At 69.1% G+C, this 109,242-nt stretch carries 109 protein-coding genes, 1 tRNA gene and 1 pseudogene (2 of these 111 running past the window's edge); 59 read left to right on the top strand and 52 right to left on the bottom strand.

Translation table 11 applies throughout. The annotated features are described in order from the left end of the window. Positions 1-316, bottom strand: the 5' portion of a protein-coding gene (locus ACFVBH_RS01935; protein WP_378998902.1) for an AAA family ATPase. Its footprint begins 212 nt before the window's first position; 316 of the gene's 528 nt are visible here — the first part of the coding sequence; it begins with the start codon at positions 314-316; its stop codon lies beyond the left edge, outside the window. Between the two features lie 36 nt (positions 317-352). Here ACFVBH_RS01935 and ACFVBH_RS01930 point away from each other — a divergent pair, with 36 nt between their 5' ends. After that, positions 353-571: a hypothetical protein gene (locus ACFVBH_RS01930; protein WP_378998900.1), complete on the top strand. Its 219-nt coding sequence runs from the start codon at positions 353-355 to the stop codon at positions 569-571. 89 nt (positions 572-660) lie between these two features. On the opposite strand, the gene ACFVBH_RS01925 is transcribed toward ACFVBH_RS01930, so the two are convergent. Beyond that, positions 661-1,461 (bottom strand): hypothetical protein, encoded by an 801-nt coding sequence (locus ACFVBH_RS01925; protein WP_378998898.1) that lies wholly within the window; start codon positions 1,459-1,461, stop codon positions 661-663. 239 nt (positions 1,462-1,700) lie between these two features. Here ACFVBH_RS01925 and ACFVBH_RS01920 point away from each other — a divergent pair, with 239 nt between their 5' ends. The 3 genes from ACFVBH_RS01920 to ACFVBH_RS01910 all read left to right on the top strand — a co-directional run bounded on the left by ACFVBH_RS01920 (position 1,701) and on the right by ACFVBH_RS01910 (position 6,236). Further along, entirely contained in the window at positions 1,701-2,252 is a 552-nt protein-coding gene (locus tag ACFVBH_RS01920; protein WP_378998896.1) for a hypothetical protein, read from the top strand. Positions 2,253-2,334: 82 nt separating this feature from the next. Beyond that, positions 2,335-3,477 (top strand): protein kinase family protein, encoded by a 1,143-nt coding sequence (locus ACFVBH_RS01915; RefSeq protein WP_378998894.1) that lies wholly within the window; start codon positions 2,335-2,337, stop codon positions 3,475-3,477. Between the two features lie 74 nt (positions 3,478-3,551). Then, positions 3,552-6,236, top strand: a complete 2,685-nt coding sequence (locus tag ACFVBH_RS01910; protein ID WP_378998892.1) for a DUF4132 domain-containing protein — start codon at positions 3,552-3,554, stop codon at positions 6,234-6,236. A 71-nt stretch (positions 6,237-6,307) separates the two neighbouring features. On the opposite strand, the gene ACFVBH_RS01905 is transcribed toward ACFVBH_RS01910, so the two are convergent. Further along, on the bottom strand, positions 6,308-6,682 hold the full coding sequence (locus ACFVBH_RS01905) for an SHOCT domain-containing protein (protein ID WP_378998890.1): 375 nt from the start codon (positions 6,680-6,682) through the stop codon (positions 6,308-6,310). A 353-nt stretch (positions 6,683-7,035) separates the two neighbouring features. Between ACFVBH_RS01905 and ACFVBH_RS01900 the strand changes: the two genes are divergently transcribed. After that, positions 7,036-7,212, top strand: coding sequence for a hypothetical protein (locus tag ACFVBH_RS01900; protein ID WP_354985384.1), 177 nt, complete (start codon positions 7,036-7,038; stop codon positions 7,210-7,212). Between the two features lie 106 nt (positions 7,213-7,318). On the opposite strand, the gene ACFVBH_RS01895 is transcribed toward ACFVBH_RS01900, so the two are convergent. Further along, positions 7,319-7,729 carry a hypothetical protein gene (locus ACFVBH_RS01895; protein WP_378998888.1) on the bottom strand — a complete coding sequence of 137 codons (411 nt, stop codon included), beginning with the start codon at positions 7,727-7,729 and terminating at the stop codon, positions 7,319-7,321. Between the two features lie 347 nt (positions 7,730-8,076). On the opposite strand from ACFVBH_RS01895, the gene ACFVBH_RS01890 reads away from it, so the two are divergent. From ACFVBH_RS01890 to ACFVBH_RS01880, 3 genes are all read left to right on the top strand, one after another. Further along, the gene (locus ACFVBH_RS01890; RefSeq protein ID WP_378998885.1) at positions 8,077-8,841 is read left to right on the top strand and encodes a DUF5753 domain-containing protein; all 765 of its coding nucleotides are present in this window, start codon (positions 8,077-8,079) and stop codon (positions 8,839-8,841) included. Beyond that, complete coding sequence (locus ACFVBH_RS01885; RefSeq protein ID WP_378998883.1) at positions 8,838-9,041, top strand: DUF397 domain-containing protein; 204 nt, start codon at positions 8,838-8,840, stop codon at positions 9,039-9,041. Before ACFVBH_RS01890 ends, ACFVBH_RS01885 begins: the two co-directional genes overlap by 4 nt. Before the next feature lie 271 nt (positions 9,042-9,312). Further along, positions 9,313-9,999: a hypothetical protein gene (locus ACFVBH_RS01880; RefSeq protein ID WP_378998881.1), complete on the top strand. Its 687-nt coding sequence runs from the start codon at positions 9,313-9,315 to the stop codon at positions 9,997-9,999. A 52-nt stretch (positions 10,000-10,051) separates the two neighbouring features. On the opposite strand, the gene ACFVBH_RS01875 is transcribed toward ACFVBH_RS01880, so the two are convergent. The 3 genes from ACFVBH_RS01875 to ACFVBH_RS01865 are packed head-to-tail and all read right to left on the bottom strand — an operon-like array spanning position 10,052 to position 12,884. Further along, positions 10,052-10,813, bottom strand: coding sequence for an ABC transporter ATP-binding protein (locus ACFVBH_RS01875; RefSeq protein ID WP_378998878.1), 762 nt, complete (start codon positions 10,811-10,813; stop codon positions 10,052-10,054). After that, on the bottom strand, positions 10,810-11,835 hold the full coding sequence (locus tag ACFVBH_RS01870; RefSeq protein WP_378998876.1) for a FecCD family ABC transporter permease: 1,026 nt from the start codon (positions 11,833-11,835) through the stop codon (positions 10,810-10,812). Before ACFVBH_RS01870 ends, ACFVBH_RS01875 begins: the two co-directional genes overlap by 4 nt. Next, positions 11,832-12,884, bottom strand: a complete 1,053-nt coding sequence (locus ACFVBH_RS01865) for an ABC transporter substrate-binding protein (protein WP_378998874.1) — start codon at positions 12,882-12,884, stop codon at positions 11,832-11,834. The genes ACFVBH_RS01870 and ACFVBH_RS01865 overlap by 4 nt, the downstream gene beginning before the upstream one ends. A 266-nt stretch (positions 12,885-13,150) precedes the next feature. Here ACFVBH_RS01865 and ACFVBH_RS01860 point away from each other — a divergent pair, with 266 nt between their 5' ends. The 4 genes from ACFVBH_RS01860 (at position 13,151) to ACFVBH_RS01845 (ending at position 15,941) form a co-directional block, all read left to right on the top strand. Next, entirely contained in the window at positions 13,151-14,242 is a 1,092-nt protein-coding gene (locus ACFVBH_RS01860) for an alpha/beta fold hydrolase (RefSeq protein WP_378998872.1), read from the top strand. A gap of 47 nt (positions 14,243-14,289) precedes the next feature. After that, positions 14,290-14,454, top strand: a complete 165-nt coding sequence (locus ACFVBH_RS01855; protein WP_354985393.1) for a hypothetical protein — start codon at positions 14,290-14,292, stop codon at positions 14,452-14,454. Positions 14,455-14,615: 161 nt separating this feature from the next. Then, the gene (locus ACFVBH_RS01850) at positions 14,616-14,960 is read left to right on the top strand and encodes a hypothetical protein (RefSeq protein ID WP_354985394.1); all 345 of its coding nucleotides are present in this window, start codon (positions 14,616-14,618) and stop codon (positions 14,958-14,960) included. Between the two features lie 567 nt (positions 14,961-15,527). Then, positions 15,528-15,941, top strand: a complete 414-nt coding sequence (locus tag ACFVBH_RS01845; RefSeq protein ID WP_354985395.1) for a hypothetical protein — start codon at positions 15,528-15,530, stop codon at positions 15,939-15,941. Between the two features lie 143 nt (positions 15,942-16,084). Here ACFVBH_RS01845 and ACFVBH_RS01840 read toward each other — a convergent pair whose 3' ends face one another. Next, positions 16,085-18,412 (bottom strand): galactose oxidase-like domain-containing protein, encoded by a 2,328-nt coding sequence (locus ACFVBH_RS01840; protein WP_378998869.1) that lies wholly within the window; start codon positions 18,410-18,412, stop codon positions 16,085-16,087. A 176-nt stretch (positions 18,413-18,588) separates the two neighbouring features. Between ACFVBH_RS01840 and ACFVBH_RS01835 the strand changes: the two genes are divergently transcribed. Together ACFVBH_RS01835 and ACFVBH_RS01830 are read left to right on the top strand one after the other, a co-directional pair. Beyond that, positions 18,589-18,807, top strand: coding sequence for a heavy-metal-associated domain-containing protein (locus ACFVBH_RS01835; protein ID WP_378998867.1), 219 nt, complete (start codon positions 18,589-18,591; stop codon positions 18,805-18,807). A 95-nt stretch (positions 18,808-18,902) separates the two neighbouring features. Next, a complete protein-coding gene (locus ACFVBH_RS01830) occupies positions 18,903-20,267 on the top strand; it encodes an MFS transporter (protein WP_378998864.1) in 1,365 nt (454 codons plus the stop codon). A 79-nt stretch (positions 20,268-20,346) separates the two neighbouring features. On the opposite strand, the gene ACFVBH_RS01825 is transcribed toward ACFVBH_RS01830, so the two are convergent. Further along, positions 20,347-21,900 (bottom strand): amino acid permease, encoded by a 1,554-nt coding sequence (locus tag ACFVBH_RS01825; protein WP_378998862.1) that lies wholly within the window; start codon positions 21,898-21,900, stop codon positions 20,347-20,349. Positions 21,901-22,119: 219 nt separating this feature from the next. On the opposite strand from ACFVBH_RS01825, the gene ACFVBH_RS01820 reads away from it, so the two are divergent. Next, positions 22,120-22,533 (top strand): hypothetical protein, encoded by a 414-nt coding sequence (locus ACFVBH_RS01820; RefSeq protein WP_354985400.1) that lies wholly within the window; start codon positions 22,120-22,122, stop codon positions 22,531-22,533. Positions 22,534-22,670: 137 nt separating this feature from the next. On the opposite strand, the gene ACFVBH_RS01815 is transcribed toward ACFVBH_RS01820, so the two are convergent. Further along, positions 22,671-23,612: a M23 family metallopeptidase gene (locus tag ACFVBH_RS01815; protein WP_354985401.1), complete on the bottom strand. Its 942-nt coding sequence runs from the start codon at positions 23,610-23,612 to the stop codon at positions 22,671-22,673. Between the two features lie 458 nt (positions 23,613-24,070). On the opposite strand from ACFVBH_RS01815, the gene ACFVBH_RS01810 reads away from it, so the two are divergent. The 7 genes from ACFVBH_RS01810 (at position 24,071) to ACFVBH_RS01780 (ending at position 30,677) form a co-directional block, all read left to right on the top strand. Further along, on the top strand, positions 24,071-25,276 hold the full coding sequence (locus ACFVBH_RS01810; RefSeq protein WP_378998859.1) for an AAA family ATPase: 1,206 nt from the start codon (positions 24,071-24,073) through the stop codon (positions 25,274-25,276). Positions 25,277-25,302: 26 nt separating this feature from the next. After that, complete coding sequence (locus tag ACFVBH_RS01805; protein WP_354991868.1) at positions 25,303-26,277, top strand: DUF58 domain-containing protein; 975 nt, start codon at positions 25,303-25,305, stop codon at positions 26,275-26,277. Further along, a complete protein-coding gene (locus ACFVBH_RS01800; RefSeq protein WP_354991867.1) occupies positions 26,274-27,278 on the top strand; it encodes a VWA domain-containing protein in 1,005 nt (334 codons plus the stop codon). Before ACFVBH_RS01805 ends, ACFVBH_RS01800 begins: the two co-directional genes overlap by 4 nt. 281 nt (positions 27,279-27,559) lie before the next feature. Next, complete coding sequence (gene fabG1 / locus ACFVBH_RS01795; protein ID WP_354990746.1) at positions 27,560-28,276, top strand: 3-oxoacyl-ACP reductase FabG1; 717 nt, start codon at positions 27,560-27,562, stop codon at positions 28,274-28,276. A gap of 72 nt (positions 28,277-28,348) precedes the next feature. Beyond that, positions 28,349-29,185: an NADH-dependent enoyl-ACP reductase InhA gene (inhA, locus tag ACFVBH_RS01790; protein ID WP_354990747.1), complete on the top strand. Its 837-nt coding sequence runs from the start codon at positions 28,349-28,351 to the stop codon at positions 29,183-29,185. A gap of 21 nt (positions 29,186-29,206) precedes the next feature. Beyond that, positions 29,207-30,265, top strand: coding sequence for a ferrochelatase (locus ACFVBH_RS01785; protein WP_378998855.1), 1,059 nt, complete (start codon positions 29,207-29,209; stop codon positions 30,263-30,265). Between the two features lie 130 nt (positions 30,266-30,395). Beyond that, positions 30,396-30,677 carry a hypothetical protein gene (locus ACFVBH_RS01780; RefSeq protein WP_378998853.1) on the top strand — a complete coding sequence of 94 codons (282 nt, stop codon included), beginning with the start codon at positions 30,396-30,398 and terminating at the stop codon, positions 30,675-30,677. A 15-nt stretch (positions 30,678-30,692) separates the two neighbouring features. Here the strand turns inward: ACFVBH_RS01780 and ACFVBH_RS01775 are convergent, their stop codons facing one another. Then, positions 30,693-31,385, bottom strand: a complete 693-nt coding sequence (locus ACFVBH_RS01775) for a hypothetical protein (protein ID WP_354990750.1) — start codon at positions 31,383-31,385, stop codon at positions 30,693-30,695. 90 nt (positions 31,386-31,475) lie between these two features. Here ACFVBH_RS01775 and ACFVBH_RS01770 point away from each other — a divergent pair, with 90 nt between their 5' ends. Then, entirely contained in the window at positions 31,476-32,081 is a 606-nt protein-coding gene (locus tag ACFVBH_RS01770) for a hypothetical protein (protein WP_354990751.1), read from the top strand. A gap of 89 nt (positions 32,082-32,170) precedes the next feature. Here ACFVBH_RS01770 and ACFVBH_RS01765 read toward each other — a convergent pair whose 3' ends face one another. From ACFVBH_RS01765 to ACFVBH_RS01745, 5 genes are all read right to left on the bottom strand, one after another. Further along, positions 32,171-33,142, bottom strand: a complete 972-nt coding sequence (locus ACFVBH_RS01765; RefSeq protein WP_378998850.1) for a glycine betaine ABC transporter substrate-binding protein — start codon at positions 33,140-33,142, stop codon at positions 32,171-32,173. Then, on the bottom strand, positions 33,139-33,876 hold the full coding sequence (locus ACFVBH_RS01760) for an ABC transporter permease (RefSeq protein ID WP_354990753.1): 738 nt from the start codon (positions 33,874-33,876) through the stop codon (positions 33,139-33,141). The genes ACFVBH_RS01765 and ACFVBH_RS01760 overlap by 4 nt, the downstream gene beginning before the upstream one ends. After that, positions 33,873-35,198 (bottom strand): ATP-binding cassette domain-containing protein, encoded by a 1,326-nt coding sequence (locus ACFVBH_RS01755; protein ID WP_378998847.1) that lies wholly within the window; start codon positions 35,196-35,198, stop codon positions 33,873-33,875. Before ACFVBH_RS01755 ends, ACFVBH_RS01760 begins: the two co-directional genes overlap by 4 nt. Further along, a complete protein-coding gene (locus tag ACFVBH_RS01750) occupies positions 35,195-35,839 on the bottom strand; it encodes an ABC transporter permease (RefSeq protein WP_354990755.1) in 645 nt (214 codons plus the stop codon). Before ACFVBH_RS01750 ends, ACFVBH_RS01755 begins: the two co-directional genes overlap by 4 nt. Before the next feature lie 181 nt (positions 35,840-36,020). Beyond that, positions 36,021-36,950 (bottom strand): TauD/TfdA dioxygenase family protein, encoded by a 930-nt coding sequence (locus ACFVBH_RS01745; RefSeq protein ID WP_378998845.1) that lies wholly within the window; start codon positions 36,948-36,950, stop codon positions 36,021-36,023. Between the two features lie 111 nt (positions 36,951-37,061). Here ACFVBH_RS01745 and ACFVBH_RS01740 point away from each other — a divergent pair, with 111 nt between their 5' ends. The 4 genes from ACFVBH_RS01740 to ACFVBH_RS01725 all read left to right on the top strand — a co-directional run bounded on the left by ACFVBH_RS01740 (position 37,062) and on the right by ACFVBH_RS01725 (position 39,275). Next, positions 37,062-37,496, top strand: a complete 435-nt coding sequence (locus tag ACFVBH_RS01740; RefSeq protein WP_378998843.1) for a hypothetical protein — start codon at positions 37,062-37,064, stop codon at positions 37,494-37,496. A 122-nt stretch (positions 37,497-37,618) separates the two neighbouring features. After that, positions 37,619-38,002 carry a hypothetical protein gene (locus ACFVBH_RS01735; RefSeq protein WP_354990758.1) on the top strand — a complete coding sequence of 128 codons (384 nt, stop codon included), beginning with the start codon at positions 37,619-37,621 and terminating at the stop codon, positions 38,000-38,002. A gap of 346 nt (positions 38,003-38,348) precedes the next feature. Then, positions 38,349-38,567: an EF-hand domain-containing protein gene (locus ACFVBH_RS01730; RefSeq protein WP_354990761.1), complete on the top strand. Its 219-nt coding sequence runs from the start codon at positions 38,349-38,351 to the stop codon at positions 38,565-38,567. 102 nt (positions 38,568-38,669) lie between these two features. Beyond that, on the top strand, positions 38,670-39,275 hold the full coding sequence (locus ACFVBH_RS01725) for a dihydrofolate reductase family protein (RefSeq protein ID WP_354990762.1): 606 nt from the start codon (positions 38,670-38,672) through the stop codon (positions 39,273-39,275). Position 39,276: 1 nt separating this feature from the next. Here ACFVBH_RS01725 and ACFVBH_RS01720 read toward each other — a convergent pair whose 3' ends face one another. Then, a complete protein-coding gene (locus tag ACFVBH_RS01720; protein WP_378998839.1) occupies positions 39,277-40,419 on the bottom strand; it encodes an acyl-CoA dehydrogenase family protein in 1,143 nt (380 codons plus the stop codon). Positions 40,420-40,494: 75 nt separating this feature from the next. On the opposite strand from ACFVBH_RS01720, the gene ACFVBH_RS01715 reads away from it, so the two are divergent. From ACFVBH_RS01715 to ACFVBH_RS01705, 3 genes are read left to right on the top strand one after another with little or no spacing between them, the layout of a single operon-like run. Next, on the top strand, positions 40,495-41,088 hold the full coding sequence (locus tag ACFVBH_RS01715) for a TetR/AcrR family transcriptional regulator (protein ID WP_378998837.1): 594 nt from the start codon (positions 40,495-40,497) through the stop codon (positions 41,086-41,088). Between the two features lie 49 nt (positions 41,089-41,137). Next, positions 41,138-41,632, top strand: a complete 495-nt coding sequence (locus tag ACFVBH_RS01710) for a pyridoxamine 5'-phosphate oxidase family protein (protein ID WP_354990765.1) — start codon at positions 41,138-41,140, stop codon at positions 41,630-41,632. Beyond that, positions 41,632-42,465, top strand: a complete 834-nt coding sequence (locus ACFVBH_RS01705) for a helix-turn-helix domain-containing protein (protein WP_378998833.1) — start codon at positions 41,632-41,634, stop codon at positions 42,463-42,465. The genes ACFVBH_RS01710 and ACFVBH_RS01705 overlap by 1 nt, the downstream gene beginning before the upstream one ends. A 7-nt stretch (positions 42,466-42,472) precedes the next feature. On the opposite strand, the gene ACFVBH_RS01700 is transcribed toward ACFVBH_RS01705, so the two are convergent. Together ACFVBH_RS01700 and ACFVBH_RS01695 are read right to left on the bottom strand one after the other, a co-directional pair. Further along, a complete protein-coding gene (locus ACFVBH_RS01700; protein WP_354990767.1) occupies positions 42,473-42,865 on the bottom strand; it encodes a VOC family protein in 393 nt (130 codons plus the stop codon). Between the two features lie 58 nt (positions 42,866-42,923). After that, positions 42,924-43,685, bottom strand: a complete 762-nt coding sequence (locus ACFVBH_RS01695; protein WP_378998831.1) for a dienelactone hydrolase family protein — start codon at positions 43,683-43,685, stop codon at positions 42,924-42,926. Positions 43,686-43,884: 199 nt separating this feature from the next. On the opposite strand from ACFVBH_RS01695, the gene ACFVBH_RS01690 reads away from it, so the two are divergent. The 3 genes from ACFVBH_RS01690 (at position 43,885) to ACFVBH_RS01680 (ending at position 45,989) form a co-directional block, all read left to right on the top strand. Beyond that, positions 43,885-44,460, top strand: a complete 576-nt coding sequence (locus ACFVBH_RS01690) for a TetR/AcrR family transcriptional regulator (protein WP_378998829.1) — start codon at positions 43,885-43,887, stop codon at positions 44,458-44,460. A gap of 69 nt (positions 44,461-44,529) precedes the next feature. Next, on the top strand, positions 44,530-45,321 hold the full coding sequence (locus ACFVBH_RS01685; RefSeq protein WP_378998827.1) for an SDR family NAD(P)-dependent oxidoreductase: 792 nt from the start codon (positions 44,530-44,532) through the stop codon (positions 45,319-45,321). Positions 45,322-45,536: 215 nt separating this feature from the next. Beyond that, complete coding sequence (locus ACFVBH_RS01680) at positions 45,537-45,989, top strand: flavodoxin family protein (protein WP_378998825.1); 453 nt, start codon at positions 45,537-45,539, stop codon at positions 45,987-45,989. 10 nt (positions 45,990-45,999) lie between these two features. Here ACFVBH_RS01680 and ACFVBH_RS01675 read toward each other — a convergent pair whose 3' ends face one another. Next, positions 46,000-47,172, bottom strand: a complete 1,173-nt coding sequence (locus ACFVBH_RS01675) for a thiolase family protein (protein ID WP_378998823.1) — start codon at positions 47,170-47,172, stop codon at positions 46,000-46,002. A 347-nt stretch (positions 47,173-47,519) separates the two neighbouring features. Continuing rightward, positions 47,520-48,683: an AMP-binding protein gene (locus ACFVBH_RS01670; protein WP_378998821.1), complete on the bottom strand. Its 1,164-nt coding sequence runs from the start codon at positions 48,681-48,683 to the stop codon at positions 47,520-47,522. 707 nt (positions 48,684-49,390) lie between these two features. Here ACFVBH_RS01670 and ACFVBH_RS01665 point away from each other — a divergent pair. Then, positions 49,391-49,540, top strand: coding sequence for a hypothetical protein (locus ACFVBH_RS01665; RefSeq protein ID WP_378998819.1), 150 nt, complete (start codon positions 49,391-49,393; stop codon positions 49,538-49,540). A 262-nt stretch (positions 49,541-49,802) separates the two neighbouring features. On the opposite strand, the gene ACFVBH_RS01660 is transcribed toward ACFVBH_RS01665, so the two are convergent. Together ACFVBH_RS01660 and ACFVBH_RS01655 are read right to left on the bottom strand one after the other, a co-directional pair. Continuing rightward, positions 49,803-50,615, bottom strand: a complete 813-nt coding sequence (locus tag ACFVBH_RS01660; RefSeq protein ID WP_378998816.1) for a hypothetical protein — start codon at positions 50,613-50,615, stop codon at positions 49,803-49,805. 81 nt (positions 50,616-50,696) lie between these two features. Continuing rightward, positions 50,697-51,524, bottom strand: coding sequence for a DUF3097 domain-containing protein (locus tag ACFVBH_RS01655; RefSeq protein WP_378998814.1), 828 nt, complete (start codon positions 51,522-51,524; stop codon positions 50,697-50,699). A 281-nt stretch (positions 51,525-51,805) separates the two neighbouring features. On the opposite strand from ACFVBH_RS01655, the gene ACFVBH_RS01650 reads away from it, so the two are divergent. Further along, positions 51,806-52,237: an NfeD family protein gene (locus ACFVBH_RS01650; RefSeq protein WP_354990717.1), complete on the top strand. Its 432-nt coding sequence runs from the start codon at positions 51,806-51,808 to the stop codon at positions 52,235-52,237. Next, positions 52,238-53,545: an SPFH domain-containing protein gene (locus ACFVBH_RS01645; protein WP_354990716.1), complete on the top strand. Its 1,308-nt coding sequence runs from the start codon at positions 52,238-52,240 to the stop codon at positions 53,543-53,545. 308 nt (positions 53,546-53,853) lie between these two features. Here the strand turns inward: ACFVBH_RS01645 and ACFVBH_RS01640 are convergent, their stop codons facing one another. From ACFVBH_RS01640 to ACFVBH_RS01615, 6 genes are all read right to left on the bottom strand, one after another. Next, on the bottom strand, positions 53,854-54,840 hold the full coding sequence (locus ACFVBH_RS01640; protein ID WP_378998811.1) for a TauD/TfdA dioxygenase family protein: 987 nt from the start codon (positions 54,838-54,840) through the stop codon (positions 53,854-53,856). Between the two features lie 63 nt (positions 54,841-54,903). After that, positions 54,904-56,247 carry an LLM class flavin-dependent oxidoreductase gene (locus ACFVBH_RS01635; protein WP_354990713.1) on the bottom strand — a complete coding sequence of 448 codons (1,344 nt, stop codon included), beginning with the start codon at positions 56,245-56,247 and terminating at the stop codon, positions 54,904-54,906. Positions 56,248-56,285: 38 nt separating this feature from the next. Continuing rightward, positions 56,286-57,173 (bottom strand): ABC transporter permease, encoded by an 888-nt coding sequence (locus ACFVBH_RS01630; protein ID WP_378998809.1) that lies wholly within the window; start codon positions 57,171-57,173, stop codon positions 56,286-56,288. Continuing rightward, a complete protein-coding gene (locus ACFVBH_RS01625) occupies positions 57,166-58,002 on the bottom strand; it encodes an ABC transporter ATP-binding protein (RefSeq protein ID WP_354990711.1) in 837 nt (278 codons plus the stop codon). The genes ACFVBH_RS01630 and ACFVBH_RS01625 overlap by 8 nt, the downstream gene beginning before the upstream one ends. After that, complete coding sequence (locus ACFVBH_RS01620; RefSeq protein ID WP_354990710.1) at positions 57,999-59,081, bottom strand: ABC transporter substrate-binding protein; 1,083 nt, start codon at positions 59,079-59,081, stop codon at positions 57,999-58,001. Before ACFVBH_RS01620 ends, ACFVBH_RS01625 begins: the two co-directional genes overlap by 4 nt. Positions 59,082-59,313: 232 nt before the next feature. After that, complete coding sequence (locus ACFVBH_RS01615) at positions 59,314-60,120, bottom strand: helix-turn-helix domain-containing protein (protein ID WP_354990709.1); 807 nt, start codon at positions 60,118-60,120, stop codon at positions 59,314-59,316. 485 nt (positions 60,121-60,605) lie between these two features. Between ACFVBH_RS01615 and ACFVBH_RS01610 the strand changes: the two genes are divergently transcribed. Together ACFVBH_RS01610 and ACFVBH_RS01605 are read left to right on the top strand one after the other, a co-directional pair. Next, entirely contained in the window at positions 60,606-60,935 is a 330-nt protein-coding gene (locus ACFVBH_RS01610; RefSeq protein WP_354990708.1) for a transglycosylase family protein, read from the top strand. Between the two features lie 213 nt (positions 60,936-61,148). Continuing rightward, entirely contained in the window at positions 61,149-61,619 is a 471-nt protein-coding gene (locus tag ACFVBH_RS01605) for a flavodoxin family protein (RefSeq protein WP_378998806.1), read from the top strand. A gap of 51 nt (positions 61,620-61,670) precedes the next feature. On the opposite strand, the gene ACFVBH_RS01600 is transcribed toward ACFVBH_RS01605, so the two are convergent. From ACFVBH_RS01600 to ACFVBH_RS01590, 3 genes are all read right to left on the bottom strand, one after another. After that, positions 61,671-62,687, bottom strand: a complete 1,017-nt coding sequence (locus ACFVBH_RS01600; RefSeq protein ID WP_378998804.1) for an ABC transporter substrate-binding protein — start codon at positions 62,685-62,687, stop codon at positions 61,671-61,673. A 112-nt stretch (positions 62,688-62,799) separates the two neighbouring features. Next, the gene (locus ACFVBH_RS01595; RefSeq protein WP_378998802.1) at positions 62,800-64,059 is read right to left on the bottom strand and encodes an MFS transporter; all 1,260 of its coding nucleotides are present in this window, start codon (positions 64,057-64,059) and stop codon (positions 62,800-62,802) included. A gap of 236 nt (positions 64,060-64,295) precedes the next feature. Continuing rightward, on the bottom strand, positions 64,296-64,691 hold the full coding sequence (locus ACFVBH_RS01590; protein ID WP_354990704.1) for a nuclear transport factor 2 family protein: 396 nt from the start codon (positions 64,689-64,691) through the stop codon (positions 64,296-64,298). 126 nt (positions 64,692-64,817) lie between these two features. On the opposite strand from ACFVBH_RS01590, the gene ACFVBH_RS01585 reads away from it, so the two are divergent. Continuing rightward, a complete protein-coding gene (locus ACFVBH_RS01585; RefSeq protein ID WP_378998799.1) occupies positions 64,818-65,438 on the top strand; it encodes a TetR/AcrR family transcriptional regulator in 621 nt (206 codons plus the stop codon). 11 nt (positions 65,439-65,449) lie between these two features. Here ACFVBH_RS01585 and ACFVBH_RS01580 read toward each other — a convergent pair whose 3' ends face one another. After that, positions 65,450-65,899: a MarR family transcriptional regulator gene (locus ACFVBH_RS01580; RefSeq protein ID WP_378998797.1), complete on the bottom strand. Its 450-nt coding sequence runs from the start codon at positions 65,897-65,899 to the stop codon at positions 65,450-65,452. A 46-nt stretch (positions 65,900-65,945) separates the two neighbouring features. On the opposite strand from ACFVBH_RS01580, the gene ACFVBH_RS01575 reads away from it, so the two are divergent. Then, entirely contained in the window at positions 65,946-66,812 is an 867-nt protein-coding gene (locus ACFVBH_RS01575) for an SDR family NAD(P)-dependent oxidoreductase (RefSeq protein ID WP_354990701.1), read from the top strand. Positions 66,813-66,879: 67 nt separating this feature from the next. Here ACFVBH_RS01575 and ACFVBH_RS01570 read toward each other — a convergent pair whose 3' ends face one another. Then, a complete protein-coding gene (locus tag ACFVBH_RS01570) occupies positions 66,880-67,584 on the bottom strand; it encodes a DNA polymerase beta superfamily protein (protein ID WP_378998794.1) in 705 nt (234 codons plus the stop codon). An 89-nt stretch (positions 67,585-67,673) separates the two neighbouring features. On the opposite strand from ACFVBH_RS01570, the gene ACFVBH_RS01565 reads away from it, so the two are divergent. After that, complete coding sequence (locus ACFVBH_RS01565) at positions 67,674-68,504, top strand: aminoglycoside adenylyltransferase domain-containing protein (RefSeq protein WP_378998792.1); 831 nt, start codon at positions 67,674-67,676, stop codon at positions 68,502-68,504. Here the strand turns inward: ACFVBH_RS01565 and ACFVBH_RS01560 are convergent. Next, positions 68,474-69,841 (bottom strand): hypothetical protein, encoded by a 1,368-nt coding sequence (locus ACFVBH_RS01560; RefSeq protein WP_378998790.1) that lies wholly within the window; start codon positions 69,839-69,841, stop codon positions 68,474-68,476. The genes ACFVBH_RS01565 and ACFVBH_RS01560 overlap by 31 nt on opposite strands. 601 nt (positions 69,842-70,442) lie before the next feature. Here ACFVBH_RS01560 and ACFVBH_RS01555 point away from each other — a divergent pair. The 5 genes from ACFVBH_RS01555 to ACFVBH_RS01535 all read left to right on the top strand — a co-directional run bounded on the left by ACFVBH_RS01555 (position 70,443) and on the right by ACFVBH_RS01535 (position 75,329). Beyond that, complete coding sequence (locus ACFVBH_RS01555) at positions 70,443-72,104, top strand: bifunctional 3'-5' exonuclease/DNA polymerase (RefSeq protein ID WP_378998787.1); 1,662 nt, start codon at positions 70,443-70,445, stop codon at positions 72,102-72,104. 135 nt (positions 72,105-72,239) lie between these two features. Then, positions 72,240-72,974, top strand: coding sequence for a TVP38/TMEM64 family protein (locus tag ACFVBH_RS01550; protein WP_378998784.1), 735 nt, complete (start codon positions 72,240-72,242; stop codon positions 72,972-72,974). A 283-nt stretch (positions 72,975-73,257) separates the two neighbouring features. Beyond that, positions 73,258-73,794, top strand: a complete 537-nt coding sequence (locus ACFVBH_RS01545) for a putative immunity protein (RefSeq protein WP_378998782.1) — start codon at positions 73,258-73,260, stop codon at positions 73,792-73,794. Positions 73,795-73,816: 22 nt separating this feature from the next. Beyond that, complete coding sequence (locus ACFVBH_RS01540; RefSeq protein WP_378998780.1) at positions 73,817-74,443, top strand: LysE family translocator; 627 nt, start codon at positions 73,817-73,819, stop codon at positions 74,441-74,443. 115 nt (positions 74,444-74,558) lie between these two features. Then, positions 74,559-75,329 carry a hypothetical protein gene (locus ACFVBH_RS01535; protein WP_378998778.1) on the top strand — a complete coding sequence of 257 codons (771 nt, stop codon included), beginning with the start codon at positions 74,559-74,561 and terminating at the stop codon, positions 75,327-75,329. A gap of 225 nt (positions 75,330-75,554) precedes the next feature. Here the strand turns inward: ACFVBH_RS01535 and ACFVBH_RS01530 are convergent, their stop codons facing one another. Next, a complete protein-coding gene (locus ACFVBH_RS01530; RefSeq protein WP_378998775.1) occupies positions 75,555-76,256 on the bottom strand; it encodes a TVP38/TMEM64 family protein in 702 nt (233 codons plus the stop codon). Positions 76,257-76,425: 169 nt separating this feature from the next. Here ACFVBH_RS01530 and ACFVBH_RS01525 point away from each other — a divergent pair, with 169 nt between their 5' ends. The 4 genes from ACFVBH_RS01525 to ACFVBH_RS01510 all read left to right on the top strand — a co-directional run bounded on the left by ACFVBH_RS01525 (position 76,426) and on the right by ACFVBH_RS01510 (position 82,170). Beyond that, positions 76,426-78,285, top strand: coding sequence for a methylmalonyl-CoA mutase family protein (locus tag ACFVBH_RS01525; protein ID WP_354985548.1), 1,860 nt, complete (start codon positions 76,426-76,428; stop codon positions 78,283-78,285). Between the two features lie 2 nt (positions 78,286-78,287). Further along, positions 78,288-80,546 (top strand): methylmalonyl-CoA mutase, encoded by a 2,259-nt coding sequence (gene scpA / locus ACFVBH_RS01520; RefSeq protein WP_378998771.1) that lies wholly within the window; start codon positions 78,288-78,290, stop codon positions 80,544-80,546. Positions 80,547-80,614: 68 nt separating this feature from the next. Further along, positions 80,615-81,643, top strand: a complete 1,029-nt coding sequence (gene meaB, locus ACFVBH_RS01515; RefSeq protein ID WP_354985662.1) for a methylmalonyl Co-A mutase-associated GTPase MeaB — start codon at positions 80,615-80,617, stop codon at positions 81,641-81,643. Positions 81,644-81,645: 2 nt separating this feature from the next. Beyond that, positions 81,646-82,170, top strand: coding sequence for a GNAT family N-acetyltransferase (locus ACFVBH_RS01510; RefSeq protein WP_354985550.1), 525 nt, complete (start codon positions 81,646-81,648; stop codon positions 82,168-82,170). A gap of 218 nt (positions 82,171-82,388) precedes the next feature. On the opposite strand, the gene ACFVBH_RS01505 is transcribed toward ACFVBH_RS01510, so the two are convergent. Next, on the bottom strand, positions 82,389-82,616 hold the full coding sequence (locus ACFVBH_RS01505; protein ID WP_354985551.1) for a hypothetical protein: 228 nt from the start codon (positions 82,614-82,616) through the stop codon (positions 82,389-82,391). Between the two features lie 351 nt (positions 82,617-82,967). Continuing rightward, positions 82,968-83,744 (bottom strand): helix-turn-helix domain-containing protein, encoded by a 777-nt coding sequence (locus tag ACFVBH_RS01500; RefSeq protein ID WP_378998767.1) that lies wholly within the window; start codon positions 83,742-83,744, stop codon positions 82,968-82,970. Between the two features lie 47 nt (positions 83,745-83,791). Here ACFVBH_RS01500 and ACFVBH_RS01495 point away from each other — a divergent pair, with 47 nt between their 5' ends. From ACFVBH_RS01495 to ACFVBH_RS01475, 5 genes are all read left to right on the top strand, one after another. Next, the gene (locus ACFVBH_RS01495) at positions 83,792-84,169 is read left to right on the top strand and encodes a hypothetical protein (protein WP_378998765.1); all 378 of its coding nucleotides are present in this window, start codon (positions 83,792-83,794) and stop codon (positions 84,167-84,169) included. Positions 84,170-84,225: 56 nt separating this feature from the next. Beyond that, positions 84,226-84,298 (top strand) — tRNA-Gln (locus ACFVBH_RS01490). A 150-nt stretch (positions 84,299-84,448) separates the two neighbouring features. Further along, positions 84,449-85,462, top strand: coding sequence for an alpha/beta hydrolase family protein (locus ACFVBH_RS01485; protein WP_354985554.1), 1,014 nt, complete (start codon positions 84,449-84,451; stop codon positions 85,460-85,462). 217 nt (positions 85,463-85,679) lie between these two features. Further along, the gene (locus tag ACFVBH_RS01480; protein ID WP_379001554.1) at positions 85,680-87,185 is read left to right on the top strand and encodes an MFS transporter; all 1,506 of its coding nucleotides are present in this window, start codon (positions 85,680-85,682) and stop codon (positions 87,183-87,185) included. Between the two features lie 129 nt (positions 87,186-87,314). Continuing rightward, positions 87,315-89,027: a SulP family inorganic anion transporter gene (locus ACFVBH_RS01475; protein WP_378998763.1), complete on the top strand. Its 1,713-nt coding sequence runs from the start codon at positions 87,315-87,317 to the stop codon at positions 89,025-89,027. A 212-nt stretch (positions 89,028-89,239) separates the two neighbouring features. Here ACFVBH_RS01475 and ACFVBH_RS01470 read toward each other — a convergent pair whose 3' ends face one another. From ACFVBH_RS01470 to ACFVBH_RS01455, 4 genes are all read right to left on the bottom strand, one after another. Then, entirely contained in the window at positions 89,240-89,881 is a 642-nt protein-coding gene (locus tag ACFVBH_RS01470; RefSeq protein ID WP_354985556.1) for a response regulator transcription factor, read from the bottom strand. 74 nt (positions 89,882-89,955) lie between these two features. Further along, on the bottom strand, positions 89,956-90,834 hold the full coding sequence (locus ACFVBH_RS01465; RefSeq protein ID WP_354985557.1) for an amidohydrolase family protein: 879 nt from the start codon (positions 90,832-90,834) through the stop codon (positions 89,956-89,958). Next, the gene (locus ACFVBH_RS01460) at positions 90,831-91,856 is read right to left on the bottom strand and encodes a nucleoside hydrolase (protein ID WP_379001552.1); all 1,026 of its coding nucleotides are present in this window, start codon (positions 91,854-91,856) and stop codon (positions 90,831-90,833) included. Before ACFVBH_RS01460 ends, ACFVBH_RS01465 begins: the two co-directional genes overlap by 4 nt. A gap of 41 nt (positions 91,857-91,897) precedes the next feature. Beyond that, complete coding sequence (locus ACFVBH_RS01455) at positions 91,898-93,106, bottom strand: FAD-dependent monooxygenase (protein WP_378998760.1); 1,209 nt, start codon at positions 93,104-93,106, stop codon at positions 91,898-91,900. 105 nt (positions 93,107-93,211) lie between these two features. On the opposite strand from ACFVBH_RS01455, the gene ACFVBH_RS01450 reads away from it, so the two are divergent. Then, positions 93,212-93,784 carry a helix-turn-helix domain-containing protein gene (locus ACFVBH_RS01450; RefSeq protein WP_354985559.1) on the top strand — a complete coding sequence of 191 codons (573 nt, stop codon included), beginning with the start codon at positions 93,212-93,214 and terminating at the stop codon, positions 93,782-93,784. A gap of 30 nt (positions 93,785-93,814) precedes the next feature. Here the strand turns inward: ACFVBH_RS01450 and ACFVBH_RS01445 are convergent. Both ACFVBH_RS01445 and ACFVBH_RS01440 read right to left on the bottom strand, forming a co-directional pair. Next, positions 93,815-95,341: pseudogene (locus tag ACFVBH_RS01445) on the bottom strand (MFS transporter); the annotation flags it as partial. A gap of 177 nt (positions 95,342-95,518) precedes the next feature. Continuing rightward, a complete protein-coding gene (locus tag ACFVBH_RS01440) occupies positions 95,519-96,895 on the bottom strand; it encodes a CoA transferase (protein ID WP_378998758.1) in 1,377 nt (458 codons plus the stop codon). Between the two features lie 35 nt (positions 96,896-96,930). Between ACFVBH_RS01440 and ACFVBH_RS01435 the strand changes: the two genes are divergently transcribed. Next, the gene (locus tag ACFVBH_RS01435; RefSeq protein ID WP_378998756.1) at positions 96,931-97,704 is read left to right on the top strand and encodes a thioesterase II family protein; all 774 of its coding nucleotides are present in this window, start codon (positions 96,931-96,933) and stop codon (positions 97,702-97,704) included. 92 nt (positions 97,705-97,796) lie between these two features. Here the strand turns inward: ACFVBH_RS01435 and ACFVBH_RS01430 are convergent, their stop codons facing one another. Next, a complete protein-coding gene (locus ACFVBH_RS01430; RefSeq protein WP_354985563.1) occupies positions 97,797-98,906 on the bottom strand; it encodes a GGDEF domain-containing protein in 1,110 nt (369 codons plus the stop codon). 892 nt (positions 98,907-99,798) lie between these two features. Between ACFVBH_RS01430 and ACFVBH_RS01425 the strand changes: the two genes are divergently transcribed. Beyond that, a complete protein-coding gene (locus tag ACFVBH_RS01425; RefSeq protein ID WP_378998752.1) occupies positions 99,799-100,653 on the top strand; it encodes a hypothetical protein in 855 nt (284 codons plus the stop codon). Positions 100,654-100,758: 105 nt separating this feature from the next. Here the strand turns inward: ACFVBH_RS01425 and ACFVBH_RS01420 are convergent, their stop codons facing one another. The 3 genes from ACFVBH_RS01420 to ACFVBH_RS01410 form a co-directional block, all read right to left on the bottom strand. Beyond that, positions 100,759-102,015, bottom strand: a complete 1,257-nt coding sequence (locus ACFVBH_RS01420; protein ID WP_378998750.1) for a lipase family protein — start codon at positions 102,013-102,015, stop codon at positions 100,759-100,761. 179 nt (positions 102,016-102,194) lie between these two features. Next, positions 102,195-102,743 (bottom strand): sigma-70 family RNA polymerase sigma factor, encoded by a 549-nt coding sequence (locus tag ACFVBH_RS01415; protein WP_354985566.1) that lies wholly within the window; start codon positions 102,741-102,743, stop codon positions 102,195-102,197. 509 nt (positions 102,744-103,252) lie between these two features. Then, positions 103,253-104,221, bottom strand: coding sequence for an NmrA family NAD(P)-binding protein (locus ACFVBH_RS01410; RefSeq protein WP_378998747.1), 969 nt, complete (start codon positions 104,219-104,221; stop codon positions 103,253-103,255). 103 nt (positions 104,222-104,324) lie between these two features. Between ACFVBH_RS01410 and ACFVBH_RS01405 the strand changes: the two genes are divergently transcribed. Then, complete coding sequence (locus ACFVBH_RS01405) at positions 104,325-104,900, top strand: TetR/AcrR family transcriptional regulator (RefSeq protein ID WP_378998745.1); 576 nt, start codon at positions 104,325-104,327, stop codon at positions 104,898-104,900. A gap of 113 nt (positions 104,901-105,013) precedes the next feature. Here the strand turns inward: ACFVBH_RS01405 and ACFVBH_RS01400 are convergent, their stop codons facing one another. The 4 genes from ACFVBH_RS01400 to ACFVBH_RS01385 form a co-directional block, all read right to left on the bottom strand. Continuing rightward, the gene (locus ACFVBH_RS01400) at positions 105,014-105,391 is read right to left on the bottom strand and encodes a DUF2784 domain-containing protein (protein WP_378998742.1); all 378 of its coding nucleotides are present in this window, start codon (positions 105,389-105,391) and stop codon (positions 105,014-105,016) included. 475 nt (positions 105,392-105,866) lie between these two features. Beyond that, positions 105,867-107,330, bottom strand: coding sequence for an SDR family NAD(P)-dependent oxidoreductase (locus ACFVBH_RS01395; RefSeq protein WP_354985570.1), 1,464 nt, complete (start codon positions 107,328-107,330; stop codon positions 105,867-105,869). Positions 107,331-107,503: 173 nt separating this feature from the next. Next, positions 107,504-109,036, bottom strand: coding sequence for a hypothetical protein (locus tag ACFVBH_RS01390; protein ID WP_378998739.1), 1,533 nt, complete (start codon positions 109,034-109,036; stop codon positions 107,504-107,506). Further along, a protein-coding gene (locus tag ACFVBH_RS01385) for a hypothetical protein (RefSeq protein WP_354985572.1) crosses the window boundary here: on the bottom strand, positions 109,033-109,242 show its 3' portion. Its footprint extends 6 nt past the window's final position; only the last 210 of its 216 coding nucleotides appear in the window; the start codon falls outside the window, past its right edge; the stop codon is at positions 109,033-109,035. The genes ACFVBH_RS01390 and ACFVBH_RS01385 overlap by 4 nt, the downstream gene beginning before the upstream one ends.

Below are 109,242 nucleotides of genomic sequence, written 5' to 3'. Positions count from 1 at the left end.
TGCCCAAAGCGGTTTGGATCGCGGCGGTATCGGTGATCGCCTCGACGTCGAGCCCGGTCGCCGCGAGATATGCCAGAAAATCAACCGGCGTCCGGTCGAAAACGGACCCGTCCGCCCCGGTGGTCAGCAACTCGATGGACCGGTTGAGCTGAGCCCGGTAGTCGGCGCGCGACGGCGGCCACTCGAACTCGTACCCGTCCTCTTCGAGCAACACATAGGGCTCTTCAACCGGCGTGAGTTCACCGAAGCGCGAACACAGTTCGTGCACCAACGTAGTTTTCCCGGTCCCGTGCGGTCCGGAAACCCCGATACGCATTCGACTCCTTCAATTCGAGTGTGGTGATGTTTACCGATGTTCAGCGAACGCGCGACCCCTCGCGAGCTGTGGGCCCGAATGTCGCCGGAGGCCCGGTCCGAGTTCGACGACCTGCTCACCCGTGGTGCGGAGGTTCAGGCGGTTGCCGCGCTGCGGCGCCATGTCGGCGAACCCTGCCCGCAGCTACGCGACTGTATCGATTTGCTCGTCGAGCGCGCGGACGAGCTGGGCCACCGGCTCGGCGAGCGAACCTAACCCCCTGCTGGATCGTAACGGTGAATCCGGGGCGCGGCGGTTGTCGGGACCGGTGCGGTGCCTGCACCGAGACGCTGTGCCACGTCCATTCACCGGGGCGGCGCGTAGAGAATGATCTCATCGTATTCGATGCGGTCCAGCCCGAAACCTGTGAGCCAGATCTGCAGCAGCGGTGTGTACGGGTTGGGCAGTTCTTTGAATGGATATCCCGAAAACTGCTCGCCCGCAGGTATTTCGAGCCCGAGCTCGGCCGCCCGCTCCCAGCACGCATGGTTGCGCACCTCGTCGTACCTGTTTACGTACGGTTGTTTGCACCGATCCGGACGCAGGGACGCGGGCACGAGCTGCTCGGAACTGGAAAGCTCGTCGTCGAAATGTCGCAGGATCCGGTGGAACTGGGCCTCCACCGAATACGGAATTCCCGTCAGGTACGCGCCCTTTCGATGATGTGCGCGGTTTCCCACCCGCCAGACCAGACGATCGATCGACCCGAGTCCCCAGGGCCGCAGTCGGGCGACGACCTCCCACGCGTGAATTTCGGCCTCCCGCGCCGCATCGATCGAACTACCCAGCGTGAGTACGTGACGGCGACTCGGCCTGGGTATGTACGAGCCATCGGGGTTGTCGCCGGTTCCCCCGCAGTCGCCGCACGTCCAGGCGTCCTCCTCCCAATAGCCATCCGAGTCACGTCCGCCCTCCACGCCTCGGCCCGCACAGGCACGGCAGGGATCGGCGTGCAGGAAGCGACGGCGCGGGTCCTCGCTGCCGAACAGGCTGCGCATCGCCGAGGTCGCATTCCGGTGCCGCAACAGTGCAAGTCGTGCAGCCGCTCGCGACCGCCGAGGCGGCTGCAGCAATTCGTTCGCCAACCGCTCGTAGTCGATCTTCATGGCTTTACCGAAGCACACCGGTCGAATGCGCACCGGCAAAGTCTGCGCACCCGCTTTGCGCCACTGCTGAATCCGTGATGGGTCGGTGTGTCGGGGGAATCGAATCCTATGGTTTCTTTGCGATACCCGAGTGGATTGATCGCTGGTCAGGGGAGTTTCGGCGAACCGGCCGGGCGCGGCCGGTAGCCGAATAAGACGCCCCCGTTCCGGCCCGTTTCCCGCTCTGTCATCATCCTCGAATGAAATCGAGAATCTCGAAAGTCGCGGCGTTTGTCGGCGTCGCGACCCTGGCCCTGGGGCTCAGTGGGTGTAGCGCGGACCAGGAATCGTCGGCGGAGGCCGCCACCAGCACCTCGGCCGCCGCGGCCGCGCCGCTCGACTACGCCACCCTGCTCATCAAGGCGAGCGACATCGACGCCGGGTGGACCGTGCGGAACACCAGCCCGGAGCAGAACGGTGTCACCGGAATCTTCGGAAACAGCGAGGGCACCGAGAAGATCACCTCCGCCGTTATCGTGCGGGCGAACGCGGACGACGCCGCGGCGGCCGTCGCGGCGGCCAAGGACGAAATGGCGCGGCAGTCCGGGGGCGCGTCGTTCTCGCCCATCGATGTCGGGGCCGGCGGCGGTCTGCTGACCGCGCCCGGCGGGACCACGGTCGTGGCGTTCAGCGAGGGCAAGGCGTTCTCGATCCTGGAATTCAACAGCACGACCGGCGAGCGTGTCCCCGACGAGGTGGCCATCGCCATCGCTGGCAAGCAGGATGCCGCCATCAAAGCGGGATTGAAGTAGCCGCGAAAGAACTTCTCTCGTAGCCGTTCTCGCCGATGTCATCGAGGGGCGCGAACGGCTCATGGCCTGGCATGCTGCACACATGGCAACCCTCGGACAGCACGCGCCGGCCGACGATGCCGATGACCCGGAGCTCATCGAGTACGCCGACGGCCACGTCCCTCTCACGTCCCGGATGCGGACCCACGCCGCCGTAACCGCGGCGCTCGCGGAGTACAGCGACCGCGCGTTGCTGGAGCTCGTGGACGGTGCCGCGCCGCTCGGGGCCGGGATCGGCGGGACCTCCGTGCTGGTGGAGGTGGCGGGGCAGCCCGTCTTCGTGAAGCGGGTGGCGCTCGGCGACCTGGAACGGCAGCACGACAACGTCCGATCGACGGCGAACGTGTTCGGGCTGCCGCAGTTCTACCACTACGGGGTTGGCCTCGTAGGGGGTGCGGGGTTCGGGGCGTGGCGTGAACTCGCCGTGCACCGCCTGACGACCGACTGGGTGATTGCCGGTGAGTACCAAGGGTTTCCGCTCATGTATCACTGGCGGGTATTGCCGGCCGAGGGTGCGTTGCCGGACGAACTCGCCGACATCGACCGGGTGGTCGGGTACTGGGGCGGCACACAGGAGATACGCCGCCGGATCGAGGCGGTGCGCGACTCCTCGGCGAGTATCGCGCTGTTTCTGGAATACATTCCGCAGACCCTGCATCGATGGCTGAACGATCGGTTCGCGGCGGGCGCGCAAGCCGCCGACCGGGCCTGCGCCATGGTGGAACGGGAGTTGGCCGCGGGGGTCGCGTTCATGAACAGCCGCGGGGTGCTGCACCTCGACGCGCATTTCCACAACATCCTGACCGACGGCCACCGCCTCTACTTCGGTGACTACGGCCTCGCGCTCTCGAGCGGGTTCGACCTCGCGCCGGAGGAATCCGCGTTCTTCGACCGGAACCAGAGCTACGACCGCGCTTTCAGCGTCACCTACCTGGTGAACTGGCTGCTCACAACCCTGTACGGGCTCGAGCCCGGGGACCGCGAAGCACGCGCGACGATGGTGCGCGCCATCGCGGCCGGCACACCGCCGCGGAACGTCACCGCGCAGGCCGCCGCGCTGCTCACCCGGCACGCGCCGGTCGCCGCCGCGATGTCCGAGTTCATGCTGGCGTTCCAGCGGGAGAGCCGGACGGTGCCCTATCCGGATGATCCGATCCGCCGACTGCTGGACCACGACGCCTCGTGAGGCCGCGGTAGTCGCGGGCTGTCGGCGGTCGCCGCTACAGTCGCCGCGACCAACGCTTCACGATTCGGGGGATCATGTCCGACACCACAACGAGTTTCGATGCCGCACCGACCGCGGAACAGGGCTGGGGCCTGCCCGCTCGATGGGTGGGCCGCGGTGTGCCTACCCGCGGTGTGACGCCGCCACGAGAGGTGCGGGCTCCGCGGTCGGCAGGGACGTACAGCGATCTGGTTGCGGCACACCGGGATCAGCTCGTGGAGATCCTCGCTGAAACCGCGGCCCGAGGGGAGCCGGGTTTGGCCGCGGCCGCCCGCGCGGCGCTGGAGGATCAGGCGAGTTGTACTCCACTCGGTGCGGCGGCGCTGGCGCATGCGCTGGTGCGCGCTGCCAAAAAGCCCAACAACGCCGCGGAGACCTGGATGGCGGAGCGGGGTTTCGGTTTCGCCGCCGAGGCCGCCGTATGGCACCTGTCGTTGACGGTGACCTGGTCCTACGAGTGGACACAGCGGCGGCACATCACCTGGCTGCACCACCAGCATCCCGGCTCGCCCCCGTCCACCGGTCCGAGTGATCACCTGCAATCGGTGCGTGAACACCTGGCGGTGCTGCCGGAGCAGGAGTATCGCGCGGTCGTGACGCGGCTGGCCGCGCTGCGAGCCACGCCGGGCGGCTCGATATTCCAGCAGGCCACCTCCTACCTGGCGCCCACCGAGGCGGAATGGACGGCCGAGGACCTGGCCGCCGCCACCGGCGAGGAGGTGAACCCGCACCGGTTCGCCCATCTCGCTGCATCGGTCACGACCATCGCGGAGTTCGAGGCGCTGCTCGGCGCGCTGGGTGACAGCTTCTTCTGGCGCTTCGGATCGGACTACCTCGCGGTCGCGCTGCATCGGTTCGGCCCCGACGTCGCACCCGTTCTCGAGCGACTGCTGCGCCGCGGCATCTACAACCCGCGGACCGCCGCCCAGGTCGCGGAAATCTTGGCCGAGTTCCCCACCGACGCGTCGCTCGCCGCGGCCTTCACCCAGATCGGGAACGAACACGCCACCGGGACACTGATTTCGGCGATTCGACGGGTTCCGCACCGTGCGCTGCCGCTGCTCGTTCCGCTCGCCACCGGGTCGTCGCTGGCACGGCATCTGCTGCGCACCCTCGCGCACGCCGAGCCGGAATTGGCAGCGCAGGTGCCGCCGATCGCCGCCTACAGCGGCAGCGGGCATGTGCGGCAGGGGCTCCCGGCGGAGTTGCCCGCCGTGCTGCGAGACCCGCCGTGGCGGCAGCCGAACTCCGGCGCCGGCAAGCCCCCGAGGGAGCCGAAATGGCTGGTGCCGGAGACACTTCCGGCGGTCTACCTCCGCGACTCGGACGCCGTCCTGCCGGTCGAGGCACTCGGCGACCTCTGCCGCCTGCTCGTGAAATACGGGACCGACGGCGACCCCTCCGATATCGCACAGGTGAAAGCGGCGGCCCGTCCCGAAGCACTGGCCGAATTCGCCTGGGGCATATTCGAACTCTGGCAGCTCGCCGGCTTCCCGGCCAAGAACCCGTGGGTGTTGCGGGCCCTGGCCGTGCTCGGTGACGACGAGACGGTGCGGCGGCTGACCCCGATGATCAACGTGTGGCCGGGGCAGTCGGCGCACGCGCGGGCCGTGGCCGGGCTCGACGTGCTGACCGAGATCGGCACCGACACCGCGCTCATGCGGCTGAACGGCATCGCCGAGAAGGCGAAGTTCAAGGGACTCAAGGCAAACGCCCGCGGCAAGGTCGCCCTGGTGGCCGCCGCCCGCGGGCTGACGGCGGACGAGCTGGCCGACCTGCTGATACCGGATTTCGGCCTGAACGCCGACGGTGGCCTGGTGCTCGACTACGGGCCGCGCGGATTCGTGGTCGGTTTCGACGAACAGCTGAAGCCGGTCGTCCACGACGCGAAGCGGGACGACACCGGAGCCTGGCGGGCGCTCGCCGTGCGCAAGTCGCTGCCCAAGCCGGGCGCCAAGGACGATCCCGAGCTGGCTCCGGCCGCGCACAAGCGGTTCGCGGACCTGAAGAAGGCGGTCAAAACAGCGGCGGGCGACCAGATTCGGCGGTTCGAACGAGCCATGGTCACCGGCCGCCGCTGGACGGCCGCCGATCATCGCAAGCTCTTCGTCGACCATCCGCTGATCCGGCACATCGCCCGCCGCCTGGTGTGGGTGATCACCGATGCCAACGACACCGTCCTCGGCTCGTTCCGGATCGCCGAAGACCGCACCTTCGCCGATACCGAGGACAACCCGATCACCCTGCCGGACACCGTCACCGTCGGCATCGCACATCCCCTGCACGTGCCCGCCGGTCTCGGCGCGTGGGCCGAGCTGTTCGCCGATTACGAGCTGCTGCAACCGTTTCCGCAGTTGCAACGGGAAACCTACGCGCTCGCGGACGCCGATCGCGCGGTCGGCGTTCTCCCCGGCTTCGCGGGCATCACGGTTCCCACCGGCAGGCTGCTCGGCCTGATCCAAGCCGACTGGGAACGCGGTCCGGCGCTCGACAACGGCGTGTGGGACGAACTGTTCCGCGACCTCGGCGACGATCGCACGGTGGTGATCGATCTGAGCCCGGGCGTCCCGATCGGGAGCGTGGGCTTGTTCGCCGAGCAGACGATCACGGTCCGGCTGACCGCCCGGCGGCGGGCGAGCGGCGCGCCCGCGCGCCTGTCCGGGAACGCGGCGGCGGTCGCCGAATCGGAGCTGTTGCGCCAGCTGCATTCGCTCGGCTGAGTCGACCCCGGCGGCCTGCGCCCGGGCGCGCGGATGAGAATCTCCGCCGCCCGGGCACGGCGGGCCAGCCGTCAAGCCAGCGCTTTGGCCTTCAGCTGATCGAACTCCTGCTGGTTGATCGTGCCCTCGGCCAGCAGGCGCTGGGCGTCGGCTATCTGTGCGGCCGGATTCGTGCCCGCGCTCTGGCGGATGTACCTCTGCTGGGTGTTCTGCCACTGCTCGGCCTGTTGCGCGGATCGCTCCTGCATACCGCTGCCGCGGGTGATCAGGTAGACCAGCGCCGTCAGCATGGGAAGGAAGATCAGGAATATGACCCACACGGCTTTGACCCAGCCCGAGGTCTGCCGATCACGGAACAGATCCCCGATGATGTAGAACAGCAGCAGCAGATACGCGACGAACGCGAAGCTCACGATAATGAGCCACAACACTTCCCAGAACGACATTGCGCACCTCGTTGCCTCGGTCGGAAGACCGCCCCGAAACGGCGGCTGCCCAGCACACTAGGGATCCGCGCGAACTCGACCATCACCCTCTTCGGATGAGATGCGCCGCTCGCGACCGCCGAAAACCGCACCCGGCGGGCAGCGCGTGGTTCGTCGCCGCGCCGGCGACCGGTTACATCTGCGGGGTTGATGTGCACCGGCCGCGTCGATGCCACCATCGGCGTCGTCTCATCCGGAACGGGTGAGGTGCGGAAAAGTCGCCCGGTGGATTCGCTGCGGTCCCGGCGGCCGGCGGGCATGCTGTGGCGGTAGCCCGGCGGTCGGTGCGGGTGCGGAAGTGTAGGAGTTCGACTGTGGGTAGCGGTAACGACGAGCAGCACACCGAGGTCCGGGTCGTGGGCTTTCAGCTGAATACGAAGAACCTCACCCGCGCGGTGGTGACCTCGGAAGGCGAGGGGCATCGGACCGTGGTGCGAGTGCCGCTGCTCGGCCTGCTGCGCCGAATTCTGTCGGCCGGGCCGACCGAGTAGGAAGTCGGCGTCGCACGGTGCACGCGGCTCGCCGGCCACGCGAGTGCGCGAGCTTCCCGCGCCGGAAAGAAGATCGTGTCCCCGTGAGTCGAATTCGCGAGCGGGACTATCTCGTGTCCGGATGTTCGGTACTGGCCAGTCGGATTCTGCACAGCGGCAGAAAAGGATTCTGGCGAGTGAAGACTATTCGAGACGGGGATTCGTCGGGAACCATTGTCGCGATGAGGTAGCGCTGCCCGCACTGAAGGGTGATCTCGGTCGCGGTGACCGTCGCTATTTTAATGCGGGACAATACGATTCCGCGCGTTTGGGAGAGTTCGACCACCATGGAACCGGGTCGAACCCACGGCGGAAGCCGGGTGGTGACATCGGCCAGGACCGCCTTGGCCTGGGCTTTTCTGGGGCAGGTGGTGGTGGCGCAGGCGCTGTGCAGCGTCAGTTCGACACCGGCGCGGGCCGGCGTGATTTGCGAGTCGGGGAGCTTCTCGTGGTCGGATTGCGCGTGGTGAACGCTCATGCTTACTCCGAGTCGAATGGCAGCGGGAAGTAACACCGGAGGGTGAGTGCCGAGCGAAGTGAATGTGCTCCGCCGCTTGCGATTACATTCTCCGGACCGGTCTATTACACACCCGAATTCCGTATCCTGGAGCTGCCAGCGCGGTGTTTCTCCGGGATACGCTCGACGCCCGGGAGGGAGCACCCCGACACGGAGCATTCCCGGATAGCGAGGCTAACGACATGGCCGGCTCCACTCTCCCGCGACGGGCCCTCGGTCGCATACTGCACGACCTTCGGAAAGCTGCCGGAAAAGGGCAATTGCCGGCGGGATTGGCAATCGAGGTGTCGCCCCAGGTAATAGGCCGCATGGAGGACGGTATTGCCGTCAAGGTGAGCACCCTGCAATACAGGGAGCTACTTTCCTTCTACGGCGCGGACCAGGCCACGGCTGACACCGTGCTGGGCTTGATTCGGGAAGTCAAGGCCGCCAAGGGAGATCCCAAGGGCGGCTGGTGGCGCGCCTACAGCGACTTGGTTGCCAGCCATTTCGACCACTACATGAGCCTGGAGGAGGCGTGCGATCGTTCGACCACCTTTCAGGCGGTCCTGCTCCCCGGGCTTCTGCAAACAGCCGCCTATCGGCGGGCGATCACGTTGACAGCGGATCCGGACATGTCTGCGGTCGATGTCGAGCGACGGATCGAACTTGCCGCGCGACGGCGGGTGAAGGTCGAGGCCGGAGGAGATTTCGAGATGAACGTGTTGTTGTCCGAGTCGGTGCTGCGGCACCGGATCGGCGGTCCGGCGGTCATGGCGGAACAACTGCACCATCTCGCGGAGGTCGGACGCCTGCCCGGGGTGTCGATACGTGTTGTGCCGGAGTCTGCGGGCAGCTATCTGGGCCTGGTCGTCGGTCCCTTCACGCTGTTCGAATTTCCCCGGCTCCCACACAGCCGCATGCACGAACCGCCCGTGGTCTTCGTCGAGTGCTACGAAGGGGCGCTGTTCCACGAGGATGCCGACATGGTCGAGCGATATCGGCGCGCGGTACGGGAGTGTGAACGCGTAGCGTTGGATCAGGGGGACACCAGGCAACTGATCCTGGCCTACGCGAAGGAGTTTGCAGCGTGAGCGACGTCCGGGCCGGTGCCGCGTGGTTCAAGAGCAGCTACAGTCGGCCCAACAGCGATTGTGTTGAGGCTGTGCATCTTTCGAACGGCGCGGTCGGCGTCCGAGATTCCAAGAACCCCGCCGGGCCCGCCCTCCTGTTCGAGGGTGCTGCCTGGGATGAGTTTCTCGCCGACGTGCGCGGCGGGGCGTTCGACCGCTAACGGCCGGCGCGGGTGGGTGTTCGCGCCTCGTGCGTTCCCCTCTACCGCACGAGGCGGGCCCCGTCCGAGGTCAGGCAGACACACTCGGACGGGGCTTCCACCCTGTCGGTCCCGGGGCGTCTGGGGCCGACAACGGGAAACTCTATGCTCGCCGATAGCTGGAAGACCATGCTCTGTTGTGCCTCCGATGCTGACATCCCGTGCCTGCTCGGTCGCTCGGTTGTCGGCACGCTGCGCTAACGTTGCCCGCGTCGGCATCTCGGGAGGGGTAGTGAGCAGGGCAGTGGAACAGACATTCGTGGTCGGAATCGATTCGGCGACAGCGCGAGCGGGGGACCGCGACACGATCGGCGGCTGGCCGGTGCTGGACGCCGGGCAGCCGGTGCCCGAATGTGACTGCGGCGCAACCATGGCGCTGTACTTCCAGCTCGAGGTGCCCGCCGAGGTGCCGCATTTCGGCGGGGATCAACTGCTGGTGTTCCAGTGCCCGGTGGACAGCGACGCCTCGCTCGATCCCGAACCGCAACTGCCCGAACGCTATTGGGACACCCCGACCGGCAATCAACCCCGGTTCTGGCGGATCCTGCTCCAGCGGGCGGGAACTGTCGCCGCCACCCGAGATCCGCACTTCGCGCCCCGCAGGTTATCGCTGCGCCCGGCCATCGATCGGGAACCCGATCCCCGCTACAGCGGCCCGCTCCAGGGTTTCAAGGTCGGCGGCACGCCCTACTGGGTGCAGGACGCACCGGAGGTCCGCTGCGCGTGCGGATCGGACATGACCTTCCTGTGTCAGGTCACCGAGGATTTCCCGTTTCGGAAGTATCTGGACCCGGACCGCGACGGCACCGTCGACTGCGATGGCGTCGAGGATGGGCTGCTACTGGGCAATCAGGTCTACATCCTGGCCTGTCCCGCCCATTGCGACCCGGCCGCGGTGGTCCCGATCTGCCAGAACTGAGCGGGCGGCCCGTCGGAGTCGAGCGGGGAGTACCGCTGTCGCACAGCGGTACTCACCCGCGCAGGAACCGCACCGAGGTGTTGCCCTCGCCGGTCACCTCCACCGTGCACCGCACGTGATACACCTCCGCGATGAGCTGTTCGGTGAGCACCTCGGCGGGCGAGCCGGTCGCCACCACCTGCCCCTGATTCAGCACGACCAGCACATCGCAGAACATGGCGGCGAGGTTCAGATCGTGCAGCGCCAGGATCGCCGTCACCGGCAGTTCCCTTACCAGGGTGAGAATTTCGAGCTGGTGGGCGATGTCCAGGTGATTCGTCGGCTCGTCGAGCAGTAGTTCGCGCGGCTCCTGGGCCAGCGCGCTCGCGATCAGAGCCCGCTGGCGTTCACCGCCGGAGAGGGTGTGCCAGCGTTGGGCCGCGCGCTGTGCCAGGCCCGCAGCCTCGAGAGCGTGGTCGATCGCCGCTTGATCGGCGGCCGGGTCGCCGCCGAACACCCCGCGATGCGGAATCCGCCCGAGCCGCACCACATCCAGCACGGTCAGGTCCAGGTCGGTGTCCGCGTGCTGACCGACCAGCGCGATGCGCCGGGCCACCTGCCGCCGCCGAATCCCGTGCAGTTCATCGTCATCGAGCAGAACTCGGCCCGCGTCGGGGCGATCCAGCCCGGCGAGCAACCGCAGCAGCGAGGACTTGCCCGAGCCGTTGGGGCCGAGCAGGCCCACCGTCGATCCGGGCTTCGGATCCAGGGTCACCCCGTCCAGCACCAGTCTGCCCGACCTGGTCCAGGACACCTCGAGCGCGCGCAAGGTCATGTGAGCTGCCTGCGCCGCCGAGCCAGCAGCACCGCGAACGCGGGGACGCCGAGCAGCGCGGTCACCACGCCGACCGGTACCTCCCGGGCCCCGAAGAGGCTGCGCGCCAGCGTATCCGCCCACACCATGAACACAGCGCCGGTCAGGATGGTCACCGGGAGCAGCCGGGCGTGACCCGGGCCCACCAGCAGGCGCGCGACGTGCGGCAGCACCAGGCCGACGAATCCGATGGCGCCGGCGGCGCTGACCAGGGTCGCGGTCACCACGGCGGTGATCAGCAGCAACACCACGCGGGTGCGCCCGACCGCGACGCCGAGCCCGGCGGCCGCGTCGGGCCCGAAGGCGAAGGCGTCCAGGGTGGGCGCGAACCACAGGCACAGCACGCACCCGGCGCCGACCACGATCGCGCAGATCGTCACATCGGCCCAGCTCGCCCCGGCGAGCGAGCCAAGCAGCCAGAACAGGATGCCGCGCGTCTGCTCGGCGTTGGCCGAGGACAGCACCACCAGCGACGTCAGCGCCGAGAACAACTGGGTGCAGGCCACACCGGCCAGGATCACCCGATCGGGGGTGCCGCCCGCGCCGTACGCCAGCGCCAGCATGAGTGCGAAGGACAGCACCGCGCCCAGGAACGCCCCGCCCGACAACGTCAGCGTGCCGGCCCCGACGCCCAGCACCGCGACGAGCACCGCGCCGGTCGACGCGCCCGAGGACACCCCGAGCACGAAGGGATCGGCGAGTGGATTGCGCAGCAGCGATTGCAGAATCGCCCCGCACAGCGCCAGCCCCGCCCCGCACAGCGCCGCCAGCAGTGCCCGGGGGAGTCGCAACTGCCAGACGATCCCGTCGGTCAGCCGGCTCGCGGTCGACTCGCCCAGGCCGAGGTGCTGCCCGATGACCCCGTACACATCGCGCAGCGAAACGTTCGCGGGGCCGATGGAGACCGTCACCGCGATCGAGATGATCAGCAGGACGGCCGACACCGCGCAGATGGGCGCGGCGGCGCGACGGGCGACGGTCAACGCGCCGCGGTCAGACCGGTGGCGAGCTTCTCGATGGCATCGATCTCGCGAATGCCGGGATCGAGTTCGGATCCGGTCATCACGACGTAGCGCTTGTTCCGCACCGCGCGCATCTGCGCGGTGGCCGGATTCGATTCCAGGAACTCGATTTTCGTGGTGAGCGCGTCCCCGTCGATGCGCTTGCGGCTCAGGTCCGCCAGCACCAGCACGTCGGGATCGGCGGCGATCACCGCCTCCCAGCTGATCTCGGGCCAGTCCTCGCGCTGATCGGCGAACACGTTGCGCGCGCCTGTCTCGCGGGCGTACATGCCTGGCGCGGAACAGCATCCGGCGATGTAGGGCGTCTTGATCCCGGAGAACCAGAACGCCACGGTCGGCTCGGGGGCGGTCCCGGTGGCCTTCTTCGCGGCCTCCAGCCGCCCGCGCAACTGCTCGACCAGCTGTGCCCCGCGCTCCTGGACGTCGAAGATCCGCGCGAGTTCGGTGATCTCCTGGAACAGGGTGTCGACCTCGAGCGGTGCTGTGCGCGTGACCGTTTCGCCGTCGACCGTCGCCCCGGTGCAGACCGCGGGGGACTGATAGGTCGGGACGCCGAGCTGGCTGAAGCGCGAGCGCTCGGCCACGACCGCGGGGGTGAAGGTATGCGCGCTGGCCGAGGTCACGAGGTCGGGCTCGGTGCCCAGTACGGCCTCGAGGGACGGGTCGTTGTCGGCCAGGCGGGGGACCCTGGCGTTGTCGGCGGCCAGGTTCGGCAGCACCGGATCGAACCAGGTCGAGGTGCCGACCATCCGATCGGCCAAGCCCAGCGACAGCAGGATCTCGGTCGAGGCTTGATAGAGCGAGACCGCGCGTGCCGGTGCCCGGTCGAAGGTGACATTGACGCCGCAGTTCTCGAGGGTGAACGGGTAAGCGGTGCGGCCCGGCTCGGCCATGCCGGTGCCGAGGGCTTCGGTGGCCTTCGAGGAGTTCCCGCAGGCGCTGAGCCCGGCGACCAGGCAGCCGACCGCCCCGAACACCGACAGCAGCCGCACCGCTCGCGTCGTCTTCATAGCGGGAACCGTACCAATCGGAATTGTCCGGAAATCGCCGCCCATCTGCCGTGTCACCGGGGAAATGAGCTATGGCGGGCGGTCGCGGGCGCGGGCGAGAATCGGTCGAATCGGCGGGTTGTGCTGTCGGAGAAGGGGTTCGACACGGGCGGCCGGGAGTGTGAGGTCGCGCACCTCGGCCCGTCAGGATTTACCTGTTACGCCAAGTCTCGATAAACTCCGGTGAGCTTCCGCCAGCCCGCGGAGCCCAGGCGTGAGGAGAACCGGTGGTCGCCAACGTGGCGGAGTTGCCGCGCGCGGTGCGCAATCTGTGGTCGGCGTCCTTCGGTGGCGGCATCGAGCCGCCCCGCCCGGCCCCGAGCGTGTCGATCGAGTCCCGCCCGCACGCGGACCTGCGCCGCTACGAGATGCCGGACGAGGCCGGCGGGGCGGACCATTCGACGCCGCGCGACATCACCGCACTGCCCCGAGCCACCGATCCGGTGCTGCTGGTGCCTCCGCTGGGCTCGACCCCCGCATGCTTCGATCTGCGCCCGGGGCAGAGCCTGGTCCGGCACCTGATCGAGCACGGCAAACAGCCCTACGTGATCGACTACGGCGAGTTCACCTCCGCGGATCGCAAGCTGGGACTGGAGGATTGGACGCACGACATCGTGCCCGCCGCGGTGCGCCGGGTGGCCGCCGAACACGACGGGCCGGTGCACATCGTCGGATGGTCGCTGGGCGGGGTGCTGGCCATGCTGGCCGCCGCCGCGCAGGCGGATCTGCCGATCGCGTCCATCACCGCGCTCGCGCCCCCGATCGACCAGCGGCACACGGTTTTTCTCGGCCCGATCCGCCAGGCCGGGCGACTCACCGGCGGCCGGGAGATCGCGTGGGCGACCAAGCTCATGGGCGGGATTCCGCAGGAATTCGTGCGCATCGGCTTCCGGATCCAGGCCCTGGATCGTGAGCTGACGCGCCCGCTGTTCCTGGCCCGCAACGCGCACGACGCCGAAGCGCTGGCACGGATGACCGCGGTGGACCGATTCACCGCGTCCATGCCCGGGTACCCGGGCCGCTCGTACTGGCAGATCTACCGCAGTCTGATCCTGCGCAACGAACTCGCCGACGGCGTCATCCGCCTGCGCTCGGACCTCACCGTCGAGCTCGCGAAGCTGACCTGCCCGGTCCTGCTGATCGGCAGCCGCACCGACGTCCTGGTCCCCGCCGCCGGTGTGCGCCGGGGCCTGGACATCCTCACCGGCTCACCCGACGTGCGCTTCGAAGAAGTTACCGGCGGGCACCTCGGCCTGGTGGTCGGCCCCGACGCCGCGACCACCACCTGGCCCGCGATTCTCGAATTCCTCGACCGCTGAACAGTTTTCAACCCATCGATTCCCAACCCCGACGAAGTGGATGAATCATGATCGAGCCCACCACCCTGCTGCTGCCCCTCGGAATCTGGGCCACCCTGCGCGCCGCCGCGGCGCTCGGCGGCGGCGCGGACCTGGACTACCGCCAGCACGAACAGCGCACCGCCTACGCCCAGCGCGAGGTCCGGCGCGATCTGGCCGGCGTCCGCGACTGACGGCCACCGTGCCTGCCCACGCTGACCGGCGGCGAATCCCGCGATTCGGGCAAACGGTGCGCATCCGGAGGGTGTGCCAGCGTGGTGACACCGGTTTGCCGGTGATCGGTGAGAGTGTGCGTGGCATGACGGCTTATCCGACTGAAACGCAATTGCTTTCATTGACGACGGAGGTTGCCGACGCGGTGTCGGATGCGGTGAACGCGCGGGCCGTCGCCGAGTCCGGGGTGGATCTACCTCCGCTGGTGTGGGTGTGGCGGCGCGGGGTGTACTCGCTGCCCTATGCCGAACAGCAGGTGGCCGAGGAGTTCCGCGGCCGGGTCGCGCCGGCCGAGCAGCCCGAATGGACGGACCGCTATCTCACGGCCTGGGCGCGGGCGCTGTGCCTGACCGACTGCACGACCGAGGTCGAGTCGCAGCACGGGCGGCGCACGTTCACGGGGTTCATCGCGGGCTCGCGCATCCGGATCACCGGGCGCACCGAACTCGCCTGCGCACCGGCCTGATTCGCCGCGCGACTGACGCTGTTGCGGCAGTCTTGCCGATGCGTGCGATCGGCACGCACGGTCGCGGTGAAGGAGAAACCGATGCGTGCGATCGGGCACGCACGCCCGCGGTGAAGGAGAAGCAGGTGTGCGCGCACCCGCCCCGGCGGCGACGACCTGGGCGGTGGCCTGCTCTCGCGCAGTCTCGAATTCGTTGTCGACCGGACAGGCCGTCGGCCCGTTCGCGGTCATGACGCCGGACCGCGCCGACGCGCCCGGCGGCCGGGCGCGATCTGTGCGCTCGGGGCGTTGCCGGATGCGCACGAGGGCGCGCGGCGCACATGAGAAACCGATTGGTCTTCTTTCTCGGTATCCACCGAGGGATCGAACCCATCGAGCGGGAACCGGCGGTCGGCCCCGGGTAGGGGCGCGGCGGCCGGTTCCCGCTCGCCGTTTCGGCCGCGAATCCGCGAGAAGTGGTTGCTAGCTGATTGCCAGTGGTAGAGGATGGGTGCGCGGCGCGCTTGCGCCGTGCTCTTCCGATTGTGTACGCCGATCCGGTTTCCTAGCTCAGGAGGACGTAGATCTATGGCTTCTACTATTCGGAATCACCGCCGGTCCGCGCTCGTGCTGGCCGCGCTCGGAGCGTTGGGGACGGCCGCCGTCATCGGCGCCGGACCCGCGCTCGCGGACAACGCCATCGACGTCAGCGCCGTCGGGCCCGTGAACGTCGGCATCGATTACAGCTGTGACGCCGACGCGGGGATCACGGCCATCAATGTCCTGGTCGGTGCGCCCGACGCCGAGCAGCCCTCGGCCACCGGCACCGAGGCCGCACCGGTCTGCGACGGCAAGAAGCAGACCACCGTGGTAACCCTCGCGGGCATCAACGGCGCCGACGGCACGTTGAAGGCCGGGGACAAGGTGCAGGTGCGGGCCGCGCTGGTGGACAAGGCCGAGTCCGTGATCGAGGGCCAGGCCAAGCTCGTAACCCTGGGATAGCCGTTCGGCGATCCTCGGACGGCCGCACGTCGAACCGACGTGGTTCCGGCCGCCATGCCGAGTTCCGGCGTGGCGGCCGGATTCGTATGCGGACGCGGGTCGCGCGAGGTCCGGTGCGCCGGGCCGCGTGGGCTTCGGTTCGGTCAGTGCAGGCGTAACCACCGGCCGATCGACGGGGTGCCGGCTTCGTCCACCACGAACACCAGATACCAACCGGGCGGGGCGAGCGCCGGATTGCCGGGCATGGTCAGGGTCAGCGCGTCCGGCGGGCCGCTGAACTCCAGGTCGATCAGCCGCTGTTCGTTGTCGCACGAGTGCGTGCACGCGCCCGGACGCACGAGACTGGCCTCGCGAATCGGGCCGCCGGTGGTCACGACGATCGAGCCGCCGTAGGCCGCCTCGTCGGCCGTGAGCGTCAGCACCGGCCTGGTCTCGGTGAAAAGATACGGCGGCCAATAGATTTCGATGCGCAGCTCTTCGGTCTTGCGGGCCGGGTTGGAGCCCGCGGTGACGACCTTCCCGTCGGGGGTGAGCAGCGCGATCGAGTGGTAGAGACGCGGGACCCGGCAGGGCGCGGTATGCATCCAGGCGTCGTCGGCGGGGGAGTAGATCTCGCCGTGCGGCGGGGCGGCGTGCGCCATCTCCTCCATGCCCGAGCCGCCGGTCGCCAGGACGGTTCGATCGGGCAGCAGGACCGCGCTCAGGTGCATGCGCGCATGGTCCATCGGCCGCACCGCCTCGTACCGCGGTTCCGCCGCCGCGGTGTCCACGATTCGCGCGTCGGCCAGTGCGGGTGCGGGACTGTGCATGTCGTAGCCACCGCCGCCCAGAATGAGCACGCGCTGATCCTGGGCGGGCGGCAGCAGCACGCTGGCGGCCTGATTGCGCGATCCGGGATCGGTGAGCCCGGGCACCTCGGTGACGGCCCCGGTGCTCGGATCCCACAGCGACGGGCGCATGCCGTTGTTCCCGCCGTACTGGCCGCCAGTGTAGAACAGCCGCCCGTCGGCGAGCAGGACGAGGTGGCCGTACATCGGGATCGGGCCGGGAACCGGTAGCGGCGACCAGGTTTCGGTGGCGGCGTCGAACAGTTCGGGCACCACCGAGAGGAAGTTGTCGGCGCCGAGCCCGGAGACGGCGACGATGTTGCCGTCGGGCAGGGTCGCCAGTGACGGGTACCAGCGGCCGAAGGCCATGTCCGGCACCGCGTTCCAGCTCAGGGTGGCGGGATCGAAGATCAGCGCGTCGGGCAGGCCGTAGAACGGGTCGTAGTGCTCGGTGCCGCCGGCCGCGAGCAGTCTGCCGTCGGGCAGGAAGGCCTGACCGACGCAGAACAGGTCGATGGGGGTGTCCGGTGCGCTGAGCCCCGGATTCGGGTAGTGCCAGACGCGAGTCCGGAACTCCTGTGCCGCATGGTGTTCCGGGTCGTTGCCGGAGCCCGCGAAGAACAGGATGTCACCGGTGTTCAGCAGGGCGGCGTGCACCGGATTGATCTCGGTGCCGAAATCGAGAATGCGCCACAGCCCGTGGTGCGCGGCATGGCCGAGATCGGTGTCGAGCTCGAGCACCCGCAGGTAGCCGGCATTGGGCCCGTCGGGGGCGTCGATCACGCAGACCACCAGCTCCGGGGCCGCGCCGCCGGTGTCGAGCAGAGCCGTTGCCGCGCCCTGGTTCTCGGCGAAACGCCACGGGGTCTTCGTCCATCCGCTCCAGCCGTCGAGCGCGTGCCCGCTGCCGTCCAGGCCCCAGCCGATGGTGTAGACCCCGGCGTTCGGCCCGTCGGGATTGTCGACGGCGAACACGAGCAGTTCGGGTCTGCCGTCGCCGTCGAGATCGGCGGCCGCGATGCCCGCGCCCTGGTTCTCCCAGCCGTACCAGTCGGGAACCGCCACCCACGGCGTCCACTCGGCGACCGCGCCGTCGGCGTTCAAGCCCTTGGCCAGTCGGAACTGCCCGGAGTTCGGGCCCCGTGGATTGTCGACCGCCAGCACCACGAGCGTGGGCTGCCCTTCTATCCGGGTCAGGCAGATGTCGGCGCCCTGGTTCTCCCAGCCGTACCAGTCCGGGACCGGCAGCCACGGCGTCCAGCCGCCGGTAACGGCGCCGTCGGCGGCCAGATCCCGGCCGATGCGGTAGTAACCCTGGTTCTGGTCCGCCGGGTTGTCCACCACGAAGACCACCAGGTCGAGCACGTCGTTGCCGCTCAGATCGGCGACCGCGATGCCCGCGCCCTGGTTTTCCCAGCCGAACCAGTCCGGAACCGCCAGCCACGGTCCCCAGTCGCGCACCGAGCCGTCGCGGCCCAGACCCGCGCCCACCCGGTAGAGCCCGGCGTTCTGTCCCTCGGGGTCGTCGACCATGAGCACCACGACATCCGGAGTGCCGTCGCCGCTGAGGTCGCCGATCGCGACGCCGCAGTCCTGGTTCTGCCACGCGAACCAATCCGGAACCGGTACGAATTCTCCCGCCACACTTCGATACTCGTCCACCGCGGGCGAATTCGCTCGTCGATCGGCGGGGTTTTCCGGGGCGCTCATCGAGAGTGCGGAGCACTGTGACATATACCCCTAGGGGGTAGGGGTTTACATTCGGGCGGATTCATCGTACGGTCTCCTCGGGAAAGCCCCGCGGCACAAGGAGGAGCGATATGAGCGCCGAGACGAGTACGAGCACCTACACCGTGTCCGGCATGTCCTGTGGCGGCTGCGTAGGCAAGGTCAAGAACGAGATCGGCAAGCTCTCCGGCATCGACGGCGTGGACATCGAACTCGCCACCGGCCGGATGACCGTCATCGGCGGTGCGCTCGATGACAACCTGATCCAGAACACCGTCCGAAACCTCGGCTACCAGCTCGTTCAGGATTGATTCCGCCCCCGGGCGCCGGTGTCTCCGGCGCCCGGGCCGGGACGGCGCTCTCCCGGACGTGATGGGCCGCCGCCATGTCACGAAGGACCGACTCGATGATCACCGCACTCCTGCGCAACCGCGACTACCTGAGGCTGTTCACCGCCCAGGTGTCCGCCCTGTTCGGCACCGGGCTCACCACCGTCGCCCTGGGCCTGCTCGCCTACGAACTCGCCGGGGCGGACGCGACCGCCGTCCTGGGCACCGCCCTGACGATCAAGATGCTGGTCTACGTCACCGTCGCGCCGATCGTCGCCGCCTATGCGGATCGCTTCCCGCGCCGGGGATTCCTGGTCGCGCTCAACGCGATTCGCGCGCTGGTGGTGCTGGCGCTGCCGTTCATCGACCAGGTCTGGCAGATCTACGCGCTGATCGCCGTGCTGCAGACCGCCTCGGCCGCGTTCACCCCCACCTACCAGGCGATAATCCCCGACATCCTGCCCGACGAGCGCGACTACACCCGGGCGCTGTCGGCCGCGCAGCTGGCCGCCACCATGGAAACGCTGCTGAGTCCGATGCTGGCCGCGGCCGCGCTGCTGCTGATGAGCTACCACTGGCTGTTCGTCGGCACCGCCGTCGGCTTCATGCTCTCGGGCGCGCTGGTGCTGGCCACCCGTATCCCGAACGCCGGCACGGTGAGCGCGGGCTCGTTCCGCGAGCGCGTCGTGCTGGGCATGCGCATCTTCGCCGCCACCCCGCGTCTGCGCGGACTGCTCGGGCTCAACCTGGTGGTCGCCGCCGCGGGCTCGGTGATCATGGTCAATACCGTCAACTACGTGCGCGACACCCTGGGCGGCACGCAGACCGGGGTCGCGATCCTGCTGGCGGCCAACGGTTTCGGCACCATGCTCAGCGCTCTGTTGTTGCCCCGGGTGCTCGATCGCGTCGAGCCGCGCCCGGTCATGCTCACCGGGGCCGCCGTGCTGCTCACCGGACTCGTCTCGATCGTGGCGCTGTCCACCGCGGGCGCCGGCGACTGGCGCTGGGGCGCGGCGCTGGCGGCCTGGGCCGTGGTGGGCGCGGGCACCGCCGCGGTGCTCACCCCGACCGGTCAGGTGCTGCGACGCTCGGCCCAGCCCGCCGACCGGCCCGCGTTGTTCGCCGCCCAGTTCTCGCTCTCCCACGTGGCCTGGCTGGTCGCCTACCCGATCGCCGGCTGGGTGACGGCGGGCGCCGGTTTCACCGCCGCCCTGGTGGTCCTGACCGTGCTCGCGGTGCTGGGAATCGCCGTGGCCGTGGGTATGTGGCCCCGGCACGACCCCGCCGAGATCACCCACCTGCACGCCGAGGGCACCATCGATCCCGCTCGGCTGGTCGACGCTATCCGCGTCGGCGAGGGGATCTACCAGCACACCCACGCCTTCATCATCGACGCCGAACACCGGCGCTGGCCCAGGACGGCGACGGCCACGGTCGGATAGCGCCGGACCGCGGGGTTGCCCGAGCAGGCGGATCGCCGCCGGAAATCATTCCGGCGGCGATCCTTTCGTCGTGGACGAGCTAGGCGGATTCCACCGCGGGCGCGTTCTCCGGCGGTTCGGCCACCGTGCGCTTGGGTCCGGTGAACCAGCGCCGCGCCGAGGCGAACCACCACACCGCGATCGCGCCCACCACCCCGACCAGGGTCAACGGGGCGTAATTGACCGCGGTCCAGGTGAATTCGTCGTTCCACGGGTAGCCGCGATCGTCCATGGGCAGGATGAACAGCAGGCTGATGAACACGATCCACAGCAGGGCGATCGCGCCGACCGGGCGATACCAGGACCCGAGTTGCCATGGCCCGGTGCGGAAACGGCCGCCGTGGCGCTGGCGCAGCAGAATCGGAATGCCGTAGGCGATGTAGAGCCCGATCGTCGCCACCGAGGTGGCCGCGGCGTAGGCGGTCGGCGCGTTGGCCGCGGGCACCAGCATCGAGGGGATCAGCAGCACGAAGGCGAAGAACGAGATGAACAGCACCGCGTTCACCGGCACCTTGCGCGCGGACAGCTTCGACCACAGCGCCGAACCCGGCACCGCGCCGTCGCGGGCGAAAGCGAACAGCATGCGCGAGGCCGAGGTGACCGAGGCGTAGCCGCAGAACAATTGGGCGATCGCGGCGATCACCAGCAGCAGCCCGGACCAGAACGGGCTCAGCGCGTTCTCCAGGATGTAGATCACCGGATAGCCGCTGTTGAGCGCGGGATCCAGGGTCTTGTCCAGATCGCGGATCGCGAAGGTCACCGCCAGGATCAGCAGATAGCCCGCCACCGCCGAGACGATGGTCGTGTTGATGATGCCCTTGGCCGCCATCCGCGAGGCGTCGTGCGTCTCCTCGGACATGTGCGCGGAGGCGTCGTATCCGGTGAAGGTGTACTGGGCGTGCAGCAGGCCGAGCAGGAAACTGAAAGCCACGCCGCCGAATCCGACCGCGCTGTTGTCCACCGTCTCGGTGAAGACCCAGCCGATGCTCTGATGGTGTTCGGCGCCGATCCCGAGCACCAGGACGAAGATGGCCACACCGCCCACGTGCCACCAGGCGGAGATGTTGTTGATCGCCGCGGACAGTTGCGGACCTATCGCGTTCAATATCGCGTGCAGCACCAGAATGGCTGCGAACACCAAAAAGATTGCGGTGCGGTCGGTTCCGATTTCGATGCCGATAACATTGAGCACCGCCGTGGTGAAAATGGCTGCGCCGTAATCGATGGCGGCGGTCACCGCGATCTGCCCGATCAGGTTGAACCAGCCGGTGAACCAGCCCCAGATCGGCCCGCCGAGTTCGGACGCCCACCAGTACAGGCCGCCGGAAGTGGGGTAGGCCGAGGCCAATTCGGCCATGGCCAGCCCGACGAACAGCACCATCACCGAGACCAGTGGCCAGCCCCACGCCATGGTGATCGGCCCGCCGTTGGCCAGGCCGATGCCGTAGCTCGCCAGCCCGCCAGTGAGGATGGACACAATCGTGAAGCTGATGGCGAAGTTGGAGAACCCGGACCAGGACCGGGAAAGCTCCTGTTTATAGCCGAGTTCGGCGAGGCGGCGTTCATCATCGGACGGAGGAGAAGTAGCAGTCATTCGTGCTCCCGCGTGAAAACGCCGCTCGCGCACGGCGTTTGCCAGGAGATCAGTGTGCGGTAAGCGCGCGCCGCGCGCACGGCAACGTGGAAACTGGTCGGTGTACGAATCGGCTCGCTACCGCGCGCCGCCGCCGGTGCGAGTCCGGGCACGGAGTTGACGCGGGGGTCGTTCGTGTGGAATATGCTTAGGCTAACCTATGCACAAGGAGAACTACCCATGATTCGCAAGTTCCTCGCGGCCTCGATGGCGACCGCCGGGCTGCTGCTGCCCGTGTCCGCCGCCGTGGTGCTCACCGCTCCCGTTGCGATCGCCGCTCCGGCCACGCCTTCGGCGGGCGAGCTGCAGGGCAAGCTCCAGTCCGCGCTGAACGGCAATGCCGCCGAGCTCGAGTCGGGCAACGCCGCCGGCATCCAGGGCGTCGGCCGCACCATCGCCGCCATCCCCGGCTACAGCTGGGACGTCAGCGGCCCGATCTCGGTCGACGGCGACGTGCTGTCCGCGAATCTGAACAGCCGCCTCGGCAGCTACAACTACCCGATCCCGGTCACCTGGGTGAACGTCGGCGGGACCTGGAAGTTCTCGGCCGAGTCCGAGCAGCTGCTGATCGGCTACGCCTCGATGGCGGGCTAGTCACCCACGCGCCAACGACAACGGTCGGCACACTGGAATCCAGTGTGGCCGACCGTTTGTCGTTGCGGGGGCGGGGTCGTGACCCCGCCGGGCGGACCCGGGCCGCGCGAGCGAAACCTCGCGCGGCGGCGGTCCGTCTAGTCCGCGCCCCAGTGCTGTTCCATGATCACGCCCTTGGCGGCGAGCCAGGCCACCGGATCCATCTTGCTGCCGTCCGCGTCCCAGATCTCCAGGTGCAGATGCGGTCCGGTGGATTGGCCGCGGTTGCCGACCGAGGCGATCACGTCGCCCGCGTTCACCCGCTGCCCCTCCTGGGCGTAGATGTCGTTCACGTGCCCGTAGACGGCGGTGGTCCCGTCGTCCTGCAGTACGCGGACCCACAGTCCGAAGCCCGAGGCGGGGCCGGCCTCGACCACGGTGCCGCCCATCGCCGAGTGAATCGGGGTGCCCAGGGCGTCGGCGATGTCGACGCCGTAATGCATGGCGCCCCAGCGGCTTCCGAAGCCGGAGCTGATCTCGCCGCCCACGGGCAGCACCGCGGGAGCCGAGACCGGCGGCGCCAGCTGCGGAATAGCGGGCAGCTGGGGGATGGCGGGCGCGGCCATCTGCTGAATGTTCTTGATGGCCTGTTCGGCCTGCGCCAGCGGCCCGCGGATCTCCTGGGGCAGATTCGCCAGGCCGAAGGGCGCGGCCACCTCGGCGGCGGGCGCGGGCGCGACATCGCTGATGTCCCCGGGGGATTCGGCGAACACGGGTGCGGCCGGAACGGCGGGCGGAGCCACCTGCGGCACGTAGGAGGCGACGACCTCGAGCGCCACCTGGAACGGATTCGGCGCCACCGCGACCTCGGAGGCATCGAGCGTGCCCTTGGCCTCGGTGGGCGCGGCGCTCGCGGTCGCGGGGGTGAGCTGGACCGTGGTGGCGAGCAGTGCGCCCGCGGCGACGGCGGCGCCGGACAGGCCGCGCATGCCCCACGGCGAACCGCTGTCGGCGCGGTGACTGACCGCTCCGGCGGTGTCGGCCTCGCCGAGCAGGTCCAGGACGGATAGGGAACCGGGTGTCTCTCGGTGCAGCGGCACGGCACGTCCTCGGTAGATCAGCGAAGTCATCGGGGGGGTCGGCGAACGCCGAATTCGATGTTGGTGTGGTGACGTTTCAGAAACTGTACCCAGGCGTGATCATTCCGTGTCCCTTTCGGTGAAATGCCCGGGGCCATTTTTCCGATGTGCACTCGGGCCCCGGCCCGGCCCGCGTTCCGGACGCGCCCGAGCGCGGCGGATACCAGCGGGTTGCCGAACCTCCCGGTGACCGGGTTGCCGGGGGTGAGCAGGGCCGAGGGCCGCGATCGAGTCGTGATTCGACCCGGCGTTATAGCTAATGTGAATGCCCGGCCATTGTTCGGAGTTCGGGAGACTTTCCGCGCGCGTCCGCCGATTTCGAGGCGGCTCGACACCCGCGATCGCAACCGGGTGCGGCGAACGCGCGGGATACCTGGAATAGTTGTGGCAGCACGCACAGGACCAAAGCGAAAGCGGGGATGTTGGTGACTTCGACTGATGGTGTGAGCGGGGTAAGCACGGTGAAGGACGCGCCGCCGCCGAACACCCTCGAGCGCGATGTCCAGACCCTGGAAAAGGCGATCTACGAAGTCAAACGAGTGATCGTCGGCCAGGATCGACTGGTCGAACGTTTGCTGGTGGGTGTGCTCGCGCGCGGCCACGTGCTGCTCGAGGGTGTGCCGGGTATCGCCAAGACCCTGGCCGTGGAGACGTTCGCAAAGGTGGTGGGCGGCAGCTTCTCCCGCGTGCAGTTCACCCCCGACCTGGTGCCGACCGACCTCGTCGGCACCCGTATCTACCGCCAGGGCCGCGAGGAGTTCGACACCGAGCTCGGCCCGGTCGTCGCGAACTTCGTGCTGGCGGACGAGATCAACCGCGCGCCGGCCAAGGTGCAGTCGGCGCTGCTCGAGGTCATGGCCGAGCGGCACGTGTCCATCGGCGGCAAGACCTACCCGATGCCGAACCCGTTCCTGGTCATGGCGACTCAGAACCCCATCGAGAGCGAAGGCGTGTACCCGCTGCCCGAGGCGCAGCGTGACCGCTTCCTGTTCAAGGTGGTCGTGGACTACCCCTCCGTCGAGGAGGAGCGCGAGATCATCTACCGGATGGGCGTCACCCCGCCCGAGGCAAAGGCGATCCTGTCGCCCGAAGAGGTGGTGCGGCTGCAGAAGCTGGCCGCCAACACCTTCGTGCACCACGCGCTGGTCGATTACGTCGTGCGCGTCATCGCCGCCACCCGCAAGCCCGCCGAGTTCGGCATGCACGATGTGGCCTGCTGGATCTCCTACGGCGCCTCCCCGCGCGCCAGCCTCGGCATCATCGCCGCGGCCCGCGCGGTGGCGCTGATCCGCGGCCGCGACTACGTCGTGCCGCAGGATGTGGTCGAGGTGATCCCGGACGTGCTGCGGCACCGCCTGGTGCTCTCCTACGACGCGCTGGCCGACGAGATCTCGCCCGACGACGTGATCCGCCGCGTGCTGCAGACCGTCGGCCTGCCGCAGGTTGCCCCGCAGGCCGTCGCGCCCGGTGCGAGCGCGCCCGCGCCGATCCCGTCCGCGCCCGCCGCTCCGGCCGGGCCGCACGGCGGTGCGCCGCAGGGCATCCCGCAGCCGCCGCAGCAGAGCATTCCGCAGCCGCCCAACGGTCAAGTGCCCCAGGTCCCCGGCCAGCCTCAGCCTAAGTGAGGCGGGCCTCGGATCCGGTTGCGCCCGTGACGAACTCATCTCCCAGCGGTTCCCCGCACGCCCCGCCGTCATTCCGGTCGGGCGAGCTGACCGACCCGCACCTGTCGGCCGCGCTCAAGACCCTCGAGCTCACCGTGCGCCGGCGTCTGGACGGCGTCCTGCACGGTGATCACCTGGGCCTGATCCCGGGGCCGGGCTCCGACGCCGGTGACGCGCGGATGTATCAGCCGGGCGACGATGTGCGCCAGATGGATTGGTCGGTCACCGCCCGCACCACGCACGCGCACGTGCGCCAGTCGATCGCCGATCGCGAACTCGAGACCTGGCTGGTGGTGGACCTGTCCGCCAGCCTGGACTTCGGCACCGCCGCCTGTCAGAAGCGCGATCTCGCGGTGGCCGCAGCCGCCGCGGTCACGCATCTGACCAGCGGCGGCGGCAATCGCATCGGCGCGGTCGTCGCCAACGGCGAACAGCTGATCCGCATTCCGGCCCGCAGCGGCCGGGTGCACGCGCAGACCATGCTGCGCAAGATCGCCACCACCCCGCACGCCCCCGACGGGGTGCGCGGTGATCTGGCCGGGGCCATCGAGTCGCTGCGCCGTCCGCAGCGCAAACGCGGTCTGGCCGTGGTCATCTCCGATTTCCTGGGCGAGGTGGACTGGCAGCGTTCGCTGCGCGCCATCTCCGGCCGTCACGATCTGCTCGCGGTCGAGGTGCTGGATCCGCGCGATCTCGAACTCCCCGACATCGGCGATGTGGTGCTGCACGACCCCGAGACCGGGCGCACCCGCGAGTTCAGCGTGACACCCACGCTGCGTGCGGATTTCGCACGCGCCGCCGAACGGCATCGGGTGCAGGTGGAGGCGTCTCTGCGCAGCTGTGGCGCGCCGGTGATGAGCCTGCGCACCGACCGCGACTGGATCGCGGACGTGGTTCGATTCGTGTCCACCCGGCGCCATACCTTCGGCGCCTCGACTTCCCGGCTGGTGCCGCGACAGTGAGTATTTCCGGATTCACTTCCTATATCTGGTTCCTGTTCCTGGCGGTGGTCGCGGCGCTCGCGCTTGGCTACGTGCTGGTGCAGCGTTCGCGGTACAAGCACGTGCTGCGCTTCAGCAATATGGAGCAGCTGGAGAAGGTCGCGCCCACGCGGCCCGGTCCCCAGCGCCATATCCCGATGGCGCTGCTGCTGGTCGGGCTGGTCGCCTTCACCATCGGCGCGGCCGGGCCCACCGAGATCAAGAAGGTGCCCCGCAACCGCGCCACCGTGGTGCTGGTACTGGACGTTTCGCTGTCCATGGAGGCGACCGACGTACCGCCCAGCCGCCTGCAGGTGGCCCAGGAGGCGGCGAAGGAGTTCGCCGACGGCCTGACACCGGGCATCAACCTGGGCCTGGTCACCTTCGCGGGCACCGCCTCGGTGCAGATGTCGCCGACGACGAACCGGCAGGCGGTCAAGGCCGCCATCGATTCGATCAAGCTGGCCGAGCGCACCGCGACCGGTGAGGGCATTCTGACCGCGCTGCAATCGATCGACACCCTGGCCTCGGTGCTCGGCGGCGCGGAGACCCCGCCGCCCGCGCGCGTGGTGCTGATGTCGGACGGCAAGCAGACCGTGCCGGCCGACGACGACGTGGACAATCCGCGGCACGGGTTCACCGCCGCGCGACTGGCCAAGGAGAAGGGGATTCCGGTCTCCACCATTTCCTTCGGCACCAGCTGGGGCACGGTGGAGATCCCGGATCAGGACGGCAAGGGCTCACAGCGGGTCAAGGTGCCGGTCGACGACGATTCCCTGCGCGAGATCGCCAGGCTCTCGGGCGGTGAGTTCTACACCGCGTCGAGTCTCGAGGAGCTGAACCAGGTGTACGACACCCTGGAGGAGCAGATCGGCTTCGAGACCACCCGGGGTGACGCGTCACGGCCGTGGATGTTGTTGGCGGGCTTGCTCGTCGCGGCGGGCGCGGCCGTCGGACTGGTGCTGCGGCAGCGAATTCCGTAGCGGGATCATCGAACAGCGGCCGGCGCGCGAGACTTCTCGCGCGCCGGCCGCTGTCGTATTCACGGTCGATCGCGCGGATTCTCATGATCATTCACAAGCGGGTATTCAAGACAATCGAGGCATCCTAGCGGTTTGAATAGCATCTGTTTCAGAAATGCGAGATCATGTCGCTGACCTGGGGTTCGCCTCGCTCGAGGTAGGGTGTCGCGGCCCGCGCCGGGGGAGAGGAATTCCTCGCCCCAATGTAGGCAAAGGGAACGGCACCCGATAAGTTCTACGGCATGTCGAACACATCCAGGTCGGTACTGGTTACGGGCGGCAATCGCGGAATCGGTCTCGCGGTTGCCCAGCGCCTTCTCGCCGACGGGCACAAGGTCGCCGTCACCCATCGCGGCTCGGGCGCGCCCGAAGGTCTGCTCGCGGTCAAATGCGATGTGACCGACGCGGCTTCGGTCGACGCGGCCTTCGCCGAGGTCGAGGCGAAGCAGGGTCCCGTCGAGGTCGTCGTGGCCAACGCGGGCATCGTGGAGAACACCCTGTTCATGCGGATGAGCGAAGAGGCGTTCACCAACGTCATCGACGCCAACCTGACCGGTGCGTGGCGAGTGGCCCAGCGCGCCAACCGCAATATGCTCAAGGGCCGCTGGGGTCGCGTGATCTTCCTCGGCTCGGTCGTCGGCCAGATCGGCGCGCCCGGCCAGGTCAACTACGCCGCTGCCAAGTCCGGCCTGGTCGGCATGGCCCGCGCCATCACCCGCGAGGTCGGCAAGCGCAACATCACCGCGAACGTGGTGGCCCCGGGCCTGATCGACACCGACATGACCCGCGAGGACATGACCCCGGAGATGCGCGAGAAGGCGCTCGAGTTCATTCCGGCCGGCCGCATCGGCCAGGCCGAGGACGTCGCCGGCGTGATCAGCTTCCTGGCCTCGGACGACGCCTCCTACATCTCCGGCGCGATCATTCCCGTCGACGGCGGAATGGGTATGGGCCACTGAGCATCTCGCTCGGCTAGCTCTGCGCTCCGAATTCCCGACCACGCACTTCAAACGAGGAGAACCGACCAACCCATGGGTGGATTGCTCGAAGGCAAGACAGTACTCATCACCGGGATCATCACCGATTCCTCCATCGCCTTCCACGCGGCCGCGGTCGCGCAGGAGCAGGGCGCCAAGGTGATCATCACCGGTATTCCGGAGCGGCTGCGGCTGATCGACCGGATCGCCAAGCGCCTGCCGCAGGAGGTGCCCCCGGCCATTCCCCTCGACATCACCAGCGAGGAGAACCTGGGCGAGCTGGCCGACAAGGTTCGCGAGCTCGCGCCCGAAGGCGTGGACGGCGTGCTGCACTCCATCGCCTTCGCCCCGCGCACCCTCATGGGCCCCGAGGCCAAGCCGTTCCTGGACGCGCCCGGCCCGGATGCCGCCAAGGCCTTCGAGATCTCGGCCTGGAGCTACGCCTCCCTGGCCCGCGCCGTGCTGCCCGCCATGAACGAGGGCGGCTCGATCGTGGGCATGGACTTCGATCCGCGCACCGCCATGCCGTTCTACAACTGGATGGGTGTGGCCAAGGCCGCGCTCGAGTCGGTCAACCGCTACGTGGCGCGGGAAGTGGGCGAGGCCAAGCGCATTCGCTCCAACCTCATCGCCGCGGGCCCGATCAAGACCTTGGCCGCCAAGGCCATCGCGGGCACCGCCACCGACGATGCCAAGCAGCTGAACATGCTCAACACCTACTGGGACGGCGCCTCGCCCATTGGCTGGGACGTCGACGACCCGACGGTCGTGGCCAAGTCCGTGGTCACCCTGCTCTCGGACTGGCTGCCCGGCACCACCGGCTCGATCATCTACGTCGACGGCGGCGCCAGCCACAACACCTGGTTCCCGGAAAACGGCTTCACCAACTAGAGCTGAAGGAGACCGACACCCGTGGCCGTCGAGGCACTGCTACTGCTGTCCTTCGGCGGCCCGGAGCGCCCCGAAGACGTGATGCCCTTCCTGGAGAACGTCACTCGGGGCCGGGGCGTACCACCCGAACGCCTCGCCGAGGTCGCGCAGCACTATCTGCACTTCGGCGGGGTGTCGCCCATCAACGCGCTGAACCTGGACATCATCAAGGCGATCGAAGCCGAATTCGCTTCGCGCGGAATCGATCTGCCGGTGTACTTCGGCAATCGCAACTGGCATCCCATGGTCGAGGAGACCGTGGAGCGGATGCGCGCCGACGGAATCGGCTCGGCGCTGGTGTTTCCCACCTCCGCGTGGGGCGGGTACTCGGGCTGCCGCCAGTATCACGAGGACATCGTGCGGGCGCGCGCCGCGGTCGCCGATGCCCCGGAACTGGTGAAATTGCGGCAGTACTACGATCATCCGCTGCTGATCGAGGCGTTCGCGGACGGTATCCGCGCGGCCGTGGAGTCGCTGCCGGCCGAGCGGCGGGCGGGGGCGCGGCTGGTGTTCACCGCGCATTCGATCCCGGTCTCGGCCGATGACGCCTCCGGCCCGCCCGGGGAGCGGGCGCTCTACAGCCGTCAGGTCGCCGAATCCGCGCGATTGTGCGCCGCGGCAACGGGGTTCGACGACTACGACGTGGTGTGGCAGTCGCGGTCGGGGCCGCCACAGGTGCCGTGGCTCGAGCCCGACATCGTCGATCACCTCGACGCGCTGGGGGAGCGGGGCGTGGACGCGGTCGTGATCTGCCCGGTCGGGTTCGTCTCGGATCACCTCGAAGTGATCTGGGATCTGGACAACGAGGCGAAAGAGCGTGCCGCCGAACTCGGTATGGCCTTCGCGCGCGCGGCCACGCCGGGACCGGATCCGCGGTTCGCCCGGATGGTCGCGGATCTGGTGCAGGAGTATCGCGAGGGCGCGGCGCCCGAACGGCTCAGCGCCATGCCGGGTTTGGGCTGCACCGTGAACGGCGTGCCGTGCGTGGTCGGCTGCTGCGAGCTACCCGCGCGCCCGGCACAGCGGCCGGTGGCGCGCTGACCGGCTCGGCCAGCTCGGTGGGCGGGCATCGCCCGCTGGTGAGCGGCCCGCACCGCGATACGCTGCGGGTTCGCCGGGCAATCCGGCCCCCGGCGCGCGCCCGCGGCGAACGAATTGTAATGTCGCGCAGGTGAGTACATCGGAGCGAGGGCCCGTACGTCGTCAGGGCGAGTACGCCGGAGCACAGCGCGCGGGCGGACCCGTACCGCGCGCGGGAGCGCCGCGATCTGGCGGTGCGGCGGCCAAGAAGCGGGCGCTGGGCGCCCCGGACGCCTTCGTATGGGCGCCGGTGCTGGCGCTGTTCATGGCGGCCGGCATCTGCATGACCATCGGGCAGTCCATGACCCTGACCGCGGTCCTGGTGGCCGTCGCGGTGGTGCTCGTGCTGCTGGACATGTGGATCAACCGCTGAGGTTCGGCGCACCGGCTAGTTGAAGACGTTCACCGCGCGGGCGATGACCAGACTCATGGTGACCAGGGCGATTCCGGATTGCATCGCCATGAGCGCCTTCGCGTAGCGGGACATCGGCATCACGTCGGTGGGGCTGAACGCGGTGGCGTTGGTGAACGACAGATACAGGTAGTCCGGGAACTCCGGAGTCCACTCCGGGTCGGCCAGGTCCGGGTTCTGCATCTGCACGAACAGGAAATCGGGATACGGCCGGCGGTGATGGGCGCGCGCCGCCGGGCCGCCGCGGTCGAGTTCCCAGTACCAGAGCGCGAAGACGAGCACGTTCGACATCCACACCGCGGCGCCGGCGGCCAGCAGGCCGGCGGCGTCCTTGCTGACCGAACCGTCGATGAGACCGAGCACCAGCTCGACCACGGCCCAGATCATGCTGAAACCGAGCAGGGCCATCTGCAGCAAACTGAAACGGCGAAACCAGATTTCCTCGCGATCGAGGCGGATGGGGCTGGCGATGATCAGTCCGGCCAGCAGCACGAATCCCACGGCGGGCACGATCCAGCGGGGGCCGGGGGTGAACCGGTCCGGCAGGAAGAACTGCAGCACCAGCAGCGCCACCACCGCCGCGGTCGCCCACAGCCGTGACTCTCCGGCCGTGCGCCGTGCCCACGCCGGAACCGGGTCGTCCCCGGCCTGTTTCTCCGCGCCCGTCATCGCAGCAGTATCACCCGTCCGCCACTCCGCACCCGTGAGCGACGCAGTTACCGATAGCATCTCGGCACAGCCGAGAAGAGGGGGAGCCCCGTGTCCCTGCCCGGGAACGCGTCACCGTCCCAGCCGTCGTATCCCCGCCCCGGGTCCCGGACCCCGGTGCTCGTCTCGATCGTCTCGGCCGCACTGGCGGTGCTGTGCGTGCTGGGGGCGGGCGGGTTCTTCCTGCTGTACACCACCGCCGACGACACCGCCGAGACCCGCGACGGCACGATTGCCGATCTGCGGCAGCAGCTCTCGGAAACGGCCGAGACCGACGCCCGCCGTGCCGCGGCCAAACGCGCGGCCTGCGATTTCGCGGTCCTGCTCGCGACCTACGACTACACCGACCTCGACAGGTACTTCGCCGGGATCCTGGCCGCGGCCACCGGCGACTGGCGCGAGGAGGTCAGCGAGATCGCGCCCTTCCGCCGCAGCGAGATAGCCGCCACCCGCGGCCGCAGCCACCCCGCCGAGGCTCCCCACTGCGGCCTGACCTCGTTCGGCGCCCGCACCGCCGAGGCCCTGGTCTCGGTGGAACATTCCCTGACGTCCGGCAACTCCCCCGACGCCCGCGTCCTGACGGTGACGTTCCTGGCCACCCTCGAGGAACAACCCGACAACCGCTGGCTGGTCAGCAAGATGAGCCGCCCGTTCTGAATCAGCCGGGCCGCCCACGGAATTCGAGCGGGTCGCCGACGATGCCGGTGCGCGCGGCGACCGTGTGATCGTCCGGGTGCGCGGCCCGGCTACTCGACCAGGTTTTCGCTTTTCAGCCAGTCGTAGGCGACGTCGGAGGGGTCCTCGCCGTCTATGTCCACGCGGCCGTTCAGGTCCTGCATCAGTTGGTCGGTGAGGCGTTCGGAGAGGGTCCCGAGCAGGGTTCGCAGGACCGGGTACTCGGTGATGACCGGCTCGCGGACCACCGCGGTACCGCTGTAGGGGAGGAAGAACTTCTTGTCGTCGTCCAGGACCGTCAGCGACAGGTTCTTCACCCGGCCGTCGGTGGTGTAGACCATGCCGAAGTTGCAGGGGGCGCTCTTGGCGGTGGCGGGATAGACCACGCCCGCGTCCATGCGGGTGACGTTCGCGGCGGGGACGCCGTTCGGCTCGTTGTAGGGGATGCCGTATTTGGCGAGCATCGGCAGGAATCCGTCGGAGCGGCTGAAGAACTCGTCGTCCACGCAGAACGTGCGGTCGCCCACCGGGAGGGCGGCGACGTCCGAGAGCGACTTCACCCCCAGGCGTTCGGCGGTGGGGCCCGAGGCCGCGAAGGCGTAGGTGTCGTTGAAGTTCGAGGGCGGCAGCCACTCCAGACTGTTCTCGCGCAGCTCGATGTCGTGCACCCGCTGCCACAGCTCCTGCGGGTCGGCGATGATCTCGGTCTCGTTGTGGTAGTTCACCCAGCCGGTGCCGGTGTACTCCCACAGGATGTCCGCGTCGCCGTTGAGCTGGGCCTGACGCGAGGACGCCGAACCGGGAGCCCCGGTCAGATCGGTGACCTTGGCCCCGGCCGCGGCCAGATAGGTCGCGGTGATCTTGCCGAGCAGCACGCCCTCGGTGAAGCTCTTCGAGGTGACGACGAGTTCGGCTCCGTCCAAGGGCTTTTCGCCACCCGGCAGCGTCGCATCGTGGAACGTGCCGGACGAACTCACCAGCCCGCAGCCCGCCAGCAGTGCCACCACCAGCAGCGCCAGCGATCCGGCCCGTACCGACCTCATGACACACCTCGCGGAGTCGCGGCCAGCTCGACCAGCCTGCCCAGCCAATCGATGATCAACGCCAGCAGGCCGACCAGAATCGCGCCGGAGATCAGCAGTTTGGGCAGGAACAGCGTGACGCCGGTGGTGATGAGCGTGCCGAGGCTGGTCGCGCCGATGAAGGTGCTCAGCGTCGCCGTGCCGACCAGAATGACCAGCGCGGTGCGCACGCCGTTGAGGATCACCGGCACCGCCAGCGGCAGCTCGACCTGAAACAGCGTGCGCGCGCCCGAGAATCCGATACCGCGCGCGGCCTCGATGGTGCGCTGATCCACCTGCCGCAGCCCCACGATCGTGTTCTGCAGAATCGGCAGGATCGCGTACACCACCAAACCGACCACGGCGGTGCGGAATCCGGTACCGAGCCAGAAGGTGAACAGCACCAGCAACCCCACCGCCGGCGCGGCCTGGCCGATATTGGCGATGTTCACCGCGATCGGCTCGAACCGCTTGAGCCCCGGCCGCGTCAGCGCGATGCCGAGTGGAATCGCCACCGCCACCACGATCAGCGTCGCCACCACGGTCAGCTTGATGTGCGCCAGAATCGTGGTCTGCAGATTCGACCAGGCCAGCGAAGCCTGCTCGGTGGAGGTGAAGGTCGTGGACCGATACCACAGCAGGTAGCCGATCCCGATGGTGAGAATGATGATCGGCTCGAACCAGACGTCGATCGGCAGGCGGCGCAATCGATTCATGAGCGCTCATCCGACTCGGGGACCGGATCCGGCTCGGCGGCCGCGCGGTTGGCGTCCGCGAGTGATCCGGGCTCGTCCGCGGCCGCCACCACCGGGGTCGGCGCGGGATCGGTGCCGTCGACATAGGTTTCGTACGACAGATCCTCGATCTCGGGATGGCCCTCGGCGAGCTTGGTACGGATCAGCTCGGTCACCGAGTCGATACTGAGCGAGCCCACCACCGCGCCGCGCCCGTCGGTGACCAGCGTCGCGCCCTGACTGGTCGCGAGCATCGCGTCCAGGGCGTCGTTGAGCGTCGAGGACCGCGCCACCACCGGCAGCCGGCGATCGAGGAAGTCCGACACCTCGGGTTTGGTGGCGACTTCGGTGAGCGAGGGCCACGAGCGCGGCCGTCCGTGCCGGTCGACCACCACGATCCAGCTGTGCCCCGACGCCTCGGCCCGGGCGATCACCTCCCGCGACGGTTCGCCGATCCGGGCGGTGATCACCCTGTCGTACTCCACATCTCGCACCCGGGACACCGTCAGATACGCGAGTTTGGCTCCGGAGCCGACGAATTCCTGCACGAACGGCGTCGCCGGGTCGGTGAGGATCTCCTCCGGGGTCGCGTACTGCTCGACGTGCCCGCCCTCGGACAGGATGAGCACCTTGTCCCCGAGTTTGGTGGCTTCCTCGAAATCGTGGGTGACGATGACGATGGTCTTGCCCAGCTCGTGCTGGATCGCGATCAGGCTGTCCTGCAGGCGAACCCGGGTGATGGGGTCGACTGCGCCGAACGGCTCGTCCATCAGCAGCACCGGCGGGTCGGCGGCCAGCGCGCGGGCCACGCCGACGCGTTGCTGCTGGCCGCCGGACATGTCCTTGGGCAGTCGGTCCGCGAACACCGCGGGATCCAATCCGACCAGATCCAGCAGGTATTCGGTGCGCTCGGCGATCCGCTTCTTGTCCCAGCCGAGCACGCGCGGAATCGCGCCGATGTTCTTGGCCACCGTCCAGTGCGGGAACAGGCCGCCGGACTGGATGACGTACCCGATCGACTGCCGCAGCCGGTCGGGATCCTCCTTGGTGACATCGCGCCCGTCGATGAGGATCCGGCCTTCGGTCGGCTCGATCAGGCGGTTGATCATCTTGAGCGTGGTCGTCTTGCCGCAGCCGGACGGGCCGACGAACGCGACGATGTGGCCGGCCTCGATCTCGAGGTCCAGCCGCTTCACGGCCGGTGTGTCCTGTCCCCGATAGCGTTTGACGACCCCGTCCAGTCGGATGGACGCGCCGGTCACATTGCGTTCCGCCGGAAGCGGCCGGTCGGTCAACTCGGTCATGCCAGACCCTTCGGGATGGTGAGACGTCCGAGGAGGACGAGGAGCGCGTCGAACACCAACGCGATCAGGACGATGAGAATGGTTCCGGTGAGCGCGGATTCGAGGGCGTTCGCGCCGCCGAGGCGGGACAGGCCGTTGAAGATGAGCGAGCCCAGGCCCGGGCCGAGCACGTACGCGACGATCGCGGCGACGCCGACCACCATCTGCGTCGACACCCGGATGCCCGTGAGAATGACCGGCCAGGCGATGGGCAACTCCACCGTCAGCAGGATGCGCCGGCGCGAGAGGCCGATGCCGCGCGCGGATTCCACCACCGACTCGGGCACCGACCGCAGGCCCACGATGGCGTTACCGATCACCGGCAGCATCGCGAAGAACGCCAGCATGATGAACGAGGGCACCACCCCCAGCCCGAACGGGACCAGCAGCAGGGCCAGCAGGGCGAGCGAGGGAATGGTCAGCGCCACCCGGCTCGAGGTCAGCGTCAGCGCCGAGGCCAGCGGCAGGCGATAGACCGCGACCGCGACCAGCACCGCGATGATCGTGCCGACCAGCACGGTTTGGAAGGCCAGGGACGCGTGCTGATAGGTCAGAAAGGTCAGGACTTCGCCACGGCCTCGGATGTAGCTCCACAAATGCACGGGATTCCCCTCATCGGCCGGGGCCGGATCGGTTCCTGTCTGCGTTGCATCGGACATGCGAGCCGTTAGACAGTAGTCGAAATTCGCCGGCGGTTTGCCGGTGACGTGCGATCCGGGTGGGACCGTTATGGGCTTGTGCCCGGCGGGCGGTGTTCCGCCGGGTCTGTTCGAGAGCGTTGGCTCAGGCCGCGCGCGGTGCTTCGGCGTCCGAGTAGTAGCCGGCATCGCCCGCGATCACCGTGCTGCGCGCGCCGTCGATTCCGGCCGGGATCTCACCGGACAGGGTGATGCGGGTCAGCTTGCGGTGCTCGCCGCCGTCGTAGTCGTCGATGGCGTAGTGCTGGGTGGCCCGGTTGTCCCAGATCGCGACGTCGCCGAGCTGCCAGTCCCAGCGGGTGGTGTTCTCGAGGCGGGTGATGCGGTTCTGGAACAGCTGGAACAGGGCGCGCGACTCGCTGCCGGACAGGCCCACGAGTTCCTTGACGAAGCAGCCCAGCAGCAGGGCGCGCTCGCCGGTGACCGGATGCACCTCGACCACCGGGTGCTCGGTCTCGAAGTAGGTGGATTCGAACTCGCGGCGGTAGGCGGCCGAGTTCTGTTCCGAGGCACGGCCTTCGGTCGCGTAGTCGTAGCGGTTCGTGTGCCGGGCCCGCAGGCTCTCGGCCAGCCGCTTGAGTGGTTCGGGCAGGGCCTCGTAGGCGGCGACGGTCGAGGCCCAGGTGGTGGAGCCGCCGTAGCTGGGCAGGGTCACCGCGCGCAGGATCGACGCCTGCGGCACGCGGTCCACGAAGGTGACATCGGTGTGCCAGACGTTCGAGCGGCCGTGCTGGGAGTCGATGGCCAGGCTCTTCGCACCCGTGGTCAGGGTCGGGTGCGGGGTGGTGGGGGTGCCGAGGAGTTCGGCGAACTCGTACTGCCCGTCCTCGGTGAGGTGATCCTGGCCGCGAAAGAAGATGACCCGGTGCTCGTTCAGGGCCGCGCGGATCGCGGCCACGGTCGGGGCATCGAGGCCGCCGCCGAGCCGGACCCCGTCGACGCGCGCGCCGATGTGGGCTCCGAGTTTGACCACCCGCACGTCAGCGGCCGGCTCTGCGAATCTCTCGACGGACATGTGCGGGCCTCTCACTCGAACCGAATGGAGTCCAGATCAAACATCGGAAAGGGGGTGCGTGACCACCTTTGCGATCACCCGGATCGAATCCCGCGCCTACAGTTCGGTGGCATGGTCGCTGTGCGTCGAATGTGGTGGGGAATGCTGGCCGTGCCGGTGCTGGCGGTGGCCGGGTGCGGGGACCCGGATCCCGCGCCGGGTGAGCCGGGTATCGAGAACGTGGCACTCGGTGCGGAGTTCACGCTCGCGCCCCGGGACGTCGCGGTCGCCGACGAGAATCGGCTGCGCGTGCGGTTCGACGAGGTGACCGGGGACAGCCGGTGCCCGGAGGACGTCGACTGCGTCTGGGCGGGAACGGCGACGATCGTCGTGACGGTGACCGCGGGTGCGGGCGAGTCGCGGCAGGAACTGCAACTCAACCCCAATACCGGGGTGACGGTCGAGGGCTATCGGATCGACGTGCGCAAGCTGGCTCCGGCGCGGCGCACCGACCGGGGGATCTCGGCCGACGACTACCGGGTGACGCTGGTCGCGAACCGCGCCTGAGCGCGCGGCGCGGGCCGCTCGCACGGACTGCAAGGTTTCCATAAGCGTTCGCAAGGTCGCCGTCCCTACCCTCGTCCCATCCAAGAAGACTTCCACTCCCGGAAATCCAGATGGGGAACGCCATGCGAACCGCACTCACCACCGCCCGCACCGCGAAGCTCGCCGCGTTCGCCGCGGCCCCCCTGGCCGTCGCCGCGTTCGCGACGGTAGCCGTCACGGCCGCCCCCGCGTCGGCCGAGCCCAGCTACCCCGGCTCCTGCCTGGTGGTCCAGAACCACACCGGCCGGACCCTGGAGATCACCCTGAACTACCCGACCCACTCCGGCCGCTGGACCTTCGCCCCCGACGAGGTCTCGGTGCTGACCTCCAAGGGCCGCGTGGTCACCTCGCCGTCCGGCACCTGGAACGTGCACAACGAGCCGAACGCCGACGGGGTCTGGGTCTACTCGGAGGACCGCAACACCAGCAAGGGCTGCAACGGTTCCTGGATCCTGACCCTGAACTGAGTCCCAACAACCGGACGTCCCGTCGGAGAGGGGGTCGATGGCAGCAGCACTTCCGAGGGGAAGCAGGGGTTCGCGGATGTCGTGACGGGCGCCCGCGAACCCTTCGCCATGCCAAGATCGAAACGCGACCACCCGGCCACCTTCCAAGAGGGAACCGGATGTGTCGTAGCCGATTTCGGCCGGTGTGCACCGAATGTGATCGTGCATCGAGTGCCGGTTCGGGACAATCGATCTCGGGGCGGGTGGGGGAGGCGGCCGTATCGGCAGGTGTGAGGGGTGTTGGGGGAGAACGGATGCGATACTTCGGTGGCCGAAAACGGCTGTTGGACGTGTGAAGGAGTGGGTCATGGGTGGATTTACTGTTGCGGAAGCCAAAGCCGTGTTCGCCAAGGTCGACACGAACGGCGACGGGTTCATCAGCCTCGAGGAGTACACGACGGCGGTGGAGGCGTACGGATTCTCGAACGAGGCCGCCAAGCAGGCCGCGCTGGCGATCATCGCCCGGGCCGACCTCAACCGCGACGGCAAGCTCAGCCTCGACGAGCTGTTGACCCTCGTCAGCTGAGCGGCGGCCTACCGGCCGGGGACCATCGGCACCGATGAATTCGGCCGCCGCGCGCGGTCTGCACTGTTGACAGTCGTTCCAACGACCGACGCAGGAGGCAGCATGAGCAAGGTGGTCACCGACGCGAGCATGTCGCTCGACGGATATATCGCGGGGCCGGGGGAGAGCGGCTTCGAGCAGCTCTTCGCCTGGTACACCGCCGGGGACGTCGACTACCCGAGCACGCACCCGGAGGTTCCCTTCCGGCTCACCCCCGCCGACCACGCCTACCTGGCCGAAAGCGTGTCCGGCGCGGGCGTTTACGTGGTCGGGCGCAGGTTGTTCGACCTCACCGACGGCTGGGGCGGCGTGCACCCGTTCGACAAGCCGATCGTCGTGGTCACCCACCATCGGCCGGAAAGCTGGATAGCCGATCACCCGGCCGCCCCGTTCACCTTCGTCACCGACGGCGTCGCCGCCGCGATCGAGCAGGCCAAAGCCATCGCGGGACCCAAGGACGTCGCGGTCAACGGCGGAACCATCGCCAAGCAGTGCCTCGAGCTCGGCCTGCTCGACGAGGTCCGCATCGACCTCGTCCCGGTGCTGCTGGGCGGCGGCGTCCCGTTCTTCGACCGGATCGGGGCGGGCCCGCACGAGTTCGGCAATCCACGGATCACCCCGGGTGAGCGCGTGACCCACCTGAGCTACCCGGTCGAGAAGCGCGGATAGCTCAGTCCGCGGCCAGACCGCGCGCGATCACCAGGCGCTGGATCTGGTTGGTGCCCTCGAAGATCTGAGTGATCTTGGCTTCGCGCATGTAGCGCTCGACGGGGAAGTCCTGGGTGTAGCCGTAGCCGCCCAGGACCTGGACCGCGTCGGTGGTGACCTTCATCGCGGCGTCGGTCGCCACCAGCTTCGCGACGCTGGCCTGGCGCGAGTAGGGCAGGCCGGCGTCACGGCGGCGAGCAGCGTCCAGGTAGGTGGCGCGGGCGGAGTCGACCGCCGCGGCCATGTCGGCCAGCACGAAACCCAGGCCCTGGTGGTCGATGATGGCGCGCCCGAACGCTTCTCGCTCCTTGGCGTAGGCGACCGCGTCGTCCAGGGCACGCTGGGCGATGCCGGTCGCGACGGCCGCGATGCCGAGCCGGCCCGAGTCCAGGGCGCTGAAGGCGATCGACAAACCCTGGCCGGGCTCGCCGATGCGGCGATCGGCCGCGACGAGGACATCGTCGTACGCGGCGTTGGTCGTGGGGACCGCGCGCAAGCCCATCTTCTCCTCGGGCCTGCCGAAGGTGAGACCGGGCGCGTCGGCCGGGACCAGGAAGCAGGAGATCCCGCGCGAACCCTCGCCGGTGCGGGCGAACAGCGTGTAGTAGTCGGCCTTGCCGCCGTTGGTGATCCACGCCTTGGTGCCGGTGACGCGGTACCCCTCGGCCGATTCCACGGCCCGGCAGCGCAGCGCCGCCGCGTCCGAGCCCGCGTGCGCCTCGGACAGGCTGTACGCGCCGATCAGGTTGCCGGACAACATCTCCGGCAGCCAGCGCTGCCGCTGCTCATCGGTGCCGTACGCGAACAATGGATGGCACGACAACCCGTGCACGCTCACCGCCACCGCGACCGCCGCCCAGCGCGCGCCCAGCTCCTCGAGCACCTGCAGATACACCTCGTACGGTTGCCCGCCCCCGCCGAACTCCTCCGGATACGGCAGGCTCAGCAGCCCCGCCGCCCCCAGCGCGGCGAACGCCTCCTCGGGATAGCGTTCCTGCTTCTCGTATTCCGCGGCGTGCGGTTCGAGCACCTTGTCCGCGATATCGCGGGTCAACTCGATCAGGTCGCGGGCTTCGGCGGTGGGCAGCAAACGGTCGACGGGCATGCGCAGCACATTACGTCCAGCATCCAATTACGTGCAAGACAGCACGCAATATTCCGGTTTGGTTAGACTGACCGCGTGGTTTCCGGTCTGCCCCCGAACAAACATCAGGAGAAGAGCCTGCGCACGCGGGCGCTGCTGCTCGACGCCGCCATCGACAGCCTGGCCGAGGTCGGCTACGCGAGCGCCTCGATCGCGGACATCACCGCGCGCGCCGGGGTCACCAGGGGCGCGCAGCTGCACCACTTCCACACCCGGCAGGAGCTGTTCGCCCAGACCATCGACCATCTCACCCAGCGCCAGCGCGAGGCGCTGCAGCGGCGGGTCCGCGGGCTCGCGCGGGTCTCGGCGGGGGAGACCCTGGTCGAACTGGTGATCGCGCCGTTCGCCGGCAAGCTCGGCAAGGCGTCGGTGGAGCTGTACGTCGGCATCGCCAACGAACGCGAGCTGCGCCGCGAGATGCTGCGCGTCCAGCACGATCTGACCGTCGAACTGCTCGACGCCTGCGCGGCGCGCATCGACGTCCCGCGCCCCCGGCTGGAATCGGCGTTCTGGCTCACCATCAATCTGGTGCGCGGCGCGACCCTGGACGAAATGGTCGGCCGGGACCGGGTGCGCCGCAAACAGGTCCTCGCGGACTGGGCGCGTCTGGCCGACGGGCTGCTGAGCTGATCGGGCGCGAGGCCCGAATCTGTCGGACCGCGCGAGTACGGTCGAACGAATGACGTCCTGGTCCGAGTTCGTTGAGTCCGCGCCCCGTATTTCGACCATCTTCACCCGCCGGCACGCCGCGACCGGCAACCTCTGCATGCTCGGCACCTCCCGTGCGGACGGTTCCCCGCGCATCAGCCCCCTCGAACCCCGCGTCTTCGAGGGGCAGCTGTGGCTCGTGGGCATGCCCGGCACCACCAAGTTCAAGGATCTCGAACGCGATCCGCGTTTCTGCCTGCACACGGCCACGGTCGATACGCAGGTCGGCGACGGCGATGCCAAGCTGTTCGGCACGGTGCACGACGTGCTGGACGAGGGCGTGCGCGGGCGCTGGCTGGAGACCCTGTTCCAGGAGACCGGCATGGACTTCCGCGAGGAGAAGTTCGACCATTTCTACGCCGCGGACATCACCGGCGGCTCGGCGGTCGAACTGATCGACGGCAAGCATATGGAGGTCACCATCTGGAAGCCCGGTCAGCCCGAGCGAGTGGTTCGCAAGGACTGATGACCACCACCCGGCTGCGGCGCGAGGTGCGGCAGCGCGTCGCGGGCGATGTCGCGTCAACCGCACGCGCGGCGCCGAAAGTACTGTCCGGCAGCGGTATTCAAACGCGCCCACCGGCGGCGGAGTCCGAGACCGACCTGCCGAACGGCTATCGGGAACGAGCGTCGGAGATCGCGGGCGCGGTGGTGTGGACCCGCGACATCGTGCCCGGATCGAGCACCCCGATCCTGCCCGACGGCTGCATGGATCTGCTCGTTATCGCCGACCGGCTCGTGGTGGCGGGACCCGATTCCCGGGCACAAGCGCCGAGCGCGGGCCCGGCGACCCGGGTGACGGGCATCCGTTTCTATCCCGGCACCGCGCCCGGGCTACTGGGAGTTCCGGCCCGTGAGGTGCGCGATATCCGGGTCGAACTCGCCGAGCTGTGGACGCGGGACAAATTCCGGCGCGCCCGTGATCTGTTCGGGGCAGCGCCGACCGCCGAGGCGGGTCTGGAATCCATCGCGCGCTGGTGCGCCGGTGAAGCCGACCCCGCGAACCCCATCCTGGGCCGCACCGTCACCGAATTGGCGGCGGGTGCGAGCGCGGCCGACACCGCGGCGCTGTTCGAGCTGACCCCGCGGCATCTGCATCGAATCTGCTTGGACGCCTTCGGGTACGGCCCGAAGACCCTGTCCCGCATCCTGCGCATGCAACGCGCGCTCGAACTCGCCCGTGCCGGTGTTCCCTTGGCGGAGGCGGCATTCCGAGCCGGCTACGCCGATCAACCGCATCTGTCCCGGGATGTCCGGGCCTTGACCGGAATGCCGCTGACGCGGTTGCTCGGCCGCTAGGTCGCGATTACCCCAGCGCCGCATACAGATCGACGCCGTTCCCATCGGGATCCAGCACCACCGCGTACCGCTGACCCCAGAACGCGTCGAAGGGCTTCAGCTCGCTCTCGTACCCCGCCGCGGTCAGTTCCTCGAACGTGGCATCGACTCCCGCGGGCGACTCGCAACGGAACGCCAGACCCACCCGGCCGCCGCCCTTCACGGCCTGCCATTCCGGCTGGAACGACCGAATCGTCGCCTCGGTGTCCAGCGCGAACCGCATTCCGCCGGGCAGTTGCGCCTCCGCGTGCGGCAGGTCCGCCGCACCCTCCTCGAATGTCATCCCGAGCCGCTCGTAGAACGCCACGGCCGCACCCATATCCGAAACAACCACGCTGACCACGTCAAATTGAATGCTCATGGGTGAACCGTAGCCCGGGGTGCGGGGGCGGTCTTGAACAAATCGGACCTCGGCGAGTTCAGGGCTTGCCCGGCAGCGCGCGGCCGAGCAGATCCAGCAGCGCGGTCCAGTGTCGTTCGGCCGCGGGCTCGTCGTAGGTTTCGGTGTCGGCCTGGGTGAAGCCGTGCTCGGCGCCGGAATACAGCTCGCTGGTGTACCGGATGCCGTGCTCGGTGAGCGTGGACTCGAGGGTCGCGATGTTCTCGGTGGTCATCGAGGGGTCCTGATCGGCGTGCGCGAAGTACAGCTCGGCGGTGACGCCCGCCGCGCGCAGGTGCGGGCTGGCCGGCGCGTCCGTCGCCAGCCTGCCCCCGTGAAAGCTCGCCGCCGCGGCGATCCGATCACCGTGCGCGGCGGCGGCCACGAAGGCCAGCCGGCCGCCCAGGCAATAGCCGGTGATGGCCACCGGTCCGTCCGCGACCTCGGGCGCGCTCGCGAGCCAGTCGAGGTGCGCGGCGGCATCGCGCGCGGCGACCTCGGGGGTCAAGGCGGCGATCATCGGGACGAGGTCGGCGAAAAGTGCCGGACGATCCGAGTTCGCGATGAAGTCGGGCAGTGCGACCACGGGGGCGCGGCCGTTGCGGTAGAAGAGGTTCGGCGCGAGGACGGCGTAGCCGTGGTCCGCGATCCGGTCGGCCATGGCGCACAGGTTCGGCCGAATCCCGAAGGCGTCCATGTAGAGCAGTACGCCCGGGTGTGCGTCCCCGCCGCCGGGCCGGGTGAAGTAGGCGTCCGCGACGCCGTCGGGGGTGCTGACATCAACTGCTTGTCCGATGGCCATGGCCAGACGATAGGCCGCGGGCGAACTCCATGCGCGCGGGCATCCCGGGCGGCGGCGCTGCCCGGCCTCGATCGAGCGCCAGTCCTGGGCGCTACGGGCGCAGGCCCGCGGGGTGCTGGCCCGCAGGGTGCTGGGCCGCACCGGGCCGGGCGCGCGGTCGATATTTGACCTGAGGTTACAAAATATCTACTGTCGGGTCATGCCCCGCGCCAAGAGTTTCGATCCCGATGTCGCCGTCGAGCAGGCGATGCAGGTGTTCTGGCGCAAGGGGTACGCGCGAACCACGCCGCAGGATCTCGTCGACGCGCTCGGGATCGGCCGGGGGAGTCTGTACAACGCTTTCGCGGGCAAGCGCGATCTGTTCGAGCGGGCGTTGCGGCGGTATCAGGCCGGGGAAACCGTGCGGGTGATCGAGGTGCTCGACGGACCCGGTTCGCCGCGTGAACGAGTGCGTGCGGCATTGCATCTCGTGCTGGAAGCGGGTGCCGCGGACACCGAGCGGCGCGGGTGCCTGGCCACCAATACCGCGGTCGAGATCTCCGACGACGAGATCGTGAATCTGCTCGTGCGCCGGATATTCGATCGGCAGCACGACGCGTTCCGGGGCGCGATCGACGAGGGCCGGCGGTCCGGCGAGTTCGCGGCCGAGGTGGATCCCGACGCCGCGGCGAACTTCCTGCTGGCCACCATCAACGGCATGCGAGTGCTCGCGAAGGCCGATCCGCGACCGGAGCGCAGGGTCGGATTGGTGGAGATGGCGATGCGCGCGCTCTGAGCCGGTTCGAATCCACCCCGGGTCGACTCGTACCCACATTTTGTAACTGTAGTTCCAGATAGGACTGTGATGGATCTTCGACTTCAGGGCAAGACCGCCGTCGTGACCGGCGCGAGCAAAGGTATCGGCCTCGAGATCGTGCGGGCGCTGGCGTCCGAGGGCGTCCGCGTGGTCGCTGCGGCGCGCACGGTGACACCGGAGCTGAGCGAACTGGGTGACGCGTGCACTCCGGTGCCGGTCGACCTGGCCCGGCCCGAAGGGGCCCGTGCGCTGATCGAGCGTGCGCTCGAGACCCTCGGTGACATCGACGTACTGGTCAACAACGTGGGCGGTGTCGTGTCGGGGAGCGCCGACTCGACCGGATTCCTGAGCCTCACCGACGACGCCTGGCAGCGCACGTTCGAACTGAATCTTTTCAGCGCCGTGCGGGTGACCCGTGCGGCGTTGCCCAGTCTGCTGAACCGGCGCGGCGTCATCATCAACATCTCGTCCATCGGAGCGCGTGCGGCCTACCATCCGGTCGATTACGGCACGGCCAAAGCAGCGCTCAACAACCTCACCAAGGCCCTCGCGGAGGAGTTCGGGGCGCGGGGTTTGCGCGCGCTCACGGTCTCGCCCGGTCCGACCCGAACCCGGAATTGGTCCGATCCGCAGGGGTATGCCGCCGATGTCGCTGCGCAACAGGGGTTGTCGCTGGAGGAGTTCCTCGATCGAGCGCCGCAGCACATGGGGATCACCACCGGCCGCCTGACCGAGCCCGAGGAGACTGCGGCGCTCGTCGCGTTCCTGGCCTCGCCGGTATCCGGAAACCTCACCGGCGCCGACTATTTGGCCGACGGCGGCGCGATCAAGACGATCTGACGCACGCGGGCTGCCGACGACCGGCCGGGGCGTCCGGCGCATCGATCGGCCGGTTCGGCATCACGCCCCGGCGCGGTGAACCGTGATGACGCGGGCCGGTTTGCCGTGTCGGGCCCGCGGGCGCGACACGCGCGCCGTGGTGACGTGGCGCTGTTCATACCCGTTCTCGACACGATAGGTTAGGTTAGGCTTACAAACCTTGAAGGGAGCTGTGCGTGCGCGTCGTCATTCTGTTCGGGTCCGAACTGGGGACTTCCGAACTCGTCGCGGGGGTCATCGCCGATGAGCTGTCGGCCCACGATGTCTCGGTGTTCGACATGATGGATTTCGACCCCGGCGATCTCGACGCGAGCGACTTCCACATCGTCGTGTGCTCGACGGCGGGCGACGGTGAACTACCCACCGGCGCGGAGCCTTTCTTCGACATCCTCGACGCCGACGCGTGCGACCTGACCGGGTTGCGGTTCGCGCTCTTCGGGCTGGGGGACACGATCTACGGCGACGCCTTCAACAAGGGCGGGGAGATCGCGGCCGAGAAGCTCGCCGAGCGCGGTGCGATCCAGGTCGGCGAGCATGCGCGGCACGACTTCTCGTCCGAAGTCAAGCCGCAGGATCTGGCTCGCGAGTGGGTGCAGACCCTGCCGATTCCGGCGCTGGCCACCAGCTAGCCGGACCGGCCTAGAGCGCCTCCAGGATCATGGCATTGGCCTGGCCGCCGGATTCGCACATGGTCTGCAGGCCGTAGCGCGCCCCGCGTGCGCGCAGCGCGTGCACCAGTGTGGCGGTGATGCGGACCCCGCTCGCGCCGAGGGGATGCCCGAGCGAGATCGCGCCGCCGTGCACGTTCACCCGGGCGAGATCGGCTCCCGTCTCGCGCGCCCACGCCAGCACGACGCCCGCGTACGCCTCGTTGACCTCCACCAGGTCGATGTCGTTCAGGCGCAATCCCGTTCGCTCGAGCACCTTCTCGGTGGCGGGCACCACGGCCGTCAGCATGAGGAACGGGTCGTCGCCGATGGCGATATGGCTGCGAATGCGAGCGAGCGGCGTGAGCCCGAGCCGGCGGGCGTGCTCGGTGGTGGTCACCATGACCGCGGCGCTGCCGTCGCCGAGCCGGCTCGCGTTGCCGGCGGTCACGTGCCAGCGGATCTCCGGGAATCGCCGGGCGACCGCCTCGTTGCGGAACGAGGGCGGCAGCGCGCTCAATTCCGCTGCGGTGCCGTCGAATCGGATGTTCTCGTCGACGGACAGGCCCAGGATGGGCGGGGTCGATTCGGCATCGAACAGGCCGTTCTTGCTCGCCTCGGCCGCGCGCCGGTGACTCTCGAGGGCGTAGTCGTCCAACTGGGCGCGGCCCAATCCCCATCGCGCGGTGATGAGTTCGGCGCTGATGCCCTGCCACGGCACGCCCTGCGGATAGCGTTCGAGGAACGCCGATCCGGTGAGATTGTCTGCATCCAGCAGACTGGTGCCCATGGGGATGCGGCTCACCGATTCCACCCCGGCGGCGATCACGACGTCGCAGTCGCCCGCGATCACCGCGTGCGCGGCGAAACGCAGCGCCTGCTGACTCGCGCTGCACTGGCGGTCGATCGTGCTGGCGGGCACCGACTCCGGGAACCCCGCGGCCAGCGCCGCGCGGCGGGTCACGTTGGTGGCCTGCTCACCGACCTGGCTCACCACCCCGCCGATGACCTCGTCGATCACCGCCGGGTCGACTCCCGTCCGCCCGGCCAGCGCCCGCAGACTGTGCGCCATCAGGTCGACCGGATGCACGCCCTCGAGCGCCCCGCCCGGCTTCCCGCGCCCGATCGGCGTCCGCACCGCCCCGACGATTACGGCGTCACGCACGACGCCGCTCGAGCCCGGCCGGGCTGGAAGGCCGTGTATGGGTGAGCCCGGCGGCATGGCGGAATGTGTCGGCCGGTTGGGCTGGAGGGAGATGTGTGTCGGCCGGTTGGGCCGGAGGGAGATGTGTGCCGGTCGGCTCGGCGGGAGGATGGTGGGGACCGACCGGCCGGGCCGCACGGCGGTGAGTGCCGGGTGCGGCAACCGGGTGGCGATGTGCGCGGGTGACTGCGGCGGGGTGGCTTAGCGGGCCGGCCGTGCGGTTGCGGGTGCTGGACGTCGCGGCCGAGTTGTCGCGTGCGCAGCTGGCTGGAGTCCGGGCTGCCGCGCCTCGGCGAGCACGGGTGGGCTCACGCACGGCGTGGACCGGCCGCGGCGGTCAGGCGGTCGCGCACGGCGCGGCGGTCGATCTTGGAGTTCGGGAGCAGCGGTAGGTCGGGGTCGACAACCAGGTGTTTGGGGACCGCGGCCCGGCCGAGTCGTTCGCGGACGACGGCGCGCAGGGCGTCGGGGTCCGGGGCCGAAACGGTCTGGCGGGGAACGACATACGCGGCGACCACCTCGCCCCACTCGCTGTCCGGGAGAGCCAGGACCACGGCGGTCTCCACCCAGGGCACTTCGCTGAGCTCGCGTTCGATCGCCACGGCCGACACCTTGACCCCGCCGGTGTTGATGAGGTCGTCGACGCGGCCGGTCGGGACGAGCCGCTCACCGTCCCAGTGGCCACGGTCGGCCGTGCGATACCAGTGCCGGTCGCCCTCGCGGTAGAAGCCGCCGCCGTCGGGATGATCCAGGTAGCCGTCGGCCAGCACCGGGCCGCCGATGTGGATGAGCCCGTCCACGATTCGCACCAGCACGCCGTCGAGCGGGCGACCGTCGTACACGCAGCCGCCGCAGGTCTCGGTCATGCCGTAGGTGACCACGGCTGTGGTCACCGCGCGCAACCGGCGTTCGGTGCCCGGGTCGAGTCGCGCCCCGCCGATCAGGACGGTGTCGAAGGTCGCGAGCGCCGCGCGGCCCTGAACGTCGGCGAGCAGCCGGGTGACCTGGGTGGGCACCAGCGAGGTGTATCGGCGGTCCCCGGTCATGCGGGCGGCGGACGCGGCGAAGGCGGCGCTGTCGAAATGCCCGTCCGGCAGTGTCGCGACCGCGGTGCCGCCCAGCGCCGCCCGCGAGATCACCTGGAACCCCGCGACGTACCCCGCGGGCAGGCAGAGCAGCCAGTCGCCGGGGCCGCCCAGGCGCGCGGCCGTGGCCCGGCTCGAGGCCAGTAGGGCGTTGCGGGACAACAGGGTTCGCTTCGGTTCGCCACTGGAACCCGAGGTGGACAGGACCGCCGCGGTGGTGGCCGGCACTTCGGCCGGAAGTGCCCGCGCCTGTTCGGCGTTCGTGACCGGAGCGATGGCCTCCGCGCCGGTGTGCGCGCGCTCGACCGCGTGGCGCAGGACCGTCACGGCGGCGGCGGGGTCGGCCGGCAGCAGGATCGGGCGCAGCGGGATCGCGGGCGCGGTCACGCGGCCGCCGGGTGGTCGGCGCCGGCGGGGATCGACCGCGGGTGAGGCAGTTCACTATTGGCTACCGAGGAGATTCGATGCCGAATGGAACCAAAGGGTGGTGTATACGATTCGACCTGGGAAATCATTGACCCTGCCCGACCTGCCGCCTGGGTGATAACCCAGCCTTCACTTGCTGGTCACCCGACCGGCAACCATTCAGCGGCACGCTATCGCCGCGCACGAAGCCTGTCAATCCACCCCGGGCCCGCCCGAAGTGGATTCGCCGAGACCACATTTGCGGGTAACCGCGCGGGCGGGTAGGAGGCCGGACTATCGCACCGGCGCGCTCGAGCGGGGTCGTGCCGCGCCCTGTACAGGAAAGATCGATCGCTGCCCCGGCCACCGTCGGTGCGCACCCTCTCGGCGCGCACGTCCAGCGCCGGGTGACGCGGGGGCCATCGCGGCGCGTCGTGCACGACACGCTGACCGGTCCGCCGTCCGCCCTGTGAACGTAACCACATCGCCCGGGCCGCCGAACTCGCTGTCCGCATCGGCCGTAACCCACCCATTCGGATCATCCGGCCGCACACCCCATCTCGCGCACGCTGGTCTGTTCTTGCCGCGCGGTTCGGTCTCCCTCGTCCCTGCCTCACACCGTGTGGGATGGGCGGTGTGACGACCCGGCCCTGATCGGCCGGCGGCAAGCGGCACGGGCGAACGTCGCCATGGCCGAAGCCGCGGAGTCGGGCCGGGAAAGCCTCGGGTACACCATGTTCGGCAAGGTCGTGGACGGCATTGCCGCGGTGGACGCATTCGAGGGTGTGCGCGCACCGGTTCCAAGGGCGGGCACCAGGATGTGCCGGCCGAAGGTGTGACCATCCTCTGCTGCCCCGCGGGTATCGGATCCGGACGGTGTCGATACCGCTCGTTCGAACCGGCGATCGGTGACCTTCTGGACCGGAGTGCCGCGGCGGGGCGGGCGGCACACGAATTCGACCACGCCGCCGTCGATTCTCACCTGAACCGTGGCGGCCGCGTGGCTGTGCGCCGCATCGAATCGAGCACCCCCGCAACGCCTCGGGGTTCGCCGGACCGGCTCACCCGCGAGTCCGCCGCGACGCCGGTATCGATCCCGGATCAATCCCGGGCGTGGACCGCGGCCAGGCGGGCCGCGCGGATCGCGTTCCACAGCGGGCGCAGCAGGGACTCCTGGGCGGCTATCGCCGTGCCGGAGACCGGGGCCGAGGCCGGAGCGCGTTCGGCGACGGTCAGGATCGCCGCCACCTGATCGGCGGTGTCGAGGATGCGGCGGGCACGCAGGGGGAGTGAGTCCGGATAGCCGTGCTGGGAGTAGGCGGCGAGCTCGTCCTCGATGAGATCGCGGGGGCTGGGTCCGTTCGAGTCCACGCGCGTGGTGTGCAGCTGTTGCAGCGCGTCCGCGGCGTCGCGAACGGCCTGGCGCATGGTGTATTCGGCCTCCCCGAGCGGCATCTCGGATTCGGTGGCGAAGGGGATGGGGGTGGCGTAGACCCGCCACTGCAGGGCGTCGTCGTCGGTCCAGACCGGGACCAGTCCGGTGCCCCGGGTGCCGGGCGCGCCGACGTACAGCCCCTCCCCGGCTTCGGTTGCCGCGGCGGCGAATTCGGTGCCCACCGGCAGTCCGCGCACGTCGCCGGGAATGGGCAGCACCAGCCGGACCTGTGCCTCGGGGGACGTGGTCGCCTCGCGAATGAGCTTGAGCAGCACCATGATCCCCGCACCGGGCGCGGTCTCGGTACTCTCGTCGTCGGCCCACGGTAACCCGGTGTGACCGCCGGTGACCGGGTCGCCCGCGGCCACGCTCTGTCGCGTGGCCCACACGCGCAGCGCGTCCAGCACATCGTCGGGCGCGCTGCGGCCGGCGACCCAGGAACCGGCCCACACGGTCAATGTGGCACTCGGGCTACTCATGCCTACGAGGATAACTGGCGGGCTACTACGGTTCGGTGCGGAAACCGATGTCCGGGTGCGCACGGATTTCGGCGCGGTGCGCTACTGCGGTTCGGTGACGAAATCGATGAGCCGTTCCACGGCCCCGATGAGCGGTGTCTCCAGATCCCGGAACGACTCGACCGCGTTGTAGACGCGCCGCCATCCCTCCTGCGGCGTACCCCAGCCGAGGCGGCGGCAGATGCCGGTCTTCCAATCCTCGCCGCGCGGCACCTCCGGCCAGGCCGCGATGCCGACCGCGGCGGGCCGGACCGCCTGCCACACATCGATGTAGGGGTGCCCGGTGACCAGCACGTGCGGTCCGAGTCCGGTGGTGAGCCCGGTCTCCTTGGAGCCGGTCACCAGGTGATCGACCAGAACCCCCACGCGCGCGCCCGGCCCGGGCCCGAACTCGGTGAGCCGCGCGGCCAGGTGGTCGAGCCCCTCGAGCTGCTCGACCACGACGCCCTCCACGCGCAGGTCGTGACCCCACACCCGCTCGACCAGGGCGGCATCGTGCACGCCCTCGACCCAGATACGGCTGGCCCGGGCCACCCGCGCCTTGTGATCGACCACCCGGGTGGACCCCGACGCCGAACGGGTGGGCTGTTTCGGCGCGGCGGCGACCGGGCGCACCAGGGTCACCGGCCGGCCGTCGATGAGGAAGGCCGCCTCGCGCATGGCGAACAACCGCACCCGCCGGGCACGGTCCTCGAGCTTGACGAAATCGCCGTCGTAGGTGCGGTCGAAACCCACTACCGCACCGCAGAATCCGGAGGCCGCGTCCTCCACCACCAGATCGCGTTCGGCCGCGACCTTCGGAATCTCACGCTTGCGGTTCCGTGCGTGCCCGCTGAAGATGTCACCGCCGTAGCTGTCGCGCCCGCTCATTCGATCGACGGTACCGGTGCCGCGGCGGCTGGGCGGTGCTGCGACACGGCGCGTTGCGGGGGTGAATCGGTCAAATCCGTTGTGACATAGCGGACAAGCATCGCGAGTCATGCCGAATCGGCATCGAATCGCGCTGCGGCGCAGCGCAAGTGCGCGGGCGCGGCGACTCGCGAAGATCGGCGCCGGGCGGCGGGCGCGACGTGTCCCGGGATCGAGGGTGCCCGGGGGTGCGAGGTTGTCGATCTCAGGCCACAGCGCGCCGGAAGGTTTAGTGTGGGTGTGTGGCCGCAATAGTGTGGCTGGTCGCGGGGCTCCTCCTCGCGGCGGCCGAAATGCTCATCGGTGAACTGACGCTGCTCATGCTGGGCGGCGCGGCGCTCGTCACGGCGGGGGTGAGCGCGGTGGCCGGGACGAGCATCGTGGTCGACGCCGTGATCTTCGGCGTCACCGCCGTCGCCCTGCTCCTGCTCGTCCGCCCGATGCTCTTGCGGCGCTACGCGAGTCCCCCCACCACGCCGACCGGCATGGACGCACTACCGGGGAAGTCCGCGAAGGTGCTCGAGACGGTGGACGAGCACGGCGGGCGAGTGAAATTGGACGGTGATGTCTGGAGCGCGCGTCCCTTCGACGCGCAGGAAAGCTATCCGGAAGGAACAACCGTCTATGTCATGCGGGTCGATGGCGCGCACGTCGTCGTTTGGAAGGGGCCGTAGATGGCTGTACTCATAGTCGCCCTGGTCTTGATCCTGCTGGTCGTGGTGGTGATCTTCAAATCGGTGGCGCTGGTGCCGCAGGCCGAGGCCGCCGTCATCGAACGGCTGGGCCGCTACTCGCGCACGGTCTCGGGCCAGCTCACGTTCCTGGTCCCGTTCGCCGATCGGGTCCGGGCCAAAGTGGATCTGCGCGAACGCGTGGTGTCCTTCCCACCGCAGCCGGTGATCACCCAGGACAACCTGACCGTGCAGATCGACTCGGTGGTCTACTTCCAGGTCACCAGTCCCCAGGCAGCGGTGTACGAGATCAGCAATTACATTGCCGCCGTTGAGCAATTGACCATCACCACCCTGCGCAACGTGGTCGGCGGCATGACCCTGGAGGAGACGCTCACCTCTCGCGATCAGATCAACAGTCAGCTGCGCGGGGTGCTGGACGAGGCCACCGGCCGCTGGGGTCTGCGCGTCTCGCGCGTCGAGCTCAAGGCCATCGATCCGCCGCCCTCGATCCAGGAGTCGATGGAGAAGCAGATGAAGGCCGATCGCGAGAAGCGCGCGATCATCCTGACCGCCGAGGGCCAGCGCGAGGCGTCGATCAAGACGGCCGAGGGCCAGAAACAGGCCGCGATCCTGTCCGCCGAGGGCTCCAAGCAGGCGTCGATCCTCTCGGCCGAGGGCGAGCGGCAATCGCGCATCCTGCGTGCCCAGGGTGAGCGCGCCGCCGCCTACCTGCAGGCCCAGGGCCAGGCCAAGGCCATCGAGAAGGTGTTCGCCGCGATCAAGAGCGGCAAACCCACCCCCGAGCTGCTGGCCTACCAGTACATGCAGACCCTGCCGCTGGTCGCCAAGGGCGACGCCAACAAGGTGTGGCTCGTCCCCAGCGATTTCGGCAAGGCCCTCGAGGGCTTCGCCCGCAACTTCGGCACCCAGGGCGAGGACGGCACCTTCCGCTATCAGCCGACCCCGGACGACACCGCCGCCGAACGCCCCGAGGACGATGCCGACGAGGTAGCCGACTGGTTCGACACCGCGACCGACCCGGCGGCCGAACGCGCGGTGCGCGCGGCCGAAGCCGATGCGCGGGCCCCGGCCGATCCCTCGGGATTGCCGTCGGCGCCACGTCCCCGGGCCGAGCAGCCGGTGTTCCCGGATCCGGAGGCGCTCGGGCAGCGCCAGGACGCGCCGCCCCAGCAACAGCCGCTGCGCGGTCCCGATCCCCAGCAGCAACCGCCGCGCCGCCCGGAACCCCCGCAGGGTGACGAGCGGTGGCAGCAACCCCCGCCCCCGGGCCGCCCCCTGGGCCGCTAGGTCGCGTCCTCGAGCTCCTGAGCCGCCACGTGATGGCGCCCGGGTGGCGATAGCGCGCTGCGTCGTTCGGATCGAACAACGCCGTCGATATCGTCAGCGGGTCGAAGGTCCGGTCACCCGCATAGCGGTTCTTGTCCACGGCGACCATGGCGCACCCTGTCCCGAACAGCGCGAGCATGGTCAGTATCCAGATGATTCGCCGTAGGCGGAGTGACCTGACGGCGGGCTCGGGAATTGGATCCAAACGCACGTGGTCCCGGCGCCGGACGACTCCGGTACCGGGACCACGGTTTTTCTCGGCCGGCGCGTCAAGCCGCGTCGTGCTCCGGCGCCCCCGCGTTGCCCACGAACTTCGCCCCGCTGATCGAGCGCGACGGCTCGCCGTCCACGCCGACCGGTACCTCACCTTCCAGGGTGGTCCGGTAGAGCACCCGGGTGACGTCGAGGTGGTTCAGGTCGCTGGGGGCCAGGTGCGCGGTCGCGCGGTTGTCCCAGAACGCGAGGCTGCCGCGCTCCCAGCGGAATCGGACGGTGTACGCGGGATCGGCCAGCTCCGCGTACAGCAGGTCCAGCAGCGCGTCACTCTGACGCGGGCTCAAACCCACGATGCGCGTGGTGAACCCGGGATTGACGAACAGAATCTTCTCCCCGGTCACCGGGTGCACCCGGACCACCGGATGCTCGGTCACCAGCGGGGCCTTGGCGACCTTCTTGGCGTAGTCGCTCTCGGAGTCCCAGGCCGGGTTCTTGCCGCCGAACCGGTGCCCGGCGCGCAGCCCGTCGAGCAGCTCCTTGAGCGAATCGGGCAGTCCGGCGTAGACGGCGGCCAGGTTCGTCCAGTGTGTGTCACCACCGCGTTCGGGGGCGATCTCCGCGCGCAGCAGTGACGCCGCGGGCGGATTGACGAGCGGGGAGACGTCGGTGTGCCAGTAGTTGGTGTAGCTGAATTTGCGCACCCCGAAACGCTTTTCGTACAGCCGGCTGTCCACGGCCAGGATCTCCGGGTACTCGGTCGGCGCGTCGTCGTCGTACGGGTGCGAGGGGGTGACCGCGCCGAACAGCCGCGAGAACGCGATCTGCTCGGCGTGCCCGATCTGCTGGTCGCGGAAGAACAGCACCTTGTACTCGTGCAGGGCCGCGGTGAGTTCGGCGACCTGGTCCGCGGTGAACTCCCCGCGCAGATCGACATCGGTGATCTCCGCGCCGATATGCCCGGCGACGGGAACGACGCGGAAGGACCCGGCGGATACGGTGACGCCGGTTTCGGTGACGGTGGGTTCGGAGACAGTGGTCATAATCGTGCCCTTCGTTCTCGAAAAAAGATGGGGGACATGCGTTGTGCGCATGCCCCCCGGTTACTAGGCGGTGGCCTGAATGTCGGTGCGAACCGCGAACTGGCTTTCCACAGGCTCGAGCCCGTAGTGCCCGCGCAGCGTGGTGGCGGTGTACTCGGTGCGGAAGAGCCCGCGCTCCTGCAGGATCGGCACCACCCGGTCCACGAAGTCCTCGAGCCCGCCCGGCAGGTACGGCGGCATGATGTTGAAGCCGTCCGCCGCGCCCTGCTCGTACCAGGTCTGCAGATCGTCCGCGATCTGCTCGGGTGTACCGGCCAGGGTCCGGTGCCCGCGCCCGCCGCCGAGTTTGCCGATGAGCTGGCGCACGGTCAGCTCCTCCTTCTCGGCGAGCTCCTTGACCAGCGTGAACCGGCTCTTGCCGCCCTCGATCTCGCTCTCGTCCGGCAGCGGCGGCAGCGGTGCGTCCAGCGCGTGTTCGGTGAGGTCGATGCCCAGCAGGGTGGAGAGCTGGCGCAGGGCGTAGTCGGGGGAGATGAGGTCCGTGAACTCCTGCTCGAGCGCCCGTGCCTCTTCCTCGGTGTCGGCGATGAACGGCACCAGCCCGGGCAGCACCTTGAGCTCGTCGGCCGAACGGCCGAACTTGGTCAGGCGCGCCTTGAGGTCGCGGTAGAAGGCCTGGCCTTCCTCGAGCGTGCGCTGCGCGGTGAACACCGCCTCGGCGTAGCGGGCGGCGAATTCCTTTCCGCTCTCCGAGGATCCGGCCTGCACCAGCAGCGGTCGCCCCTGCGGGCTGCGCGGGGAGTTCAACGGCCCGCGGACCTGGAACCGGTCCCCGCGATAGTCGATGGTGTGCACCTTGTCCGGGTCGGCGAACACCCCGGCCTCGGGATCGAGCACGATGGCCCCGTCCTCCCAGCTGTCCCACAGCTGGATGGCCACGTCCACGAACTCCTGGGCGCGCTCGTAGCGGCGAGCGTGCTCGGGAATCGAGTCGTAGCCGAAGTTGAACGCCTCCTCCTCGTTGCCCGAGGTGACGATGTTCCAGCCCGCCCGGCCGCCGCTGATGTGGTCCAGCGAGGCGAACTTGCGGGCCAGGTTGAACGGCTCGTTGTAGGTCGTGGAGGCGGTGGCGATCAGCCCGACGTGCTCGGTGGCGCTCGCGATGGCGGCCAGCAGCGTGACCGGCTCGAACACCGCCAGGGTGTTGCGCTTGATGCGCGGCCCCACGGCCAGCCCGTCGGCGAAGAACACCGAATCGAGCCTGCCGCGTTCGGCGATGCGGCCCAGTTCCTGGAAGTGCTTGACGTCCAGCACCTGATGCTCGGCGGTGCGCGGATGCCGCCAGGCGGCCTCGTGGTGACCGACGCCCATGAGGAAGGCATTGATGTGGAACGGCTTGCGGGACATGAAGAGTGTTCCTCCGGAAGAGTTTTCGACGGAAAGGGTCAGTGATCGGCCTGCACGCGCCAGCGTGAGAGCCTGCGCTCGAGCAGCACGATCAACCCGTTGAAGGTGAGACCGACCAGCGAGATGGCGACGATGCCGGCGTACATGGCCGGGATCTGGAAGTTCTGCTGCGCCGAGGTGATCAGGTAGCCCAGACCCGCTCGCGCCCCGACCATCTCGGCCGCGATGAGCACCAGGATCGAGGCCGAGGCGGCCATCCGGATACCGGTGAAGATGGCGGGCACCGCCGCGGGCAGCACCACCTTGGCGAACAGCGGAACCGGGGAGAACCCGAGCGAGACAGCGGATTTGATGAGCAGCGGATCGACCGTGCGCACGCCGCTGATGGTGTTGAGCAGAATCGGGAAGAAGCTGGCGTACACCACGAGCGCGACCTTGGAGGTCTCGCCGATGCCCAGGATGAGCACGAACACCGGCAGCAGCGCCAGGGCGGCGGTGTTGCGGAACAGCTCCAGGAACGGGCTCAAGAACTCCGCGACCGGGCGATACCAGGCGATGGCCACACCCACCGGCACCGCCGCGCCCAGCGCGATGGCGAAGCCGGCCAGCGAGCGCGACAGACTCGCGCTCACGTGCTCGGCCATCTGACCCGAGCGGATGAGCTCCTGACCCGCGTCGACCACGGTGGTGAACGGCGGCAGGAACACCGGGTCCACAATGCCGACCCGCGGCGCCACCTCCCAGAACACCAGGAACAGCGCGATGACGACGCTGGGCTTGAGCACCCGCCACAGCAGGTGGCCCGCGGTGCGGGCCAGGCGGATTCCGGTCTCCCGGCCGCTCGCGCGCGCCGGGGTCGCGGGCGGGGCGGCGGTGCCGGGCTCGAAGCGGACCGGGCTCTCGGCGATCTGTATCGCGCTAGACATGGGTGTTCCTCCGATCGGCGCCCGCCAGGGCGGCCTGCTCGAGATCCTGGGCCCGCGCGACCTCGTCGTGCAGGAGCGACCAGATGTGGTGCCGGACTTCGCGGAAGCGCTCGCTCGAACGCACGTCCGGATCGCCGTCCCGATCGAGGTCGATGTCGACCACGGCCTTGACCCGGCCGGGCCGGGAGGTGAGCACCGCGACCCGCTGCCCGAGGTACACGGCCTCGTCGATGCCGTGGGTGATGAACAGGATCGTCTTGCCGGTGGCCTTCCAGATGCGCAGCAGTTCGTCCTGCAGGGATTCACGGGTCTGCGCGTCCAGGGCCGCGAACGGTTCGTCCATGAGCAGCACCTCCGGATCGAAGGCGAGGCTGCGCGCGATGGCCACGCGCTGCTTCATGCCGCCGGACAGCTCGTGCGGATACCGGTCGCCGAACGCGCCGAGCCCGACCAGCTCGAGGTAGTGCTCGGCGATGGCACGGCGCTCCTTGCGTCGAATTCCCTTGGCTTCCAATCCGAATTCGATATTCGTGCGCGCGGTGCGCCACGGCAGCAGCGCGTACTGCTGGAAGACGATGCCCCGGTCCAGGCCCGGCCCGGCGATCGGCTTCCCGTCCAGCAGAATCTGCCCGGAGGTCGGCGTGGTCAGTCCGCCGAGCAGATCGAGCAGCGTCGACTTGCCCGAGCCGCTGGGCCCGACCAGGACCAGGAACTCCCCGTCCCGGACCTCGACGCTGATGTCCTCGAGCGCCGTGAACGACTCCCGTGTCCCGCGAATCGGGAATTCCTTTCGCACCTCGCTGAGTGCGAGCTTCACCGCCGTGCTCATTTCGCCGCCACCGCTTCGCCGCTCGGCCCGCCGGTGGCGGGGTAGGTGCCATTGCTGTACGGGTTGAACTCGTTGGTGAACAGGTCCTTGGCCGCGTACTTGTCCGCGGGCAGTTCGCCGTTGCGCACCAGCCAGTCCAGCCAGACCTGGAATTCGCGCTCCTCGACCACCGCGCCGGGCACCGGGATGCCCGAACTGCGCCAGTACTTCAGCAGTGCGACGTTCTCGTTGCGGCCGCGCTGGGAGATGATCGACTCGAACTTCTTCAGCACCTCGTCGCGCGGGGTGACCTGCAGCCAGCGGGTGGCGCGCGCGGTGCCCTGCACGAAGTCCGCGACTGCGTCCGAATGCTGTTCGGCGTAGTCCTTGCGGAAAACGTAAGTGCCGTAGTCGAACTGGCCGAACAGATCCTTGTCCGTGTACAGCGGGTGGATGCCGCCGCGCTCGAGCGCGTTGTCGCGGAAGATCGAGCCCAGGGCCGCGGCGTCGATCTGCCCGTTGCGCAGCGCCTCCTCGGTGTTGGCCGGCGGCAGCACGACCAGCTGTACCTGCTTGATCTCCGCCGCGCTCAGACCCTGCCGGTGCAGCCATTCCCGGGTAACGAATTCATGGTGTGCGCCAAGGGTATTGACGCCGACTTTCTTGCCGATGAGATCCCGCGCGGAGGTGATGCCGGAATCGTCCTTCACGAAATAGCCCGTGAAGGATTTGTCGTCGGCCCCGTACGACGACAGCACCGAGGTGACCGGCGCGCCGCCGGCGACGAGTTTGATGACCGCGCCGTTGAACGCGCTGCCGAATTCGATCTGCTTGGTCGCCGCGGCCTGGATATTGGCCGGACCGCTGGTGGTGTCGCCCTCCCAGTGCAGGCTGATCTTGTTGAAGTAGCCGAGATCGGCGGCCAGTTCGAACGGGGTCACCTGGCCGGTCTGGCCCTGGTACCGCAGCACCGTCTTACCGTCGGCGGTGGTGGCGGGTTCGGAGCTGCCGCAGGCGGTCACCGTCGCGAGAACGGCTGCCGCGGTGAGCGCGGCGGCCACGGTGCGCAGCACGCGCGGTGGTCGGAGCGATGAGAACATGGATGAATCTTTCGGTGAAATCGGCTGTCGCATGGCGGAGTACGGGCATGGCGATCAGGGCCGACAGGCACCGGGCGCGAGGCGCATGAGATCCACGGCCCGGCGGCGCGTGAGCGGGGTGTGCGAAGTCATTCCAGGCCCTTTGGGAGAGTGCGGAATCGGCAGATCGGAATGGAACTCATGGTGGCGGCGGGCCCGCCGGGGGAGCAACCGCCATTTCACGATGTGGAAATCAGCGTGATTCTAATTGCCGGTCGGAATCCATTGTGTCGCCGCCATTTTGGAAAAGCGGTCCGATCCGCCCGGCCGCGATGCGCATGGCGGGGACGATGCTGCGCACCAGATCGGCGTCCAGGCGGGCCGAGCGCGCCTGCACCGCGAGCGCACCGTGCACCCGGCGGTCGGAGCCGACGATGGGCACCGCGATGGCGCGGATGGGGTCGGCGGTGTCCAGGATCTCCGAGGCGAACCCGGTGCGCCGGACCCGGTCCAGATCCGAGTGCAGCAGCGTCGGGCGCTGCCGATCCCGCCGTCGCGACTCCTGTTCGGCGGCGCGCTCCTGTTCGGCGACCGTGCCGGTGGGCGCGTAGGCCAGCAGCGCGTGTCCCACCGCGCTCGCGCGCAGCGGCTGGCGAGCCCGGGGTACCTGGTTGTTGCAGAAGAGCACGGGCGGGCGGGCCTGGAAGACGGTGACGGCGTCGCGGTCCTCGGCCACGCTCACACTCACGGTGATGCGGATGCCGGCGGCCAGGGCGTACAGGTGCGGCGCCGCCGACTCGAGGCCGAGGCGAGCCAGCGCGGGCCGGGCCAGCGCGGCCAGGCCCTGGCCGACCCGGTAGCGGTCGGTCGTGGGGTCCTGTTCGAGCAGGCGGCCGCGCACCAGCGCCTGGGCGAGCCGGTGCGAGGTGCTCACGGGCAGATCCGCCAGGGCGGCCAGCTCGCTGAGCGAGAGCTCTGGATCGTCGCCCTCGAAGCAGTTCAGGACCTGTACGGCACGGTCGACTGCGCGGGCGCCGGAGCGCGGTTCCTCGGGGCTCATGCTTCCTCCTGCGAGACCGAAACGGTGTCCCCAGCACTATTTACATGCTTCTGACCGGGGGCAATGGTTCCGTGCAGCCGGATTCCAGCAGGTCGGAAAGGGTATGGAACTCCCCGATAAAGCGACCGATCGTCCGAAAATATTTTTCATTACGCGATCGGCATCACGATTTTCGAGTGGTCTCCGTCACAAATTCTGCGGTGAATACAACGCGTGTAATTAATGCCGCGTCCGAATTGCGCTGCGAAAATGCCGTGAGTTCGTCCGAGATCTATTTGTCAACCCGTCGTGATCACCCCGTGATTAGTCGTGATTGTTCCGTTACGGTCGTTCTCGGCTCGGATCAACGCCAAGCCCGAACTCGAACCGCCGAACATCGGCAACCCCGTCCCGCGGTTCGCAGTGCCATCGACTTCCCTGGGGACGGGGACCCGCAGCACAAGCTCGGAGCGCGGGCCGGATGGGCGCAGGCCAGGAATCCCCCTATGACTCGTAAGTTCAGCACCCGCATGCTCGTCGCCACCGCCGCCACCGGCATCCTCGCCGCCGTTCCGTTCGCGGTCGGCACCTCGACCGCCTCCGCGGCCTCGGGCAACTGGGACGCCGTCGCACAGTGCGAGAGCAGCGGCAACTGGGCCGCCAACACGGGCAACGGCTTCTACGGCGGCCTGCAGTTCACCCAGAGCACCTGGAACGCCTACGGCGGCGCGGGCAATGCCGCCAACGCCAGCCGCGAAGAGCAGATCCGCGTCGCGGAGAACGTGCTCGCGGGCCAGGGCGTCGGCGCCTGGCCGCACTGCGGCGCCTACCTCTAACGAGGCGCCCGCCGGGCCTCCGACGAGGCTTTCGCCGGGCTCTGCCCGGCCCCCGAACATCGATGACCCCGTACCGCAACGTCGCGGTACGGGGTCATCGCCGTCTCGGGCCGGGGTTGTGCCCGCGCTCGAACTGCTGAACGGTGGAGGGGAGCTTCGACCACGAAGTTCGCTGTATCGCAGGCACGTTCGAGACAGTTGGAGGGGAAACACTTGAAGGCCATCATCGTGTGCACGTCGGTCTCACACGGAAACACCGGCAGGGTCGCCGCCGTCCTCGGGGAGGTGCTGGACGCCCGCGTGGTCGCGCCCGGCGACATCGACGCGGCAGAACTGGCGGATCACGACCTCGTGGGCTTCGGCTCGGGCATCTTCCTGGGGTCGTTCCACGCCGACCTGCGCGGCTTCATCGACACCCTGCCGCAGCGGCCGGGCCGCGCGTTCGTCTTCGCCACCAGCGGGTTCGCCGACGCCGGGCCGCAGCGCTTCTCCCGGCCGCTGGTCCGGCAGCTCGAGGGCAGGGGATTCGAGGTGCTCGACACGTTCTCGTGCCGGGCGTTCGACACGTATCTGCCGTTCAAGCTGGTGGGCGGGATTCGTAAGGGCCGTCCCGACGCCGCGGACCTCGCGGCGGCTCGCACGTTCGCCGAGGGACTGCGCGCGCGGGTGAACGCGCCGTCCTGACACGAGATCGGGCCCCGCGGCGTACCGCGGGGCCCGATGGTGCGCCGCGTACTACTTCGGGGCGTTCGGGTTGTACTTGTTGGTGTAGAGCTTCGCGACGTCGAGTGCGCCGGTGACCGCGCCGGTGTCGCGGAGCCACGGCTCCCAGCGCTGGAAGTCGATGTCGGAGATCACGCCGTTGGCCGACGGGACGCCCACGGACTGCCAGTACTTCACCGAGGACGCGTCCTCGCCGGAACGCTTGCGGTCGTTGATGATCCGGGTGAACGTGTCGATCACCTGCTCGCGGGGCGTGGTCTTCTGCCACTCGATCGCCTTGGCGATGCCGCCGACGAACGCCTCCACCACCTCAGGGTTCTTGGCCAGGAAGTCGTTGCGGAAGACGTACTGGCCGCCGTTGAACGGGCCGAACTGCTCGTAATCGGTGAAGACCGGGCGCAATCCGCCGTTCGAGAGCGCGCGCTGCTGGAACTGCCCGCTCAGGCCCGCGACGTCGATCTGTCCGCGCCGCACCGCGTCCTCGGTGTTCGGGGGCGGCAGCACCACCAGCTGCACCGACCGGATCTGCTCCTCGCTCAGGCCGTTCTTCTTCAGCGCCGTGTGCACGTCCGCCTCGGCCTGCCCGCCGAGGGTGTTCACGCCGATCTTCCTGCCCAGCAAGTCATTCGGGGTCCGGATGGGGCTGTTCTCGGGAACGTAGAAACCGGTGAAGGTCTTCTCGTCCGAGCCGTAGTAGTTGATCACCGCGGTGATCCCGGCGCCGGCCTGGGCGAGTTTGGCCACCGCGCCGCCGAACGCGCCGCCGAAATCGACCTGGCCGGTCGCGGCGGACTGCACGTCCTGCGGACCGCTGATCGTGTTGCCCTGCCACTCCAGCTTGACCTTGCCGTCGAAGAAGCCGAGATTCTCGGCCAATTCGGGAATGGTGACCTGTGAGGCCCAGCCCTGGTAACGCAGCACCGGCACGCCGCCGGATTCGCGGAGATCCTCTCCGCCGCAAGCGGTCAGCAGCATCGAGACCGTCGCCGCGACCAGCGCGCTCGCAAAGAATCTATTGCGGGCTCTCATGGTGAAACCTTCCCTCGGTAATTCCGCAGCGCGCATTCGCAGTGCGTTGAAAAGAGATTCGAGCACTCGCGATCGCCAGTCGATGGTTGGCATCGCGGAGATTTCAAGAACGTCATGCTGTTCCGCCGACGGCGCCGAACTGTTCGCCGGGAGTTCGCGCCGCCCGTCGCGGCCACGGAATATAGACGGGTATATAGCGCGCCATCGCCACCGCGCCCAGCATCGAAATCGCACTGATCGAGAGCACCGCCACCGCCAATGGCGCGACGGCGACCAATCCGCTGATCGCCAAGGGCCCCACGAAGAATCCGCAATCGTGTGTGAGCCGCCAGGCCGCGAGGAATTCGGCGCGGGTCGCGGCCGGGGCGACGTCCGCGCCGATGGTCATGATGACCCCGTTGCCGATGCCGTTGCCCACGCCCATGACGACCGCGGCCAGGGTCAGGGTGAGCGCGGTGCCGGTGAACGGCACCGCGAGATAGCCCAGGCCCAGGATCACCAGCGACGGCACCGCGATGAAGCGGCGGCCGTAGCGATCCATCAAATGCCCCGCGGGATAGGCGCACAGCACGTCCAGGCCCGCGCCGATGCCGTAGATGAGGCTCGCGGTTGCCGCGGTGGTGCCCAGGTGATCGGCCCACAGCGGCAGCACCGCCTCCCGCGAGGCCCGCGCCGCGCCCATCAGCAGTGAGCCGGTCCCCAGGGTGAGCAGCAGCGTGCGGTGCGCGCGCCCGATGCCGAGCAGCGACAGCGGCGGCTGCGCGGCATCGCGGCTCGTCCCCGAGTCCGGGTCCGGCAGGCGCGCCATCAGGTATCCCGCCAGCGCGATGGCCACGAGCTGCACCACGAACCCGCCCCGGGTGCCCACCCCGAAGATCACCGCCGCGCCCAGGAACGGCCCGATGAAGAACCCCAGCCGCATGGCCCCGCCGAACAGGGACATCGCCCGCGCCCGGCGGTCGAACGGAATCACCTCGGACAGATAGCTCATGCGCGCCAGGCCCCAGATGGCATTGGACAACCCGACCACGATGAGCCCCGCGCACAGCACCGGCACACTCGGCGCGAGCAGACACAGCAGCACCCCGAGCACCCCCGCGGTACTCGCCCCGACGATCGAAAGCCGTTCCCCGAGACGGGAAACGACCTGCCCCGCCGGGATGTCCCCGATGATCTGACCGAGCCCGACCAGCGCGACGGTCAACCCCGCCACCGCGGGCGAGGCGCCCAGATCCAGTGCGGTCAGGGTCATGACCGGCGCCGCGGCTCCCATTCCGACCCCGTATGCCGCGGCGGGCACGTACACGGTGAACAACAGCGGCCGTAGCGAACTCACCTCGACCGGCTTCTCTTCCTGCGGGCAGGAAGTCACGCGACAACTCGACTACTGGCCGACACGACCCTCACGACCTTCGCACCTCGGACGACAACAACATCGATCCACTCTGCGAACCGGTCCGGGCCGAATCAACACTCTTTCCACAGTGTGGAAATCACGCTGATCGCAATCCCGTGGGCGTTCTGTCCCGAAACGGGAACGGCGACCGGGCATCGCGGCGGCGTGCGCCCGCGTGCCCGATCGCCGTCCGATCGGCCTTCGGGGACCGGTCAGGAGACCTCGGCGGGCGTCGCGAGCGCGGCCTGCATGGCTACGCCGTCGACGTACGAGTGCTTCTCCAGGACCGCGCCGTCGCGAACCACCACGAAGTCCGCGAGGTCGACATCGACCGGCGAGCCGGTGACCGAGGTGCCGGTCAGTTTCCACTGGACCACCCAGAAGTCCGCGCCGACGCGCAGGTTGACCTGCGTGAAGGTGAGGTCGGGGACCAGTGCGAAGGTGCCCGCGGCCGAGGCTCGGATCTCCGCGCGGCCGCGGGCGGGTTCGCTGCCCGAGTGCAGGTGGAAAATCGAATCGGGAGTGTGCATTTCGGCGATACGGTCCGGGTCGTGATCGGCCCAGCACGCGTGGTAACGCTCGAACAGTTCCTTGGTGGCATCGGACATGATGTGACGTCCTTCTAAGATACAAACAGGATGACTGTATGTTCCCGGACGGCGCGGGGGCCGGTCAAGGGCCGCGAGCCTTGCGTCGAAACGGGATTCGGGCTTGCCCTAGACTTCGACGTCGCCATGAACCCTGACCGCCGCACCCAAGCCGAACGCTCGGCCGCCACCCGCGAGGCCGTGGTTCGCGCTGCCCGGGAGTTGTTCGGGCAGCACGGATACGGGGCGGTGAGCACCGTGGCGGTCGCCGAGGCGGCGGGGGTCAGCCGGGGTGCGCTCTATCACCAATTCAGCGAGAAGCGTGAGCTTTTCGAGGCGGTCTTCGAGGATCTCGAACGAGATCTGGTCCAGGTGATCGGCGCCGCGGTGGGCCGCGCGCGGGCGGCCGATCCGCTGGCCGGGCTCATCGTGGGGTGTCTGGCGTGGCTGGAGGCCTCCACCGCCCCCGAGGTGCGCCGCATCGCGCTGCTGGACGGGCCCGCGGTGCTGGGCTGGAAACTGTGGCGCGAGATCGAATTACGGCACACCATCGGACTGGTGGAGAACGCGCTGGCCGGAGCCATGGCGGCGGGGCGGGTGCGCCGCCAGCCCGTGCAGCCGCTGGCGCTGATCATCGTGGGCGCGCTGGACGAGGCGGCGCAGTGCCTGGCCAACTCCGATGACATCGAGGCCGATACCCCGGCGATTCGCTCGGTGATCGAACAGCTGATCTCGGGGCTCGCGCTCGAGGTGCACCGGGACATGTGAGTCCGCGCGGATCAGGAGTCGTCGCGGGATTCGGGGCCGGCTCCGCCGATCAGCCCCGCCAGCTCGTCCAGCAGTTCCACGATGCGTTTCTGTTGCGCCGGAGCCAGTTTCGGCAGTTCGGCGGCCAATGCGGCGTCGATCGGCTCGCGGCCGCGTGTCTTGAACACCTCGGTGAAGATCACCGGATCCACGCTGACCAGTACCCGGCGGCCGTCGGCCGGGTCGGGGGCGGTGCGCAGCAGGCCGTGCTCGCGATGGCGCGCCACGATCCGCGAGACCAGGCTCTGCACGATGGCGGTTCGCTCGGTGATGTCGCGGATCGAGGAATCGGGGTGCAGCGCAACGTCTTCGATCACCGCGTACTCGCTCGGGGGAAAGCGCCGCTTACCCGTCGAGCCGGTCGCGGTGAAAGCGATGGAACGCAGGCGTCGCGCGATGAGGTGCAGGTTGGCGGCGTCCATGCCCGCCAATTTACATCACTAGTTATATAACTTAGCATTCATCACTATGTATGGATTCGGTGAGCTCGCCACCCTGATCAAGCACGGTCTCGACACCCAGGTGAACGTGGATCGGCTGCGCCGCCGGCACACGCTCGAGGATCGGGTGGCGGGCCGGACCGTGCTCATCACCGGCGCGTCCTCGGGCATCGGGCGGGCCGCGGCCATTCGGATCGGGGCGGCGGGCGCGACAGTGGCGCTCGTCGCGCGCCGGGAGGCCGAACTGCTGGAGGTGGCCGCGCTGATCGAGAGTCAGGGCGGCAAGGCGGCCGTATATCCGTGTGACCTAGGTGATTTCGACGCCCTCGATGCGATGGCCGCGCAGGTGCTGGCCGATCACGGGGGAGTGGACATCCTGGTCAACAATGCCGGGCGGTCCATTCGGCGTCGGCTCGACGAGTCGTACGACCGGTTCCACGACTACGAGCGCACCATGCGGCTCAACTATTTCGCCCCGACCCGGCTCATGCTCGCGCTGCTGCCCGGCATGCGCGAACGCCGGTCGGGGCAGGTCGTGAGCGTGCTGTCGGTGGCGAACCTGTTCGGCGGAGCGGGGTACGGCGCGTACGTGGCCTCCAAGGCGGCCCTGGATTCGCTGACCTCGAACCTGCAGGTCGAAACCCTCACCGAGAACGTGCGTTTCACCTCGGTCTACATGCCGCTGGTCCGCACGCCGATGATCGCGCCCAACCCGCTCTATCAGAACGCGCTCGCCCTGACCCCGGAGCAGGGTGCACAGGTCATCTGTGATGCGATCATCGACCGCCCGCGCCGGCTCGGGCCGTTGCTGGGGCGGATCACCTCGTTCCTGGACAGCGTCACCCCGCATCGGACGGACGCGATGCGCAGCAGGCATTTCCAGCGCGGCATGTGAGGCCCTACCCGGCGCGGTGCGACCGCGCCGGGCGTGCGCAGGCGGTGCTGCGCGGTGTCCGTCCTGCTCAGCCGGGCCGGGCGTCCAGATGCGCCCGGCGGACCCGCTGCAGGAAGTCCTCCAGCGGGGCCTCGTCCGGGCGTTCGGGCAACGCCGAGACGGCGCTGTCGAACTTCTCCTCGTACTCGGCCAGCAGTGCCTTGGCGGCGGCGTCCCCGGACTCGTCCAGCATCTGCCTGCCGAATTCGAAATACGGTTCCGGATCCGGCAGCCGGACGGGCAGCACGCCTGTGGTGTACAGCTCGTAGCCCTGCCACAGCAGCCTGCGGCAGTGCCGGGCGTGCTTGGCCAGCCGCTTGTCACCCAGTCCCTGGGTCTCGCGCCGATGGAGCATGCGCCGGAACTGCGCCATGGCGTACCCGAAGTAGGCGTGCCGAACCCGTTGCGCGGAAAGGAAACTCGACCGCAATTCCACCAACTCGGTCCCGAACTCGGTGGCGACGATGTAGTCGTCCAGCCACAGCACCTCGGTCACCGTCGGGTTGCACGCCAGGATCAACCCCATCGCCTTGCCGACCTCGTGATAGGTGGCGTCCGCGCCGTCCCGCCCCTGCCGCGTGCCCCGGTCCCGCGTGGGCGGATGCAACCCCAGAAACGTCCGCGTCGGCTCGACGTAGACACCGAGGTAGTCGACGTCACTGTCCGGGGTGTTCAACCCGTACGCGAACGACCCGACCACACCCTCCAGCATCAGGTCACTCGGCTCACCCATCACACACACCCTCCCGGTCGATTGCCCCGAGTATCGCCGCTGACCTCGCGAACCGACACCGAATATCCGCGTGCGGCAGACTCGGACCCATGCCGGTTCCCCCGATCGTCCTGGACTCCGTCACCACTTTCCTCGCCCTGGCCGACAGTGAACTGCCCGTGTCGATCGAGGGCCTGTATCTGGAAGGCTCTGTGGCGCTGGACGATTTCCAGCCCGATGCCAGCGATATCGACTTCGTTGCGGTGACCTCCGAGCCGCTCGACGCCGAGGCGACCGCGGCGCTGGCGGCGATCCACGCTCGCCTCCGGCAGCTGCGGAAGCGGCCGTTCTTCGACGGGATCTACCTCACCTGGGGCGATCTCGCGGCCGGCGCGGACGCTGCCGTCTGCGGACCGGTGAGCCTCGAAGGCGTCCTGCGGGTGAATGCCGCTGCGGGCAAAGGCAATCCGGTCACATGGCAGACGCTCGCCGATCACGGTGTCGTGCTGCGCGGCCCCGCGATCGGCGACTTCGACCTCCGGACCGATCCCGCGGTCCTGGCCGCCCGGCAGAACGCGAATCTCGACGAGTACTGGACCGTGGGGCTCGACCGGGCGGATCGGTTGTTCAGCGCCCGGGGCGCGGGACTACTCGCCGACTACGGCACGGTGTGGACCGTGACCGGCATCGCGCGCCTGCACCACACCATCGCGACCGGTGGGATCACCTCGAAAAGCGGTGCCGCCGAATACATCGCGCGGGCGTTTCCCGATCGGTGGCATCGGGTCGCCGCGGAAGCCTTGCGGCTGCGGCGGGGGAACTCGGCGCGGTCGCTGTACCGGAATCGGCCGGCGCGCAGGCGGGATGTGCTCGAGTTCGGGCGGATGGCCGTCGCGGACGCGCATCGGATCTACGCGGAGCTGTCCGCGGATTCGGGATGAAGCTCGAGGGCGGGGGCGGGTTTGCGCCACCGGTACAGGAGGTGGATGCCGGCCGCGCAGCCGATCGCTATCGCCAGGGAGGCCCAGCCGGCGGCCGGCTCGGGGGTGATGGTCGAGAGGCGATACCACTGGGGGGAGTAACTGACCCGGCCGAAGGAACGGCCGCGCAGACCGGCCGAAGCGGCGGGGACGAACAGCACCGCGATCGCGACTATCGCGCTGGTGGCCCGGGTGGGGAGCGCGGAGGTCAGGTTGTAGCCGCCGATCAGGCCGATGGCCACCACGCCGAAAACCGCCCCGGGAACGCTCGCGCCTACGGTCAGGGCCAGCACCGCCGCCACCGCCGAGAGTGCGCCCGAAGCGGCGACGCCCAGGTAGGGGCGCGGGTGACGCCATCCGGCCAGCAGACCCACTGCGGTCGCCGCCACGATCAGCGGGTCGGCCCACCACGGGCGCGGCAGGGTGATCACCGCGCTGGCGGCGGTGGAGAAGGCGACCATGAGCAGGACCAGGACGCCGTCGCGTCCGGGCAGCAGCAACGCCGCGAGCATCGCTCCGATGATCACCAGCGCCACCGCCATGACGATCACCGTGGTGCGATGACCGGCATCGGCCAGCCAGCGCGAGGCGATCGCGATCGTCAGCACCACGACCACGCTCGAGATGATCGGCGCCAGCGGCGAGATGAGCACCGGGCCGGGTAGCGGCGTCAGATGACCGCGGATCAGCACCGTCGCCGCGATCAGCGCCAGCGACAGCACGATCAGCCACAGCGGCGGCGCGCCCCCGAGCATGCCCTCGAACTCGTCGGCGGGACCGGTGACCGCGGGCGACTGCACCAGATCGCCCATGATGTTCGACGCCAGACAACCGAACAGATACGCGCCCGCGGTGATCGCCTGCTGCCACACCACGGGCAACAGCGAGCCGAGAATCACTCCCGCCCACAGGGAGTCGATGAAATTGAAGGTGGTCAGCGAATCGATGTCGACCCACGGCAGGCCCGCGTGATTGACGAGAATGCCGAGCATGGCCACCGTGGTGGCGGCCCAGGCGGTGCGGCTGCTGCTCAGGCTGACGATCGCGGCCGTGGCCAGCACCGCCACGACCGCGCCGGCCTCCATCGCGCGCGGCACGCTGCGGATCATGAGGTCGACCTGCTGGGGTTGAGCGTCGAACCAGCCCGTGCTGATGGGCATCATGATCGCCAGTCCGGCGGTGCTGGCGGCGGTGCAGACCGCCGCCATGCGGATCAGGTCGCGCCAGCCGCCCGCGCTCACCCAGGCGGCGAAGTCGGCGAGGCGGGGGCTACCCGCGCGAATCCCGGCTGAACTCACCGGCTCGCGCGTGGTCGGGGCTGGAGGTCGGCAACCATGATGTGCCACGGTAGCCAGTCGGCGCGGGGGCCGTCTACCTGCGAGTTCGCCCGTGTCCCGGCCGAAACCTGGGGCTGATCGGGTGCGATCACGGTTGCGGTCACCACCCTTCGCCCGAAATGGCTATCGATTCGCAACCTTGTCGCGGGTAACCGTCGAACCGGCCCGGATTGCCGTGCGGGAGTCGCCGTCCACCGCGAGTGGGCGAGTCGAAGGCTGCGATTCGAAGCCTTGCGGGCGAACGGCGCGGCGGCCTGTGCTCGGTGACCGCGGTGGCGGCGCAGGGCGTGCAGGTCGGCAGTGGGTGAACAGGCTCGCGCGGATGCGGCGACCAGAGAAGCCGACCTCGTTCTCCATGTCCTTTCCGGCGTCGCGTATTCGGCAGGGTTCGGCCGACACCGGCTGGGCTGTACGGCCCTCGACCCGGTGGCCTGGTCAGCGCCCACACCTTCGCTCGCGGACGGCCTCGCCCCGACGCCCCGCACGTGCGCAAACCCGGCGTATCGAGACACGACGCGTGGGCTCGGCGGTGATGTCGGTGGCCGCTGAAAGACTCCTGATCATGAGGTGGGCCGTGGCGCGTACGAGTGAGGGTGGTGCGCGGCTGTGCCCACTCGGCCCGGACGGTCGTCCGGCCGGGCCCGTTCTGGAGGAGGCGTCACTGGCGGACGCGGTGTCCTCGCGCCCGGAGGTGGTGCGGTGGGTGTGGCGTTCGACCGCCGATATCTATCGGCAGCTGTTGGCGGCAGGTGTGCGGGTCGCGCGCTGCTACGACGTGGAGGCCGCGGAGTCGCTGCTGATCGGGCACGAGCAGGGGCAGTCGGGGCAGGCCCGCTCCCTGGCCGCGGCGTGGGCTCGCCTGCACAACCTGCCCGTCCCCGCTGACGCACCGGTGCGCGCCGCCGACACACAGCCCTCGCTGTTCGAATCCGGCCCCACCCCGCTGCCTTCGGGAACGGACGAGTTCAGCGCCCTGCTGGAGGTCTACGCCGGGCAGGTCGCGCGCACCGCCCGCGCCGAATTCCCGGATCGCATGCGGCTGCTGCTGGCCGCGGAATCGGCGGGCATGCTGGTCGCGGCCGAGATGTCGCGCGCGGGTATTCCGTGGCGGGCCGACGTGCATCGCGAACTGCTGGAAGACATGCTGGGGGAACGGCTCTCGGGGAACTCGGAGCCGCGGCGCATGGCGGAGCTGGCCGAGGAGGTCTCGCACGCGTTCGGCGCCGGTGTGCGGGTGCGGCCCGATCTGCCCGCCGACATCATCAAAGCCTTCAACCGTGCCGGAATCCTGTTGTCCTCCACCAGGAAATGGGAGCTACAGGAGATCGATCACCCGGCCGTCGCGCCGCTGCTGGCCTACAAATCGCTGTACCGGCTGTACACCGCGCACGGGTGGTCCTGGCTCGAGCAGTGGGTGCGCGACGGGCGGTTCCGCCCGGAATACCTTCCCGGCGGCACGGTGACCGGGCGGTGGACCACCAACGGCGGTGGCGCACTGCAGATTCCGAAGGTCGTCCGGCGGGCCATCCGCGCGGATCCGGGGTGGACCCTCGTCGTGGCGGACGCCGATCAGATGGAACCGCGCGTGCTGGCGGCGATCTCACGTGACGCCGGGCTCATGGAGGTGGCCGGACGCGGGGAGGATCTGTACGCGGACCTGGCCGCGCGCGCCTTCGGCGGCGATCGCGCCCAGGCCAAGATCGCCATGCTGGGCGCGATCTACGGGCAGACCTCGGGTGACGCGCTCACCCACATGGCCGAGTTGCGCAGGCGCTATCCGGCCGCGGTGGCCTACGTGGACGACGCGGCCGCCGCCGGTGAACAGGGCCGTCTGGTGCGAACCTGGTTCGGGCGCACCAGCACTCCGACCGCGACGGCCGGGGACGACGCGGAACCGGCCGGTGACGGCGGCCGGTACGGCAGCCAGGTCCGCGCCCGCGGCCGCTTCACCCGCAATTTCGTGGTGCAGGGCAGCGCCGCGGACTGGATGCTGCTCGTGCTCGCCGGCGTACGGCACGCCATGAACGCGGCAGGGCTGCGCGCCGAGCTGGTGTTCTTCCAGCACGACGAAGTGATCGTGCACTGCCCGGTCGAGGAAGCGGACGCGGTGGCGGAGATGATCGCCACCGCGGCCGCCGAGGCCGGGCGGATAGCCTTCGGGCCGACCCCGGTGCGGTTCCCGTTCACCACCGCGATCGTGGAGTGCTACGGCGACGCCAAATGAGGTGACGGGCGGGTGCGGTTCGCCCTCGGATCCGCGGGGCGGCGTGCGGTCCGGCCGCACCCGTCGCCGGGCCCGATGGTTCGGGCGGGGCTCGATTCGCACGCGCCATCGGCATGCGGCAGGGTGGCACCCATCATGACCGACATCGACGATCCCGTTTCGGCCCGCCGCTGGCGGCCCGCCCTGCGCCTCGGGCTGTGCGTGGCGTTTCTGCTCGGCATGTTCTATCTGGTCGCCATCGCGCGGGTCATCGACGTCGGGTCCATCCGCGAGGCGGTGGACGCGACCGGCCCGGCGGCGCCATTCGTCTACGCCGTGGTGGCCGCGCTGCTCGGGGCGCTGCTGGTGCCCGGTCCGATCCTGGCCGGCGGCAGCGGAATCCTGTTCGGGCCCTTGGTCGGAACCTTCGTCACGCTGAGCGCGACCGTGGGCACCGCGGTCGTGTCGGCGTTCCTGGGCCGGCGCGCGGGCCGCTCGAGCGCCCGCGAACTGCTCGGGGCCGAACGCGCCGATCGCCTGGACGGGCATATCGAACGCCGGGGCCTGTGGGCGGTGGTCGGCCAGCGCTTCATCCCCGGGGCCCCGGACGCCCTGTCCTCCTACGCCTTCGGTGCGCTCGGAATCCCGCTCTGGCAGATGGCCGCCGGGGCGTTCATCGGGTCCGCACCCCGCGCGTTCGTCTACACCGCGCTGGGCGCGTCCATCGGCGACCTCTCCGCGCCCCTGGCCTACACCGCGATCACGGTCTGGTGCGTGGTCGCGATCGTCGGCGCGTTCGCCGCCCACCGCGGCTATCGCGGCTGGCGGGGCGCTCGTGCCGACTCCGCGGCGAAGACGCCTGACGACGCGTCGGACGTGCCTGAGTCCTGAGAAACCGCTGCTCCGATTGGACCGATCCGGCCGGACGACAGGTCGATCGGTTCGCGCCGGATCCGCGGCGAAGACCCCTGCTGACGCGCCGGACGCGCGCGAACCCTGAAAACCGCTGGTCCGGACAGGCGGGTCCGGCCGGACGATCGTCCGCTCGGCGCGCGCCGGATCGCGAATGCCGTCGGTGCTGCCCGCGCCGGTGACAGGGATCTCCGCCCCCCGGCCGAATGACACTCACCCGCAATACTTCTGGACGGTAGAAACCGTGTAGGAGGATGTGCGCATGGCGGATTCCACGACGTTCGAACTAACCCTGCCCGAGCTCCGCGAAGTCACCGCGTTCGCGGCCGCGTGCGCGAGCCCGGCGCTGCCGCTGTTCGAGCAGTTCTTCCCCGACGACGACCGCCCGCGCGCCGCCCTGGCCGCCGCCGCCGAATTCGCCGACGGCGGCAAACGCGGCAGAGCGCTGCGCGACACCTCCTGGGCCGCACACAAAGCCGCGCAGGAGGCGCGCGACGCGGGCCACCAGTCCGCCGGCGACGCCGCCCGCGCGGCCGCCCACGCCGCGGGTTCCGCCTACCTGCACCCCCTCCCGAATCCCACCCAGGTCAAACACATCCTGGGCGCCGCCGCCCACACCGCCAGGGCACTCGAACTCGCGGCCGGCCCCGCCGATTCGCCCGCCCTGGACTACCTCGACAGCGCCGCCCGGCTCGCAAGCCCGACCGTCATCTCCGTGCTGCGCCGCTACCCGCCGTCCCCGCCGAGCGGCGGCCGCATCGGCGAGCTCCTGCGCCACCTGGACACCGCACTGCGCTGACCGAAACGCCTAGGCTCCAAGCATGTTCGAGGCCGTGCTGTCCTTCGCCCTCGTCGCCGGGTTGCTGACCATCGTCCCCGGCCTCGACACCGCGCTCGTCCTGCGCGCGGCGGTGAGCCGCGGCCGTCGCCACGCTTTCGCCACCGCGCTCGGCATCGGATCCGGCACGCTCGTCTGGGGCGCGGCCGCCGCGGCCGGCGTCTCGGTGCTGCTGACCGCCTCCGAAGTGGCGTACACGGCGCTGCGGGTCGCGGGCGCGCTGTACCTGATGTGGATGGGCGTCACCATGATTCGCGCGGGTCTGCGCCGCTCGCCCGCGCTCACGAACGACATCGGTGACACCCCGCACGGCCTGCTCGCCGCGTGGGCGCGCGGCGTGGGCACCAACCTGCTCAACCCGAAGGTCGGCGTCTTCTATGTGGCGATGCTGCCCCAGTTCCTGCCCGAAGGCGTACCCCCGCTCCTGATGGGCTGCCTGCTCGCCCTGATCCACAACGTCGAGGGCATGCTCTGGTTCACCGCCGTCATCACCGCCGCGACCGTCGCCCGAACCTGGCTCACCCGAGACACGGTGCGCCGCACCCTCGATACCCTCACCGGCACCGTCGTGATCGGCTTCGGGGTGCGACTGGCCGCGACCGACCGGTGAGACGGCCGGATCCGCGACGGTCCCTCGAGGGGCCACCGGTCCGGTGATTCGCGGGCTCCGGCCGGGAGCCGGCTCCACCGTGAGCGTGTCGGACCGCGACGGCAGAATGCGCGCCATGCGGATGACCACCTACGACACCCTCGACCCCGTGACCCGTGCACGGTGGGACACCAACACGGTGGCCCGGTTCGACGAGGTCGATTCGCTCACGGACCTGGTGGCCGCGGTGGACGCGCTGCGTGCGGCACACGCCCCGGCGCGGCTGCTGTGCACCCTCGATGACGTGAATCAGTGCATGTACACGAGCATGCACGCCGGTCTGGACGAGCGGCTGACGGTCGACGCCGGTGAGGTCGACGAAAACGATGTCGCCGCAGCGCATCACGCGGACAACCGGCGCGCCGCCCGGATCGCGGAAGTCCTGGACGACGTGCGATCGCGCGTGGAATGGGATGCGCTCACGGCCGCACCGCACGGCGCCGAACTCGACGTCGAGGCCCTGGTGGAGGTCAACACCAGGCCCGACGACATGATCGATGACGTCGTGCTCGTCCAGCGCGTCCCGGTCGGCCGCGACGATCTGGCGCTCGCCGGAATCCCGAACGGCTACTTCCAGGGCGACCGCGACACGTTCGAGAACCACGCCGTCGTGCGCCGCCTGGCCCGGCACGGCTACCGCCACTTCGGCACGGGCGCAGCCCTTCTGGGCTTCGACCGCCCGGTTCCGCCCACGCCGGCCGAGATCCCCCCGTTGATCACCGACCTCATCCACCTGTTCGGCGCCCCGGACTCGCCCCACTGGCAGGTCCTCGCCGAGCTGCTGTCGAACCGCCGCACGCTCCTGATCGGCTACACCGAGGATTTCTCGGAGCTGCTCGACGGTTGAGGCCCCGTCGTTCGGCAGTCACGGGCAGGCGGCGCGGCGTTCCTGTCGCAGCGGAGTGGCTCGCCGGGTCTCGGTGACCCGGCCGGGCCTCACTCGACGATCGCACAACGCGTGTGTGCGAGTGAGCCGGTCTCGTCACCGCAACCGGTACCGCTGCCGACCGTCGGGTGACACCCGGCAGCGCGCCGATCTCGGCGAGGGCGACTATCGCCGCCCGGGCAGAGGTCAGACCACCGGCGCGGGTTCGGTTGCGGGGGTGGCGGGTTCGGGGGCGCCCAGGCGCGCGTCGACGACCAGGCCGACCAGGCCCAGGGCGAGGCAGGCGGCGGTCAGGATCAGCTGCCCGGGGGAGGTCTCGGAAGTGAGGGCGTCGCCGAGCAGGACCGTGCCGATGGTGCCGGGCAGGATGCCGACGAAGGTGGCGACGAGGTAAGGGGTCATGCGGATAGAGGACAGGGCCGCGCAGTAGTTGACCACCGAGAACGGGGCCATCGCGATCAGGCGCAGCGAGCCGATGGCGAGCCAGCCGCGATGGGCGAGACGGGTGTCCACCGACCGGACCATCGGATGGGTCAGGCGCGCTCGCACCCGATCCCGGTCGAGGGCGCGCACCAGCAGCAGCGCCAGCACCGCGCTCACCGTGGTCGCGGTGACGGCCAAGGTGAGACCCAACGCGGGGCCGAACAGCATGCCCGCGCTGAGGGTGAAGATGGTGCGCGGGATGGGAGCCACGCACACCAGCGCGTGGACGGCGAAGAACACCAGCGGTAGCAGCGGACCGACCGAATCGGCCCAGGTCCGGATCTGTTGCGGCGCGGGGTGCGGCATCATGGCCGCGGCGGCGAACAGCACGGCGAGACCGGCGAGCAAGGCCAGGGTCTTGGGTTCGCGGAGGCGTCCGAGCAGGGTCCGCGGAGTTGTTGGCACCGCGCCAGGTTACCGGCTGGTAGCGAGACTCTGTGGGCGGTATCGGCCGGGCTGCCGCTAGCATCAGGGTAAAGACGAGGAATGCTCGTTAACCGAAACAACCTCTGAGCTGTACGAACGCGGCCCAAATCGGTCATTCGGTCAGTGAGTGGGAGAAGGAACAGCAGCTATGCCGATTGCTTCAGACCCGGACACCGATCCGGTGCCCGGGTACGCCGCCTGGCGCAAAGGCGTCGCCGGAGTGCTCGCCAAGGCCCGCCGGGTGGAGGCCTCTGAGCTTCCGGACGAGCCGGAGACGCTGCTCGCGGTCAAGACCTACGACGGCCTCACCGTCAACCCCCTCTACACCCGTCGTGACGAGCTGCCCGAGCAGCCGCTGCCGGGTGCCTTCCCGTACGTGCGCGGCGGCGACGCCACCCGCGACGTGCATCGCGGCTGGTTCGTCAGCCAGCGCTTCGAAGGCTCCGACGCCGCCATTGTGAACCAGCAGATCCTGCACGCGCTGGAAAACGGCGTAAGTGCGATCTGGCTGGGTGTGGCCGAGCGCGGCGTCCCGGTCGCCGACCTGCCGACGGCGTTGTCCGGCTTGCTGTTCGAGCTCGCCCCGCTGAGCATCGACGCCGGTCCGGCCGCGCTCGAAGCCGCCGCGCAGGTCTTCTCGGTCCTGGACGGCTATAACGTCCAGGACCGCAAGGGAATTCAGGTCGCTCTCGGCGCCACCCCGCTCACCAGCCTGTTCGCGGGCACCTCGGCCATCGACCTGGACGGCGCGATCGCGCTGGCCCAGCAGGCCGTCGCCCGCCCCGAGACCGTGCGCGCGATCACCGTCTCCGGCGAGGCCTTCCACAACGCGGGCGCCTCGGACGCGCAGGAACTCGGCGCGGCCGTGGCCGCCGGTCTGGAGTACCTGCGCTCGCTCACCGAGGCCGGCGCCGACATCGCCGATGCGCTGGGCCAGTTGGAGTTCCGCTTCGCGGCCACCGACGACCAGTTCGAGGCGATTGCCAAGTTCCGGGCCGGTCGGCGGGTGTGGGCCCGCGTGGCCCAGGTCTGCGGCGCACCGGAATTCGGCAACGCCCCGCAGCACGCGGTCACCTCCGACGCCATGATGACCCAGCGGGACCCCTGGGTGAACATGCTGCGCACCACCCTGGCCGCCTTCGGCGCGGGCGTCGGCGGGGCGGACATCGTCACCGTCCGCCCGTTCGACTCCGCCCTGCCCGCGGGCGAACTCGGCGTCTCCCCGGCGTTCTCCGAGCGCATGGCCCGCAACACCCAGCTGCTGCTGCTCGAGGAGTCGCACCTGGGCCACGTGCAGGACCCGGGCGCCGGTTCCTGGTTCGTGGAGTCGCTCACCGCCGAACTCGCCGCCAAGGCGTGGGAGTTCATGCAGGAGCTCGAGGCGGCGGGCGGCTACCTGGCCGCGCTGCAGTCCGGCCTGCTCGCCGAGCGCATCGAGGCCACCCGCGCGAAGCGCGATTCCGATGTGGCACACCGCAAGACCGCCGTCACCGGCGTGAACGAGTTCCCGAACCTGGGGGAGGAGCCGCTCTCGGAGGCGGCCCGCATCCAGAGCCCGATCGCCCGCTACGGTGCGGCCTTCGAAGCCCTGCGCAACCGTTCGGACGCGTACCTGCTCGCCAACGGCGCCCGGCCCAAGGCCCTGCTGGTGCCGCTGGGCCCGGTGGCCGAGCACAATGTGCGTGTCACCTTCTCCGCCAACGTGCTGGCCTCCGGCGGCATCGAGCCGATCAACGTCGGCGCGCTGGCGCAGGACGGAATCGGCGCGGCGGCAACCGAATCCGGAGCCACCGTCGCGGTGCTGTGTGGTTCGGACACCCGCTACGGGACCGATGCGGGCGCGGCCGCCGAGGCGCTGCGCGCGGCGGGCATCACCACGGTGCTGCTGGCCGGCCCGGAGAAGGCGGTCGCCGACTTGACCGGCCCGCAACGGCCGGACGGATTCCTGACGGCGCGGATGGACGCGGTGAGCACCCTGTCCGGCCTGCTGGAAAAGCTGGGAGCGTAATCATGAGCGATATCAAGCACCTCATCGGCAATTTCGCCGAGGTCCCGCTCGCGGACGCCGCGGCCGAGACCACCCCCGTGGCCGCGGAGCAGGTCGAGGCGTTCGTCGCCGAGGCCGCCGCCGCGAATCACTATGCGCCCGAACAGCTCACCTGGGCCACGCCCGAGGGCATCGACGTCCCGCCGGTCTTCACCAAGGCCGACCGCGACGCGATCGTCGCCGAGGGCTACCCCCTGGACAGCGTTCCGGGTCTGGACCCGTTCCTGCGCGGTCCGTACCCGACCATGTACGTGAACCAGCCGTGGACGATTCGCCAGTACGCGGGCTTCTCCACCGCCGCGGACTCGAACGCCTTCTACCGCCGCAACCTGCAGTCCGGTCAGAAGGGCCTCTCGGTCGCCTTCGACCTGGCCACGCACCGCGGCTACGACTCCGATCACCCGCGCGTCACCGGTGACGTCGGCATGGCCGGTGTCGCCATCGACTCGATCCTGGACATGCGCGAGCTGTTCGATCAGATTCCGCTGGACCAGGTCTCGGTGTCGATGACCATGAACGGCGCGGTGCTGCCGATCCTGGCGCTCTACGTCGTGGCCGCCGAGGAACAGGGCGTCAAGCCCGAACAGCTGGCCGGAACCATTCAGAACGACATTCTGAAAGAGTTCATGGTCCGCAACACCTACATCTACCCGCCCAAGCCCTCGATGCGGATCATCTCCGACATCTTCGCCTTCACCTCCGCGAAGATGCCGAAGTTCAACTCGATCTCCATCTCCGGCTACCACATTCAGGAAGCGGGAGCCACCGCCGACCTGGAACTGGCGTACACCCTCGCCGACGGCGTGGAGTACATCCGCGCCGGTGTGGCCGCGGGCATGGAGGTCGACAAGTTCGCCCCGCGCCTGTCGTTCTTCTGGGCCATCGGCATGAACTTCTTCATGGAGGTCGCCAAACTCCGTGCGGGCCGCCTGCTCTGGAGCGAGCTGGTCGCCAAGTTCGAGCCCAAGAGCGCGAAATCGCTGTCCCTGCGCACGCATTCGCAGACCTCGGGCTGGTCCCTGACCGCGCAGGACGTGTTCAACAACGTCCCGCGCACCTGCGTGGAGGCCATGGCCGCCACCCAGGGCCACACCCAGTCGCTGCACACCAACGCCCTGGACGAGGCGCTCGCGCTGCCGACCGACTTCTCCGCGCGCATCGCCCGCAACACCCAGCTGCTCATCCAGCAGGAGTCCAACACCACGCGCCCGATCGACCCGTGGGCGGGCTCCTACTACGTGGAATGGCTGACCCACCAGCTCGCCGAGCGGGCCCGCGCCCACATCGCCGAGGTCGAGGCGCACGGCGGTATGGCGCAGGCGATTTCGGAGGGCATCCCGAAGCTGCGCATCGAAGAGGCCGCCGCCCGCACCCAGGCGCGCATCGACACCGGCCAGCAGGCCGTCATCGGCGTCAACAAGTACCAGGCCGAGGAAGACCAGGCCATCGAGGTGCTCAAGGTCGAGAACTCGCGCGTGCGCGTGGAGCAGAACGAGAAGCTGGTGCGCCTGCGCGCCGAGCGCGATTCCGCCGAATGCGAACGGGCGCTGGCCGAATTGACCCGTGCGGCAGCCTCGTCCGAGGGTGGCATGGAGAACAACCTGATGGCCCTGGCCATCAACGCCGCGCGCGCCAAGGCCACCGTCGGCGAGATCTCCGACGCCCTCGAGAAGGTGTACGGTCGCCATCAGGCCGAAATCCGTACGCTCTCCGGCGTTTACCGTGAGGAAGCGGGCAAGGTGACCAACATCAGCAACGCGATCTCCCTGGTCGAGGAATTCGCCGAGGCCGAAGGCCGCCGTCCCCGCATCCTGGTCTGCAAGATGGGCCAGGACGGGCACGATCGCGGCCAGAAGGTCATCGCGACCGCCTTCGCCGACCTCGGCATGGACGTCGACGTGGGCCCGCTGTTCCAGACCCCCGAAGAGGTGGCCCAGCAGGCGGCGGACAACGACGTGCACATCGTCGGCGTCTCCTCGCTCGCGGCCGGTCACCTCACCCTGGTGCCCGCCCTCAAGCAGGCACTGGCCGATGTCGGGCGTCCCGACATCATGGTCGTGGTCGGCGGCGTCATCCCGCCCGGCGACTTCGACGAGCTGTACCGGGCGGGCGCGGCCTCGATCTTCGCGCCGGGCACCGTCATCGCCGACGCGGCCATCGATCTGATCAAGAAGCTGGCCGATTCCCTGGGCCACGAGATCGGCAGCGGCGCGGCCGAATGAGTGACGCCGCACGCGGAACCGAGGGTGGCGCGCTGCCCCCTCGGCTCGGCACCACCGCGGGTGTGGGTATGACCGGCAACGGTCCCGCACCCGCGGCCCGGGGGTCCAAACGGGTCATCGACGTCGATCAACTGGCCGCCTCGGTGCGGGCGGGGGAGCGCGCCGGGCTCGCCCGCGCCATCACGCTGGTCGAATCCAGCCGCGGCGACCATCGGGAATTGGCCCAGCAGCTGCTGCTGCGGGTCACCCCCGACTCCGACGCGGCCATCTCCAACCGGGTCGGCATCACCGGCGTTCCGGGCGTCGGAAAGTCGACGTTCATCGACGCGCTGGGCATGAAACTGCTCGGCCAGGGGCACAAGGTCGCGGTGCTGGCGGTGGATCCGTCCTCCACCCGCACCGGCGGTTCCATCCTCGGCGACAAGACCCGCATGGCGCGGCTGTCCCTGGAGCGGGACGCGTTCATTCGCCCGTCCCCGACCGCGGGCACGCTCGGCGGCGTGGCCAAGGCGACGCGCGAGACGATCGTGTTGCTCGAGGCGGCGGGCTACGACGTGATCCTGGTGGAGACCGTCGGCGTCGGGCAATCCGAGGTCACGGTCGCCAACATGGTCGACGTGTTCTGCTTCCTGACCCTCGCGCGCACCGGCGATCAGCTCCAGGGCATCAAGAAGGGCGTGCTGGAGCTGGCCGATCTGGTCGCGGTCAACAAGGCCGACGGCAAGCACGAGCTCGAAGCCAAGGCCGCGGCCCGTGAACTGGCCGGCGCGATGCGCCTGATCCACCCGCGCCAATCCCTGTGGCACCCACCGGTTATCACCATGAGCGGGCTCGAGGGCGTGGGCCTGGAGAAGTTCTGGGACACCGTCCTGGAGCACCGCCGGGTGCTCACCGACGCCGGCGAGTTCGACGAGAAGCGCCGCCGCCAGCAGATCGACTGGACCTGGAACATGGTTCACGACAGCCTGTTGCGCCGCCTGTCCGACAACCCGGCGGTCAAATCCATTCGCGGACAGATCGAATCCCAGGTCCGCGACGGTTCGCTCACCCCGGCCCTGGCTGCCGAGGAACTGTTGCGCACCTTCGACGGGGGCTGACGATGATCCGCCCCGGCGTTCTCGACGACGCGGAAGCGGTCGCCACGCTGCACACCCGCAGCTGGCGCACCGCCTACGCGGGTATGCTGCCCGCCGACTATCTCGACGGGGCGCTGTACGAGGAGCGCCTGGGTATCTGGCGGTCGCGCTTGAGCGCTCCCGCACCAGGCGCGGCGCTGTTCCTGATCGAGGACGAGTCCGGGCTGGAGGGCTTCGTCTACCTGACCCCCGAGCCCGCGGACCGCGTCCTGCTCGACAACCTGCACGTCCGGGCCACCGGCAAACGCCGGGGTACCGGCACCCGCCTGCTGCACCACGCGATGAGCTGGACCGCCGAGAACTATCCCGGCCGCGCGATGTACCTCGAGGTGCTGGAGGCGAATACGCCCGCCATCGCCTTCTACGAACGCCACGGCGGCGTCCGCACCGCCCACCGCGTCACCGACTGGCCCCAGGGCTTCTCGACCCCGGAGTACGAATACACCTGGCCCGCAACCGCCCTGGTGCCGAACGGCTCCGCCCGGTAGGGCGGGAACTGCGGTCCGGCAGCTGACTCGCAACCGCTCTCCGGCTGGACAACCCGCCGCCGTAGGACGGGATCTGCCGTCCGTCGGTCCCTGCCCACGACCCGGCAGCGGCTCGCGCCTACTGACGGAGTGGGCTCGGGTGAGTGCGAAGTGGATGTGCTCATCGAGCGGGGCACACGTGCGCGAAGGGAATCGACCGCGAACGCTCGCCGCGCCGTTCAGCGGTGGCTGCGCAGTCCGCGCAGGATGCCGAGCAGGCGCGGCGCGACTACGGCGGCGGCCAGCACGGCGGCCGGGGCGAGCAGCTGATCCCAGGTCCGAATCGGGAGATAGCGGGCCCGGCCGTCACGAATCTCGATGTAGCCCAACGGCTTCACCTGGACTCCGCCGCCCACGCTGCCTGCCACGCCGCCGAGGCCGATGTTGACGTGGGCCACGGGAACCACGGTCACACCTTCGGCTGTGACGGCCTCCCCGAAAACCGCTGTCGCGCGAGCTCGTTCGCTCAGTAGATCCAGGAGTGGATCCACCTCGGATGGCGGTGCTGCCCGCTCGGGGTCCGCGATCGCGGACGGCTCCGTGGCGACCGAGTGCGGGACTGCCGGACCGGCGGTCGCCGCGACAGAGCTCAAGGCGTCGGTGGGCTCGATCACCCGATCCGGTGCGGAGTCGAGTGTCGCCGTTGGGTCCGCCGGGTGTAGCGGTGGTACGTGCGGTCGGTCCATGTCGATCGTCCTTCCGGTCGGGAATCGCTCCTGCGCAGGCTATCCGGCGGCATCGCGGGAGATCGCCCCGAGTCACGAGTCCAGAATGACCAACCGCGTGCCGCTGGCGAACAACGCGCTCGGGGTCAGACCGCACATCGTGTGGAAGGCGTCGCTGAAATGCGACGGGCTCGCGAACCCGGCATCCATTGCCGCTGTGGTGAAGTCGCTGGCCTTGGACACCGCCCGGCCCACGTGCAGCATCCGCGCCCACAGGCGGTAGCGGCGGAAGCTCGTGCCCGCCTGGGCCGAGAACAGGTGCAGGAAGCGGGAAGTCGACAGGTGCGCGTTCGCGGCGAGTTCGGCGGCGGTGATCTCGGCGGCCGGATTCGCGTGCAGGGCGGCGATGGCGTCGGCGATCCGGTCGTCGATCGGCCGGTTCGAGGTACCGCCGGCGGCGTCCAGGACCCGCAGGGGATCCACTTCGCCGGCACCGCTCACCAGTGCGATCATCGCGGCCTCGGCCTCGTGGTCCAGCCCGATTTCCGTGTCCTGCGCGGTCATTCGAGCGGCGCAGCCCTTCGCGCGCGGTGAGCCGGGATCGAAGTAGCAGAACAGCATTCGCTCACCCCGTGCGACGACCTGGTGTGTTCGCCGCGGCGGGATCAGGGCGCTGCGCACGGTCCGCTCGCCGAACTCGGGCACCCGCAGGGTGAACGGCGCGTCGACCCCGATCGCCAGGCACTGCACCGACCCGAAGTGCGCGTCCAGCCGCAGCGACGCCCCCAGATACGCGGCATACCCGGTGCCGAGCCACAGCGTCGATCCCGCCGCGGGACAGCAGGAATCTGGAAGCACGTCGATGTCCATCCCCGCCATGCTTACACGACTACTCGAACTGCGGAAAGGCAAGTCCCATGCTGCTGGAATCGATCGCCGCGGTGCTCCTGATCCTGGTCGGCCTCCTGCACCTGCTCCCCGGCACGGTGGCCCTGTCGGCGAACCGGGCCCGCGCCGCCTACGGCGTCACCGTCGACGGCCCCGATCTCGAGGTCCTGCTCCGCCACCGCGCGATCCTGCTGGCCCTGGTCGGCGCGGGCCTGATCGTCGCCGCGTTCGCCGAGTCGGTCCGCGCCCCCGCCCTGACCGCCGCGGTGATCAGCCTGGTGAGCTTCATCCTGATAGCCACCACGACGGGCCCCCTGAACCCCAAAACCCGCCGGGTCCTGAACCTCGACCTCGCCGCCCTGGCGGCCCTGGCGATCGCGATAGTGCTCTACGTGATCGAACGCTGACCGGGAAATTCGGTGGCCGATCCCGCCCGCGGTACGCGAGACTGATCCGGCCCCGATGCCGGATCGTCTAATTGGCAGGACTTCTGATTTTGGATCAGGAAGGTGCAGGTTCGAGTCCTGCTCCGGCAGCTTCGGGGGCTAGAACTTGTTCCGTTGGGTAACGAATGCGTGTCGGAAACAGACGTAAGAGGGCGTTGGGGGCGGCGAAGATCGCGGTCCGTCGGGGACACCACTTGCGACGACGAGCCGACCAGGCCCGTGGACGGGACGAACTGTTCGATGAAACTGACCGCGCTAGGCACCATCGCTCGGCGAAGCACCGTGGCCGCACTCAGCGTCGCGCTGTCCGGGGCGTTGCTCAGCGGCACCGGATCGGCCGCGCCGGAGAAAGCCCCGGAGATCACCTCGCTGGTCAAGGACGGGCGCACCTGGCATCTGAAGGTCTACTCGGCGGCGATGGACAAGGACATCACCGTCGACGTGCAGCGACCCGCCGACGAATCCGTGCCCGCGCCGAACCTGTACATGCTCAACGGCCTCGACGGCGGTGAGGGCACCGCGAACTGGAAGGCCCAGACCGACGCCATCGACTGGCTGGCCGACAAACCGGTCAACGTCATTCAGCCCATCGGCGGCTTCGCCAGCTACTACACCGACTGGCAGCAGCCCGATCCCCGGCTCGGCACCAACAAATGGAAGACCTTCTTCACCGAGGAACTGCCCCCGCTGCTGGACAAGGCGCTCGGCTCGACCGGACTCAACGCGCTCACCGGCCTCTCGACCTCGGGCACCTCGGTCCTGCAACTCGCCGAGGCCAAGCCCGGCCTGTGGAAGTCGGTCGCGGCGTACAGCGGCTGCGCCCAGATCGCGGACCCGGTCGGTCAGCAGTACGTGAAGCTCTCGGTCGGTCGCGGCGGCGGCGACACGGTCAACATGTACGGGCCGGACAACGACCCGCGCTGGGCCGAGAACGATCCCGTCATCCACGCCGAGAAGCTGCGCGGCACCCTGCTGTACGTGTCCTCCGGCAGCGGCATCCCGCTCATCGAGGACGTGCAGTGGTACCTCAACAGCGCGGAGGGTTCGGACGGCGCGGGCAGTCTCGCCCTCGGGGTGATCATCGAGGCCGCGGTCAACAACTGCACGGTCAACCTGAAGAACAAGCTCGACTCGCTCGGCATCCCGGCGACCTACCAGTTCAATCCGGTCGGCACGCACTACTGGCCGTACTGGGAACAGGCACTGCACGAGTCGTGGCCGCTGCTGGCCCAGGGCATGGGCCTGCAGGGCTGACGCATCGCGGAACCGCCCGGCGCCGATCGAGTCCCCGGTGTCGCCGGGCCGGGGCACCGCAAGGCTGACGCCTACCGCGTCGCGGTACCGGCCGGCACCGATCGAGTCGCGGCCGCCGGGCCGGGGCAGCTCAAGCAAGGGTGACGCGTACTGCGTTCGCAGTACTACCCGGGACCGATGTCCGCGCCCGGTGCACCCGTTAGGGTCGGCGACTGTGATCGTTTCCGAAGGCAAGGCCCCGTCGGACGCCGCGGCGCTATCGTCCGGCACCGGGCACGAACGGGTGTGGGGCCCGCCCATTTTCGTGCTGGGTGGGCTGCAACTGCTCGTGGTCCTGGACGGCACGGTGGTCGCGCTGGCCCTGCCGCAGGTGCGGTCGGCGCTGAAACTGTCCGAGGCGGACGGGAATTGGATCATCACCGCCTACGTCCTGGCCTTCGGTGGCCTGATGCTGCTGGGCGGCCGGCTCGGTGACACCTTCGGTCGCAAACGGGTCTTCACCGCGGGCGTGGCCTTCTTCACTTTGGCCTCGCTGCTGTGCGGAATCGCCTGGGACCCCGCGGTGCTCATCGCCGGGCGGGCTTTGCAGGGCGTGGCGGCGGCCATCGCCGCGCCGACCGCCATGGCCCTGGTCGCCACCACGTACGCACCGGGCAGGGCGCGCAGTCAGGCCTTCGCCTTCTACGCCGCGGTGACCGGCATCGGCTCGGTCATCGGGCTCGTCGCCGGCGGCGTGCTCACCGAGCTGTCCTGGCGGCTGATCTTCCTGATCAACGTGCCGGTCGGCGTGCTGGTGACCCTGGGCGCTATCCGCTGGCTGCGCGAATCCCGCGGCGCGCGAACGGCTCTCGACGTGAGCGGAGCGGTGCTGGGCACGGTCGGGGTGACCCTGGCCGTGTACGCCGTCAACGCCGGACCCGGCGGCTGGACCCGCCCGGCCGTGCTGGCGCCGGCCGCGGTGGCGGTGCTGGCCCTGATCGCGTTCGTCGTCGTGGAACGCCGGGCAGCCAACCCGCTGCTGCCCTTCGCCCTGTTCCGCAATTCCAGTCGCGTCGCGGCGCTGACCGCCATGGCCTTCGCGGGCGCGATCATGATGTGCCTGGCGGTGTTCATCTCCCTGTATCTGCAGGGCGTGCTGAGGTATTCGCCCTTGCAGGCCGGAATGGCGGTGATTCCCTTCGCTTTCGGCCTCGCCATCGCCGCGACGGTCTCCGCGCGACTGGCGCTGCGGGTGCAGCCGCGCTGGCTGGTCGTGGGCGGCGGCGTGATCATTCTGGCGGGCTGCCTCTATGCCGCCCGGATAGTCGGGCAGCAGCCCGCCTATTTCCCGGCCATCGCGATTCCGGTGCTCGTCATCGGTTTCGGGTTCGGCTTCGCCACCATTCCGCTGACCCTGTCGATCATCGCGGGCGTCGGCGAATCGGAGATCGGCCCGCTCACCGCGCTGGCACAGGTGGTGCCGAACCTCGGCGGAGCGCTCGGACTCGTCGCGGTCGGCGCGCTGGTCACCTCTCGAATCCAGGCGGAGGGCGGCGTCACCGACCCCGCCGCCCCGCTGACCGCACTGCAATCCGCGGCGCTCGCGAGCGGGTACGGCGTCGCGTTCGTGAGCTGCGCCGTCATCGCCCTGCTGGCGGGCATCGCGGTGCTGTTCATGCGCTTCACACCGGCCGACGTGGCCGAGGGGCAGGCCGCCCAGGAAGCCGCGCACGCCGGAATCTGAGCGCGGCAGACCAAGTCTCGACCAGCGTCAACTCGTCACGGTCGCCGCGATCACCCACCGTCGCGGCCGGTGCCGCGCACGTCCGTCCACGAGGCGAGTGTGCCGCGGCGGCGGTAATGTCGATTTCCCATGAGCGATGGTCTGGTCCGCCTGCTACCCGGGCTCGCGCAGTTCCGCGGCTACCGGCCGGTTTGGCTGCGCTCGGACATCCTTGCCGGTGTCACCGTCGCGGCCTATCTGGTGCCGCAGGTCATGGCCTACGCGACCCTCGCCGGGCTGCCCGCGGTCGCCGGGCTCTGGGCCGTTCTCGGCCCGCTCACCGTCTACGTGCTGCTGGGCACGTCCCGCCGCCTGTCCGTGGGACCCGAATCCACCACCGCCCTGATGACCGCTGTGGCCCTGGCCCCGCTGGCCGCCGGGGATCCCGGCCGCTACGCGGCGCTGGCCGCCGTGCTGGCTCTGCTGGTCGGCGTCATCTGCGTGCTCGGGGCGTTCGCCCGCCTCGGCGTGCTGGCCGAACTGCTGTCCAAGCCGGTGCTGGTGGGCTATCTCGCGGGCACCGCCGGAATCATGATCGCGGGTCAGCTCGGCCGGGTCACCGAAGTGCCGGTCGATGGGGAAACCATTCCCGCCCAAGTGGTCTCGTTCGTGTCCAATCTCGGCGACCTGCACTGGCCCACCGCGATTTTCGCGGCCTGCGTGCTCGCGGCGCTGCTGGCGCTGTCGCACTGGCTGCCGAAAGTGCCGGGGCCGCTGCTGGTCGTGCTGCTCGCGACCGCGGTGGTGGCCGTGTTCTCGTTACGCGACAACGGGATCGACGTCATCGGGTCGGTTCCGGCGGGGCTGCCCATCCCGGGTATTCCATCGGTGCCGCTCGCCGATGTGGCGGTATTGCTGCTGCCCGCGCTCGGTATCGCACTGGTCGGCTTCTCCGACAACGCGCTCACCGCACGCGCTTTCGCGGCCCGGCACGGCGAACGAATCGACGCCAACCGCGAACTCGGTGCGCTCGGCGCGACCAATCTGGCGGCCGGTCTGTCGCAGGGCTTTCCGGTCAGCTGCAGCGGCAGCCGCACCACGATCGCCGACGCCGCCGGCGCGCGCACCCAGCTCTACTCGCTGGTCACCCTGCTCGCCGTGGTGGTCGTGCTGTTCGGCGCGCGCGACATCCTGGCGGCCTTCCCGACCGCGGCCCTGGGCGCGCTGGTCGTCTACGCCGCGCTGCGCCTGATAGATGTCCCCGAATTCCGGCGTATCGCCCGATTCCGGCGCAGCGAACTGTTGCTCGCGGTGAGCACCACCGCCGCGGTGCTGGTGCTGGGCGTGCTCAACGGCGTGCTGATCGCGATCGCCCTGTCGATCCTGGATCTGCTGCGCCGCGTCGCGCGCGGCCACGACGCGATCCTCGGCTTCGTACCGGGCCTGGCGGGCATGCACGACATCGACGACTACGACGACGCCGAACCCGTTCCGGGCCTTGTCGTCTACCGCTACGACGCGCCGCTGTGCTTCGCCAACGCCGAGGACTTCCGCCGGCGCGCCCTGGCGGCGGTCGAGCATTCGGCGACGCCGTCCGCTCCGGTCCGCTGGTTCGTGCTCAACGCCGAGGCCAATGTGGAGGTCGACCTGACCGCCCTGGACGCGGTCGATCAGCTGCGCGCCGAATTGGCGGACCGCGGCGTGGTTTTCGCCATGGCACGGGTGAAGCGCGACCTGCGGGAAGCCCTGGACGCCTCGGGTCTGACCGACCGCATCGGACCCGAGCGGCTGTACCCGACCCTGCCCACCGCGCTTGCGGCCTTCCGTGCCGAAAGTGCTTCCGGCGGAGGACTTCCGGAGTAGACCGGTCAGTTGTTCAGATTCATTGTGCCGGACGCCGCCGGGCATGCGATGATGTCGCTCCGGGCGCGAAAGGCGCTGCGGGTGAGTGATATTCAAGGGGGTGGGCAGCTGTGCCAGGGTGTGACATGACCCGAGTGATGAACATTATGTTCATGTACATGAGTAGGTGGGGCATACTGCCGCCGATGTCGCTGCGCAAGTAGGCGCGAGACTCACTCGGTCCGCGCGGTGCGCAGCTTCGAGGCGAGCACGGCGGCCTGGGTGCGGCGTTCCATGCCGAGCTTGGCCAGCAGTCGCGAGACGTAGTTCTTGACGGTCTTCTCGGCCAGAAACATCCGCTCAGCGATCTGCCGATTGGTCAGCCCGTCGCCGAGCAGATCCAGCAGACGGCGTTCCTGGTCGGTCAATCCGGCCAGGGGCCCGTCCGGCTCGGTGCTGCGGCGCAGCCGTTCCATCAGCGCCGCGGCCGCGCGATTGTCCAGCAGCGATCGCCCGGCCCCGACCTCCTTGATCGCCCGGGCCAACTCCATCCCCTTGATGTCCTTGACCACGTATCCGCTGGCCCCGGCCAGAATCGCGTCCATCATGGCCTGCTCGTCGGTGAACGAGGTCAGGATCAGACAGCGCAGATCGTCGAGCTTGTCGAGCAGTTCGCGGCACAGCTCGATGCCGTTGCCGTCGGGCAGGCGCACGTCGAGCACCGCCACATCCGGGCGCAGCGCCGGAATCCGAGCCAGGGCCTGCGCCACGTCGCCGGCTTCGCCGACCACCTTCAGCTCGGGATCACCCTCGAGGAGATCGATCAGCCCGCGACGCACGATCTCGTGGTCGTCGACGAGGAAGACATTGATCATGGCCGTCCCATCACTAGGAGGTGCTCTGCTCAACCTAGCGCGCGCGAGCGTCGCTGGGGATGGCCCAAAGTCCTTTATTCGATACCGAATACCCGCGCGGCGTTGTCGTGACAGACCTGGCGCAGCCAGTCCGCGCCCAGATCGAGGCGTTCCAGAGCGTACAGCGCGTGCCCGTACGAGTACGGAATGTTGGGAAAGTCGCTGCCGAACAGGATGCGGTCGCCGAAGAACCGCAGCCTGCCGCGCTCGGCGACCGGGAACGGATCCTGCGACTCGAAGAAATCGGTGAAATTCATGGTGGTGTCCAGCAGGACCCCGTCGTGCGCCTTGGCGATGTCGAGGAACTCCGTGTACTCGGGCGCGCCCATGTGCGCGATGATCAGCCGCAGGCGCGGAAAGCGCGCCAGCAGCTCGGCGATCGGCTCCGGGCCGGTGAATCGCCCCGCGGCGGGCCCGGATCCGCAGTGGATCAGCACCGGTACGCCGGCCTCCTGGATCAACCCCCAGACCTCGGTGAGCAGCGGATCGCCGGGATGGAAGTGCCCGACCTGGATGTGCACCTTGAAGATTCGCGCCCCGGCGGCCAGGGCCTCGGCCACGTACCCGGCCGCCCCGGGCTCGGGATAGAAGGTCGCGGTGTGCAGGCAGTCCGGCGTGCGCGCCGCGAAATCGGCCGCCCACGCGTTGAGCCAGGCCGCCATCTCGGGCTTGTGCGGATACACCAGTGAGGTGAAGGCCCGAACCCCGAACCCGCGCAGCGTGCGCAGTCGCTCCTGCTCATCGGTGCGATAGGTGATCGGCCACTGCCGCCCAACCAGCGGTCCGGCCGAATCGAAGTAGCCCCACACCTTGTCCAGCACCCGCTCGGGCATGAAGTGGGTGTGGATGTCGATCAGCGCGTCCAGGCCGAGCCCCGTGCGGAAGCCGGTGACGTAGTCGAGATCGCCGCTCATGCCGCGCCTTCCGGGTACACCGTGCGCGCGAAATCGCCCACCCGGCCGATGAGCCGTTCGAAGAATTCCTTCGGATCCGTGCCGATCACGATGTCCGCGTTGGGTTCTCGACCCCACATGCCCGCCCAGTCCGCGACGGTGGTCGCCCGGGTGATGGTCCCGGTGAGTTCGACGTCCACCGTGGCCGGCCGGGTGCGGGCCAGGCTCGGGTCCAGTGCGACCGCGGCGGCGAAGGGATCGTGCATGTGCGCGAGATACCCCTGGTCGTACAGCCGGTGGAAGTCGAAGTAGAACCGCACCGCGTCGACGCAGTACCGCACGATGGGATTGCTCGCCGCCGAACGCACCCCCGGCCCGTCCGCCTCGGACACCAGCTCCACCGGCACGCTGTGCGCCCGTTCGGCAAGCAGCGCAAGATGTTCGGGCTTCATCTCGATCGTCTCGGTGATGTCCAGCGCGCAGACCAGGGGCCGCCGATCCGCGGGCGCGGCGGAGAAGGCGTCGAAGACCTCCTTGGCCGCCTCCGGATCCACGTGCACGTTCCACTCGTTGGTCGGGGTGGTGTTGCCCGGGTGGTTGAACGCCCCGCCCATGATCACCAGCCGGTGCAGCAGCCGCGGCAGTTCGGGTTCGATCCGCAGGGCCAGTGCGAGATTGGTGAGCGGGCCGGTGCAGAGTCCCACGATCTCGCCCGGATGGGCCCGGACCAGATCGACCCAGAGTCGCGCGGCGTCGCGCTCGGACACCGACCGGGTCGACGCGGGGAGCTCGGCGTACCCGATGCCCTGCGGCCCGTGCGTGTCCTCGGTGGTGCGCAACGGGATCGCCAGCGGTTCGGCCGCCCCGAGCGCGACCTCGATCTCCGGGGCGCGGCACACCTCGAGCCACGCCAGGTTGTTGGCCGCCACCTGTTTCGCCGGCACGTTGCCCGCGGTGGCGGCGATGCCGATGATCTCGGCCTCGGGGGAGGCCAGCAGGTAGAGCAGGGCCAGTGAGTCGTCGATGCCGGTGTCGACGTCCATGATGATCTTCTGCCGCACCAGGCGAGCCTAGCCGTCGCCGGTCAGTAGCTCGGCAGGGTGTAGTCGTCGGTGGTCTCGAGCATCTTCATCATGACCGGCTTCATGACCTTGGTGGTGAGCAGTTTGCCGACCTGCTGCGCGGCGGCCAGTCCCAGCTTGGTCTTGGGCACCATCATCTGGATGCCGCCGCCCGGAATCTCCTTGGCCTTGTCCAGGAACGGCGTGATCGCGGCCTCGTAGCGGGCGAGCGCGCCGGCGACATCACCCGGGGTGGCGGCGAGTTCGCCGGCCAGGATGTATGCGCCCACCACGGCCATGGCCGTGCCCATGCCGGTCATGGGCGAGCCGCAGAAGCCCGAATCGCCCAGCAGCGTCACCCGTCCCGCCGACAGGGTGGGCATATCCACGCGCACCAGCTCGTCGAAGTAGAAGTCGGTCGCGGTGGACAGCTGCGCCAGGATCTCCGGTGCGAGCCAGCCCGCCTCGGCGAGCATCTCCCGCACCAGTCGCTGCTGGGCCGGAATGTCGCGCCGCAGGGCCGGATCGGCGTCGGTGCGCAGGGTGATGATGGCCTTGGACGTGGCCGGGTCGGAGTCCGGGCGCACTCCGATCGAGGCGCGCGGCACCACACGGGTGGTCATCCAATCCGGTTCGGCCTGCGGGGGAGTGGCGATGGTGTAGAAGGACATGTAGCCACCGAGGTAGGTGGTGAACTGCTCCTCCGGGCCGAAGGCCAGCGCACGTGTCTTCGAGTGCACGCCGTCCGCTCCGATGACCAGCTCGTAGCGTTCGACAGCTCCGGAGGCGAAGGTGACATCCACCCCGTCGGCGTCCTGGTCCAGCGCCTCGATCCAGTCGCCGTAGCGGTAGTCGAGTTCACCTGCGACCCCGGCCAGTTCGGTGAGCAGCACCCCGTTCAGATCGCCGCGGCTGATCTCGATGTCGGCGACCGGGCCCTTGCCGTCGAACATGTCCATCGGCATGCGGTACTTCTGGTTGCCGTCGCGGTCGACCACGACCATGCCCTTCTCGTGCAGCAGATGCTTGCGAATCCCCTCGGTCAGCCCCATGCGCTCGGCCACCTCCCGGCTGGGCCCGCGCAGGTCGACGGCCTGGCCGCCGGGCCGGGGAGCGGTGGCGCGTTCCACGACGGTGACCGCGATTCCGGCGCGAAGCAGTTGCAGCGCAACGGCATTGCCGGCGATGCCGCCGCCGGCGACGAGGATGCGGGGGGTGGTGCTGGCGGTCATGGTAACTCCCTGTGTGCTGTGGAACGCTTGTCTAAGACATATGTCTAACAGACGAGTGGCACGGCTGTCTAGAACAAATGTATAAGACGCTGGTAACCTGCGGCTATGGGAAACCGGGAAGACCTCTTATCGGGCGCGCGACAGGCCATCCTCGACCACGGACTGGCCAAGGTGACCGCTCGTGACATCGCCAAGGCGGCCGGGGTGAGCCTGGCCGCCATCGGCTATCACTTCGGGTCCAAGGATCAGCTCGTGACCGAGGCGCTGACCGAGGGCGTCGGCGCGGCCATCGGCGACGAGATGGACGCGGTGATCAAGCGCGCGGGGCAGGGGCGATCGGCGGGGGAGTCCGTGGCCGGCACCTGGGACGGCTTCCTGGACATCCTGCGCGGCAATCAGCAGGCGCTGCTGCTGAGCCTCGAGAACGGGCTGCGCATCGCCCGCAATCCGGAGTCGCAGGCCTTCATGAACGAGGCGACCGGGCGCGCGCTCGGTGAGATGGCCGAGCTGCTGCGCGACACCCATCCGGACCTGTCACCGGATCAGGCGGCCGCCGTCGCGAAAATGCTGTTCCTGCTCTTTCAGGGGATGTCCCTGCAATCACTCATCGCGCCCGGCGGGGACCTTTTCGACGGCGACGACCTCGTGCGAGCCATCGAGGCACTGGGGAGCAGGTGAGGCCGGCGCGTGCGGGTCGGTGGCCAGCTCGCTCGCCTCGATGTGACGCAGGCGAACGAGCGCGATGACCGCCAGCACCAGGGCCGCGGCCGCCGCGATGGCGGAAGTCAGGTGCATCCCGGTCAGAAACGCCTGTTTCGCGGCATCGGCTACCGCGGTCCCCAGTTTGCCGGGCAGCGCGTTCGCGACTTCCATGGCGGCTCCGAGGGTGTCGCGCGCGGCGCGGGCGTCATCGTCGCGCAGGCCGTACGGCAGGGTGTCGCTCAACTGCCCGCGATAGATGGCGATGCTCAGGCTGCCGAGCATCGAGATACCCAGGGCCCCGCCGAATTCGGCGCCGGTCTCGGCCAGCCCCGAGGCCGCCCCGGACTGTTCGGGCGGCGCGGTGCCCACGGTCAGCTCGGTCGTGATGCCGAAGACCGGTGCGAGCCCGAACGAGACCAGTAGCGAGGCGATCACGGTGATCGTCACCCCGCCCTCGAGGGTGATCCTGGTCAGCAGCAGCAACCCGGTCGCCGCCATGGCCATGCCGCCGCCGATCATGTAGGCGGGCCGGATGAACCGGCTCAGGCGCGGGCCCAGCTGCGAGCCGATCATGAAGCCCAAACCCGCCGGGATGGTGGCGATTCCGGCCTGCAACGGCGACATGCCCAGCACCAGCTGGAAGTACTGGCCGACGAACAGGAAGTATCCGAACGCCGCGAAGATCGCGACCATGTTGATCGTCAACGCGGTGCGGAAGCTGCTGTGCCGGAACAGGCGCAGATCGAGCATGGGTTCGGCCGAGGTGAGCTGGCGGCGCACGAAGATCCCGCCGACCAGCAGCCCGGCCGCCATCGCGCCGACCGCGGAGGGCACCGGGCCGTCCTGGGCGAGCTTCTTCATGCCGAACACCACCAGCAGGATCGCGCTCGTGCACAGCACGGCGCTGAGCAGATCCAGTCGCCCGGCATGGGGATCGCGGTACTCCGGCAGCACCCGCGGCGCGAGGATCAGCAGCATCACCATGACCGGCACCGCGAGCAGGAAGACCGCTCCCCACCAGAAGTGCTCGAGCATGATCCCGCCCGCCAGCGGGCCGATGGAACCGCCCACCGAGAACGAGCCCACCCAGACCCCGACCGCTATCGACCGCTGCGCCGGATCGCGAAACATGGTGAATATCAACGAGAGTGTGGACGGCGCGAGGGTTGCCCCGGCGACGCCGAGCAGGGCGCGACAGGCGATCAGGACCGGGGCCGAGGGGGCGAACGCGGCGATGATCGACACCGCCGCGAAGGCCGCCGCCCCGGCCATGAGTAGTCGCCTGCGGCCTATCCGGTCGCCGATGGTGCCCATGGTCAACAGCAGGCCCGCGACCAGAAAGCCGTAAACGTCGATTATCCAGAGTAATTGGGAGCTCGTGGGTCTGAGCTCGGCGCTGATCTGGGGCACGGCCAGGTGCAGGACCGTGAGATCCATCGAATACACCAGACACGCGAGGGCGAGCACCGCCAATCCCGTCCACTCGCGGCGCCCCACCTTTCCGGTGGGGTTTGCCGCCGCAGCAGTCAACAGGGGGGCCGGTGTGTCCACGATGACGTCCTCCATTCGCTTGCCGGCAGGGGGCCGACAATCACGATGTCGGTTTCAGCATCTCATTTATTAACGGGAGAAATAGCCGGTGCACGAAGGGAATTCGCACGATTCGCCGATGTGTTTGCGGGTGTGCGTGCAGCTGTGCCGAACACTCTTTCAGGGATGGAAACCGGCCGGTCGGAGTGTCCAGGTCGGGGCGTGTGTGCCATATTGCGAAGCAGGCCACGGATGGTCCGGATACTCGGCCAGCGCCGGGGTCGCCGTGGTTATGCCGTGGTGAGTGGAGGTGCAGGCCGCCGAGGGCGGTTCGGCGGGCGGGTGATCGGGTGTGCGTCCCGGGGCCGACAGCAGCCAGGAACCGGTCCGGGCCAGCGCAACTCGCACGTCACGACCGTGCCCGTCGACCTCGCGCGCGGTGAGCGCGTCCAACACCCCGGCGGCCAGCAGATACCCGCTGGCGTGATCGAGGGCCTGCGCGGGGAGGGCCCCCGGTGCGTGCGCGCCGGCGGAATTGCGCTGTGCGCCTTCGATAAGTGATATTCCGGACGCGGCTTGCACAATACTGTCGAAACCGCGCCGATCACCCCACGGGCCGTCCTCGCCCCACGCCGAAACCCGGCCGTGCACAATTCCCGGGCGAATTTCGCTCGCGTCCAACCCGGCTCGTTTCAAAGCGCCCGGTCGGTAACCTGTAATCAATACATCCGCATTGCTCAGCAATTCTTGTAATTCGGGCCGCCGGGTGCGCAAATCGACCAGCGTGGAACGCTTTCCCTGGCAGGTGTCCAGAAACTGCCACTCGATCTCGGGGAGGTGCGGCGGATCCACCCGCAGTACGTCCGCGCCCAGCAGCGCCAGCGCGCGCGTGGCGACCGGACCTGCGATGACACGGGTCAGGTCGAGCACGCGGACACCGAGCAACGGAAGCATTTGCGTTGCGGCAGCGACGGATTCGATATTGCCAAGATCATCACGCCGGGTCGTCGCGACCAGTGGGCCCGCGGCGGCCGCGCGACCCGGTGCGGTGGCGGCCCATTCGTCCTCGGTGCGCACCCGCACCGCGATGGCGCCCAATTCGGCGGCGCGGTCCTCGATAACGGCCGCGGACAGCGACCCGATACGTGCGACGAGGGCCGCCCGGTCCGCTGTATCGGGCAGGTCCAGTGCCCGCAGGAGTGCGGCCCGGTGGTGCGGATAATTGGCGTGCGTTCGCAACCAGCCATTCGCACTCTCGAAGAAGCCCGAGAATTCTGCGAAGGCGTTCACCGGCGCGCCGCCGGCGCGGAACAGCTTGTCGCTCTGAAACGCGGCGGCCACCCGCGCCGGGTCGAGGCGGCTGTGCAGCGGTGTCAGCCCGAGCGCGATCCGGCGGCGGTCGGCCGCGGCGGCCCAGCTCGCCACCGCACCCCCCGACAGCGCCCAGACCGGTAGTGTCGCAGCCAGATTCGCGCCGGGGTCAACGGCGGGCATACTCGACTCCGGCACCCCCGCCGCGGACTCGTACTCTCGGACCAGGGCTGCGTAGGTAGTCACGAAAACCGACACTAATACTCGAAGGAGAACCCGCCGTGGTGGCACATCTCACCGGCACGCCCTGGCTGCGGGAGCTGCGGCCCGGCGCGGCCGCCAACACCGTCCTGGTGTGCTTCCCGCCCGGCGGCGGATCGGTCACCGCGTACCGCGCACTGGCCTCGCTGATCGGCCCCGGCACAACGGTATTCGCTGTCCAGTACCCCGGACGCCAGGAGCGCTACGCCGACCAACCGGTATCGGTCCTGACCGACCTGGCCGCCGCGATAGCCCAGGATCTGCTGCGCTGGCCCGCCACCACTCGCCTTGCCCTGTTCGGCCACAGCATGGGCGCGACCCTCGCCTACGAAACGGCCCGCCGCCTCGCCGCCGCGGGCCGCACCCCCGCGCACCTGTTCGTATCCGGCCGCCCCGCACCGGCTTACGAGGAGTCCGGGCGGGTGCACCGCGGCACCGATTCGGACCTGATCGGTGTGCTCGAACGCCTGGCCAACGACCCCGCCTCGGTCCGGATCCTGCGCGATGAACCCGGACTGGCCGAACTCGTCCTGCCCGCGGTCCGTGCCGACTACACGGCGATCGAAACCTATCGCCACGAGCCCGGAGACCGACTGAACTGCCCGATCACCACCCTGGTCAGCACCGCGGACCCCACCGTCACGGTCGAGCAGGCGGGGGAGTGGGCGAACTACACCACCGCGTCCTTCGACCTGGTGACGTTCCCCGGCGCCCACTTCTACCTGGACCTGCCCGAGCAGACCCCGGCGGTAGCGAAAACCCTCACCGACCGTCTGAATTCCGCCGCCGGCTGAGACGAGAGTCCGGGAGCGTGTGTGGCAGAGGGTGACTCGGGCCGGGTGCGCACACGGTCGGCGGTGAGTTCGGCGGTCGCGACGCAGCGGGCCTAGCGTGGTTGGGCCGGGTTCGTGCCGTGGTGGTGGCGCGGCGGCATGAGTTCGTCGACCACGACCAGATTCCCGCCGGCCTGCTTGGCCCGGTACATCGCGGCATCGGCCGACTGCAGCAGCCGGTCGGCCGTCGGGCGCGGACACCCGGGGCAGGTCGTGGAGTCGAAGAGCGCCGCGCCGACACTGGCGGTGACCGGGACCGTGGTGTCGCCCGGTTCGGCGACGACCTGACGCAGCCGGTCGGCTTCGGCGCGCGCGGCGGCCGCGGCGATCGGAATGGCGACCACGAATTCCTCGCCGCCCGTGCGCGCCACGACCGCCTCGTCGCCGGCGGCCTCTCGAAGCCGCCGCGCGGTGCGCACCAGGACCCGGTCGCCGATGCCGTGCCCCCAGGTGTCATTGACGTTCTTGAATCGATCGAGATCGAAATACAGGACACAGACCGCGGGATTGCGCTCGACCAGCGGCGGCAGCCGCGTCTCCAGGCCCCGCCTGTTCAGCAGTTCGGTCAGCGGGTCCGCCAGCGACTCGATGCGCAGCAGCCAGTACAGGATCTTGAACGCCGGCAGCGCGGTGATCGCCGCGAGCAGCAGCAGCGCGATCGCGACGGCCAGGCGGACGTCCTCGCCGCCGGTGGCTATCCGCACCGAGAAGACCGTCACCGACAGCACCGACCACGCCGAATGCGCGAGCAGGGCCGGGGCGCCGTGAAAGACGCACAGGTAGCTTCCGGTGACCACGAGCAGCACCGTTCCCGTCGCCCCGAACAGTCGGTTGGGCACCTGCAGGAACTCGATCGTGAAAAGCACATCGGCGCAACCGATCAGCACGAGCGACTCGATCCTGCTCGGCCACGGCAGCAGCCACCAGCGCAACGCCCACGCGGTCCCCGCCACCACTCCGACCGACGAGGCGATGCCGGGATGCCCGGGCGGCCCCACCGGCGTGCCCGCGATCACCGCGCCCATGACCGCGATCGCGGCCCCGGTGGTGCCGATCAAGATTTTGAGAGGGGTGAGGGCGGATCGGGCCCCCAGGGTGCGTACCAGCCAGTCGTAGTCGACCGCGTCGTGCCACCACGCCCGCAGTGTCCTGCTGTCACTCATCGACTCACCCTCGGTCCTGACCGCGTTGCCCGTTGTCGCTCGTACCGAGCGGCGACAACCCTCGACGTCGTAGGGCACATCGGTGGCAACTCGGGTCGACCTCAGTCATACCCGACGCGGACGGATGTGTCGTGAGGCACACCGGCGCGTCGGTATCCACCGCGGTCGGCGACGCGCCGCGGGTGTGGGCTCGCGGCAAGGTACCGACGCTGTCCGGGTTCGGCGGCCCAGCCCCCGCCGATCGCGGGCAAGAGTCTGGAACTGCGGCCGAACGCGGGCGATGATCGGATCCCGCACGGCCCGGACCTCGTATCCCATCGGGGCGAGGTCCGGGCCGGCCGTCCCGACTCCACACCCTGGTCCGAGAAACATGCTGGACCCGGGGCGGACGGGACAGGAGGCCACATCCGCTGCAGGATGGCATCGGGGGATGCGGATGTCGCCTCTCGACCGGAACGGCACGCACTGCAGCGTCGAGATGTGCCGCTCCGGCGACCGTCCGGCCTGCCGGGTGATGCACTGGCTCATTGCGCACCAACCGGCAGGCCTTCCCTTACCCGGAACCCTGTGGCGTTTCCACGCGCCCGCCGGGCTCCAACCCTCACTTCGTCTTGCCACCCCCGATCGATTGGTCCACGACCGCACCGGTACAACGGACCAGGGATCGCCAGGGCATCAACGGGGACATCGATGGGACAAACCGATCATCACCGAACACCGTCCCCGCGGGCCGCTGTCGACGGGGGAGTGGGGACGGCTATCGGCCGGTCCGCAGGTGAGGTCGCCGCGACTCGGCCATAGTGCGCCGCAAGTGGTGACCGGGTCGGCCGCACACTGCCCCGGGAAGTCCTGTGCCGTACCCACTGTCGTGCCCGCCCGCTACGGTCGCGGTGTGCCCATCACCCCGCAGCATCTCGACGGCATCACCGATGATCTGCCCGAACTCGCCGCGTACCGGCGGACCGCCACCCGCCTGCACCCTCGCCGCGGGGCGCCCGGGATCGGGGACAGCTCGGTGGGTGGTCCGCTGCTGTGGCCCGCCACCGAGGAGTGGCCGGTGTGTACCGACGACCATCGGTCCTGGATCGAGTTCGAGGGCCCCGGCGCCGGGAAGATCGATACCGATCCGGTGCCACTGATCCCGGTGGCGCAGCTGTACCGGCGCGACACAGCGGACTATCTCGGCCCCGAAGGCACCGACCTGCTGCAGGTCCTGTGGTGCCCGGTCGACCACGACCCGTTGTGGACACCGGCGGTGACGGTGCGCTGGCGGCGCTCCGGCGAGGTCACGAACGTGCTGCGGACACCACCGTCCCCGTCGTGGGTCGGCAACGACCTGTACGTGCCCGCCGCGTGCACGGTGTCGCCGGAACAGATCACCGAGTATGAATACCACGCCCTGCTGCCCGGGGACCTCGCCGCCCGCGTCGCGGTCTGGGAAGAACGCACCGGTCGGCGGTACGGGTGGGGCCGGTCGATCACGACCGGGTGGAAGGTCGGCGGCTACGCGTCGTGGACTCTGACCGATCCCCAGCCGATGCGGTGCGAGGACTGCGGCTCGTCGATGACCTTGCTGCTCAAGGCCCATGGAGCCGAATGGGACGGCGATGAGCTGTGGCATCCGGTGGGCGCGCACACCCCGGCGGAGCGCGACCCGACGGGCATCGTCATCGGTCGCGGATACGCGTTGTGGGTGTGGATGTGCGATGCGGACTGGGAGCACCCGGTGGGATTGTCGATGCAGTGACCGCAAAGCACCGGGAGTCCCTGGTCGGTCGGGATGGTCATCGCGCAGCGGTCCGGTATGTCGTCGCCAGGAGTCGGATTGGCGACGTAGGACTTTCGAGCAGGGTCAGGCCCGGTCGCATCCGGGCGTGAGTGGCGTTCCGTCGAAGCGGTCGGTCAGGAAGGCCAGAGCGCCTGCCGCCTCGGACATCGCGGTGCCGTTGTGGCCGTCCGCTGATGAATGACGCTCGACCACAGTGGATTTGGAACTGCAGTATCGGCGCAGAAGAGCCTCGAACCCGGCGACGGGTACGACCTCGTCGGTGGTGCTGTGGTAGAGGTAGAGCGGGATGTCAGGGGTCTGGTTACCGAGTTCCTGCCGCTGCGCGGCCGCTAGGAACGCCTGATGGGTGAGCAGTCCCGGGGTTTTCGCGTAGTCGTCGATCTTGGCGTCGAGGTATCGAGCCAGGAGATCGGTGCCACACGAGGCGGACTCCGCGACCATCACCGCTCGTCCGCGCTCGTTCATCAGGGCGGCCAACTCGGGGCCGGTGGCATTGCGCATCAGTGCCAAAACGATCAACATCGTCAGCCCGGCTCGCGCGCCGCCGTCTGCATCGCGGGCGATGGTCGCTATGTCGACGGGAACACCGCCGGCGGTGACACCGACTATCGGCAGTTCCGGTGCGTATCGACCCCGTTGCTCCGCGGCCCACAGGGTGGCGAACGCGCCACCGGAGTAGCCCCACGCGCCGATCTTGCTGTCGGTGCTCAGCCCGGCGGGTGCGAAGCTGCGGGCCGCGCGCATCCCGTCGAGCACCGCGCGCGCGGCGTGCTCGCCATCCAAGAACCGCGAGCCCGGGCCCTGATAGTCCGGGATGATCACAGCCCACCCTTGGCGCAGGGCATCGACGATGAATGGCATCTCGATCACGGTGCTCGAGACCGCTGAATCGGGTCCGCGGTGCAGCGCGACCGACGGTGCGCAGCGAGCCCCCAAACTGTCCTCGGCCACCTGATAGGACAGCAGCGGGCGCGGGCCGGGCCCGGACCAGGGTGTGGCCGAGACCAATACGGTGGCTATGGAGGCCACGGGACGATCATCCGAACCGGTGGTTCGGTAGTTCAATTGCCATGCCGATACTCGCAGCGGCAGCCCGAACATGCGGATTTCCCTATTGCGCAGGACAGTACCGTTCGAGCGGTCCGCGATGTCCCGGGGCGTGGAGTAGAACGGATCATCCTCGGGCGCGGTCGGCGCCGCCCATGCGGCGGTGTGGGAAGCACCCGATCCCAGCAGCACCATCGCGCTGCCGAGCACGAGAACGCGACGGGCCGTGCGCCCGGATAGATGTCGTAGAGCCCGCAATCGGTTTGTGCGCATGGCTTCTCCTCGATTCGCGATGAAACACGAGTGTGACGACTTCACTGGATCGAACAGCGTGGCCGAGGCGGTTGGTAGCCACGATTGCCGAAGACAATCGCCCCTGATCGGTTATGGCGGCCCCGTTCTCGATCCGCGGGTGGCGAAAAGGTATCGGAGCCGACCCGGACATGGATTGGTCACTCGTAGACGGCGGTTCTCGTCAGGTGGTGCCTCAGCCGCTCGAGCCCGTCACGGATACGGGATTTCACCGTCGCGAGCGGCTTGCCGAGGTGCTCGGCCACCTCGAGGTAGGTGAGTCCGTCGAAGAAGGCGAGCACGACGGCTTGGCGTTGCAGATCGGTGAGCATGTCCAGTGCGCGCAGCACGGCGCGTCGATCAGCGCGTCGGAACACCGACTCGACGACCAGGTCATGGGCGCGTTCGCGGCTGAGCCGGTCGTAGTGCACGTCGCGCCCGAGGCGTGCGCTGTCGGCTCGTACGCGGTCCACCGCGCGACGATGAGTCAGCATCAACAGCCATCCGAGGGGGCTGGCCATACGGGGGTCGTAGCGCGCGGACTGAGCCCAGACTTGCACGTAGACGTCCTGGCTCACTTCCTCCGCGGTGGTGTGGTTGTTCGAGATCCGCAGCGCGAGACCGAGAACGCGACGACTGGTAAGGCGATAGAACTCGGTGAAGTCACCGCGACTTCCCGCCGCGATCCCGGTGATCAGGCGCGTCGCCACGACTGCCTCCTCCGTCGTCCGGGCCGACTGCTGTACGGCGGGGACCCCGGTCACCGGCTCGGCGACTGCGGTGCTGGAACTCGGGGCGAGGGATGTGTGATCATGCAGCACTCTCACGGGTATTCCTCCACGAACGTCAGAGCCGTGTGCGCGGACGCCGGGACAGCTTTCGGTATCCACGCAGGTGAGCAGAAGCGAGCGCAGGAGCGCGCCGCCTGAATTGCCCACCGCGGCAGCAGCGGTGAATCGGTGTGGCACTCGAGTTGTCTGCCCTGGGGTTCGTGTTGCCGGGCACACCGGTTTGGTCCTGTGGACGAAGACTGTGCGCGACTACGAGATCGTCTGTGCCGGTGTTGTTTCGCGAACCGCTGATCATCTGTCTCTAGTGCGATCCATTCCGAAATCCGGGGCCGGACAGGCGGATCCATCATGCGGGCGCGATACGGGCCACCTCTGCCTACGCACCGGCGTGAATGGGTCTGCGCCGCAACGGGAGCGATCTCCGGCCGCTACCGTCGGTTCGCTCGGTGTCCGCGATGGCGGTGGTTCTGGGTCAAGCGTCGGCTCGCATGTGCTGCCGTGCCCACTCGGCGAAGGTGGTCAGCGGGATCCCGAGGTCTGTGGCGTACTGCGGGCGGGCGGGCGGGCTGGCCGACGACGTTGAGCCACTCGTGTGCGGTGGCGAAGGCCATTCCCGCCGCCGCGGCCTGCTGCTCGGTCATGTCCGGTGCGGTCAGGTGTATTCCCAGTGTGCGCGTCAGGATTTCGGCGATGTCGGTCATCGACAGGTAGTCACCGGCCAATTCCAACTCGATGTTCTGGAATCGCTGTGGTGCGGTGATCGCTGCGGTGGCCGCGCGTCCGATGTCGTCCACCGCGACCAGCGACAGCGGGGTCCGGGGATCGATGACGCTGACCAACCCACCGGCGATCCCGCGTGGGAACATGTACGCCGCCGACGGCAGGAAGTTCTCCATGAACGTACCCGGCTTCAGAATCGTCCACTGCGGGAATTCGGCCGCGCGGACGTGGTTCTGAATTGCCGCCTTGGCGCCCAGAACCGGTTCCATGGCCGCCCACCGGCCCTCGGCCCAGCCGGGCGCCCCCGTGTGCTGGCCGGCCCCGGATACCGAGGTGTGTACGAACTGGGGTACCCCGGCGGTTTTCGCACCTTGGATGAGATTCACGGCCTGGCTTATCTCGCCGTCGACATCGACGCCGCCATCGGTGATCTCGGGCATCTGAATGGAAAACACGGCACGTGCGCCCTCGGCGGCGCGGATGACCGAGTCGCGGTCGTGTAGATCGCCCGTGATCAGTTCGGCGCCCAGCGCTTCGACGGCCTTGGCTCGGTAGGTGGACGGGTCGCGCACCAGTGCGCGTACGCGAACGCCCGCGGCGATCAGGGCGCGGGCGGTCGCGCCGCCCTGCTTGCCGGTGGCGCCGGTGACCAGTACGGGTGCGGATTCTGTCGTCATGGGGGCTCCTCGATGACTCGATTGCTAAACGGCGGACCCCGCCGTTTATGTTCGGGTACGATATGGCGGGCCCCGCCGTTTAGCAAGCAGGAGAGGTGAAGCCGTGCCCGAGCAGAAGCGTGCGGACGCGCGTCGCAACTACGAGCGCGTCCTCGCCGTTGCCGAGGAGCAGGTCGCCGCCCACGGCTCCGGCGCCTCCCTCGAGCAGATCGCCCGGATAGCGGAGGTCGGCTCGGCGACCGTACGCCGGCACTTCCCCACCCGCCAGGCCCTACTGGAAGCCGTGTCCCACAAGCGCATCGAGGCGCTGTGCGCCCGAGCCCACGACCTGACCGGCGCCGGCGACGGCCGTTCCGCGCTGCTGGAATGGCTGACCGAGGTCGTCGCCTACTGCGTGCGTGCCCGGGGCTTGGCGGTCGCCCTGTCCTACGACGACACCGAGTCCGGCCCGTACCACAACGCCTGTTCCGTCGCGCTGGAAGAGGCGGGAAATCCGCTGCTGCGCAGAGCGATCGGTGAAGGAACCGTAGCGGAGGATGTCACCGTCTCGGAGCTGATCTCGCTGATAGTCGGCATCGCCCTGGCCACCGAGCACCACCCCGACGCTGCCGCCAAGGCGCAGCGGCTGTTCCGGCTGTCCGTCGCCGGACTGAATCCGCAAGACATGCCGCAGAATTGACAGAATAGTGCGTTGACCTTGGCGGTCTTGCCGATCCAACCACACCCGTATGTTGGCATCGGAGGAAACTCCGATCAAAGCCCCGATGCGAGATCGGACGTTGTGGTTGCCCGCTACGTACTGGCCGCACCGTGTCGACGACGCGAGGTTCGGAGCCAGAGGCCGATCCAGGAGATGACGACCACCACGGCCACCAGCGCCCGAACCAGCTCGAGAGCACTCTCGGGGTAGATCACGCCGGTGATGTAGTGGTCGATGAAGCCGCTCGGTGGCAGGCCCGCTTCGCCGGCCTGCCTGCGGGACCAGTTCTCCAAATCGGTGAGAGGGCAGTCGATTCCGATCAGGACTGTGCTGAAACCCCAGCCGAAGGCGGCCAGGTGCAGCCAGATCGTCCGCGGCCACCGCCACGCGATGAATCCGCCGACCACGACGTAGGCGACGAAGAGGAAGTGCACGCCCGCGGTCACGTCCGCCAGCAGCCGGAAGAACATGTTCCCAGGATAGAAGCACCGTCACCGTGCGGTACTCATACATATCAACACTGGGATATGCGCATCTATAGATGTATTACCGGCGTGTCATCTACCCCCGTAAGAGGAGGGGGTGTGCCCGAGCCGAGCATCCAAATCTGCTGGCGCGGAACGAAACCAGCTCCTTCGGATGCTCCTGCGACACCCCGCGCCGGTGACCGCGGGGTAGGGGAGTGGTCGTGCAGGCGTGAGCGCTCGTGGCACGGAAGGGTAGACGCCGCTCAACAGGGCTCTCGGAAAAGTGCATCTGCGCAGGTCGAAGCGTTGTGAACGTCGCCTGAGGCTCTGCGACAGGTATTAGATACCTATACGTCAATATGCGCATCTAACTATGTATCTCACTTTCAGACGCCGAAAGCGCCCCAAACCCCACAAGGTCTAAAGACTGCCTTGAAAAGAGGGGCGGGGCGCGAGCGGCGTGATCACCGAAAGTTGGTTACCAGGCGGAGGATTCGTAGTCCTTGAGGAACACGCCGTAGACGTCGTCGCCGTCCTCGCCGCGCACGATCGGGTCGTACACCCGGGCCGCGCCGTCGACCAGGTCCAGGGGGGCGTGGAAGCCTTCCTCGGCCAGGCGGATCTTGGTGTAGTGCGGGCGTTCGTCGGTGATCCAGCCGGTGTCGACGGCGGTCATCAGGATGTTGTCGGCCTCGAACATCTCGCGGGCGCTGGTGCGGGTCAGCATGTTCAGCGCGGCCTTGGCCATGTTGGTGTGCGGGTGGCCGGCGCCCTTGTACGCGCGGCCGAACACCCCTTCCATGGCGGAGACGTTCACGACGTACTTGCGGCGGCCGGCGGCCGCGGCCATGGCGGGGCGCAGGCGGGAGATGAGGATGAACGGCGCGACCGAGTTGCACAGCTGCACTTCGAGGAGTTCGGTGGCGTCGACTTCGGCGACGGTCTGGACCCAGCTGTTGGTGTGGGCGAGGTCGGGGACCAGGCCGCCGGCGTCGATGGCCACGCCCTGCGAAATGCGTTCGGGGGTGGCCGATCCCGCGATGAGGGCGAGGTCGGTGATGTCGGCGCCGGTGAGGGTCGGGGTGAGCGAGGCGGTGATGGAGGCCGGGTGGGCCTGCATGGTCTTGCCGAAGCTGATCACGTCGGGCAGCTCGCCCGCGGGCAGCGGGCCGTTCTCGGCTTCGACGAGGGCGCTGTAGGAGCCGGTGGAGCGGCGCACGGTCTGCGCGGCGTTGTTGATGAGGATGTCCAGCGGGCCCTGGGCGGCGACGTCGTCGGCGAGCGCGACGACCTGGGCGGGGTCGCGCAGGTCGATGCCGACGATGCGCAGGCGGTGCAGCCAGTCGGCGCTGTCGGGCTGGGCGGTGAAGCGGCGGATGGCGTCGTTGGGGAAGCGGGTGGTGACGGTGGTGTGGGCGCCGTCGCGCAGCAGGCGCAGGGCGATGTACATGCCGATCTTGGCGCGGCCGCCGGTGAGCAGGGCGCGTTTGCCGGACAGGTCGGTGCGGGCGTCGCGTTTGGCGTGGCTGCGGGCGGCGCATTCGGGGCAGAGCTGGTGGTAGAAGGCGTCGACGCGGGTGTACTTCTGCTTGCAGATGTAGCAGGGGCGGGCGCGCAGCAGGGTGCCGGCGGTGCCGCTGTCGATGACCGAGCCGCTGATGGGGATGCCGGCGGTTTCGTCGTCGATGCGGTTGGGGGAGCCGGTGGCGGTGGCGGCGATGACGGCCTTGTCGGCGGTGGAGATGATGTCGCGGGCGGCGGTGCGGCGGCGCTGCTTGAGTTTTTTGAACATGTGGCCGACGGCGCGCTGGACGGTGACCGAGTCGGGGTGGTCTTTGTCGAGTTCGGCGGCGTGTTCGAGGACCCGGAGGCAGATGGCCAGGTCATCGGGGTCGATGGCCGTGTTCTCGAGTGTCTGGTCCAGTGCGGTGTGCTCGGCCATCGGTACGGGTGGGGTCCTTCGTGGGGGCTGCGGGTGAGGTTCCATTGTCGCATCGCGGGGATGGTGGTCGTGACCGGTGGTGGGTGGTGGCGACGCCGGTCACATTCGGTGTGTGGGCGCCGAACGTGCGCGTACCCCGCCGGTTTCGCGGCGGGGTGCGGTGCAGGTGGGTGCTATTGGGCTGTGGCGGTTGCGGGTTGGAGTGCGGTGGCGTGGTGTGGGTGGTCGAGTTCGCGTGCGCGTTCGGCGAGTTGGGTGCGGAGCCGTGGGGGGATTTCGTCACGTACGCGGGCGAAGGCGTTCCAGACCGCGTCGGGGGTGTGGGCGGTGAGGGCGGTGAGGAAGTCCTCGATGTCGTCCATGGTGTCGATGAGTTCCAGGACTCGGGCGCGCCCGTGCGGTTCCTGGGCGAGGGCGATGTCGACGAGGGTGTCGATGGTGTCGCTCTGGGCGGCGGTGCGTACGGCTGCCAGGAGTTGTTCGGGGGTGAGGTCGCCGATGCAGTGGGCGAGGGTGGGGGTGGTGGTGTCGGGTAGGGCGTGCACCAAAGGCAGTGCCTGGGACCATAGTTGGTGTTCGGCGGTGCTGGTGATGATGGCGCGCAGGACGTCGGGGTCCCCCATGACGGGCAGGGCGGCGAGGCGGCGGCGTTCGGAGTCGGTCATGGCGAGGGCGACGGGGATCATGGCGTCCCAGCGGCCGGCGGTGTCGGCTTGGCGGATGAGGTGGTCGAGGCGGTCGTCGGTTTCGGCGGCGACGCGGGCGGCGACGAAGGCGAGTTGGGCCGGGGGCAGGTGGGCGGCGAGGGGTAGGAGTTCGAGCCAGTGTCCGGCGTTGAGGGCGGTGTCGGTGATGGCGGCGAGGACGGGTTCGGCGTGGACGGCGGGGCGTTCGGCGAACAGGCGCAGGCTGTCGTGGCTCATGGCGCTGGTGATGGGCAGCAGGGTGGCCCAGGCGTCGAGGTCGGCGACGGCGGCGATGAGGGAGTCAAGGACGGGTCCGCCGAGTCCGGCGGCGGTGTCGCCGATCCAGGCGCGGTTGTGGGGTGCGATGGAGTCGAGCAGGTCGATGCCTTCTGCCCACATGTGTTGTTCGGCGGCGGCGCGGATGATGCCGGGGACGCGGTCGGCGACGATGTGCAGGACGTTGTCGATGGCGGTTTTGTCTTCGAGTAGGAAGCCGATGCGCAGGAGGTCGATGTCGCTCATGACGGGTGCGGCGGCGCGCAGGGCGGGTTCGGGGATGACGTGGACGAAGCGGCCCATGGTGATGTGGTCGCCGTGGGCCAGGAGTTCGCGGGCGACTTTTTCGACGAGTGCGGGTGGGACGGCGGCGATGATGGCGGCGGTGCGGCGGGGGTCGATCTGGACGGCGACGGCGGCGAGGAAGGCCGGGGGGAGGGTTTTGGCGATGTCGATGGCGCGGGTGGGTTCGACGGCGCCGGCGATGGCGGCGCACAGGACGGGTCCGAAGGCGCGTTCGGCGACTTTGGCGCTGATGCTGACGGGGACGAGTTTGGCTGCTTGGGCGACGGTGTGGAGGCGTTTGGCGTCGCGGTCGAAGAGGCGGTCGGTGGCGCGTTCGCGGAATTGGCGGATGGCCGCGGGTGGGAGGTCGACGAGGAAGTCGAGGTCGGTGGGGTCCGAGATGCCGAGCAGGCGTGCGAGTTTGGTGGTTTCGGCGACGGCGGCGAGGTGTTCGCTCATAGGCCCAGTGCTTTCTTGACGGCGGGGCGCATGAGGCGCGGGACGAAGTCGAGGGAGTTGGCGATGGCGGTGTCGAGGGTGGTGGCGCGCCGGGTGAGTGCGGTGGTGAGGAGGCGGTCGAGTTCGGTGAGGTCGGTGTCGGTGAGTTGGCCGAAGGCCTCGGGCAGGGGTGCCTGCAGGGTGGTGGCGAGGGTGTGTGCGGGTTC

The sequence above is a fragment of the Nocardia sp. NPDC057668 genome, from assembly GCF_042799795.1.
Classification (GTDB): domain Bacteria; phylum Actinomycetota; class Actinomycetes; order Mycobacteriales; family Mycobacteriaceae; genus Nocardia.
The sequence above is the reverse complement of the archived record's forward strand: the minus strand, read 5'-3'. Positions and strand labels throughout refer to the sequence as shown.

What these genes read in the sequence shown, in the direction of transcription:
- ACFVBH_RS01930 (WP_378998900.1), top strand. Translation starts at nt 353, where the DNA reads ATGTTCAGCGAACGCGCGACCCCTCGCGAGCTGTGGGCCCGAATGTCG.
- ACFVBH_RS01925 (WP_378998898.1), bottom strand. Translation starts at nt 1,461, where the DNA reads ATGAAGATCGACTACGAGCGGTTGGCGAACGAATTGCTGCAGCCGCCT.
- ACFVBH_RS01920 (WP_378998896.1), top strand. Translation starts at nt 1,701, where the DNA reads ATGAAATCGAGAATCTCGAAAGTCGCGGCGTTTGTCGGCGTCGCGACC.
- ACFVBH_RS01915 (WP_378998894.1), top strand. Translation starts at nt 2,335, where the DNA reads ATGGCAACCCTCGGACAGCACGCGCCGGCCGACGATGCCGATGACCCG.
- ACFVBH_RS01910 (WP_378998892.1), top strand. Translation starts at nt 3,552, where the DNA reads ATGTCCGACACCACAACGAGTTTCGATGCCGCACCGACCGCGGAACAG.
- ACFVBH_RS01905 (WP_378998890.1), bottom strand. Translation starts at nt 6,682, where the DNA reads ATGTCGTTCTGGGAAGTGTTGTGGCTCATTATCGTGAGCTTCGCGTTC.
- ACFVBH_RS01895 (WP_378998888.1), bottom strand. Translation starts at nt 7,729, where the DNA reads ATGAGCGTTCACCACGCGCAATCCGACCACGAGAAGCTCCCCGACTCG.
- ACFVBH_RS01890 (WP_378998885.1), top strand. Translation starts at nt 8,077, where the DNA reads ATGGAGGACGGTATTGCCGTCAAGGTGAGCACCCTGCAATACAGGGAG.
- ACFVBH_RS01875 (WP_378998878.1), bottom strand. Translation starts at nt 10,813, where the DNA reads ATGACCTTGCGCGCGCTCGAGGTGTCCTGGACCAGGTCGGGCAGACTG.
- ACFVBH_RS01865 (WP_378998874.1), bottom strand. Translation starts at nt 12,884, where the DNA reads ATGAAGACGACGCGAGCGGTGCGGCTGCTGTCGGTGTTCGGGGCGGTC.
- ACFVBH_RS01855 (WP_354985393.1), top strand. Translation starts at nt 14,290, where the DNA reads ATGATCGAGCCCACCACCCTGCTGCTGCCCCTCGGAATCTGGGCCACC.
- ACFVBH_RS01845 (WP_354985395.1), top strand. Translation starts at nt 15,528, where the DNA reads ATGGCTTCTACTATTCGGAATCACCGCCGGTCCGCGCTCGTGCTGGCC.
- ACFVBH_RS01835 (WP_378998867.1), top strand. Translation starts at nt 18,589, where the DNA reads ATGAGCGCCGAGACGAGTACGAGCACCTACACCGTGTCCGGCATGTCC.
- ACFVBH_RS01830 (WP_378998864.1), top strand. Translation starts at nt 18,903, where the DNA reads ATGATCACCGCACTCCTGCGCAACCGCGACTACCTGAGGCTGTTCACC.
- ACFVBH_RS01825 (WP_378998862.1), bottom strand. Translation starts at nt 21,900, where the DNA reads ATGACTGCTACTTCTCCTCCGTCCGATGATGAACGCCGCCTCGCCGAA.
- ACFVBH_RS01820 (WP_354985400.1), top strand. Translation starts at nt 22,120, where the DNA reads ATGATTCGCAAGTTCCTCGCGGCCTCGATGGCGACCGCCGGGCTGCTG.
- ACFVBH_RS01810 (WP_378998859.1), top strand. Translation starts at nt 24,071, where the DNA reads ATGTTGGTGACTTCGACTGATGGTGTGAGCGGGGTAAGCACGGTGAAG.
- fabG1 (WP_354990746.1), top strand. Translation starts at nt 27,560, where the DNA reads ATGTCGAACACATCCAGGTCGGTACTGGTTACGGGCGGCAATCGCGGA.
- inhA (WP_354990747.1), top strand. Translation starts at nt 28,349, where the DNA reads ATGGGTGGATTGCTCGAAGGCAAGACAGTACTCATCACCGGGATCATC.
- ACFVBH_RS01775 (WP_354990750.1), bottom strand. Translation starts at nt 31,385, where the DNA reads ATGACGGGCGCGGAGAAACAGGCCGGGGACGACCCGGTTCCGGCGTGG.
- ACFVBH_RS01765 (WP_378998850.1), bottom strand. Translation starts at nt 33,142, where the DNA reads ATGAGGTCGGTACGGGCCGGATCGCTGGCGCTGCTGGTGGTGGCACTG.
- ACFVBH_RS01760 (WP_354990753.1), bottom strand. Translation starts at nt 33,876, where the DNA reads ATGAATCGATTGCGCCGCCTGCCGATCGACGTCTGGTTCGAGCCGATC.
- ACFVBH_RS01755 (WP_378998847.1), bottom strand. Translation starts at nt 35,198, where the DNA reads ATGACCGAGTTGACCGACCGGCCGCTTCCGGCGGAACGCAATGTGACC.
- ACFVBH_RS01745 (WP_378998845.1), bottom strand. Translation starts at nt 36,950, where the DNA reads ATGTCCGTCGAGAGATTCGCAGAGCCGGCCGCTGACGTGCGGGTGGTC.
- ACFVBH_RS01740 (WP_378998843.1), top strand. Translation starts at nt 37,062, where the DNA reads ATGGTCGCTGTGCGTCGAATGTGGTGGGGAATGCTGGCCGTGCCGGTG.
- ACFVBH_RS01735 (WP_354990758.1), top strand. Translation starts at nt 37,619, where the DNA reads ATGCGAACCGCACTCACCACCGCCCGCACCGCGAAGCTCGCCGCGTTC.
- ACFVBH_RS01730 (WP_354990761.1), top strand. Translation starts at nt 38,349, where the DNA reads ATGGGTGGATTTACTGTTGCGGAAGCCAAAGCCGTGTTCGCCAAGGTC.
- ACFVBH_RS01725 (WP_354990762.1), top strand. Translation starts at nt 38,670, where the DNA reads ATGAGCAAGGTGGTCACCGACGCGAGCATGTCGCTCGACGGATATATC.
- ACFVBH_RS01720 (WP_378998839.1), bottom strand. Translation starts at nt 40,419, where the DNA reads ATGCCCGTCGACCGTTTGCTGCCCACCGCCGAAGCCCGCGACCTGATC.
- ACFVBH_RS01710 (WP_354990765.1), top strand. Translation starts at nt 41,138, where the DNA reads ATGACGTCCTGGTCCGAGTTCGTTGAGTCCGCGCCCCGTATTTCGACC.
- ACFVBH_RS01705 (WP_378998833.1), top strand. Translation starts at nt 41,632, where the DNA reads ATGACCACCACCCGGCTGCGGCGCGAGGTGCGGCAGCGCGTCGCGGGC.
- ACFVBH_RS01700 (WP_354990767.1), bottom strand. Translation starts at nt 42,865, where the DNA reads ATGAGCATTCAATTTGACGTGGTCAGCGTGGTTGTTTCGGATATGGGT.
- ACFVBH_RS01695 (WP_378998831.1), bottom strand. Translation starts at nt 43,685, where the DNA reads ATGGCCATCGGACAAGCAGTTGATGTCAGCACCCCCGACGGCGTCGCG.
- ACFVBH_RS01690 (WP_378998829.1), top strand. Translation starts at nt 43,885, where the DNA reads ATGCCCCGCGCCAAGAGTTTCGATCCCGATGTCGCCGTCGAGCAGGCG.
- ACFVBH_RS01685 (WP_378998827.1), top strand. Translation starts at nt 44,530, where the DNA reads ATGGATCTTCGACTTCAGGGCAAGACCGCCGTCGTGACCGGCGCGAGC.
- ACFVBH_RS01665 (WP_378998819.1), top strand. Translation starts at nt 49,391, where the DNA reads ATGGCCGAAGCCGCGGAGTCGGGCCGGGAAAGCCTCGGGTACACCATG.
- ACFVBH_RS01660 (WP_378998816.1), bottom strand. Translation starts at nt 50,615, where the DNA reads ATGAGTAGCCCGAGTGCCACATTGACCGTGTGGGCCGGTTCCTGGGTC.
- ACFVBH_RS01655 (WP_378998814.1), bottom strand. Translation starts at nt 51,524, where the DNA reads ATGAGCGGGCGCGACAGCTACGGCGGTGACATCTTCAGCGGGCACGCA.
- ACFVBH_RS01645 (WP_354990716.1), top strand. Translation starts at nt 52,238, where the DNA reads ATGGCTGTACTCATAGTCGCCCTGGTCTTGATCCTGCTGGTCGTGGTG.
- ACFVBH_RS01640 (WP_378998811.1), bottom strand. Translation starts at nt 54,840, where the DNA reads ATGACCACTGTCTCCGAACCCACCGTCACCGAAACCGGCGTCACCGTA.
- ACFVBH_RS01635 (WP_354990713.1), bottom strand. Translation starts at nt 56,247, where the DNA reads ATGTCCCGCAAGCCGTTCCACATCAATGCCTTCCTCATGGGCGTCGGT.
- ACFVBH_RS01630 (WP_378998809.1), bottom strand. Translation starts at nt 57,173, where the DNA reads ATGTCTAGCGCGATACAGATCGCCGAGAGCCCGGTCCGCTTCGAGCCC.
- ACFVBH_RS01625 (WP_354990711.1), bottom strand. Translation starts at nt 58,002, where the DNA reads ATGAGCACGGCGGTGAAGCTCGCACTCAGCGAGGTGCGAAAGGAATTC.
- ACFVBH_RS01620 (WP_354990710.1), bottom strand. Translation starts at nt 59,081, where the DNA reads ATGTTCTCATCGCTCCGACCACCGCGCGTGCTGCGCACCGTGGCCGCC.
- ACFVBH_RS01615 (WP_354990709.1), bottom strand. Translation starts at nt 60,120, where the DNA reads ATGAGCCCCGAGGAACCGCGCTCCGGCGCCCGCGCAGTCGACCGTGCC.
- ACFVBH_RS01610 (WP_354990708.1), top strand. Translation starts at nt 60,606, where the DNA reads ATGACTCGTAAGTTCAGCACCCGCATGCTCGTCGCCACCGCCGCCACC.
- ACFVBH_RS01600 (WP_378998804.1), bottom strand. Translation starts at nt 62,687, where the DNA reads ATGAGAGCCCGCAATAGATTCTTTGCGAGCGCGCTGGTCGCGGCGACG.
- ACFVBH_RS01590 (WP_354990704.1), bottom strand. Translation starts at nt 64,691, where the DNA reads ATGTCCGATGCCACCAAGGAACTGTTCGAGCGTTACCACGCGTGCTGG.
- ACFVBH_RS01585 (WP_378998799.1), top strand. Translation starts at nt 64,818, where the DNA reads ATGAACCCTGACCGCCGCACCCAAGCCGAACGCTCGGCCGCCACCCGC.
- ACFVBH_RS01580 (WP_378998797.1), bottom strand. Translation starts at nt 65,899, where the DNA reads ATGGACGCCGCCAACCTGCACCTCATCGCGCGACGCCTGCGTTCCATC.
- ACFVBH_RS01575 (WP_354990701.1), top strand. Translation starts at nt 65,946, where the DNA reads ATGTATGGATTCGGTGAGCTCGCCACCCTGATCAAGCACGGTCTCGAC.
- ACFVBH_RS01570 (WP_378998794.1), bottom strand. Translation starts at nt 67,584, where the DNA reads ATGGGTGAGCCGAGTGACCTGATGCTGGAGGGTGTGGTCGGGTCGTTC.
- ACFVBH_RS01565 (WP_378998792.1), top strand. Translation starts at nt 67,674, where the DNA reads ATGCCGGTTCCCCCGATCGTCCTGGACTCCGTCACCACTTTCCTCGCC.
- ACFVBH_RS01555 (WP_378998787.1), top strand. Translation starts at nt 70,443, where the DNA reads ATGAGGTGGGCCGTGGCGCGTACGAGTGAGGGTGGTGCGCGGCTGTGC.
- ACFVBH_RS01550 (WP_378998784.1), top strand. Translation starts at nt 72,240, where the DNA reads ATGACCGACATCGACGATCCCGTTTCGGCCCGCCGCTGGCGGCCCGCC.
- ACFVBH_RS01545 (WP_378998782.1), top strand. Translation starts at nt 73,258, where the DNA reads ATGGCGGATTCCACGACGTTCGAACTAACCCTGCCCGAGCTCCGCGAA.
- ACFVBH_RS01540 (WP_378998780.1), top strand. Translation starts at nt 73,817, where the DNA reads ATGTTCGAGGCCGTGCTGTCCTTCGCCCTCGTCGCCGGGTTGCTGACC.
- ACFVBH_RS01535 (WP_378998778.1), top strand. Translation starts at nt 74,559, where the DNA reads ATGCGGATGACCACCTACGACACCCTCGACCCCGTGACCCGTGCACGG.
- ACFVBH_RS01525 (WP_354985548.1), top strand. Translation starts at nt 76,426, where the DNA reads ATGCCGATTGCTTCAGACCCGGACACCGATCCGGTGCCCGGGTACGCC.
- scpA (WP_378998771.1), top strand. Translation starts at nt 78,288, where the DNA reads ATGAGCGATATCAAGCACCTCATCGGCAATTTCGCCGAGGTCCCGCTC.
- meaB (WP_354985662.1), top strand. Translation starts at nt 80,615, where the DNA reads ATGACCGGCAACGGTCCCGCACCCGCGGCCCGGGGGTCCAAACGGGTC.
- ACFVBH_RS01510 (WP_354985550.1), top strand. Translation starts at nt 81,646, where the DNA reads ATGATCCGCCCCGGCGTTCTCGACGACGCGGAAGCGGTCGCCACGCTG.
- ACFVBH_RS01500 (WP_378998767.1), bottom strand. Translation starts at nt 83,744, where the DNA reads ATGGACATCGACGTGCTTCCAGATTCCTGCTGTCCCGCGGCGGGATCG.
- ACFVBH_RS01495 (WP_378998765.1), top strand. Translation starts at nt 83,792, where the DNA reads ATGCTGCTGGAATCGATCGCCGCGGTGCTCCTGATCCTGGTCGGCCTC.
- ACFVBH_RS01485 (WP_354985554.1), top strand. Translation starts at nt 84,449, where the DNA reads ATGAAACTGACCGCGCTAGGCACCATCGCTCGGCGAAGCACCGTGGCC.
- ACFVBH_RS01475 (WP_378998763.1), top strand. Translation starts at nt 87,315, where the DNA reads ATGAGCGATGGTCTGGTCCGCCTGCTACCCGGGCTCGCGCAGTTCCGC.
- ACFVBH_RS01470 (WP_354985556.1), bottom strand. Translation starts at nt 89,881, where the DNA reads ATGATCAATGTCTTCCTCGTCGACGACCACGAGATCGTGCGTCGCGGG.
- ACFVBH_RS01465 (WP_354985557.1), bottom strand. Translation starts at nt 90,834, where the DNA reads ATGAGCGGCGATCTCGACTACGTCACCGGCTTCCGCACGGGGCTCGGC.
- ACFVBH_RS01460 (WP_379001552.1), bottom strand. Translation starts at nt 91,856, where the DNA reads ATGGACGTCGACACCGGCATCGACGACTCACTGGCCCTGCTCTACCTG.
- ACFVBH_RS01455 (WP_378998760.1), bottom strand. Translation starts at nt 93,106, where the DNA reads ATGACCGCCAGCACCACCCCCCGCATCCTCGTCGCCGGCGGCGGCATC.
- ACFVBH_RS01450 (WP_354985559.1), top strand. Translation starts at nt 93,212, where the DNA reads ATGGGAAACCGGGAAGACCTCTTATCGGGCGCGCGACAGGCCATCCTC.
- ACFVBH_RS01430 (WP_354985563.1), bottom strand. Translation starts at nt 98,906, where the DNA reads ATGAGTGACAGCAGGACACTGCGGGCGTGGTGGCACGACGCGGTCGAC.
- ACFVBH_RS01420 (WP_378998750.1), bottom strand. Translation starts at nt 102,015, where the DNA reads ATGCGCACAAACCGATTGCGGGCTCTACGACATCTATCCGGGCGCACG.
- ACFVBH_RS01410 (WP_378998747.1), bottom strand. Translation starts at nt 104,221, where the DNA reads ATGACGACAGAATCCGCACCCGTACTGGTCACCGGCGCCACCGGCAAG.
- ACFVBH_RS01400 (WP_378998742.1), bottom strand. Translation starts at nt 105,391, where the DNA reads ATGTTCTTCCGGCTGCTGGCGGACGTGACCGCGGGCGTGCACTTCCTC.
- ACFVBH_RS01395 (WP_354985570.1), bottom strand. Translation starts at nt 107,330, where the DNA reads ATGGCCGAGCACACCGCACTGGACCAGACACTCGAGAACACGGCCATC.
- ACFVBH_RS01390 (WP_378998739.1), bottom strand. Translation starts at nt 109,036, where the DNA reads ATGAGCGAACACCTCGCCGCCGTCGCCGAAACCACCAAACTCGCACGC.